Origin of the sequence: Hydrocarboniphaga sp. (assembly GCF_028291725.1) — a bacterium.
Classification (GTDB): Bacteria; Pseudomonadota; Gammaproteobacteria; order Nevskiales; family Nevskiaceae; genus Hydrocarboniphaga.
In genome coordinates this window covers 1-115343 of record NZ_JAQGNT010000042.1, presented here as the reverse complement: position 1 = coordinate 115343, position 115343 = coordinate 1, and the positions used below count along the sequence as shown (strand labels likewise).

95 protein-coding genes, 1 tRNA gene and 1 pseudogene (1 of these 97 running past the window's edge) are annotated in these 115343 nt (G+C 65.0%); 42 read left to right on the top strand and 55 right to left on the bottom strand.

All coding sequences use genetic code 11. The features are described from left to right. The 3 genes from JWQ90_RS11730 to JWQ90_RS11720 all read left to right on the top strand — a co-directional run. Nucleotides 1-586, top strand: partial view of a beta-ketoacyl synthase chain length factor gene (locus JWQ90_RS11730; protein ID WP_299693876.1) — the 3' portion only. The gene continues 215 nt to the left of window position 1, outside the view; only the last 586 of its 801 coding nucleotides appear in the window; its start codon lies beyond the left edge, outside the window; the stop codon is at nt 584-586. Beyond that, complete coding sequence (locus tag JWQ90_RS11725) at nt 583-999, top strand: hypothetical protein (protein ID WP_299693873.1); 417 nt, start codon at nt 583-585, stop codon at nt 997-999. The genes JWQ90_RS11730 and JWQ90_RS11725 overlap by 4 nt, the downstream gene beginning before the upstream one ends. A 149-nt stretch (nt 1000-1148) precedes the next feature. Continuing rightward, on the top strand, nt 1149-1871 hold the full coding sequence (locus JWQ90_RS11720; protein WP_299693870.1) for a class I SAM-dependent methyltransferase: 723 nt from the start codon (nt 1149-1151) through the stop codon (nt 1869-1871). A gap of 496 nt (nt 1872-2367) precedes the next feature. On the opposite strand, the gene JWQ90_RS11715 is transcribed toward JWQ90_RS11720, so the two are convergent. Then, nucleotides 2368-6624, bottom strand: coding sequence for an RHS repeat-associated core domain-containing protein (locus tag JWQ90_RS11715; protein ID WP_299693867.1), 4257 nt, complete (start codon nt 6622-6624; stop codon nt 2368-2370). Between the two features lie 174 nt (nt 6625-6798). Further along, on the bottom strand, nt 6799-7527 hold the full coding sequence (locus JWQ90_RS11710) for a DUF2470 domain-containing protein (RefSeq protein ID WP_299693864.1): 729 nt from the start codon (nt 7525-7527) through the stop codon (nt 6799-6801). A 196-nt stretch (nt 7528-7723) separates the two neighbouring features. On the opposite strand from JWQ90_RS11710, the gene fliE reads away from it, so the two are divergent. The 7 genes from fliE (at nt 7724) to JWQ90_RS11675 (ending at nt 14486) form a co-directional block, all read left to right on the top strand. Next, nucleotides 7724-8071 carry a flagellar hook-basal body complex protein FliE gene (gene fliE / locus JWQ90_RS29185; RefSeq protein ID WP_366919503.1) on the top strand — a complete coding sequence of 116 codons (348 nt, stop codon included), beginning with the start codon at nt 7724-7726 and terminating at the stop codon, nt 8069-8071. A 73-nt stretch (nt 8072-8144) separates the two neighbouring features. Continuing rightward, nucleotides 8145-9863 carry a flagellar basal-body MS-ring/collar protein FliF gene (gene fliF, locus JWQ90_RS11700; protein WP_299693858.1) on the top strand — a complete coding sequence of 573 codons (1719 nt, stop codon included), beginning with the start codon at nt 8145-8147 and terminating at the stop codon, nt 9861-9863. Continuing rightward, the gene (gene fliG / locus JWQ90_RS11695) at nt 9856-10872 is read left to right on the top strand and encodes a flagellar motor switch protein FliG (RefSeq protein WP_299693855.1); all 1017 of its coding nucleotides are present in this window, start codon (nt 9856-9858) and stop codon (nt 10870-10872) included. Before fliF ends, fliG begins: the two co-directional genes overlap by 8 nt. Before the next feature lie 4 nt (nt 10873-10876). Next, entirely contained in the window at nt 10877-11506 is a 630-nt protein-coding gene (locus JWQ90_RS11690) for a FliH/SctL family protein (protein WP_299693852.1), read from the top strand. Nucleotides 11507-11636: 130 nt separating this feature from the next. After that, nucleotides 11637-12986, top strand: a complete 1350-nt coding sequence (fliI, locus tag JWQ90_RS11685; RefSeq protein ID WP_299693849.1) for a flagellar protein export ATPase FliI — start codon at nt 11637-11639, stop codon at nt 12984-12986. A gap of 28 nt (nt 12987-13014) precedes the next feature. Next, nucleotides 13015-13437 (top strand): flagellar export protein FliJ, encoded by a 423-nt coding sequence (gene fliJ / locus JWQ90_RS11680; RefSeq protein WP_299693846.1) that lies wholly within the window; start codon nt 13015-13017, stop codon nt 13435-13437. After that, nucleotides 13434-14486, top strand: coding sequence for a flagellar hook-length control protein FliK (locus JWQ90_RS11675; protein ID WP_299693843.1), 1053 nt, complete (start codon nt 13434-13436; stop codon nt 14484-14486). The genes fliJ and JWQ90_RS11675 overlap by 4 nt, the downstream gene beginning before the upstream one ends. A gap of 93 nt (nt 14487-14579) precedes the next feature. Here JWQ90_RS11675 and JWQ90_RS11670 read toward each other — a convergent pair whose 3' ends face one another. Then, nucleotides 14580-14978 (bottom strand): hypothetical protein, encoded by a 399-nt coding sequence (locus JWQ90_RS11670; RefSeq protein WP_299693840.1) that lies wholly within the window; start codon nt 14976-14978, stop codon nt 14580-14582. Between the two features lie 299 nt (nt 14979-15277). Here JWQ90_RS11670 and JWQ90_RS11665 point away from each other — a divergent pair, with 299 nt between their 5' ends. The 8 genes from JWQ90_RS11665 to flhB all read left to right on the top strand — a co-directional run bounded on the left by JWQ90_RS11665 (nt 15278) and on the right by flhB (nt 20556). Beyond that, the gene (locus tag JWQ90_RS11665) at nt 15278-15844 is read left to right on the top strand and encodes a flagellar basal body-associated FliL family protein (protein WP_299693837.1); all 567 of its coding nucleotides are present in this window, start codon (nt 15278-15280) and stop codon (nt 15842-15844) included. Continuing rightward, nucleotides 15841-16848, top strand: a complete 1008-nt coding sequence (gene fliM, locus JWQ90_RS11660; protein ID WP_299693835.1) for a flagellar motor switch protein FliM — start codon at nt 15841-15843, stop codon at nt 16846-16848. The genes JWQ90_RS11665 and fliM overlap by 4 nt, the downstream gene beginning before the upstream one ends. Nucleotides 16849-16913: 65 nt before the next feature. Beyond that, complete coding sequence (fliN, locus tag JWQ90_RS11655) at nt 16914-17207, top strand: flagellar motor switch protein FliN (protein WP_366919502.1); 294 nt, start codon at nt 16914-16916, stop codon at nt 17205-17207. Nucleotides 17208-17221: 14 nt separating this feature from the next. Continuing rightward, nucleotides 17222-17563, top strand: coding sequence for a flagellar biosynthetic protein FliO (gene fliO, locus JWQ90_RS11650; RefSeq protein ID WP_299693829.1), 342 nt, complete (start codon nt 17222-17224; stop codon nt 17561-17563). 95 nt (nt 17564-17658) lie between these two features. Beyond that, a complete protein-coding gene (gene fliP / locus JWQ90_RS11645; protein ID WP_299693826.1) occupies nt 17659-18372 on the top strand; it encodes a flagellar type III secretion system pore protein FliP in 714 nt (237 codons plus the stop codon). After that, on the top strand, nt 18369-18638 hold the full coding sequence (gene fliQ / locus JWQ90_RS11640) for a flagellar biosynthesis protein FliQ (protein WP_299693823.1): 270 nt from the start codon (nt 18369-18371) through the stop codon (nt 18636-18638). The genes fliP and fliQ overlap by 4 nt, the downstream gene beginning before the upstream one ends. 11 nt (nt 18639-18649) lie before the next feature. Continuing rightward, a complete protein-coding gene (gene fliR / locus JWQ90_RS11635; RefSeq protein ID WP_299693820.1) occupies nt 18650-19435 on the top strand; it encodes a flagellar biosynthetic protein FliR in 786 nt (261 codons plus the stop codon). Next, a complete protein-coding gene (flhB, locus tag JWQ90_RS11630; RefSeq protein ID WP_299693818.1) occupies nt 19432-20556 on the top strand; it encodes a flagellar biosynthesis protein FlhB in 1125 nt (374 codons plus the stop codon). Before fliR ends, flhB begins: the two co-directional genes overlap by 4 nt. 5 nt (nt 20557-20561) lie before the next feature. Here flhB and JWQ90_RS11625 read toward each other — a convergent pair whose 3' ends face one another. From JWQ90_RS11625 to ychF, 3 genes are all read right to left on the bottom strand, one after another. Next, nucleotides 20562-20933, bottom strand: coding sequence for a class I SAM-dependent methyltransferase (locus tag JWQ90_RS11625; protein WP_299693815.1), 372 nt, complete (start codon nt 20931-20933; stop codon nt 20562-20564). Between the two features lie 143 nt (nt 20934-21076). Further along, entirely contained in the window at nt 21077-22306 is a 1230-nt protein-coding gene (locus JWQ90_RS11620; protein WP_299693813.1) for a hypothetical protein, read from the bottom strand. 49 nt (nt 22307-22355) lie between these two features. Next, nucleotides 22356-23450, bottom strand: a complete 1095-nt coding sequence (gene ychF / locus JWQ90_RS11615; protein ID WP_299693811.1) for a redox-regulated ATPase YchF — start codon at nt 23448-23450, stop codon at nt 22356-22358. A 134-nt stretch (nt 23451-23584) separates the two neighbouring features. Between ychF and JWQ90_RS11610 the strand changes: the two genes are divergently transcribed. Continuing rightward, nucleotides 23585-24148, top strand: a complete 564-nt coding sequence (locus JWQ90_RS11610; protein ID WP_299693809.1) for a hypothetical protein — start codon at nt 23585-23587, stop codon at nt 24146-24148. Between the two features lie 181 nt (nt 24149-24329). Here JWQ90_RS11610 and pth read toward each other — a convergent pair whose 3' ends face one another. Beyond that, entirely contained in the window at nt 24330-24914 is a 585-nt protein-coding gene (pth, locus tag JWQ90_RS11605; RefSeq protein ID WP_299693807.1) for an aminoacyl-tRNA hydrolase, read from the bottom strand. 67 nt (nt 24915-24981) lie between these two features. Next, nucleotides 24982-25692: a 50S ribosomal protein L25/general stress protein Ctc gene (locus tag JWQ90_RS11600; RefSeq protein ID WP_299693805.1), complete on the bottom strand. Its 711-nt coding sequence runs from the start codon at nt 25690-25692 to the stop codon at nt 24982-24984. Nucleotides 25693-25896: 204 nt separating this feature from the next. Here JWQ90_RS11600 and JWQ90_RS11595 point away from each other — a divergent pair, with 204 nt between their 5' ends. The 3 genes from JWQ90_RS11595 (at nt 25897) to JWQ90_RS11585 (ending at nt 29563) form a co-directional block, all read left to right on the top strand. After that, nucleotides 25897-26553, top strand: coding sequence for a response regulator transcription factor (locus JWQ90_RS11595; RefSeq protein ID WP_299693803.1), 657 nt, complete (start codon nt 25897-25899; stop codon nt 26551-26553). After that, entirely contained in the window at nt 26550-27860 is a 1311-nt protein-coding gene (locus JWQ90_RS11590) for an ATP-binding protein (protein ID WP_299693800.1), read from the top strand. Before JWQ90_RS11595 ends, JWQ90_RS11590 begins: the two co-directional genes overlap by 4 nt. A 221-nt stretch (nt 27861-28081) precedes the next feature. After that, nucleotides 28082-29563 carry a DegQ family serine endoprotease gene (locus JWQ90_RS11585; protein WP_299693798.1) on the top strand — a complete coding sequence of 494 codons (1482 nt, stop codon included), beginning with the start codon at nt 28082-28084 and terminating at the stop codon, nt 29561-29563. Between the two features lie 253 nt (nt 29564-29816). On the opposite strand, the gene JWQ90_RS11580 is transcribed toward JWQ90_RS11585, so the two are convergent. From JWQ90_RS11580 to JWQ90_RS11555, 6 genes are all read right to left on the bottom strand, one after another. Continuing rightward, nucleotides 29817-30383 carry a GNAT family N-acetyltransferase gene (locus tag JWQ90_RS11580; RefSeq protein WP_299693797.1) on the bottom strand — a complete coding sequence of 189 codons (567 nt, stop codon included), beginning with the start codon at nt 30381-30383 and terminating at the stop codon, nt 29817-29819. Between the two features lie 109 nt (nt 30384-30492). Then, nucleotides 30493-31446, bottom strand: coding sequence for a ribose-phosphate diphosphokinase (locus JWQ90_RS11575; RefSeq protein WP_299693794.1), 954 nt, complete (start codon nt 31444-31446; stop codon nt 30493-30495). 121 nt (nt 31447-31567) lie between these two features. Then, nucleotides 31568-31642 (bottom strand) — tRNA-Gln (locus tag JWQ90_RS11570). A gap of 27 nt (nt 31643-31669) precedes the next feature. Beyond that, nucleotides 31670-32509, bottom strand: coding sequence for a 4-(cytidine 5'-diphospho)-2-C-methyl-D-erythritol kinase (ispE, locus tag JWQ90_RS11565; protein ID WP_299693792.1), 840 nt, complete (start codon nt 32507-32509; stop codon nt 31670-31672). A 14-nt stretch (nt 32510-32523) separates the two neighbouring features. Then, nucleotides 32524-33153 (bottom strand): lipoprotein insertase outer membrane protein LolB, encoded by a 630-nt coding sequence (lolB, locus tag JWQ90_RS11560; RefSeq protein ID WP_299693791.1) that lies wholly within the window; start codon nt 33151-33153, stop codon nt 32524-32526. Next, nucleotides 33150-34874 (bottom strand): tetratricopeptide repeat protein, encoded by a 1725-nt coding sequence (locus JWQ90_RS11555; protein ID WP_299693790.1) that lies wholly within the window; start codon nt 34872-34874, stop codon nt 33150-33152. The genes lolB and JWQ90_RS11555 overlap by 4 nt, the downstream gene beginning before the upstream one ends. 211 nt (nt 34875-35085) lie before the next feature. Between JWQ90_RS11555 and hemA the strand changes: the two genes are divergently transcribed. Both hemA and JWQ90_RS11545 read left to right on the top strand, forming a co-directional pair. Then, nucleotides 35086-36348: a glutamyl-tRNA reductase gene (hemA, locus tag JWQ90_RS11550; RefSeq protein WP_299693788.1), complete on the top strand. Its 1263-nt coding sequence runs from the start codon at nt 35086-35088 to the stop codon at nt 36346-36348. Nucleotides 36349-36841: 493 nt separating this feature from the next. Continuing rightward, nucleotides 36842-37108, top strand: coding sequence for a type II toxin-antitoxin system PemK/MazF family toxin (locus tag JWQ90_RS11545; RefSeq protein ID WP_299693787.1), 267 nt, complete (start codon nt 36842-36844; stop codon nt 37106-37108). Nucleotides 37109-37275: 167 nt separating this feature from the next. On the opposite strand, the gene JWQ90_RS11540 is transcribed toward JWQ90_RS11545, so the two are convergent. From JWQ90_RS11540 to JWQ90_RS11530, 3 genes are all read right to left on the bottom strand, one after another. Then, nucleotides 37276-37644 (bottom strand): PIN domain-containing protein, encoded by a 369-nt coding sequence (locus JWQ90_RS11540; RefSeq protein ID WP_299693785.1) that lies wholly within the window; start codon nt 37642-37644, stop codon nt 37276-37278. A gap of 4 nt (nt 37645-37648) precedes the next feature. Further along, nucleotides 37649-37852 carry a type II toxin-antitoxin system VapB family antitoxin gene (locus tag JWQ90_RS11535; RefSeq protein WP_299693783.1) on the bottom strand — a complete coding sequence of 68 codons (204 nt, stop codon included), beginning with the start codon at nt 37850-37852 and terminating at the stop codon, nt 37649-37651. A gap of 91 nt (nt 37853-37943) precedes the next feature. Further along, nucleotides 37944-39284 carry a hypothetical protein gene (locus JWQ90_RS11530; protein WP_299693782.1) on the bottom strand — a complete coding sequence of 447 codons (1341 nt, stop codon included), beginning with the start codon at nt 39282-39284 and terminating at the stop codon, nt 37944-37946. 273 nt (nt 39285-39557) lie between these two features. Here JWQ90_RS11530 and JWQ90_RS11525 point away from each other — a divergent pair, with 273 nt between their 5' ends. The 6 genes from JWQ90_RS11525 (at nt 39558) to JWQ90_RS11500 (ending at nt 46862) form a co-directional block, all read left to right on the top strand. After that, the gene (locus tag JWQ90_RS11525) at nt 39558-42518 is read left to right on the top strand and encodes an ankyrin repeat domain-containing protein (RefSeq protein ID WP_299693780.1); all 2961 of its coding nucleotides are present in this window, start codon (nt 39558-39560) and stop codon (nt 42516-42518) included. 57 nt (nt 42519-42575) lie between these two features. After that, nucleotides 42576-43658, top strand: coding sequence for a peptide chain release factor 1 (gene prfA, locus JWQ90_RS11520; RefSeq protein WP_299693778.1), 1083 nt, complete (start codon nt 42576-42578; stop codon nt 43656-43658). Then, entirely contained in the window at nt 43655-44479 is an 825-nt protein-coding gene (gene prmC / locus JWQ90_RS11515; protein WP_299693776.1) for a peptide chain release factor N(5)-glutamine methyltransferase, read from the top strand. The genes prfA and prmC overlap by 4 nt, the downstream gene beginning before the upstream one ends. Beyond that, nucleotides 44476-45225, top strand: coding sequence for a HesA/MoeB/ThiF family protein (locus JWQ90_RS11510; protein WP_299693774.1), 750 nt, complete (start codon nt 44476-44478; stop codon nt 45223-45225). The genes prmC and JWQ90_RS11510 overlap by 4 nt, the downstream gene beginning before the upstream one ends. A 102-nt stretch (nt 45226-45327) precedes the next feature. Beyond that, nucleotides 45328-45672, top strand: coding sequence for a hypothetical protein (locus tag JWQ90_RS11505; protein WP_299693773.1), 345 nt, complete (start codon nt 45328-45330; stop codon nt 45670-45672). A 104-nt stretch (nt 45673-45776) separates the two neighbouring features. Continuing rightward, nucleotides 45777-46862, top strand: a complete 1086-nt coding sequence (locus JWQ90_RS11500; protein WP_299693772.1) for a hybrid sensor histidine kinase/response regulator — start codon at nt 45777-45779, stop codon at nt 46860-46862. A gap of 65 nt (nt 46863-46927) precedes the next feature. Here JWQ90_RS11500 and JWQ90_RS11495 read toward each other — a convergent pair whose 3' ends face one another. The 13 genes from JWQ90_RS11495 to JWQ90_RS11435 form a co-directional block, all read right to left on the bottom strand. After that, nucleotides 46928-47980 carry a hybrid sensor histidine kinase/response regulator gene (locus tag JWQ90_RS11495; RefSeq protein WP_299693771.1) on the bottom strand — a complete coding sequence of 351 codons (1053 nt, stop codon included), beginning with the start codon at nt 47978-47980 and terminating at the stop codon, nt 46928-46930. Between the two features lie 10 nt (nt 47981-47990). Next, the gene (purH, locus tag JWQ90_RS11490; protein WP_366919501.1) at nt 47991-49547 is read right to left on the bottom strand and encodes a bifunctional phosphoribosylaminoimidazolecarboxamide formyltransferase/IMP cyclohydrolase; all 1557 of its coding nucleotides are present in this window, start codon (nt 49545-49547) and stop codon (nt 47991-47993) included. Nucleotides 49548-49570: 23 nt separating this feature from the next. Beyond that, nucleotides 49571-49804 (bottom strand): helix-turn-helix domain-containing protein, encoded by a 234-nt coding sequence (locus JWQ90_RS11485; RefSeq protein ID WP_299693769.1) that lies wholly within the window; start codon nt 49802-49804, stop codon nt 49571-49573. Nucleotides 49805-50087: 283 nt separating this feature from the next. Next, nucleotides 50088-50963: a 50S ribosomal protein L11 methyltransferase gene (gene prmA / locus JWQ90_RS11480; protein ID WP_299693768.1), complete on the bottom strand. Its 876-nt coding sequence runs from the start codon at nt 50961-50963 to the stop codon at nt 50088-50090. A 147-nt stretch (nt 50964-51110) separates the two neighbouring features. Beyond that, nucleotides 51111-52469 (bottom strand): acetyl-CoA carboxylase biotin carboxylase subunit, encoded by a 1359-nt coding sequence (gene accC / locus JWQ90_RS11475; protein WP_299693767.1) that lies wholly within the window; start codon nt 52467-52469, stop codon nt 51111-51113. Between the two features lie 54 nt (nt 52470-52523). Then, complete coding sequence (gene accB / locus JWQ90_RS11470; RefSeq protein ID WP_299693766.1) at nt 52524-52982, bottom strand: acetyl-CoA carboxylase biotin carboxyl carrier protein; 459 nt, start codon at nt 52980-52982, stop codon at nt 52524-52526. 52 nt (nt 52983-53034) lie between these two features. Further along, nucleotides 53035-53478 (bottom strand): type II 3-dehydroquinate dehydratase, encoded by a 444-nt coding sequence (aroQ, locus tag JWQ90_RS11465; RefSeq protein ID WP_299693765.1) that lies wholly within the window; start codon nt 53476-53478, stop codon nt 53035-53037. A 151-nt stretch (nt 53479-53629) separates the two neighbouring features. Next, nucleotides 53630-54169: a TlpA disulfide reductase family protein gene (locus JWQ90_RS11460; RefSeq protein ID WP_299693764.1), complete on the bottom strand. Its 540-nt coding sequence runs from the start codon at nt 54167-54169 to the stop codon at nt 53630-53632. Then, nucleotides 54169-54630: a protein-disulfide reductase DsbD N-terminal domain-containing protein gene (locus JWQ90_RS11455; RefSeq protein WP_299693762.1), complete on the bottom strand. Its 462-nt coding sequence runs from the start codon at nt 54628-54630 to the stop codon at nt 54169-54171. Before JWQ90_RS11455 ends, JWQ90_RS11460 begins: the two co-directional genes overlap by 1 nt. Then, nucleotides 54627-54953 (bottom strand): divalent-cation tolerance protein CutA, encoded by a 327-nt coding sequence (gene cutA / locus JWQ90_RS11450; RefSeq protein WP_299693761.1) that lies wholly within the window; start codon nt 54951-54953, stop codon nt 54627-54629. The genes JWQ90_RS11455 and cutA overlap by 4 nt, the downstream gene beginning before the upstream one ends. Before the next feature lie 123 nt (nt 54954-55076). Next, the gene (locus tag JWQ90_RS11445; protein WP_299693760.1) at nt 55077-56402 is read right to left on the bottom strand and encodes a UDP-glucose/GDP-mannose dehydrogenase family protein; all 1326 of its coding nucleotides are present in this window, start codon (nt 56400-56402) and stop codon (nt 55077-55079) included. An 85-nt stretch (nt 56403-56487) separates the two neighbouring features. Next, on the bottom strand, nt 56488-57840 hold the full coding sequence (locus JWQ90_RS11440) for a hypothetical protein (RefSeq protein WP_299693758.1): 1353 nt from the start codon (nt 57838-57840) through the stop codon (nt 56488-56490). A gap of 112 nt (nt 57841-57952) precedes the next feature. Continuing rightward, complete coding sequence (locus tag JWQ90_RS11435; protein WP_299693755.1) at nt 57953-59197, bottom strand: sulfotransferase; 1245 nt, start codon at nt 59195-59197, stop codon at nt 57953-57955. Nucleotides 59198-59293: 96 nt separating this feature from the next. Between JWQ90_RS11435 and putA the strand changes: the two genes are divergently transcribed. Continuing rightward, entirely contained in the window at nt 59294-62500 is a 3207-nt protein-coding gene (gene putA / locus JWQ90_RS11430; protein WP_299693752.1) for a bifunctional proline dehydrogenase/L-glutamate gamma-semialdehyde dehydrogenase PutA, read from the top strand. A 101-nt stretch (nt 62501-62601) separates the two neighbouring features. Here the strand turns inward: putA and JWQ90_RS11425 are convergent, their stop codons facing one another. Further along, nucleotides 62602-62904 carry a hypothetical protein gene (locus JWQ90_RS11425; protein ID WP_299693749.1) on the bottom strand — a complete coding sequence of 101 codons (303 nt, stop codon included), beginning with the start codon at nt 62902-62904 and terminating at the stop codon, nt 62602-62604. A 202-nt stretch (nt 62905-63106) separates the two neighbouring features. On the opposite strand from JWQ90_RS11425, the gene JWQ90_RS11420 reads away from it, so the two are divergent. From JWQ90_RS11420 to JWQ90_RS11375, 10 genes are all read left to right on the top strand, one after another. Further along, on the top strand, nt 63107-64522 hold the full coding sequence (locus JWQ90_RS11420) for an MATE family efflux transporter (protein WP_299693746.1): 1416 nt from the start codon (nt 63107-63109) through the stop codon (nt 64520-64522). Between the two features lie 62 nt (nt 64523-64584). Next, nucleotides 64585-65220, top strand: coding sequence for a peroxiredoxin (locus JWQ90_RS11415; RefSeq protein ID WP_299693743.1), 636 nt, complete (start codon nt 64585-64587; stop codon nt 65218-65220). Between the two features lie 477 nt (nt 65221-65697). Further along, nucleotides 65698-66516, top strand: coding sequence for a sulfatase-like hydrolase/transferase (locus JWQ90_RS11410; protein WP_299693740.1), 819 nt, complete (start codon nt 65698-65700; stop codon nt 66514-66516). A 62-nt stretch (nt 66517-66578) separates the two neighbouring features. Then, nucleotides 66579-75542, top strand: coding sequence for a type I polyketide synthase (locus JWQ90_RS11405; RefSeq protein WP_299693737.1), 8964 nt, complete (start codon nt 66579-66581; stop codon nt 75540-75542). Nucleotides 75543-75663: 121 nt separating this feature from the next. Then, the gene (locus tag JWQ90_RS11400; protein ID WP_299693734.1) at nt 75664-80604 is read left to right on the top strand and encodes a type I polyketide synthase; all 4941 of its coding nucleotides are present in this window, start codon (nt 75664-75666) and stop codon (nt 80602-80604) included. 222 nt (nt 80605-80826) lie between these two features. Next, nucleotides 80827-82440, top strand: coding sequence for an alkaline phosphatase family protein (locus JWQ90_RS11395; RefSeq protein ID WP_299693732.1), 1614 nt, complete (start codon nt 80827-80829; stop codon nt 82438-82440). A 152-nt stretch (nt 82441-82592) separates the two neighbouring features. Then, entirely contained in the window at nt 82593-83375 is a 783-nt protein-coding gene (locus JWQ90_RS11390) for a CatB-related O-acetyltransferase (RefSeq protein WP_299693727.1), read from the top strand. A 20-nt stretch (nt 83376-83395) separates the two neighbouring features. Continuing rightward, complete coding sequence (locus tag JWQ90_RS11385) at nt 83396-83677, top strand: acyl carrier protein (protein WP_299693724.1); 282 nt, start codon at nt 83396-83398, stop codon at nt 83675-83677. A 12-nt stretch (nt 83678-83689) separates the two neighbouring features. Next, the gene (locus JWQ90_RS11380; RefSeq protein WP_299693721.1) at nt 83690-84541 is read left to right on the top strand and encodes an alpha/beta hydrolase; all 852 of its coding nucleotides are present in this window, start codon (nt 83690-83692) and stop codon (nt 84539-84541) included. 95 nt (nt 84542-84636) lie between these two features. After that, nucleotides 84637-85335: a Sir2 family NAD-dependent protein deacetylase gene (locus JWQ90_RS11375; RefSeq protein ID WP_299693718.1), complete on the top strand. Its 699-nt coding sequence runs from the start codon at nt 84637-84639 to the stop codon at nt 85333-85335. Between the two features lie 81 nt (nt 85336-85416). On the opposite strand, the gene JWQ90_RS11370 is transcribed toward JWQ90_RS11375, so the two are convergent. Continuing rightward, nucleotides 85417-87675 (bottom strand): glycoside hydrolase family 3 N-terminal domain-containing protein, encoded by a 2259-nt coding sequence (locus JWQ90_RS11370; protein ID WP_299693715.1) that lies wholly within the window; start codon nt 87673-87675, stop codon nt 85417-85419. Nucleotides 87676-87687: 12 nt separating this feature from the next. Here JWQ90_RS11370 and JWQ90_RS11365 point away from each other — a divergent pair, with 12 nt between their 5' ends. Continuing rightward, on the top strand, nt 87688-88455 hold the full coding sequence (locus JWQ90_RS11365) for an outer membrane beta-barrel protein (RefSeq protein ID WP_299693713.1): 768 nt from the start codon (nt 87688-87690) through the stop codon (nt 88453-88455). 39 nt (nt 88456-88494) lie between these two features. Here JWQ90_RS11365 and JWQ90_RS11360 read toward each other — a convergent pair whose 3' ends face one another. From JWQ90_RS11360 to JWQ90_RS11250, 23 genes and pseudogenes are all read right to left on the bottom strand, one after another. After that, nucleotides 88495-89265 carry a hypothetical protein gene (locus tag JWQ90_RS11360; protein WP_299693710.1) on the bottom strand — a complete coding sequence of 257 codons (771 nt, stop codon included), beginning with the start codon at nt 89263-89265 and terminating at the stop codon, nt 88495-88497. Beyond that, nucleotides 89262-90758, bottom strand: coding sequence for a hypothetical protein (locus JWQ90_RS11355; RefSeq protein ID WP_299693707.1), 1497 nt, complete (start codon nt 90756-90758; stop codon nt 89262-89264). Before JWQ90_RS11355 ends, JWQ90_RS11360 begins: the two co-directional genes overlap by 4 nt. A 20-nt stretch (nt 90759-90778) precedes the next feature. Beyond that, the gene (locus tag JWQ90_RS11350; protein ID WP_299693704.1) at nt 90779-93112 is read right to left on the bottom strand and encodes an efflux RND transporter periplasmic adaptor subunit; all 2334 of its coding nucleotides are present in this window, start codon (nt 93110-93112) and stop codon (nt 90779-90781) included. Between the two features lie 41 nt (nt 93113-93153). Next, nucleotides 93154-94602: a TolC family protein gene (locus tag JWQ90_RS11345; RefSeq protein WP_299693702.1), complete on the bottom strand. Its 1449-nt coding sequence runs from the start codon at nt 94600-94602 to the stop codon at nt 93154-93156. A 214-nt stretch (nt 94603-94816) separates the two neighbouring features. After that, complete coding sequence (gene glp / locus JWQ90_RS11340) at nt 94817-96016, bottom strand: gephyrin-like molybdotransferase Glp (protein WP_299693699.1); 1200 nt, start codon at nt 96014-96016, stop codon at nt 94817-94819. 104 nt (nt 96017-96120) lie between these two features. Beyond that, on the bottom strand, nt 96121-97050 hold the full coding sequence (gene moaCB, locus JWQ90_RS11335) for a bifunctional molybdenum cofactor biosynthesis protein MoaC/MoaB (RefSeq protein ID WP_299693696.1): 930 nt from the start codon (nt 97048-97050) through the stop codon (nt 96121-96123). After that, entirely contained in the window at nt 97050-97544 is a 495-nt protein-coding gene (locus JWQ90_RS11330) for a molybdenum cofactor biosynthesis protein MoaE (protein ID WP_299693689.1), read from the bottom strand. Before JWQ90_RS11330 ends, moaCB begins: the two co-directional genes overlap by 1 nt. A gap of 10 nt (nt 97545-97554) precedes the next feature. Then, complete coding sequence (locus JWQ90_RS11325; RefSeq protein ID WP_299693686.1) at nt 97555-97797, bottom strand: MoaD/ThiS family protein; 243 nt, start codon at nt 97795-97797, stop codon at nt 97555-97557. A gap of 162 nt (nt 97798-97959) precedes the next feature. Then, on the bottom strand, nt 97960-98964 hold the full coding sequence (gene moaA, locus JWQ90_RS11320) for a GTP 3',8-cyclase MoaA (RefSeq protein WP_299693684.1): 1005 nt from the start codon (nt 98962-98964) through the stop codon (nt 97960-97962). Beyond that, nucleotides 98957-99553 carry a molybdenum cofactor guanylyltransferase MobA gene (gene mobA / locus JWQ90_RS11315; RefSeq protein ID WP_299693680.1) on the bottom strand — a complete coding sequence of 199 codons (597 nt, stop codon included), beginning with the start codon at nt 99551-99553 and terminating at the stop codon, nt 98957-98959. Before mobA ends, moaA begins: the two co-directional genes overlap by 8 nt. Before the next feature lie 97 nt (nt 99554-99650). Next, nucleotides 99651-102347, bottom strand: a complete 2697-nt coding sequence (locus tag JWQ90_RS11310; RefSeq protein ID WP_299693677.1) for a nitrate reductase — start codon at nt 102345-102347, stop codon at nt 99651-99653. Nucleotides 102348-102513: 166 nt separating this feature from the next. Then, the gene (locus JWQ90_RS11305; protein WP_299693674.1) at nt 102514-103764 is read right to left on the bottom strand and encodes an FAD-dependent oxidoreductase; all 1251 of its coding nucleotides are present in this window, start codon (nt 103762-103764) and stop codon (nt 102514-102516) included. Nucleotides 103765-103769: 5 nt separating this feature from the next. Beyond that, nucleotides 103770-104132, bottom strand: a complete 363-nt coding sequence (gene nirD, locus JWQ90_RS11300) for a nitrite reductase small subunit NirD (RefSeq protein ID WP_366919500.1) — start codon at nt 104130-104132, stop codon at nt 103770-103772. Nucleotides 104133-104177: 45 nt separating this feature from the next. Beyond that, the gene (gene nirB, locus JWQ90_RS11295; protein ID WP_299693670.1) at nt 104178-106730 is read right to left on the bottom strand and encodes a nitrite reductase large subunit NirB; all 2553 of its coding nucleotides are present in this window, start codon (nt 106728-106730) and stop codon (nt 104178-104180) included. A gap of 104 nt (nt 106731-106834) precedes the next feature. After that, entirely contained in the window at nt 106835-108205 is a 1371-nt protein-coding gene (locus JWQ90_RS11290) for an MFS transporter (protein ID WP_299693667.1), read from the bottom strand. Between the two features lie 676 nt (nt 108206-108881). Beyond that, entirely contained in the window at nt 108882-109919 is a 1038-nt protein-coding gene (locus tag JWQ90_RS11285) for an FAD:protein FMN transferase (protein ID WP_299693664.1), read from the bottom strand. Beyond that, complete coding sequence (locus tag JWQ90_RS11280) at nt 109919-110821, bottom strand: PepSY domain-containing protein (protein WP_299693661.1); 903 nt, start codon at nt 110819-110821, stop codon at nt 109919-109921. Before JWQ90_RS11280 ends, JWQ90_RS11285 begins: the two co-directional genes overlap by 1 nt. An 8-nt stretch (nt 110822-110829) precedes the next feature. Further along, a complete protein-coding gene (locus JWQ90_RS11275; RefSeq protein ID WP_299693658.1) occupies nt 110830-111372 on the bottom strand; it encodes an FMN-binding protein in 543 nt (180 codons plus the stop codon). Between the two features lie 289 nt (nt 111373-111661). After that, a complete protein-coding gene (locus JWQ90_RS11270; RefSeq protein WP_299693655.1) occupies nt 111662-112132 on the bottom strand; it encodes a group 1 truncated hemoglobin in 471 nt (156 codons plus the stop codon). A gap of 67 nt (nt 112133-112199) precedes the next feature. Next, the gene (locus JWQ90_RS11265) at nt 112200-113285 is read right to left on the bottom strand and encodes a DUF3034 family protein (RefSeq protein WP_299693653.1); all 1086 of its coding nucleotides are present in this window, start codon (nt 113283-113285) and stop codon (nt 112200-112202) included. 439 nt (nt 113286-113724) lie between these two features. Continuing rightward, nucleotides 113725-113895 (bottom strand): hypothetical protein, encoded by a 171-nt coding sequence (locus tag JWQ90_RS11260; RefSeq protein ID WP_299693651.1) that lies wholly within the window; start codon nt 113893-113895, stop codon nt 113725-113727. Between the two features lie 62 nt (nt 113896-113957). Next, a complete protein-coding gene (locus JWQ90_RS11255) occupies nt 113958-114956 on the bottom strand; it encodes an AgmX/PglI C-terminal domain-containing protein (RefSeq protein ID WP_299693648.1) in 999 nt (332 codons plus the stop codon). A 139-nt stretch (nt 114957-115095) separates the two neighbouring features. Next, nucleotides 115096-115343: pseudogene (locus tag JWQ90_RS11250) on the bottom strand (biopolymer transporter ExbD); the annotation flags it as partial.

Genomic DNA, 115343 nt, shown 5'->3' with positions numbered 1-115343 from the left:
GCAGAACGGCGTTTTCGCGCCGAAGGATCTGGCGACAGTGTTCGCCTCGTCCGACGCCGATACGCCGGTGATTCACCGCATCTGTTCGGCACTGGCCGAGCCCGCGCGCATGGTCTCGCCTACCGACTTCCACAACTCGGTGCACAACGCCGCCGCCGGTTACTGGAGCATCGCCACTGCCTGCGCCAAGCCATCGACCAGCCTGTCGGCCTGGGACTGGAGTTTCGCGGCCGGCTTGCTTGAGGCCTTCACTTGGGCCGCCGACGGAGCCGAGGTGCTGCTGGTGGCCTACGACATTGCGCTGCCCGCACCGTTGTTGGAGCGCCGACCGATTGCCGGGCCGTTCGCGACCGCACTGGTGCTGAGCGCGCGTGCGACGCCCGGCTGCATTGCACGCATCGCGATGTCGATCGGCGACGGAAGCGCCGATACCATCGCGGAGGCCGGACTGGAGGCGCTGCGCGTCGGCAATCCGGCGGCTCGCGCCCTGCCGCTGTTGCAGGCGCTGGCGCGTGGCATTGCCGGCGAAGTCCTGCTGCCGACGGTCGGCGATCGCGTGCTCCGCGTCAGGCTAGCCACGCCGTGATCGACCGCGAAACCATACTCGGACTGATTCCGCACGCGGGTCGCATGTGCCTGCTGGACCGCGTCGTCGGATGGGATGCCGATCGCGTGCTGTGCAGCAGCGACTCGCATCGCGCGGACGATCATCCGCTGCGCGCGGACGGCCAGTTGTCGGCTATCCACCTGATCGAATACGCGGCGCAGGCGGCGGCCGTGCATGGTGGCCTGCTGGTGCGAGCGCCCAGCCCCGGTGTACTTGCCTCGGTGCGCGACCTGCAGCTGCAGGTCGGCCGCATCGACGACATCGACGCCCCACTCGAAATCACCGCGCACCGGCGCATCGCCAGTGCCGCTGGCTCGATCTACGACTTCGAAGTCAGCGCCGCCGGCCGCCAGCTTGCTAGTGGTCGCCTCAGCGTGATGCCCGCTGCGTAGGTTGGGGTGAGCTTGCGAACCCCAACATTGGCGCGGGACGACTGTTGGGGTTCGCAAGCTCACCCCAACCTACGTTCGCCCCGTCGTCCACACGCCGCCAACCAGCGCGTAGACTTTCCCCCATCGGTATTTTCTCTTCCGGACTTCGCATGGACGTAAACACTCTCAACGCCGGCCCGGTGTCCGCACTGCATGTGCCCGAATCGCGTTTCGGTGTCTGGTTCCTGAGCACCGACGTCTGGTCCACGCACGTACTGCGGCGTGCGATCGCCGATCTGCTGCCGCTGATTCCACAGTGCCGGGTGTCCTATGAGGTCGTCGCCGACATCGGCTGCGGCTGGGGGCGTTCGTTCGCGCTGCTGAAGGAGAACTTCGCGCCGCAACGCATGATCGGCATCGATCTGGACCCGGAGATGCTGGCCAAGTCGGCCGAGACCGTGCAGCAGCAGGGTCTGAACGTCGAACTGCATCAGGGCAGCTGCTCGCAACTGCCGCTGGCCGACGCTTCGGTCGACCTGCTGCTGTGCCATCAGACCTTCCACCACCTGGTCGAACAGGACGCCGCGCTGCGCGAATTCATCCGCGTATTGAAGCCGGGCGGGGTGCTGCTGTTCGCCGAATCGACGCGCAAATACATCCACTCCTGGATCATCCGCCTGCTGTTCCGCCACCCGATGGACGTGCAGCGCACCGCCGACGAATACCTGGCAATGCTACGCGCCGCCGGCTTCACGATCGACCCGAAGTCAGTTTCCTATCCCTACCTATGGTGGAGTCGCAGCGACCTCGGCGTAATGGAGCGCTGGTTCGGCCTGCGCCCCCGCGCGACGCGCGAGGAGACGTTGATTAATCTGGCTGCGGTGAAGCTCTAACTAGGAAGCGTCGCACAACCCTATAGTTTGCCGTGTTGAGGTCTTGCCTCATTATTTCCTGTCCAGACTCGTGACAAAAATAGAGCGGCTGAAATGTAATTCCCCGAAAGGGCTCCAACTCCGATACTACATAAATACAATCCGGAGCTTCCGTTCAATCCGGAAAAGCGATGACGAAGAAAGATCAAGACCCCGACACCGACAAGAGAAAACCCTGCGATGTGCAGTAGTTGCAAAGGGTCGATTGGCCACAGTGGATTAACACACCAATCCGGATATCTCCACCTTATCTTCAGAAAACGCGCCCCGACGGCAGACATCGCGGAAAAAAATACGACTGCCAGTAGGGAAAAGGTAGCCAAGAAAACCATCGTGCCTACGGCAGAGCCGTCAAGGTTCTTCTCCGTGGCAGGGAGTCCGCCAGAGAAGGAAAACCAGAATGAGGCCGCTAGTACAAACAGAATCCGAAGGCTCAGCCAAGGTTTTTTCATCATGCTTATTCGCCCAGTGGCAGGTAAAAGTCGATGCCTCCATTCGCCGAGATTCCTCCCTGTAGGCTGGCATTGGGGGAGAAGGTCGGGTCGGTTGGTCCATGGAAAGGAGTAATCATATTGCTAAGGTTCTGCAGCGTTTCCGGTAAATCTCTGCCTTGAATCGGATTGATGTCGATGCCAAGGGCATAGCTGTCCCCTATTTTCGCTGGCCCATATGCGGCCGTAGCTTGGCAGAAGAGACTGGCCCTCAGATTGGATCGTGGTCTCGCGCCATCTGGATCGAACTTGTATCCGGCCGCGAATCCGCCTGCAAGTCTCACATCGATCGCGGTAAGGCTATTCAAGTTCAGGCTCGGGATGGAGCCCAAGCCGTAGATTGTTACTTGCCCACCATAGGGGCCGAAGACGAGGGTTCCTGTAAGTGAATACAGACCGAGCGAATCGGTGAGCGAAACCGGATTCCCCCCGACATAGCTGTAAGTATTCAGCCCTCCCGCCAGTCCAATCGGATCGGATTGCAGATACCGTCCCAACGCTGGATCGTAATCCCGCTGATAGTTATAGAACAGCCCTGACTCTGCATCGAAGTATTGGCCGGGATAGCGCAGGTTGTAGACGAAGCTGACCGACACGCCGGAAGGGCTTTCATCAGGGAGATTGTCACCGAACGGTGTCGGATCCCAGGCCCAGAGGGCATTCTGGTTCTGGTCGTCTATCTGTCTTGGCATGTTGCGGTAGTCGGCATGGATGTAGTGCACGGCGCCACGGGCGAGCAGCGCGACGGGCATGTCACCGAGATAGACGGTTTCCTGGATTGGTGCCGCGTTTGCATCGTATTCGCCGAGCAGGTGTCCCGCTTCGTCATAGACGAATAGCGTGGAGATACCGTCGACTGCCTTGCGCGCTCGCTGACCCAGGCCGTCGTTGAGATACTGGGCGGAATGTGTGGCCGATTGATAGCCCGAGAGCCGGCGGGCGGTGTCGTAGCTCAGGGTGGCCGTGCCGGTGCTGGTCCGGCTTCCGTTGTCGTCGTGGCCGTAGTCGGTGACTTGGTCCTTGCCCAGCCCACGCTTGCTTTGCGTGATGCGATTGCTGCTGGGATCGATGATGTAAGTCGTCCGCGTCAGCCCGGCGACCTGCTGCTCGCGGTTGCCATTGGCGTCGTACTGGTAGCGGAAGGAGTTGCCAAGGCCACCGCTGTAACTGGTCAAGCGGCCCATCCGGTCATAGCCGTAGCGGCGGGTGCCGCTCATCACGCTCCGGTTTCCCGGCCTCCACACCGTGATGCGCGAAGCGTTGTCGTATTCGATCTTGGCGCTGACCGGGTCCGAGACGATGCGGCCGTCAAGATCGTAGCTACGGCCGACGGCTTCGCCGTTGGCCAGGGTCCAACTGCTGGGCCCGGAGAAAGGCTGATAGGTGATGGATGAAACCAGCGCATTATCGTTGAGCGTCAGGGCTATGATCTGGCCGTTGCTCCAGGAATAACCCACTCGTTTGCCGGAGGGCAGGGTCATGCTGCTGATCTGCCCGCTGACAGCGTCGTACTGATAACTGGTGGACAAGCTCTTGCCGTTGATGCTGAGGCTCTTGCCGACGACATGGCCGTTGGCGTCGTAGCTCCAGTGTGTAGAGCCGGAAGGATCGGTCATGGTGGTCAGGCGTCCGATACCGTTGGCTCCTTCGTCGTACTGGAAGTTGATGACCGAGCCATCGGCGTGAGTGATTTTTCGGAGCCGATTGATCGCGTCATACTCGTACGAAGTAAGTTGTTGCTTGGCATCGATCTGCTGGATGAGATTGCCTGCCTGGTCAAGCTGCGGGTGCTGAATGATGCCGGCATCCGGGCTTTCAATCATTCCGATATTGTCCAGAGCGTCGATGGTGTATGCGGTCGTCAAACCACGCGGATCCGTGATGGCGGTAATCTGGTCGAGTACGTTGAGCACGTAGTGGATGTCGTTCTGGTCCGCGTCGGTGCTCTGGTAGCGCCGGTTGAGGGCGTCGTAGGCGTGAGCAGTCTGATGATTCAGCGGGTCGATGATCGTGCTCAGATTCCCGTTGGCGTCATATGCATACTTCACGGTTTCGGCGGTCTTTGCGCCAACATCCTTCGATAAGCGGTCGAGCGCGTCATATATCCGCTTGTGGGTCTGAACCAGCGTATTTTCGGGGTCGAATGTGTCTGTCTGCGTTACGTTGCCCATCGCATCCAAGGTGTAATGAATGCGATCACCCAGTTGGTCGTAGATATCGGTCAGACGCTGGGCATCGTCATAGTGGTAGCTCAGACTCATCCCTGCCGGAAAACTCACCTGCTTGATCTGGCCGGTCGGCCAGTAGTCGAAGCTGGTGATCTCTGACGCGATCTGTACAGTCTTGAGCCAGCCGCGCGGGAAATAGCTGATCTTGGTGGCCGTACCGTTGGGATCGGTGATCTGGGTGGGGCGCCCGTTGGCGTCATAGCTGTTCAAGGTGGTTATGTGGTTCAGAGCGTTCTTGATCTGGTATAGCTGCCCCGAAGTGGCGTTGCCTGGAACGATCGGGTAGTAGCTGACGGTCGTGATGTCGGCAACGTCGCTCCGCGGGCCATCGATGGTCTGCGGTTGTCCGTAGCTGGTGTAGTTGGAGTAGGACCAGGTGCGCGCAAGGCCTGTTAAAGGGTCCTTGGTGGTGCGAGTTAGCAGGTTTCCCGTTCCGTCGTAAGTGAACGTCGTCGAACGTTCCGGCAGGCCTGATGCAGTTTCACCCGCGTATTCGTCGATCTGCTTCGGAAGGTCATAGTTGCTTAGCCAGATGGTGGCAACGGTGCGCGCTTGTAGAGTGCCGGAGGCTTCGGTCCGGAGCGTCTGCAAACCCCTGATGCCGTCATAGCTGAAGTTCGTGAGGTTGCCGTTATAGTCGGCCCTGCTCGACGGATAGCCAGCGTCATCGAATGCCCAGCTTCGGGCATCTGTCCCCCGGCCGCTACTCTTGGGCTGTGCCTGTGCAGTCTGCTTGACGACGCCCAGCACACTTTGGAATCCCGAGGTTCGTATGGTGGAATGCGGATCGGTGACGGTGCTGCTCGCTGCGAGGCTGTCATACGCGATCGTGTATTTGGCGACACCGCCCGCATGCTCGCTGGAGACGGCTCGTCCGAAGCTGTCGTATTGGTAGGTGGCGAAACGCGCGCCGCTTTCATCGGCAATACCGGTCAAGGCATTCGGCAGGTTGGCGCCGGCGGTATAAGCAGCCTCGTTGTAGAAATAGGTGCGCTCGAGGCCGTCCGGATAGATCACCGAAGTCAGGTTTTTGCAGGCGCTGCAGTTGCTGCTGGATCCATCGTACTGATACTGGTAGCTGCCGTTTCCGGGTACAGCAATCTGCACTACGCGGCTGGATGTATCGTATTTGAGCTTGACACTGCGTCCGGCAGTATCGCTCACCGTGATCAGCAAGCCGGGCACGGGTGCGATGTTCGCAGGCGTAGTTGCCGATGAATAGGCAAACGTCAAAAGCCAGCCATCGCGATACCGTATCGATGTCAGCAGTCCGGTTGCGTTATAGGTTTCGACCGAATCGTCGCTGGCAACGGTGTATCGCCAGCCCGTCAAAATGCCGGATGAGTTATTCACTTGAGTCAGCCGATCGGCAACGTCGTCCGGAGAAGTCCATTGCCCGCCGCTCAGCTTGAAAGCATAGGCCTTGCCATCGGGGCGAGAGACCAGCATGCGGCTATCGGTCAGACGTTGGGCCTTCTGTGAAAAGCTGCTCGACCAGTTTTGCCCGAATACACCTCTTTGAAGTACGCCATTGTCGCCGTTGTAAGTGCGCGTAAATGTCCACGGATGAACACCAGCCACGGAAAAATCGCGCTCTATCTGATATTTGTTGCCAGTGCCCGGATTGATCGGGTTACTAACGCCTGGCCCTCCATTTTCGCAGTTGTCGCCTGCATTTTTATCGATGGAAGAGCCGCAGTATCGCTCGATGATGCTCGTTCCGGCGGTGCAGTAATAGCTGGATAGATCGATGCTGGCCAAACTGGCTGTCAGCTTGCAATCGAGACCTTCGCCGGGAATTGCACCGGTGTCCCGATAGAGAGCGAAACAGATGTCGTCGCCCTGCTCGGCGAGAATGGCTGGCGTATAGAGGCTTAAGCCGGCTGCCGAAATGATGACTAGCGCTTGCAGGAAGAATCTTACAAGGCGATTCACGCTGCTCTTAAGTTCACGCAGAAGTACCGAATATTTCACAGCCGACGACATCCCTTTCATGACTCTCTCCCTGACTGCCCCTGGCTCGTCTGCGGATCGGCAGACGAGGTTTGTCCCTGGGCTTACAGTACAACGGAGCTTGAAAGGGGTGATGTGAACGAGTTCACCAACTCACCAGAAGTAAAGCGACAAAACAAGAGCGAGTCCCCACCTTCGGGGGCTGCTGCTGGTTAGCTACACCAAGCCACCAACTCGCGCGCGCTGCACCAGCGCGACCATCGCCTTGCGCACCTCGACCGGCGTCTGCGCCGGCGCGTCGAATGCGATACGCGCCAGACGGTGGCCGAGCATCAGGTCGAAGCCTTCGCTGTCGATTGCCGACATCCGCGGTGGCTCCTTGCCGATTTCGATTCCGAATAGTTTGCAGTAGGCGAGCATTGCGTCGGCATGATCGCGGTTCATGTGGTCGATCATGCCGGCTTCGTCTGTTTCGCTGAACGGATTGCTCAGGCTCAGCGCTTCGGTCTCGATCCAGTGGATGCTGCCGAAGCCGCCGATGTAGCGGCCGCGCAGCGGCTCGATCCGGTAGAACGAGAAGTCGTGTGCGCGGTGGTAGCCGGCGGCGTGGGGGAAGCGGCGGTAGTAGCGGGCCGCGGCGTCCTCGCTCTCGGCCTCGGGCACGGCGTTCGCAATGCCGACGATGGTCAGCCGCGCTTCGGCCTGGCTGTCGTCGCCGCCTTCGGTCAGGGTCAGTGACACGCGCTGGTCGGCCTTGATGTTGCGCGTGTGTTCGGCGATCGTGCTGATCAGGATCAGCGGGCGGTTGTCGCGGTCCGCTGCGAACGTGACCACAGAGCCGAACGGATAACCAGTCATGGTCTGTGACATCGTCGACAGGATGCCCTGATGGCGGCGTGCCAGAAGTCCGCGGGCCTGCTGGGCGGTGGTGTCGGAGTTGGCCATGGCGCTGCCGTTGCGGGTGGATGCCGAGAATAGCGCGGCCCGCGGCACCGGTGACGGGGTTCCGTCACCGGTGCCGCGCAGAACCGGTTCGGCCCGCGACGGAAACACGGCGGCTGTCGGCGCCGGGCTCTGCCGCGGGCACGGGCACAGCGCTTGCCTTAAGGGCTCGTCCACATCGTATCCGGGCCTCACGCAGATGAGCAGCATCGACGTCAACAGCGTGCTTTCGCAGATCCGCTCGCTCAGCCAGCAGGCGGGTCTGCGGCCGGCCGGCATCCCGCCGCTGGCGACCGACCTTGCGGCTACCCAGGCGACGCCGTCGCAGGGCTTCGGCGCGATGGTCAGGCAGGGCATCGACGGCGTCGCCGATAGCCAGAACGCGGCCGGCAAGCTGCAGCAGGCCTTCGAACTCGGCGACCTGAACACCGACCTGGCGACGGTGATGGTCGCATCGGCTAAGGCGCAGGTCTCGTTCCGCGCGATGGTCGAGGTGCGCAACCGCGTCGTCAGCGCCTACCAGGACGTCATGAACATGCCGCTGTAGCGGCCTGCCCACGACTGCCGAACACGAACACATCCGATCAATCGAATGAACGCACACAAGCGAGCACGCAAGCATGGCTGAGCTAACCGGGTCCGGAGCGATGGCGAGCTTGCGGCAGATGCAGGGGCTCAAGGACATTCCGCTGCTGCGCCAGCTGGCGCTGTTCGGCGGCGTCGCGATCGCGGTCGCGCTCGGCCTGACGATGTTCAACTGGTCGCAGAAGCCCGAGTACGTGGCGCTCTACGCCGGCCTGTCGGACAAGGATTCCTCGGAGCTCGCCGACGCGCTGCGCGCGGCCAACATCGAATACCGGCTCGATCCCGGCTCCGGCAACGTCACGGTGCCGCCCGATCAGGTGCACGCGGCGCGGCTGCGCGCGGCATCCCAGGGGCTGCCGAAAGGCGGCGCCCAGGGTTTCGAGATGATCCAGGGCGAGCAGGGCTTCGGTGTGTCGCAGTTCATCGAGAACGCGCGCTATCAGCTGGCTCTGGAAACCGAGCTGGCACGTACCGTTTCCAGCCTGCAGCCGGTCAGCAGCGCGCGAGTGCATCTGGCGGTGCCCAAGCCCAGCGCCTTCACTGGCGGCAATCGCGGCGCGGCCTCGGCCTCGGTGGTCATCGAGCTCAAGGCCGGGCGCACGCTGGAAGCCAACCAGGTCGAATCGATCCAGCACATCGTCGCGTCCAGCGTGCCGAACATGGCGCCGACCGCGGTCACCGTGATCGACCAGTTCGGCCGCCTGCTCGGCAGCGACAAGCGCAACGACGAATTCGCCGAAAGCACCGAGCAATACCAGTTCACGCGCCGTGCCGAGGCCGACTACGTGCGCCGCATCGAGTCGCTGCTCGCGCCGATGGTCGGCGCCAACCGGCTCAGTGCCCAGGTTGCCGCGGATTTCGATTTCTCGGTCACCGAAGAAGCCCGCGAAACCTACAACCCGCAGAACTCGGTGGTGCGCAGCGAGCAGACCAACGAGAGCCAGCGCCGCGACGGCAGCAGCAGCGAGGCCGCCGGCATTCCGGGCTCGACCAGCAACCAGCCACCGGCTGCCGTGTCGCAGACGCCGCCGGCCGATCCGAAAACCGTCGCGGCTGCCGCGACCACGGCGACGACCGCGACCGCGACACCGCCGCCGAGCCAGAGCACGCGCTCTGAGACGCGCAACTACGAACTCGACCGCACGCTCAGCCATACCCGGCAGTCGCAGGGCCGGCTCAAGCGTCTGTCGATCGCGGTGCTGGTGGACAACCTCACGCGCATCGGCACCGACGGCAAGCCGGCGAGCATCGCGCTGACCGCGGAAGAGCTTGCCAAGGTCGAGGCGCTCGCGAAGCAGGCGGTGGGCTTCGATTCCGCACGCGGCGATACCGTCACCGTGCAGAACGCGCCCTTCGTTGCCGAGGCGATCGAGCCGCAGCCGGAGCTGCCGATCTGGCAGCGCGGCGACGTGCGCGACTATGCGCGCCAGGGCGCCGGCGCAATCGCGGTACTGGCGCTGATCCTGTTTGTGGTCCGTCCGCTGTTGCGTACTCTGATCAGCGGCCGTCCGAGCGAGGATCAGCCACGCGGAACTTCTGCTGAATACCAAGGCCAGGCGGCCCTCAGCGGTGAGCATCTCGCCGCCGATCAGCTGTCGATATCGAGCCAGAACGATGCCTTGCAGGCGCAGCAACACGCTGCGCTGCCGCCGTCGGCTTACGAGTCGCACATCACATCGGCGCGCGCCGCCGTCACTCAGGACCCGAAGCGTGTCGCACAAGTCATGAAAACCTGGTTGAACGAAGATGGTTGAAGCCAAAGTGGAAGGCGGCAAGGTACCCGGCCCGGAACGGGCTGCGATCCTGCTGATGTCGCTCGGTGAGAACGAAGCCTCGCAGGTGCTCAAGCACATGGGTGCCAAGGACGTGCAGCGCATCGGCCAGGCGATGGCCTCGCTGTCGAACGTGTCGCGCGACCGCGCCGAGACCGTGGTCACGCGCTTCGTCACCGAACTCGAAACCCAAACCTCGATCGGTGTCGGCGCCGACGACTATGTGCGTCGCGTGCTGGTCGGTGCGCTGGGTGAAGACAAGGCCAGCAGTCTGATCGACCGCATTCTGCTTGGCCGCAATAGCAAGGGCCTCGAGGCGCTGAAGTGGATGGAGACACGCGCGGTTGCCGATATGGTGCGCAGCGAGCATCCGCAGATCGTCGCGATCGTGCTGGCCTATCTGGATTCCGACCAGGCCGCCGAAGTGCTGAGCCTGCTGCCCGAGCGCATGAAGAGCGACGTGCTGATGCGTATCGCGCGCCTCGACGGCATCCAGCCGGCCGCGTTGCGCGAGCTCGATGAAATCATGGAGAAGCAGTTCTCCGGCGGCACCAACCTGAAATCCTCCAGCGTCGGCGGCGTCAAGGTCGCGGCCAATATCCTCAATCTGATGGACTCGAGCATGGAGTCCTTGATCATCGACAAGATCAACGAGATGGATTCGGATCTGTCGCAGCGCATCCAGGATCTGATGTTCGTATTCGACGATCTGGGCGAAGTTGAAGACCGCGGCATCCAGGCGCTGCTGCGCGAGGTCAACGGCGATCTGCTGACCGTCGCATTGAAAGGCGCCGACAGCCGCGTCAAGGACAAGGTGCTGAAGAATATGTCCAAGCGTGCCGCCGACATGCTGGTCGAGGACATGGCCGCGAAAGGCCCGGTGCGCCTCGCCGACGTCGAGGCCGCGCAGAAGGAAATCCTGTTAGTGGCGCGTCGTCTGTCCGAGGCCGGCGAGCTGCAGCTGGGCGGCAAGGGCGACGACTTTGTCTGAGGCGATGAACGCTCCGGATGCGATCCTGATGGGCGACAGCGCCGCATCGGCGCGGCGCTGGGAAATGCCGGTGCTGAACTTCGTCAACCATAATGAGCCGCCGACACCGCCTCTGACCGCCGAGGCGCTGGAAGAAATCGAAGCGGCCGCGCACGCCGAAGGCTATCAGCGCGGGCTTGTCGAAGGTCTCGCCGAAGGGCGCCGCCTCGGTGGGCAGGCAGTGCGCGAAGAGGCGCAGCGCCTGGCCGAGCTGGTCAAGCATCTGTCGCAGCCGCTGGCCGAACTCGACAGTGAAGTCGAGCGCACGCTGATCGCGCTGACGATCGAAGTCGCGCGTCGCCTGGTCGACGAGCAGCTGCAGCTCGACCCCGGCATTACCGCGGCGGCGGTTCGCGACGCGGTGGCGTCGCTGTCGCCGCCGCCGCGCGATGTGCGCGTGCACCTGCACCCCGATGACGCGAGCCTGTTGAAGGATCTGCCGACGCCGCCCGACGTCGTCAGCTGGCGTGTGGTGCCCGACAAGTCGCTGCGCCGTGGCGACGTGCGACTGGTGACCGAGAACGCGATGGTCGATGCGCTGCTGGATACGAGGCAGGCGGGTGTCGCGCGGGCGCTGCTCGGAGACCAGGAGTGATCAGTAAGTGTTGGTCTCCCTCCCCCGCGAGCGGGGGAGGGTTGGGGTGGGGGCGAGACGTCGCGGAGCAGTTCTCGCCGCTTCGCCCCCATCCCGGCCTTCCCCCGCTTGCGGGGGAAGGAGACAGGCAATGAAGGCATCCCCACGCGCCAATCGCGACCTCAAGCTCGTCTCCGCGCTGCGCAATGCGCGCAGCCGTGTCGCCGATGCCCATACCGTCGTCGTCGAAGGCCTGCTGAAGCGCGTCACCGGCCTGACGCTGGAAGCGGTCGGTTGCCAGGTTCGGCTCGGCAGCCGCGTCAGCGTATTGAACGCCGACGGCGGCGCGGTCGAGGCCGAGGTGGTGGGTTTCAACGGCGATCGCACCTACCTGATGCCGATCGGCGATCTGCGCGGCGTGCAGGCGAATGCGCGCGTCGTGCCGCTGGCCAAGACCGTGACGGTGCCAGTCGGTGACGGCCTGCTCGGCCGCGTGCTCGATGGCGAAGGCCGGCCGCTGGACGACATCGGCCGCCTGGTCTGTGACCGCGCGAGCGTAGGCAATACGCCGATCAATCCGCTGCGGCGCGAACCGATCACGGATGTGCTCGACACCGGCGTGCGCGCGATCAATGCGCTGCTGACGGTCGGACGCGGCCAGCGTCTCGGCCTGTTTGCCGGCACCGGCGTCGGCAAGTCGACGCTGCTCGGCATGATGACGCGCTATACCAATGCCGACGTGATCGTCGTCGGCCTGGTCGGCGAGCGTGGCCGTGAAGTGCGTGACTTTCTCGACCATAGCCTGGGTGTCGAGGGCCGCCGTCGCGCGGTCGTCGTCGCAACGCCGGCGGATCGCTCGCCGATGCAGCGTCTGCGCGGCGCCTGGCTGGCCACCTCGATCGCCGAGAGCTTTCGCGACCGCGGCAAGAATGTGCTTTTGCTGATGGATTCCCTGACGCGCGTGGCCCAGGCGCAGCGCGAGATCGGCCTGGCGATCGGCGAGCCGCCGACCACGCGTGGCTATCCGCCGAGCGTGTTTGCGCTGATTCCGAAAATGGTCGAGCGCGCCGGCAACGGCACCGGCGGCGGCGGCTCGATCACCGCGTTCTACACGGTGCTGACCGAAGGAGACGATCCCAACGATCCGATCGCCGACACCGCGCGCGGCGTGCTCGACGGCCACATTCTGCTGTCGCGCTCGATCGCCGAATCCGGTGTGTTTCCGGCGATCGACGTCGAGGCCTCGATCTCGCGTGTGATGCAGAGCATCGTCGCACCCGAGCACCAGCAGCTGGCGCGCCGCTTCCGCGCGCTGGTATCCACGTACCAGCGCAATCGCGACCTGATCGCGATCGGCGCCTATCAGCGCGGAGCCGACCCGCGAGTCGACGAAGCGCTCGCGCTGTGGCCGCGCATCGAGGCTTTTCTGCGCCAGGACGTCAATGAGGGCGCCGACACGCAGGCCAGCCGCAAGGCGCTCGCTGGCATCTTCAATTCCTAAATGACACCGACACAACCCAGGACCCACCATGCTTGAAGAACAGCGTCTGGTACCGATTCAGGAACTCGCCGAAAAGCGCGAGGACGATGCCGCGCGCGATCTCAACGAGGCGCGCAAAGCCCTGACGCTGCGCGAGACCCAACTGCGCGAACTGGAGAACTATCGGGAGCCGCCGGCAACCGCCGTCAGCGCCGAAATGCTGCGCAATCGCGAGGCCTTTCGGCTGCGCCTGAGCGAGGCGATCTGCCAGCAGCGGCGCGCGGTGGAACTGGCGCGGCGCAATGTCGAGACCCAGCGCCAGCGCTGGATCGGCTCGCACCACCAGACCCAGCTGTACGACAAGCTGATCGACCGCGCACGCACCCACGAGCAGACGCAGCAGGATCGGCGCGATCAGCGCGATCTGGATGAAATCGCGCTGCGCATGACCCAGGCGCGGAGTCACTCGTGACCCCAGGCTCCGAGGGCTCCGGTCTCGGTGGCGGCGCTGCGCAGCGAATCGCATCGCCGGCATCGCAGAAGCCGGGCAACTCGCGCGAAACCGGCAGACATGAGCCGTCGAGCGATACGCCCGCGTTCAGCGATTGTCTGAAGGCCCGTACCGCCGAGCGTATGGAGGCGGCTGATGCCGGATCGAAGCCCGAAGCCGTCAGGGAAGAAAAAACGGCCGACGATCAATCGGCCGACGACAAGGCCGATGAAGTCGACAGCGCCGGCGAACCGCAGGGCTTCGGCCTGGTCGCGATGCTGCTGCAGACGATCCTGGCGATGCCGCCGCGCAGTGATCGCGGCGCAGCCGATGCGCCGCCCGATGTCGTCGAGGCGGGCTCGGTTTCCGCCGCGGCCGCGGCATCTTCGGATGCCGCGTTGGCAGCATTGAAAACCGATCTCGGCAAAACCCTTGATACCTCGACAGCCCAGCTCGTCGTTGCGGACGGCGCCACCGCGCATGACACCGTTCCCGATGCCTTGCTGGCGCTGCTGAACGTGCCGGCCTCGGCTGTGACCGGCACCGATCGTGCGGCTGCGGTCGCCGCGCCGGCTACGTCGGCGCAGCCGCCCACGCACGGCGAACTCGCCGAGCCCCTGGCCGAGCGCATCATCTGGATGACCGATACCGCGCGCGCCCAGGGCGGCCAGGCCACGCAGGAAGCGCGGATCAGCCTGCATCCGGCCGAACTCGGCAGCCTGCAGATCCGCATCGAACTCGCTGCCGACGGCAGCACCAAGATTTCATTCGATGTGCAGACGCCGCAGGCCAGACAGGCGATCGAGGCTTCGCTGCCGCTGTTGCGCGACTTGCTGTCGCCGAATGGGGCCAATGCATCGACGACGACGAGTTTCGAGCTCAGCGGCGGCCTTTCGCAGCAACAGCCCCGGCACACACCGAGCTCGTGGGCAACCGCGGGCAACCAGGGATCAGCGGAAGCTTCGGACACTCAGGCCGACGCGCGTCCGGCGCTGCGCACCCGGATCGGCCTGCTGGATCATTTCGCGTAGCGGCGAGACATTTTTTGTAGGTCGGCAATCCCTTGCCGACGTGTCCGCCCCGATCGCTTGAGCACGTCGGCAAGGGATTGCCGACCTACAGGCTCAGCGCTGGATGATCTGCGGATCGCTGTCGATCAGCAGATCGTGCCAGCGGCCCAGCTGCAGGCGCAGGTCCTGCGGCGGCCCGACCAGCATGCCGGCCGCTTCGACCAGGCCGGTGAGGCTCAGGCTGTAGGCGCGTGGCGTGAACAGACGCTGCTGGCAGCTATCTTCGCAGGGATACCCGTTGCTGGCCTCGTAGTGCGTCATGCCCAGGTTCAGGGAAGACTCCGCCCGGTCCAGCCAGTGTTCGCCGGCACGATCGCCGCCGAAGGGCAGGCTCAGGCTCAGGCCGATGCTGTCGATGCCGTCGCTGTCGTAGTTGTTGCCGCTGCCGGCATAGACGGACGGACTGGGCGCGAGGCAGGCGAGGAACAGCGTCATGCCCAGTCTGATCCGCATTGCTTGTCCTCCCGTGCGCCTGGTGCACCGGGCTAGCCGGCCTGCGTGAAGTCTTGCAAAAGAAGCGCCAGGACAGTTCAGCCGGGAGGACCGGCGGCGATCCTGACTGGATCGGCGGGGACCGGCTCTAGACGTCGATTCGACAGCGGCGGCGACGCATTTCCGGCAGGCAGTCGGGATCATCGTGGCCGAACGCGCCGTCAATTTCCCGGCAGCGGGCAGCGGCGATGAGCGCATCGGCCGCCGGAATTGCTGGCACAGCGCTTGTACCAGGGGGGCATCACTACCGGAGTTCCCGCATGGCCCGCGCCGCCACACCCGACGAAGCACCCGCCGCCGCCGCACCCAAGAAAAAGAGCGGCCTGATTCCGCTGCTGCTGTGCACCGTGGTGGGTGCCGCGGCCGCCGGCGGTGGTGTTTTCTTCATGACCAAGCCGGCCTCGCATGGCGGCGGTGAACACAGCGCGGCGGCAGAAGGCGGGCATGAAGCCCCGGCCTCGGCGCACGGCGATGAGCATGGCGGCGAGCACGAGGGCGGTAAACCCGGCGCTGCCCAATACCTGCCGATCGCGCCGGCGATCGTGGTCAACCTCAACGACAACGTGACGATGCGCTATCTGTCGGTCGACATGGAGCTGATGTCGCGCGAGGGCGCCGGCATCGAGGCCGCCAAGCTGCATATGCCGCGCATCCGCAATACGCTGATGATGCTGTTTACCCAGCAGAAGTACGACGATATTGTCGATCGCGAAGGCAAGGAGTCGCTGCAGAAGCAGTCGCTCGCCGCGGTGCAGGCAGTGCTGAAGGAAGAGACCGGCGAGCCGCAGGTACAGGGTCTGTTCTTCACCAATTTCGTGATGCAATGAGCTCTCGCGAGTTGCTATCGCAGGACGAGATCGACGCGCTGCTGCACGGCGTCGATTCCGGTGTGGTCGACACCACGCCGGCACCGGCTGCACCGAACGAGGCGCGCAACTACGACTTCGCAACCCAAGACCGCATCGTCCGCGGTCGCCTGCCGACCTTGGAGATGATCAACGAGCGCTTCGCGCGCCTGTTCCGCATCTCGCTGTTCAACATGCTGCGGCGCACGCCCGAGCTGACCGTGATCGGCATCGAGATGCAGAAGTTCGCCGAGTACACGCACAGCCTGTATGTGCCCACCAGCCTCAACGTGTGCAAGATCAAGCCGCTGCGTGGCAGCGCGCTGTTCATCTTCGAGCCCAAGCTGGTGTTCACCGTCGTCGACAATTTTTTTGGCGGCGATGGCCGCAACGCGATCAAGATCGAAGGCCGTGAATTCACGCCGACCGAGAATCGCGTGATCCAGCTGCTGCTGCGCCAGGTATTCGCCGATCTGCGCGAAGCCTGGTCGCCAGTGATGGATCTGGAATTCGAGTACCAGCAGTCCGAAGTCAATCCGCACTTCGCCAACATCGTCAGCCCGTCCGAGATCGTGGTGGTGTCGCGCTTCAAGATCGATCTTGAAGGCGGCTCCGGCCATCTGCACGTGACGATTCCGTACTCGATGATCGAGCCGATCCGCGACCAGCTCGACGCCGGCCTGCAGTCGGATCGCGCCGAGCGCGACGAGCGCTGGACGCAGGCGCTGGAAATGCAGATCAAGGACACCGAAGTCGCGGTCGAGAGCCAGCTCGCGACCGCGACCATCAGCCTGCGCCAGCTGATGAATCTTAAAGCCGGCGATGTCGTGCCGATCAACATGCCCAAGACCGTCGATCTCTACGTGGAAGACATGCCGGTCTTCCGCGGCACTTTCGGCGTAGCCAACGGCCGCAACGCGGTGCGCGTCACCGACGTCATCCGCAGAACCGCTCCCCTCAAACTCGCTATCGGACCTCGCCAGTGAACAATCCTCTGACCAATCCACTGACCGCCTCTGCGCAGGAATTGCCGCGCGCCAGCTTTCAGAACCTGCAAAACGATCCCGGCGCAATCAACGACGGCGAACAAAGCCTCGACGTGATTCTCGACGTGTCGGTGACGCTGTCGATGGAAGTCGGCCGCGCGCGCATCCCGATCCGCAACCTGCTGCAGCTGAACCCGGGCTCGGTGGTCGAGCTCGAACGCGCCGCCGGTGAGCCGCTCGACGTCTACGTCAACGGCACGCTGATCGCGCATGGTGAAGTGGTGGTGATCAACGATCGCTTCGGCGTGCGCCTGACCGACGTGGTCAGCCCGACCGATCGCATCCGCAAGCTGCGTTAGACGAGCACCGCCGCGTGGAAACATCGAGTCTGATGCAGTCGCTGTTGAGCCTGATGCTGGTGATCGGCGCGATCTTTCTGCTCGCGTGGATCCTGCGCCGGGTGCAGAACCTGCGGCCCAAGGGGACCGGGGCGCTGCGTGTGCACAGCGGCCTGTCGGTCGGCAATCGCGAGCGCGTTTTGTGGATCGAGGCCGGGGGCCAGCATCTGCTGATCGGGGTTGCGCCGGGCCGAATCAATACGCTGCATGTGTTCGATTCGGCGCCAGAGTCGGCGGATATCGCGCCGGCATCGGGTCCGGCTGCGCCGAACTTCGGCGAGCTGCTGAAGAAGGCGCTGGGCAGGGAAGCGCAATGAATGTCCTCGTCTCCGGTAGGGCGGGTCTGGACCCGCCGCTCTCCTCGATGGGCGTACAAAGCGGCGGGTCACGACCCGCCCTACGCTGGGCTGCGATGCTGCTGATCTTGTTCGCGCCGTTCGCCGATGCGGCCGGCTTGCCGGCAGTCAACGTCGTCCCCGCCGCCGGCGGCGGCCAGACGTACTCGCTGAGCATCCAGACACTGATTCTGATGACCAGCATCACGCTGCTGCCGGCAGCCTTGCTGATGATGAGTTCGTTTACGCGCATCATCGTCGTGCTCGGCCTGCTGCGCCAGGCGCTGGGTACCGGCAATACGCCGTCCAACCAGATCCTGGTCGGGCTGGCGCTGTTTCTGACGCTGTTCATCATGAGCCCGACCTTGGACGCGATCTACACCAGCGCAGCCAAGCCCTACCTCGACGGCCAGATGGAGTTCGAGCCCGCACTGCAGACCGGCGTGAAGCCGCTGCGCGAGTTCATGCTGACGCAGACCCGCGACAACGACCTGATGACCTTCACGCGCATCGCCGGCCTGCCGGGCTTCGAGACGCCGGAGGATGTGCCGTTCCGCGTGCTTGCGCCGGCCTTCATGACCAGCGAGCTGACCACGGCGTTCGAGATCGGATTTCTGCTGTTCATCCCGTTCATCATCATCGACCTGATCGTCTCGAGCGTGCTGATGAGCATGGGCATGATGATGCTGTCGCCGATGCTGATCAGTCTGCCGTTCAAGCTGATGCTGTTCGTACTCGTCGACGGCTGGAGCCTGGTGATGGGCTCGCTGGCCGGGAGCTTCATCAAATGACGCCGGAAGAAGTCATGACCCAGGGCCAGCAGGCGCTGCAGCTGGCGCTGATGATCGGTGCGCCGATGCTGCTGGTGGCGCTGGCGATAGGCCTGCTGGTCGGCATGTTCCAGGCCGCGACCCAGATCAACGAGGCGACGCTGTCGTTCATCCCGAAAGTCATCGCGATGTCGGCGGTGCTGGTGTTCATGGGCCCGTGGATGTTGCGGCTGCTGACCGAGTTCACGCGGCGGCTGATCGAAAGCATCCCGGCGCTGGTTCACTAAAAAAGCGCAGCGTGGACATCACCGACGCGCAACTGCAGGGCTGGATTCAGGCCGCGCTGTTTCCGCTGGCGCGCATCGGCGGCCTGCTGATCAGCGCGCCGGTGCTCGGCGACAAGTCTTCTCCCGGCCGCGTTCGCCTGATGCTGGCCCTGGCGCTGACGCTGATCCTCGCGCCGCTGCTGCCGCATACGCCGCCACTGGCCGCGTTCACCGCGGTCTGGTGGCTGCGCATGGCGCAGGAAACCCTGCTCGGCATCATGCTCGGCTTCGTGCTGAAACTGGTCTTCGAGGCCGTGGTGCTCGGCGGCGAACTGATCGGCAACAGCATGGGCCTCGGCTTTGCGCGCATGGCCGACCCGATCCGCGGCACCGACGCTCCGGTGATCGGCCAGTTCCTGCATCTGATTGCGATGCTGTTGTTCCTGACGCTCGACGGCCATCTGCGCCTGATCGAGTTGCTGGCAACCAGCTTCAATGTCGCACCCGATGCCAGCGCAGTGCTCGGCGCCCGCAGTTTCGAAGCGCTGGCCAACAGCGGCGTGAGTATGTTCGCGGGCGCCGTCTCGCTGGCGCTGCCGACGATGTCGGCACTGCTGCTGGTCAATCTCGCGTTCGGCGTGATGAGCCGATCCGCGCCGACTTTAAACGGCCTTTCGGTAGGCTTTCCCTTGTCGCTGATCGCCGGCATGGTGCTGCTGCGGGTCGATCTGCCGAGCCTGCGCCACGTGTTCACCAACCAGCTCGATCAGGCCTGGACTTTCCTGTCCGCGATGATCGGCGTCGGCGTGGCGCCATGAGCGCCAGCACCCAGGACAAGACCGAAAAAGCCACACCCAAGCGCGAACGCGAGGCGCGCAAAAAAGGCCAGGTGGCGCGATCGCGCGAGTTGTCGACCGCGCTGGTGGTGGGCGTGTCGATGATCGGGCTGCTGGCGCTCGGGCACAAGCTGGCGGGGCAGGGCCTGAGCCTGATGCGCGAGAGCCTAAGCTTCGATCCGCGGTTGCTGGAAGATCCGACACGCGTGATCGGTATGCTGTTCCTGCGCCTGTCCGATGCGCTGATCGCGATCGCGCCGCTGCTCGGCGCGAGCCTGCTGGCGGCGCTGATCTCGCCCGCGCTGATCGGCGGCTGGAACTTCAGCGCCCAGGCTTTTCAGCCGAAGTTTTCGCGGATCAATCCGCTGTCCGGTCTGGCCAGAATGGTGTCGGCGAATGCGCTGGTCGAACTCAGCAAGAGCCTGCTGAAATTCGGCGTGCTCGGTGCGGTCGGCTGGCTGTATATCTGGGGCCATCGCGAACAGCTGATGAAGCTGGCGATGCTCGATCTGGGCGCCGCGATCGCGCAATCCTTGTCTTTGGCACTGTGGTGCGTGGTGTGGATGACGGGGGCGCTGATGGTGGTCGCGATGGTCGACGCGCCCTACCAGTGGTGGAAGCACAACAAAGAGATGCGCATGACCAAAAAGGAAGTGCGCGACGAGATGAAAGAGTCCGACGGCCGGCCCGAAGTCAAGGCCAAGATCCGCCAGCTGCAGCAGCAGATGTCGCGCGCGCGGATGATGGAGAAGGTACCGAGCGCCGACGTCGTCATCACCAACCCGACGCACTACGCGGTCGCCATCCGCTACAGCGCCGGCAAGATGCGCGCGCCGATCGTCGTCGCCAAGGGCGCCGGCGTGATCGCCGCCGCGATCCGCGAACTGGCGGCGCAGAACAAGGTTCCGCTGGTATCGGCACCACCGCTGGCGCGCGCGCTGTATCGCAGCGTCGAGCTGGACAAGGAGATCCCGAGTCAGCTGTATCAGTCGGTCGCTGCGGTGCTGACGTATCTGTATCAGCTGCGCGCAGGCACGCTGCGCAGCTCGCCGGATTTCACCGCGCCGGTACCCGGCGGCGAGCCCGATATGGACGCCCGATAAACTTTTTAATCCAGCATTCTCCAACGATCAATGCCTGCTACAGCTGCCAAGTCGAACGCGTCGCTGTGCTCGTAGCGAATGCGCTCGTCGGCGGTGTCAGCGCGCGCAATCGCCAGCAGGTCGTCGCTGAGGTCGACGCCGGTGGCCGACGTGAACGCCGCCTCTTTGATGACATGACGGAGCACTTCGCTGCGACCGCAGCCGGACTCGACCAGCCGGGTGATGCTGCGCTCACGGGCCGTCGCGGTAAGCCGGCTGACGACATCGGCGTGGTATGGCAGGAACTGCTTGTGGAAGCGCTCGCCGAGGTTCAGATAGAGCAGGGCGCCTTCGCGGCCCTGCCAGAACTTCTTGTGAATTGGCTGCAGTACGCTCAAGTCGCCGCGGCTCGAAGCGGTTCAGCTGATTGAAGGCGAAAGTAGATCGACGCAAGCCTGCACGGCGTCAAGCTTGCGTCAGCGAATCCACCGACGCCAGCCAGTCCTGGCACACTTATTACAGCCGTTGCGACCAAAAGCTTTCAATTCGCCGCGGACGGTTTCGCTGGCTCAGCCGGCGCATCGTTGCCTGGCTGCTTTGAAAGTAAAAACTCGGCCTTCTTCGCATCAAGGTCGATCAAATACAGCTCGCCGGGTTTGTCCTTGCCGCTAACTTCCACGATCAGTTTGTGACTATCCGGTGTAGAACTCATCACGCGCAAATTCTGATTGCCGAAGCTCTTTTGCAGCGAGCGGTAGGCTTTGGCTTCGAAGCTGTCGGGTTCAAGGAACACCGGCGGATGATTGCCTTTGTATCCGACTACGATCGGCGCCCCCCCAGCGCGCGCGAATACAATGTTGCCCCGCGTGAGCGGCTCGTCGCAAGCGACTACGCGCACAGTCGCGTTGGTCAAGTCGCGTGCGATCAGGCAGCCATCAGGGCTACGGATCAGGTACGCGGTCGCGCCATTGGCGCTGACTCCAAGCAGCTCGGTATGCTCGTCCGTGCCGGAATTTTCGACCGGTTCCCAACGGTCTCCGTTAGGGATTAATTCGACAAACTCGTCACTGGGTTTCAACACGATGGGTCTGACCGCAATCGCGTAGCGCGGGCGGCCAGCATCGTCAGTCGCGATTTGCCCCGCGGGGGTCCTTAAACCACCGGTAGTCCTGTGAGTTCGGAACCAGCTGTAATTCGCAGAACCTACCGTACGGCGCGTGGCGGTCGCCAGATCGATTTCGGCGAGTTGAAAAGCGGGTTCGCTTCGAAGGATGACGACCAATATATGGTTTGGGTCCAGCGGCAGTGGATCGACCATTAAAGCTATGCCACCCTCTTGCTTGGCGCCGCCCAGATGAGTGCCTGTGTGGGCGTCGCCGTTGCGACCATAGAGGTAGGTGGTTCCCGAGCCTTCCGCGTCAAAGGCGTAAAGCTCGCCGCTCTGCGAGTCGTCGAAATCGCCGGTTTTGCTGACAACCAGCTTGTCGTCTGATGCCCACCAGACTCCTTCGATCGAATGGTCCGAGGTGAATTTGAGTGATCGCGTGGGCTTCATAGTCTTCAGGTTGACTACGCTGAGAATCTTGGCCCCGTTGTCGTGAGAGACAATGCCCAAGTAAGTGCCCTTAGCCGAAAGCAGAGCCTGGTCGTACTGGCTTGCCGTCGAGGAGTCGGATGCCGCTCCGGACGTCGCGTCACCAGCTGTGGCAGGAAGTATGGAGCCGACACACAGACCGGCACAGAGCAAAGCGGTGCCCGTGATTTTGATCATCGTTTTATCTCCAGGAGCAGGTCAGCGGACATTGACGATCGCTGATATTTCAGACGTTGAACCGGAAGTGCAGCACGTCGCCTTCCTTGACGATGTAGTCCTTGCCCTCTAACCGCCAGCGGCCCGCTTCCTTGGCGCCGGCTTCGCCCTTGTACTGGATGAAGTCGGCGTAGCTGATGGTCTCGGCGCGGATGAAGCCCTTCTCGAAATCGGTGTGGATCACGCCGGCTGCCTGTGGTGCCGTGGCACCGACCCTGACCGTCCAGGCGCGCACTTCCTGCACGCCGGCGGTGAAATAGGTCTGCAGGCCGAGCAGCTTGTAGGCGGCGCGGATCACGCGGTTCAGGCCGGGTTCTTCCAGGCCCAGATCCCTCAGGAACTCGGCCTTGTCGGCCTCGTCGAGCTGGCCGATTTCGGCTTCGATCGCGGCGCAGACCGGCACCACGTCGGCGTGCTCCTCGGTGGCCAGCGCGCGCACCGCTTTCAAGTATTCGTTCTCGACCGTCAGCCCGGCTTCGTCGACGTTGGCGATGTACAGCAGCGGCTTGGCGGTGATCAGGTTGAGGTCGCGGATCGCGGCCTTCTGGTCGGTGTCCAGCGCCAGCGCGCGCACCGGCAGCGCCTGGTCGAGCTGCGCGATGCATAGCTTCAGCACCTCGACGCGCGCAATTGCGGCCTTGTCGCCGGTCTTGGCGACCTTGGCCGCGCGGTCGTGGGCGCGGGTCACCGCGTCGAGATCGGCCAGCGCGAGTTCGGTGTTGATGATGCCGATGTCGCGCAGCGGATCGACGCTGCCTGAGACGTGGATGATGTCGTCGTTGGCGAAGCAGCGCGTCACGTGGGTGATCGCGTCGGTGTCGCGGATGTGCTGCAGGAACTGGTTGCCCAGGCCTTCGCCCTTGCTGGCGCCGGCGACCAGGCCGGCGATGTCGACGAACTCGACCGCGGCAGGAAGAACCCGCTGCGGCTTGACGATCGCCGACAGCGCCGCGAGACGCAGGTCGGGTACGCCGACGATGCCGACGTTCGGCTCGATGGTACAGAACGGATAATTCTCCGCCGGGATCTGCGCCTTGGTCAGCGCATTGAAGAGGGTGGACTTGCCGACGTTAGGCAGGCCGACGATGCCGCATTTGATGCCCAAGGGAGATTCCTGTCCGTAGCATTGAGGCGAAACGCGCCCATTGAAGGCGCCCATTGACCCGGGCGCTTGTAACCGCCGCGCGGCGGGTGCTAAACAGGCGTCCGCGATATTCGTTGGAATAGTTGGAGAACGCCATGAGACAAACCAGCGCGACAGCGGCCCCTATTATCCCCGTTTTTGTGCGTCGTTTCGGCATCGCGCTGCTTTTGTCGATGCTGGCGTCCGGCGCGGTTCGCGCACAGAGCGCCTACAGCCTGCGGATGACGCTCGATTACCAGGGCAAGACCTACGAGGTCGCGCCCACCAGCCTGCCCTCGGACCAGCGAACCGAGCTGAGCGTGAGCCCGGTCGGCGCGCTGCGTGTCTATGTCCGCGCGATCGGCCTGCCGGGTGTAGCCGGCCAGGCGCTGATGGATATGCAGATCTATCAGCCGCGCAATGGCAGCCAGGCGCAGCTCAGCTCGTTCACGATGCCGGTCTATCTGGGCACCAGCAATTCCAGCCAGATGAAGACCGTCTACGGCGATCTGAACGTGAATGCCTATGTCGATCTGGCCAGCGCTGGCGCCGGCGGCTCCACCGTGCCCGCTGCCGCGCCACCGCGTGCGACGCAGACGCCCTTGAACATGGGAGAGCCGGTGCGTCCGCAGGCGCTGCCGGCGCCGCTGCCATCGCCGTTGCCGGCCCCCGGCGGCTAGCGTGCCGTCCCGCAAATTCGCACCATAATTCGGCGCGTCTTTCGGCGCCCAGCGGCGTTGCTCCTCCTCACCATAGCGACGACTTAGGTTGGTAGTTGGTAGGTTGGGGTGAGCCTTGCGAACCCCAACATTCGTTCGCGCCGATGTTGGGGCTCGCAAGGCTCACCCCAACCTACAGTGGCTACGTCGGGGTATGCAGCTGCTGCAGCCCCTTGTCCCAGGTCGTCGCCAGCCAGGTTTCGACGGCGTCGGCGGCGCGAGCCAGGCCGTCGAAAATGGCTTCCTCGTCCGCTTTGGACGGGCGCCCCAGCACGTAGTCCAGCACCAGGTTCTTGTCGCCAGGGTGGCCGATGCCGATGCGCAGCCGGCGGTAAGCCTCGCCCTGCGATTTGTGGATGTCGCGCAGGCCGTTGTGGCCGCCGTGGCCGCCGCCGAGCTTGAGCCTCATCGCGCCGGCGGGCAGGTCGAGTTCGTCGTGCGCGACCAGTAGCTGGTCCGGCGTCAGCTTGTAGAAGTTGGCCAGCGCGGCGGCCGCCTGGCCGCTGCGATTCATGAAGGTCATCGGTTTGAGCAGCAGCACGTCGGTGCCGGCGATCTTCACCCGCGCGGTCGCGCCGAAGAACTTCGATTCGCTGCGAAAGTCCGCACGGAACCGGTCCGCGATCAGATCCGCGAACCAGAAACCGGCGTTGTGACGCGTGCGCTGATATTCCGCGCCCGGATTACCCAGGCCGACGATGGCGATGATTTTTTTATCTTCAGGCATGGCGCAACGCTAACAAAAAAGCCCCGCCGATGAGGGCGGGGCTTTAAGCCGAACCAATTCGGGCGGCTTACTTCTTCTTGGCGGGACCCGCCGGCTTGGCTGCGGCGGCGGCGGCCGGCTTGGCGCCGCCCTTGGCATCCGGAGCTTTCTGGGCGATCGCCGGAACTTCGGCGGCGCCTTCGACAACCGGCTCTTCCTCGGCCGTACGCAGCACGTGAATCGCGACGATCGCGAGGTCGTTGTCGTGCTTGAGATCAACCAGCTCGACGCCTTCCGGCAGCTTGATCTGCGACAGATGGATCGACTCGTTGATGTTCAGCGCGGACACGTCGATCTCAAACGGTTCCGGGATGTTCGCCGGCAGGCACTCGACTTCGACGTCATTCAGCAGATGCTCGACGATACCGCCGCCGACCTTGACGCCCGGGGCCACATCGGCACCCTTGAAATGCAGTGGCACGCGCACGCGCAGCAGCACGTCGGCCAGCACGCGCTGCAGGTCCATGTGCATCACGGTCTCGCGAACCGGGTGGCGATGCAGATCCTTGAGCACGACCTGTTCGCTCTCTTCGCCGATCTTCAGCGTGACGATCGCGGAGTAGAAGGTCTCGTGCTTGAGGTTCTTCCACAGCTCGTTGTGGTTGACGCTGATCATCTTCGGCTCGGACTTGCCGCCGTAGACGATGGCTGGGACCTGACCCGCGCGGCGCAGACGGCGGCTCGCACCCGTTCCCTGCAGCGAGCGCGGCTCGGCTTCAATCGTGAATTTCTGTCTCATTGGGTTTTCTCTAAGTGATGGCTGCAAAAGCAGCGATTGACGACACTCGCCGGCCGCGACCAGCCAGCGAGGGGCGCGCATTGTACCGGCGGCCCGGTCAAATTGCGACCAGATCCGGGGTGGCGGCCCGTCCGGTTCGGCTTTGCTTGACCTTTGGCGCCAAGCCGGCAGGCTATGCGCCTTTCCGAAGCCCGGCTCCCGAACTTGCGAATCCTGCTGATAGAAGACGACGCGATGATCGGCGAGGGTCTGCGCCTGGACCTGCGCCGGCGCGGGCACGTGTGCGACTGGGTGCGCACCGCGCCCGACGCGCTCACCGCCGCGACCAGCCAGGACTACGAGCTGCTGCTGCTCGATCTTGGCCTGCCGGGCGGCGATGGCCTGGACGTGCTGCGCAGCCTGCGCGAGCGCGGCATGAAGTCCCCGGTGCTGATCCTGACCGCCCGCGACGCGGTGATGACCAAGGTCGCCTGCCTGGACGCCGGCGCCGACGATTACCTGGTCAAGCCGTTTGACCCGGACGAGCTGGCCGCGCGCATTCGCGTTCTGCAGCGCCGCCGTTCCGGTAGCGCCGGGCCGCTGATCGAGCATCGCGACCTGGTGCTCGATCCGGCGTCGCGCCGCGTGGCCCGCGACGGCGTCGAGCTGAGCCTGTCGCCGCGCGAGTTCGCGATTCTGCAGGCTCTGCTGGAACGTCCCGGCCAGGTGCTGTCGCGCGGCCAGCTCGAACACCGGCTTTACGGCTGGGGAGAGGAAGTGGAGAGCAATGCGGTCGAGGTACATTTGAGCGGGCTGCGCAAGAAGCTAGCGGCCGGCACGATCCAGAACGTGCGCGGCATCGGCTGGAGGCTGGCGCCATGATGGGGTCCTGGTCGCTGCGCGCCCGGCTGCTGCTGTGGCTGATGGCCGCGCTGCTGCTGGTCGGCGTGATCGGCGGCATCGGCCTGTACCAGCGCGCGCTGGCCGAGGCCGACCGGGTATTCGACGAGCAGCTGCAGGAGACCGCGCTGGCGCTGCGCGACCGCAGTTTTCTGCCGACCTCGCCGGCCTACGGCGAGCGCGAGGCCGCGGCCGATCTGGTGGTGCAGGTCTGGAGCCTGACCGGCGTGCGCGTGTACTCCTCGCAGCGCCACGCGACGATGCCGGGCCTGACCACGCTGGGTTTCTCCACCGTGGATACACCCGATGCGCGCTGGCGTGTTTACGGCTTGCAGACGCTGTTCAACGTGATCCAGGTGGCGCAGCCGATGCGGATGCGCGAATCGCGTGCGGCGCGGCTGGCGGCGAGCCTGCTGGCACCGCTGGCGCTGATGCTGCCGGTGCTCGGACTGATCATCTGGATCACGGTCGGCCGCGCGCTGCGCCCGCTGCGCAGCCTCGCCAGCGAAGTCGGCGCGCGGCCGGCGGGCGAGGGCGCCCCCTTGCCGGCGAGGAAACTGCCGGCCGAAGTGCGGCCACTGGTCGCGGCGCTGAATGATCTGCTGGCGCGTCTGTCCGCATTGCGTGACCGTGAGCGTCGCTTCATCGCCGACGCCGCGCATGAACTGCGCACGCCGCTGACCGCGCTGCGTCTGCAATTGCGCGGCCTGGCCGGCGCGACCGACAGCGAGCGCCACGACTCGGTGATCGCGCTGAACGCCGGCATCGATCGCGCGGCGCGGCTGGTCGAGCAGATGCTGGCGCTGGCGCGGCAGGACGCGCCCGAGGCGCAGACTCCGGCGATGGCCCCGGTGGTGCTGGCCGACCTGGCGCGCGAGGTCGTCACCGATCTGCTGCCGGCGGCCGATGCGCGCGGCATCGATCTGGGCCTGGCGGCGGATGAAACTGGCGCGGTTCGCGGTGACGAGGAAGGTTTGCGCGCGCTGCTGCGCAACCTGGTCGACAACGCGCTGCGTTATGCGCCGGAACATAGCCGCGTCGACGTGATCGTCGAGCGCCGGGCCGGTGCTCTGCAGTTACGTGTCACCGACGAAGGCCCGGGCATCGCGCTGGAGGAGCGCGGCCGGGTGTTCGACCGCTTCTACCGGGTTGCCGGCAGCAGCGCCGGCGGCAGCGGCCTGGGGCTGGCGATCGTCCGCAGCATTGCGGAAGCGCATGGCGCCAGCGTCAGCCTCGACGACGGTCCCGACGGACACGGGCTCAGCGTGACCGTCAGATTCGCAGTGTAGGTTGGGGTGAGCGCAGCGAACCCCAACATCGGCGCGGCGCTGGCCCTGATCTGGCGGTGATCGTTGGGGTTCGCTGCGCTCACCCCAACCTACCCCCAACCTACGGCGTTACGTTTCGTTTCATTGCGGCAGCCGCGTCTTAACTCTTCCTTAAGTCGCGCACTCCAATCTCCTGTTCATACAGAGGCGGTTTCGCCCTGCAACACGACTGGAGATGATCAATGTCGCTGAAATTCGTCCGCAATCCGTTCGCCGCCGCGCTGTTGGGCGCGGCCGTCATCGGGGTTCCCGCCACGATCTTTGCGATGGGTCACGAGGCGGCACCGGTGGTTCCGGTCGCGGCGCCGATCCCGCAATCCACCAGCGTGATCGGCCGCGCCGCGCTGCCGGATTTCAGCGCGATGGTTCGCGCCTACGGCCCCGCGGTGGTCAATATCACCACCAAGGGCCTGGTCAAGACCTCGGCCCGCAGCGGCCAGCTGCGCGGCATGCCGGGTTTCGGCGACGACGATGACGACAGCCCCTTCGGCCAGTTTTTCCGCCAGTTCCCGCAGCAGCAGATTCCGGATTCGGCCGTGCGCGGTGAAGGTTCGGGCTTCATCCTCGGTGCCGACGGCATCATCCTGACCAATGCACATGTGGTCGCCGATGCCAAGGAAGTCACCGTCAAGCTGACCGACAAGCGCGAGTTCACCGCCAAGGTGATCGGTCAGGACACCAAGAGCGACATCGCGGTGCTGAAGATCGACGCGCACGATCTGCCGACGGTCAAGGTCGGCGATCCGAGCCAGCTCGAAGTCGGCGAATGGGTGGTTGCGATCGGTAGCCCGTTCGGTTTCGAGAACAGCGTCACCCAGGGCATCGTCAGCGCCAAGGGCCGCACTCTGCCGGACGGCTCGTACGTGCCGTTCCTGCAGACCGATGTGGCGATCAACCCGGGTAACTCCGGTGGCCCGTTGTTCAATCTCGACGGCGAAGTGGTCGGCATCAACTCGCAGATCTATACGCGCAGCGGCGGCTTCCAGGGCGTCAGCTTCTCGATCCCGATCGACGTCGCGATGAACGTCACCAAGCAGCTGCAGGCCACCGGGCACGTATCGCGCGGCAAGCTCGGCGTGACCATCCAGGCGGTGACCCAGGATCTGGCGAAGAGCTTCGGCCTGGACAAGCCGCAGGGCGCGCTGGTGTCGAACGTCGAGAAGGACAGCCCGGCCGAGCGCGCCGGCATCGAGCCCGGCGACGTGATCGTGAAGCTCGACGGCAAGACCATCGACGAGACCGCCGAACTGCCGGCCGCAGTCGCTGCAATGCAGCCGGGCAGCAAGATCAAGCTGACGGTATGGCGTGAGGGCCGCGAGAAAGAGCTGAGCGCGAAGCTCGACGAGATGACGGACAAACAGGTCGCCAGCGCCGACGAAGGCGACAGCGCCGCCGCCTCCGGCAAGCTCGGCATGGCGGTGCGTCCGCTGACGCCCGACGAGCAGAAGCAGGTCGAGGTCAAAGGCGGCCTGCTGGTGCAGGACGTCGCCGCCGCGGCAGCCGAAGCCGGCATCCGCCCGGGCGATATCGTGCTGTCGGCCAACGGCAAGCCCATCGACAGCGTCAAGCAGCTGCGCGACATTACCGCCAAGGCGGATCGCCACATCGCGCTGCTGATCCAGCGCGGCGAAGCGCGGATCTTCGTACCGGTGGATCTGAGCTGAAGGGCGGGGCGCACTACCTTGACGTGAACCGCGCGTAGGTCGGCAATCCTTTGCCGACGTGTACGGTCGATGCGCAATCGAGGCCTCACGTCGGCAAGGGATTGCCGACCTACGATTCGGGCGCCCCGTTGGTTTCATCATCGGGGATGGCAAAAGCGCCATGTCCGTTAAGGTAGAGGCATTGGGGCCACGAGCTGCCCCACGAACAAGGGCGATGCCCGTGGAGGCCGGCACTCTTCCACGGGCTACCGCTTCATTTCAGCCGCAAACGCACGATGGGCCGCGAAGGCAGACGCCGGGCCACCTCGACGAAACCGGTCTGTTCAAATGCTGACAGCGTGCCGACGTACAGCTCCGCCGAGTTGTGTTTGCGCAGCGCATCGACCGGATAGGCTTCGACACATTCGGCGCCATGGTCGCCGGCGAATTTCACCGCGGCGGCGATCATCTTTTTGAGCAGGCCCTGACGCCGGAAGTCCTTCTTCACGATGAAACAATTCAGGGCCCACACTGGCGTGGAGTCGACGGGCGCAAAGGAGCGCGAGCGGTTCAGTCGATCGAAATGGTGGCGGGGTGCAAGGCCGCACCAGCCGGCAGGCGCGGTGCCACGATAGGCAAGGAGGCCTGGCGTGGCGCCGCTGTGCAGCAGTTTGCGAAAGAATTGGTGATTGCCTTCGCCCCAGCCGGCCTTGTAGTCGTGCTGGCTGCGATACCAGTAAGAGCACCAGCAGTGGCGGCCATCGCCGCAATCCCCGAACACCGACTCGGCGTCGCCGAGTTGCGCGAGTTTCAGAGGCTTGAATTCAAAGTCTGCATCCATGCGGCCTGGCCCTCGCAGCAGGTCGGCAATCCTTTGCCGACATGTCACTCGATGTGTAATCGGGGCCTGATGCCGGCAAGGGGTTGCCACCTACGGTTGTGCGAGCGCTTTAGTCGAGATACAGCGAGCTGACGGATTCCTCCGCGCTGACGCGGCGTATGGTTTCGGCGAGCAGGCCGCCGATCGACAGCTGGCGGATTTTCGGACAGGCGGCGGCTTCGGCGCTGAGCGGGATCGTGTCGGTGACCACCAGCTTGTCGAGTCGCGAGTTGTTGATGTTGGTGATCGCCGCGCCGGACAGCACCGGATGCGTCACGTAGGCGACGACGGCAACGGCGCCGGCGTCTTTCAGCGCGCCGGCGGCCTGGCCGAGCGTGCCGGCGGTGTCGACGAGATCATCGACCAGCACGCAGGTCTTGCCGCGTACGTCACCAATGATGTTCATCACCTTGGCCTCGTTCGGGCGCGGACGGCGTTTGTCGATGATCGCGAGGTCGGCGTCGTCGAGCCGCTTGGCGACCGCGCGGGCGCGGACCACGCCGCCGACATCGGGGCTGACGACGATCAGGTTCTCGTACTTCTGCCGCCAGATGTCGCCAAGCAGCACCGGCGAGGCGTAGACGTTGTCGACCGGGATGTCGAAGAAACCCTGGATCTGGTCGGCATGCAGGTCGACCGTCAGCACGCGGTTGGCGCCGCATTCGCCGATCATGTCGGCGCAGACCTTGGCGCTGATCGGCACGCGCGCGCTGCGCGGGCGGCGATCCTGGCGGGCGTAGCCAAAATAGGGCATGACCGCGGTGATGCGCTGCGCCGAGGCGCGCTTGAGCGCGTCGAGCATCATCACCAGCTCCATGAAATTGTCGTTGGTCGGTGCGCAGGTCGGCTGGATCACGAACACGTCCTTGCCGCGCACGTTCTCCAGGATCTCGATCTGCACTTCGCCATCGGAGAATCGGCCCAGCGCGGCCTTGCCGAGCGGAATGCGCATGTAGTTGGCAATTTCGCGGGCGAGCTGCGGATTCGCATTGCCCGTGAAAAGCATCAACTGGCTGTCGGACATGGAATCATCTCGTGGCTACGGCGCTGCGGAAGAAACAAACTGAAAACTGGCTGGGGCGGATGGATTCGAACCCATTGGAATGGTCCGGGATCAAAACCCGCTTCTGCCACACTTCAAAAACTGGCTGGGGCGGATGGATTCGAACCACCGAATGACGGGATCAAAACCCGCTGCCTTACCACTTGGCGACGCCCCAAAAAAGATGAATCGGTCCGAGCCGGGCTCAGAGGCCGCGCATTATATCCGCGAGCGGCGAGCGATTCAGCCCGCGCGCGACAAAAGCCCGCCATTGGGCCGGCACTTCGTGGCGCAGGCTCTCGGCCTGCTTGAGCGTGTCGAACGCCAGGAAGCAGGACGCGCCGGTGCCGGACATGCGCGCAATGCCGCGCTGGCCGAGCCAGTCGAGCACCGCGCCGACCTCGGGATGCAGCGCGCGCGTGACTGGCTCGCAATCGTTGCCGACGGCGCCGCTGCGAAAGCGCTGCAGATCCACCAGCGGCGTGTCGCGGCGCAGCTCCTTTGATCCGAACACTGCGGCGGTCGAGACCGACACTTGCGGGGTCACCACCAGATACCAGGGCTCGGCGAGCTCGATCGGCCACAGCCGGTCGCCGATGCCCTCGGCCCAGGCCGCATGGGCGCGCACGAACACCGGCACGTCGGCGCCCAGACGCAGACCGAGATCGGCGATCTCGTCGAACGGCAGACCCAGATTCCAGATCCGGTTCAAGGCGACCAGCGTCGTCGCCGCGTTGCTGGAGCCGCCGCCGAGGCCGCCGCCGATCGGGATGCGCTTGATCACGCGGATGTCGGCGCCCAGGCCGGCGCCGCTGACTTCGCTGAGCAGGCGGGCGGCGCGAACCACCAGGTCGCGGTCCGCCGGGATTTCCGCAGGGCCTTCGACGCGCAGGCAGACGCCGTCGCCGCGCGGTGTGAAATACAGCGAGTCGCCGTAGTCCAGAAACTGGAACACGGTCTGCAACTCGTGATAGCCGTCACTGCGGCGGCCGGTCACATGCAGAAACAGGTTCAGCTTGGCTGGAGCGGGCCAGGCGTGGTTCACCGCAAACGGGTGGCTCAGGGTGTCTGAAGTGGAGCGGGCAGCTCGTCCCATTGATCGATCAGTAATTTAAGCTTCACTCGGCCATTGTCGGCTTCGAAGCGGCGTGGCAGATCGTACCCGTTCTGCACGCGGTACTCGGTATAGCGGAGCATCCAGCCGTTTTGCGTCAGGCTCGCCAGGCGGCCGGCATCGTCGACAACCCGCTGCGACGGCGAGTCCGGGATCGGCAGGCCCAGCGCCCAGTGGCGCAGGCCGCTGATCGGCAGCGTCCAGCCGTAGCGCTTGAGTATCCAGCCCTCGGGATCGCTGGTGTATTGCACGCCGTCGGAGTTGCGCACTTCCACGCCCTGCGCGTCGCCGCGCAGCTCGACCGCACCGGCGCCGAAGGGGCCGGCGAGGCGCAGTTCGTAGTGGCCGTCGGCATTTTCTTTCCAGCGCAGGTCGGCGCGCAGCGCGAGTTCGGCGCTGGTGACGCGGCCGGACATCAGGAAGCGATCGACCGCGGCCAGCGACGCCTGGTGCAGACGCCAGAGGGCTTCGCGAGCGGCGGGCGTATCCGCGCGCTGCGCCTGAGGCGGCGCGGTCACGCAGCCGGCCAGAACCAGTAGCGCCGCGGCGACCGGCGCCGCGAGTGCTGCCCTCATGGAGTCAGGCGCTGCATGGTCTCGACGACGGCCTTGTGGCCCGGGCTCTCGCTCAGCGCGCGCGTCCACACCGCGCGCGCTTCGTCGCGCTGGCCGAGCACCCACAGCACCTCGCCCAGATGCGCGGCGATTTCGGGATCGGGCGTCTTGTCGTAGGCCTTCTGCAGATAACCGCGCGCGTCCTCGTTCTGGCCGAGTTTGTACTTGACCCAGCCCATGCTGTCGATGATCGCGGAGTCGTCCGGGTCCAGCTTCAGTGCCTTGCCGATCAGGTCCTGCGCTTCCGGCAGGCGCTCGGCCTTGCCGTTGATGGTCAGCAGATAGCCGAGCGCGTTGAGCGCGCGCGCGTCGTCGGGCTTGGTGGCGATGATCGCGCGCAAGTCGGCTTCGGACGCGGCCTGGTCGCCGGTCTTGTCGTAGACCAGAGAGCGGCCGTAGAGCAGGTCGGCGTCGTTGGGTGCCTCGCGCAGCGCGTCGTTGTAGGCGGCCAGTGCTTCTTCGGGCTTGCCGGCTTCCAGCAGGATTTCGCCTTCGGCCATGCGCAGGCGCTGGGCCAGCGGCGGGAACTGCGCGCGCATTTCGGCGAGCATTTCGCGCGCTTCGCCGCTGCGGCCGAGCTGTGCCAGTACCGCGGCGCGGCGCACCGCGGCGTCGAGCGCCTGCGCGCCCGCATTGACCTGCTTGTATTCGTTCAGCGCGTCTTCGTAATTCTTCTGGCGCTCGGCGATGCGGCCGAGCTGGAAGTGCGCGTCGCTGCTGCGCTCGATGTTCTTGGTCAGCGACTGGAACTGCTTCTTGGCCAGGTCGAGCTTGCCGTCGTTGACGTTGAATACGCCGAGCGCATACAGCGCGTCCTCGTTCTTCGGGTTCTCTTTCAGGATTTTTTCGAGCTGGGCGCGGGCGCGCTCGCGCTGGTTGGATTCGAGCAGCAGCTTGGCGTAGGCCAGGCGCAGATCGCCGCTCTCCTTCTTGTTGCGCTTGGTCAGCGCGTCGAGGGTCTTGTCGGCCTCGTCGATCTTCTGCTGCTTGACCAGCACGCCGATCAGCAGCAGCGTGTTTTCCCTGGAGTCCGGCTCGAGCCGCACGGACTCGCGTGCGGCGACTTCAGCGGCGGCGGCCTGGTCGTAGCGCAGCGTCACCAGCGCGGTGGCGTAGTAGGCGCCGGGCTCTTTCGGATACTGGTCGACCAGGCGCTTGAGCACCGCGAGCGAGGTGTCAGGCTTGCCTGGCTGCTGCGCCATCAGCAAGGCGACATGGCGGAAGCCGTCGTCGCGGCCGCCGGCATGGCCGTTGATGATCGCGTCGGCCTGCGTATAGATTTCCTCGGCATCGCCGCGCTGTAGTCCGAGCTGCAGGATCACTTCGCGCGGGTCCATGTTGTTGGGCTCGATCTCGAGCCAGCGGCGCGCGGTCAGCTCGAGCAGGGCGCCGTTGCCGGCGTTGATCGCCAGGCCCGTGGCGCGCGCGGCCAGGGCCGGGTCCGGCACGGTTTTCAGCGCGGCCAGGAACTCGGTGGCGGCGAGGCCGGGCTGGCCGCGGTTGGCGGCCATCTCGCCGGTCATGATGTGGAACTGGGCTTCGGGGTCGCTGACGCCGACCGAATCTGACTCGTCCGGAGCTTCCGGTGCGGGTGCCGGCGCGTCTTCGGCCAGGGCGGCTGCGCAGGACAACAGGCTCAGCATCAGGGTCGGGAAGACAAGCTTGCGGAATTTCAAGGTCACTTTTATTGGCCGGAGACGAGGGCAGGACGAACGCAGCGCGGATCGGAGTAGCCGTCGCACCGCCGGAAAACCGGCAGGACGGCGTCACTGTGGGACTGCGTAATGGTAGCGCGGTTCCTTGTCAGCGCCGGGTCTCGCCGCTGGCATCGCCCTTGCTCTTGTCCGGTCGGGGCCGGTACTGGACAATGACCGGGCAAATATTAGGTAGCTCATGGCCTTGATAACACTCGGGCTTAGCCACCACAGCGCGCCGGTCGAGGCGCGCGAGCGGCTTGCCTTTACCGAAGCGGACCTGCCTGCGGCTCTGGCGCGGTTGCGGGCGCTGCCGGGTGTGGAAGAGGCGGCGATCCTGTCCACCTGCAACCGCACCGAGATCCTGGCAATCACCGCGGCCGACGACGAAGGCCGGCTGATGGAATGGTGGCGCCGCGAGCTGAACGCGCCGCAGGACTACATCCACCAGTTCGTCTATACCCATCGCGACCAGGCCGCGGTGCTGCACAGCCTGCGCGTCGCCTCGGGCCTGGACTCGATGATCGTCGGCGAGCCGCAGATACTCGGCCAGATGAAACAGAGCTATGCCACCGCGCAAAGCCAGCGCGTGCTCGGGCCGGTGCTGTCGCGGCTGTTCCAGCACGCGTTCCAGGTTGCCAAGCTGGCGCGCAGCAGCACCCAGATCGGTGCGCATCCGGTGTCGGTGGCCTACGCCGCGGTGCAGATGGCGAAGCGCATCTTCAGCGACTTTCGCGAAACCACGGCGCTGCTGATCGGTGCCGGCGAAACCGTGCAGCTGCTGGCGCGCCATCTGCGCGGGCAGGGCGTGCAGAAACTGATCGTCGCCAACCGCAGCCTCGAGAAAGCCGAGAAGCTCGCGCGCGAAGTGCAGGGCTACGCGATCCCGCTGACCGATCTGGGCTCGTATCTGCCCGATATCGACCTGCTGGTGTCATCGACTGCCGCGCGCGGTCACATCCTGGACCGCTCGGCGATGGAAGCGGCGATGAAGAAGCGCCGGCGCAAGCCGGTCTTCATGATCGACCTGGCGATGCCGCGCGATATCGATCCGCGTATCGGCCAACTCGAGGACGTGTACCTGTACACGCTCGACGACCTGCGCGACGTCGTGCAGGACAACATGAAGGCGCGCACCGAGGCGGCCAAGCAGGCCGAGGTGCTGATCGCCGAATACGCGCTCGAATTCACCCACTGGCTCGAAGGCCGCGACGCCGGCGCGACGATCGCGCAGATCCGCAGCGCGGCGCGCACCCATCGCGACGACGTACTGGCCAAGGCGCGCCGCCGCCTGGCCAACGGCGCGTCGGCCGAAGACGTGATCGCCTTCGTCGCCGACACGCTCAGCAACAAGCTGCTGCATGCGCCGAGCAGCCAGCTGCGCGCGGCCAGCAGCGTCGAGCAGGCGATGCTGGTGACGTCGGCACGCAAGCTGTTCGATCTGCCCGACGAGGACGCTTAACATCAGGCTGAGAAATGTAAAGAGTTTGTCGGTTTTTTGAACGAGCTGGCGTTGAGCATCTGATCGTCGGCGGCAAGGATCTGTCGATCTCGGTGAGCTGGAGCGCTGAGGCGATCCGCCATTGAGCAGTGAGGCCGCGGAACGATTGAACGACTTGGGAACCCGTGGTTATACCCCAGGTATGAAAACCGCCGTATCGATTCCGGACGTTAATTTTCGACGAGGCCGAGCGGCTGGCGAAGCGCGCCAAGCGATCACGCAGCGAGATCTACAGCCGCGCCCTTCAGGAGTATTTGGCACGCCACCAACCCGATGACATCACTGCCGCGATGGATCAGGTCGTCGCGGATGTTGGAGACGTGCCGCCTGACGGTTTTTCGTCGGAGTCGGCTCGTCAGGTATTAAAGCGCACCGATTGGTGACCGGCCAAGGTGAAATCTGGTGGGCTGATCTGCCGGAGCCGTAAAGGTCCGGTCCCCGACTGCGCAGACCGGTGCTGGTCGTTCAAGGCAACGCGCTCAATTGCAGTCGGATCGCGACCGTGGTTTGTGTGCCACTGACCAGCAATCTGAAATGGGCCGCCGCACCGGGCAATGCATTGCTCGCTTCCCGCGATACCGGTTTGCCGCGGGACTCCGTTGCGAACGTGTCGCTGATGGTCGCGCTTGATCCGACGCTGCTGACCGAGCGAACCGGCAAGCTTGCTCAACGCAAGCTGCAGCTGGTCGTAAGTGGCATCGATGCGGTGCTCGGTCGATAGCTGAGCTTGCGGCAGCTCCGACTTCAAGAGGCTCTCGCTCACCGACCAATGGCGAGCCAGGGCACGACTATGCCAGCAGAGGTCGACTGGGTTGAGGAACGAAACCCAGCGCCTTCGCTCGATCCCGGCGCTGGGTTTCCGCTGCGCAGCAACCCAGCCTGCTCGCTTCATGCTCCGCCGATCAGGTCGAAGTCCGAATCGGCATGCTCCAGCGCTGCGCCGTGGTACCGCGCACAGGCGGCGATGAGCAGATCGCTGGCGGGAACGGTGACGCCGGCAGCACGCGCCTTGCGGGCCAGTTCGCAGGCGGCAGACCAGACCTCCGCAGTGACGGCGAGTTCGGGTAACTGTCGTTCCAGTTCGCGCAGTACCTTTTTCTCCTGATCGCCGCCAGCGCCATTCCAAAGCTCCAGGCGGACCATCGAAGACCAGCAAGCGGTTCCGGCCTGCAGGCAGGCATTCACTCGCGAGCGTACTGCGGCATCGCCGTTGCTCCGCAGCCAATGAATCCACGACGAGCTGTCGATGAGCACCATGCCGCTAGCCGTTTCGGCGCTGCGCCTGCAACTCCGCTGCCGTCGTCATGTCGTTGCCGGTTCCGGCGAACCGGCTCAGCTCTGCCATGCGCTTGCGCCGGTTAAAGTCTTCAACGGCGATGACGATGGCCTCCCGCTTGGTGCGGGCCTTGGTGAAGCGGATCGCATCCTTCAGTGCCTGATCTGGAATATCGACAGTGGTTTTCATGATGCCGATTACCTCTAAAAAATATGCCGGAGATGGTCATATCGTAATCCATATTCAGGCCGTGAGCCATCGGCAGCCGGAAATCGAGGGATCAGTTCAGCCAATCGCCCAGCACGGTTCCCAGCATGCTCCACAACGGCACAAAGGCCGCTTTACAGGCCGCCATCAGCGCCGCGCCGCCCTGGGCTGCGGTGGCGGCGAACGTGACGCTGTCGCAGTAGCTGATCTCGGGCGCCCACTCGCCCAGAGTCTCGGCGATGGGTTTTTCGGGCTCGGCCACGGCCCGGCCGTAGCTGCCCGCAAAGTCCGGGCGTACCAGCAACTGACGCAGGCCGACCATGGCCGTGCTCGAGTCACCCCAGGGCAGCCAGTCGTAGCCCTGAGCTGAACTTGCCAGATCCGGCTTTTTTCCTTCCGTCGATATGACGATGTTGGCGTAGCCGTCGGCATCCAGCGCCGCGTTGCGGTCGGCGATGCAGTCGACCACGGACGAGTGGATGTTGGTGTACTGGCAGATCGACCAGAAACGCACTTCCGGGTCATCGACGACCTCGGGCGGCACCGCCGGTACCTGCGGCGATTTCAGGCGCACCACCACCATATCGGAGTAGTTGCGGCCGGGTCGGGCACGCAGATAGTAGGCGTCGCCATTGGGATAGAAGCCGGCCGTGTCGCCCTGGGTGACGGGGTCGAAGCTCAGGCTGGAGTCGCTGCCGCCCAGCGCCGGGAACACGCTGACTGAGCGCTGCAAACGGTCGTTGAGCTTGCAGGCCGCCTGATCGGGCGTGTTTTCGAAATCGATTTCGCCGTCGGGCCCGACCTGGACCATGTGTGGCAGTTCTTCCGGCCCGGGCCTGGCGACACCGGGGTTGGGCAGGTAGGCGCGAAACACGATGTTCTTGACGAAGGCGCCGTGAGTGCTGCCGTGTCCCACATAAAGCGTGTTGGGTTCGCGGTCCGCCGTAGTGGCCGGCTTGTCTTCGTACTTGATCTTGGCGTTGTAGCGATACTGGTAGTCGCCGGAATCGGGCAGGACCGCAGCATTGGCCTGCGGCGCGTTGCCCTGGTCCGACTGGATCAGGGCGTCCGGCAGGCTGTCGATGAGATTGCCGGGTCGGAAGCCATCGTAGGACTGCAGCGAAAAATACCGCACCTTCGGATAGCCGCCGCGGATCTCGATCTCGGTGCCGGGCTTGGGATTGAGGGGAATGGTCGTGGTGTAGTACGTCGCCGCCTTGTCCGGGAAGCCGGTGTTCCGGTTATCGGCGTCGATGCCTTGGACCCAGGGGCATCCCACGGTGATCGAGAACAGATTGGGATTGACAGCAGCTGCCGACAGGTCGATAGCGGGTGCCGGGCTGATCACGTCGGCGTAGGCGGTGGCGCTCGCCAATACGGCCGCCACCGCGATCCACATGCTGCGCTGATTCATCGCCGTCCCCGGTCGCACAAAGCCAACAAGTGGGAGCCGAGATCGGCGCCCCGGGACTTTCTTCAGGCCCTGTTCGATAAGAGCATATGGATAGAACCGACGATGTCAGGCAAAGACCCTGCAAGGGGTCAGACAAAGACCCGCGATGCATCAGCGTCCGCAGGTTCCCCTCGAAGAATTGCGGCAAAATACGATCTCACGACTACAGCGACAGCATCTTTCGGCCAGCCCGCGCTCGATAGAGCGTGAGCGCGGCCCGGAACACCTACCCTCATGCGCATGCTGATTTATCGGGATCTTGATCTGCGCCGCGTGCGCCCGGCCTTCGACAAAGTACGCAAGGCGATCGAGGCCGGTGATTTTCGCAGCGCCGACGTCAAGAAGCTCTCGCCCACCGATTACTGGCGCGCCCGGCTCGACTACAGCAATCGCCTGCTGCTGCGCTTCGCGCGCAGCGGCGGCGAAACCGTGTGTCTGGCGCTGGAGGTGATCGAGAATCATGCCTACGACAAGTCGCGCTTCCTGCGCGGCGCGGCGATCGACGAAGCCCGGATCGAGCGCGAGCCGTCGCCGGACCCGGCAGCCAACGCAGCCGCGTTGAATCCGCAGCCGCTGCGCTGGCTGGACCCGGTCCGCGCGGAATTCGAGCTGCTGGACAAGCCCATCGTGTTCGACGACGCGCAGGAGACGGTGCGCCGGCTGCCGGCGCCGGTGATCGTGGTCGGCTCCGCCGGCTCGGGCAAGACCGCGGTCACGCTGGCCAAGCTGCGCGAAGCACAAGGGCGAGTGTTGTACGTGACCCATTCGGCCTATCTGGCGCAGTCGGCGCGCGCGCTCTACGGCGCGCACGGTTACGACAACCCGTCGCAGGAGGCCGAATTCCTCAGCTATGGCGAGCTGGTCGAGACGTTGCGCGTGCCGGTTGGTCGCGAGCTTAGCTTCGCCGATTTTCGTGCCTGGTTCGCACGCAACCGGCCGCCTCGCGGTGCGCTCGACGGCATCGACGCGCATGCGCTGTTCGAAGAATTCCGCGGCGTCCTCGGCGCCTCCGAGCAGGGCGCGCTCGATCTGCCGGCCTACCTGGCGCTGGGCCAGCGCCAGTCGCTGCTGGACGGTGCGATGCGCGAGGCCGCGTTCGATCTGTTCCAGCGCTACCGGCGCTGGCTGGCCGAGGCCGGGCTGTTCGATCTGAATCTGGTCGCTCACGAATGGCGTGCGCTGGCCGAGCCGGTGTACGACTTCGTCGTCGTCGACGAGGTGCAGGATCTGACCAACGTGCAGCTGGCGCTGGTGCTGGCCTGCCTGAAGCAGCCGGGGCAGTTCCTGCTGTGCGGCGACAGCAACCAGATCGTGCATCCCAACTTTTTCTCGTGGGCCGCGGTGCGCTCGCTGTTCTGGCGCGGCCTGGGCACTTCGGCGGCGCCGCAGACGCTGTCGGTGCTGCAGTCGAATTTTCGCAACACGCGCTCGGTGACGGCGCTCGCCAACACACTGCTGAAGATCAAGCAGGCGCGCTTCGGATCGGTCGACCGCGAGAGCAACTTCCTGGTGCGCGCGGCCTCAGCAGACGAGGGCGCGGTGCGCTTGCTGAGCCTGCGCGACGCCGCTGTGCGCCAGCTCGATGCCGCCAGCCGCGGCTCGGTGCAGCATGCCGTGGTGGTACTGCGCGACGAAGACAAGGCCGCCGCTCGCGAGCACTTCCGCACGCCGCTGGTGTTCTCGGTGCACGAGTCCAAGGGCTTGGAATACCCGAACGTGATTCTCTATGCACTGATCTCGGGTCAGCGCAGCGCCTACGCAGAGGTCTGCGAGGGCGTGACGCAAGCGGATCTGCAGGGCGAGGAGCTGGAATACCGGCGCGCCCGCGACAAGAGCGACAAGTCGCTCGAGATCTACAAGTTCTACGTCAACGCGCTGTACGTGGCGATGACTCGCGCGGTCGAAAGCCTAGTGCTGGTGGAATCCGACACCGAACATCCGCTGCTGCGGCTGCTGGGCCTGAAAACCGGCGATGCGCCGGCGATGGCGGCGGCAAAAGCCTCGTCGCGCGAGGAATGGGCGCAGGAGGCGCGCAAGCTCGAACTGCAGGGCAAGGCCGAGCAGGCGCAGGCGATCCGCCAGGCTTTCCTGCAATCCGCGCCGGTGCCCTGGTCGCCGTGGTCGCAAACCAGCATCGGCGACCAGCTGGAGCGCGCGCTCGATCGTACACAGCCGTCGAACAAGCCGCGGCAGGCGCTGATGGACTACGCGCTCTGGCATGGTCAGCAGGCCTGGATCGAGCGGCTGGCGACGTCTGCGCAATTCCAGGCCGCCCGCAGTCTGGCGCCGGCCGGCAGACTCGGCATACCGGCCAATTGGAACCACGCGCCGGAGAGCCTGCGCAGCCAGCAGATGCAGGCCTGGCGTGCGGTGGCCTCGCTGCGCCAGCGACATCTCGCGCCGTATGCCGCCCGCAACTTCAAGGATGTGCTGCGCCAATGCGAGCAGTACGGCATCGACCATCACACGCCGGTCGGCGCAACGCCGCTGATGCTGGCCGCGCATGCCGGCAACGTCGCGCTGGTCGAGGCCCTGCTGGAGCGCGGCGCCGACCCCCAGGCCACCGACGAATACGGCCATACGCCCTGGTGGTTCGCGCTGAACCGCGCGATCGACGACGCCGACTTCTTAGGCCAGGCCATCGCGCCGCTGTTCGAGCGCATCGCGCCGCAGGCGCTCGACGTGCAGAGCAGCGGCCGCCTGGTGCGTCTGGAGCGCCACCAGGGCGAGTACTGGGTGCTGAGCCTGATGCTCGCCGGCCTGAAGACCTTGTGTACGCGCTGCGTCGAGCGCCCGCACCGCATCTACAAATATGAGCAGGGTTTTTTCGCCGACTTCATGCACGGTGTGCTGGAACAGCTGCCGCAGCACCTGTGGAAGCCCGAGCGCCGCAAGCGCGTCTATCTCAACCAGGTGCTTGCCCGTGCCGAAGTGCAGAGTCCCTACCAGCCCGCGCGCCGCCTGTGGCTACGTACCGTGAACGGCCACTACCTGCCGAATCCCGATCTGCAGTTGCGCGGCTCCGGCGGTGCCGATGCGCCGGCCTGGCGCCCGGTGTATGAGGTGCTGAACCTGCGGTGGGTCGATGCCGGCACGCATCGCGCAGAGGCCGGTTTCGGCAGCGCCGATCTTGCCACGCTGATCGAGAGCGCGGGCCGGCGCCTGGCCCCCGGGTCTGGAGATGTTTTGTTCTGACGGTGCCCACGACACGGTGCCCTGCGTGCCTGCCCGGCGGCAGGCGATAATGCGCGCATGAAAGACTCGCTTCTCAACAAGCTGCAGCAGATGGTCGACCGCCGCGAGGAAATCGCCGGCGAACTGTCGTCGCCCCAGGTGCTCGGCGATCCGGACAAGTTCCGCCGGCTGTCGCAGGAATATTCGCAGCTCGGTCCGCTGGTGGATTCGTACAACACCTACATGGCGACCACCGCCGAGATCGATGGTCTGAAGCTGATGCGTAACGACAGCGATACCGACATGCGCCAGATGGCCGAGGCGGAGTTGCCGGTCGCGGAAGCCAGGCTCGCCGAGGTCGAGACTTTTTTGCAAGGCTACCTGGTGCCGAAAGACCCGCTGGACGCCAACAACGTGTTCCTCGAAATCCGCGCCGGCACCGGCGGCGACGAGGCCGCGATCTTCGCCGGCGACCTGCACCGGATGTACAGCAAGTACGCCGAGAACCGCGGCTGGCAGATCGAAGTGCTGTCGGCTAGCGAGGGCGAGCACGGCGGCTACAAGGAAATCATCAGCCGCATCGCCGGTTTCGGTGCTTATTCGCAGCTCAAGTTCGAGTCCGGCGCGCATCGGGTGCAGCGCGTGCCGGAGACCGAGGCCCAGGGCCGCATCCACACCTCGGCGGCGACGGTCGCGGTGCTGGCGGAGATTGAAGAGGCGCAGGCGATCGAGATCAATCCGGCGGATCTGAAGATCGACACGTATCGATCCAGCGGCGCCGGCGGCCAGCACGTCAACAAGACCGAGTCGGCGATCCGCATCACGCATCTACCGAGTGGCCTGGTCGTCGAATGCCAGGAAGAACGCAGCCAGCACAAGAACCGCGCCAAGGCGATGGCGCTACTGGCTTCGCGGCTGCTCGACGCCGAGCGCAGCAAGCAGCAGGGCGATGTCGCCGCCACGCGCAAGAAACTGGTCGGCTCCGGCGATCGTTCCGAGCGCATCCGCACCTACAATTTCCCTCAGGGACGCATCACCGATCACCGCATCAATCTGACGCTTTACCAGCTCGAACGCGTGATCCAGGGCGATCTCGACGGCGTGATCGTGCCACTGCTCAATGAGCACACGGCCGAGCTGCTCGCGGAGCTGGGCGAGTGACCGTCGCCGAGGCGCTGATCACGGCCAGTGCACGGCTCGCGCCGAGCAGTGCATCGCCGCGCCTGGATGCCGAGCTGCTGCTGGCATCGATACTCGAGGTCTCGCGCGGCGCTTTGTTTGCGCGTGGCGACGAGGCCTTGAGCGAAGACCGTCGGCGCGTATTTGAAAGCCAGCTGGATCGCCGCGCCGACCAGGTTCCGGTGGCCTATCTGCTCGGCACACAGGGCTTCTGGACGCTGGATCTGCTGGTGAATCCGGACGTGCTGGTGCCGCGTCCCGAAACCGAGCTGCTGGTCGAATGGGCGCTGGAGGTTTTTCCGCCCGGAGCCGGGCGCATCGCCGATCTCGGAACCGGCAGCGGCGCGCTGGCCTTGGCGCTCGCAAGCGAGCGGCCGCAGTCGCAAGTGCTGGCGACCGATATTTCCACCGCCGCGCTGGGCGTCGCCCAAAGCAACGCGATGCGCTGCGGCATAGCCAACCTGAGCTTCGCCGCCGGCAGCTGGTTCGAGGCATTGCACGGCCGCTTCGATCTGATCGTGGCGAATCCGCCGTACATTGCCGCCGGCGATCCGCATCTGCCGGCGCTCAGACACGAGCCGCTGTTGGCGCTGAGCGATCAGGCCGACGGCCTGGCCTGCCTGCGTGAAATCATCGCCGATGCCGGCGAATACCTGTTGCCGCGAAGCTGGCTGCTGGTCGAGCACGGCTACGATCAGGGAGCGGCGGTGCGGGCGCAGTTCGAACGGGCCGGCTTCGTCGAGATTGCGACGCGCCGCGATCTCGACGGCAATGAGCGCGCCAGCGGCGGGCGCCGCGGATGAGTGCGCTCGCACGCTACCGCCGGCAGATCGTGCTGCGCGAAGTCGGTGTCAACGGCCAGCAATTGCTGCGCGACTCCAGCGTGCTGATCGTCGGCGTCGGGGGCCTGGGTTCGGCTGCTGCGCCTTACCTGGCCGGCGCCGGCCTCGGCCGCCTGGTGCTGACCGACATCGACCGCGTCGATCTGAGCAACCTGCAACGCCAGCTGCTGTATCGGCAGGCGGACGTCGGCCGCGACAAGCTCGCCGCCGCCAGCGATTCGCTGCGCGCGCTGAACCCGGACTGCGAGATCGAGCTGTTGCCGGGCCCGCTCGACGACGCCGGCCTGCTGGCAGCCGCGCGGGGCGCCGACCTGGTGCTGGATTGCAGCGACAACTTCCCGACGCGCTTTGCCGTCAACCGCGCCTGCGTCGCCGCGCGCAAGCCGCTGGTGTCGGGCGCCGCGATCCGCTTCGAAGGCCAGCTCGGCGTGTTCGACTTGCGCCGTGGCGGCCCTTGCTACGCCTGCCTGTATCCGGACCTCGATTCGGCCGAGGCTGCTGAAACCTGCGAAGAAGCCGGCATTCTCGGCCCGGTCGTCGGCACCATCGGTAGCCTGCAGGCCTTGTCCGCGATCAAGCTGCTGCTCGGCCTGGCCTCGGAAGCCGGTACGCTACGGCTGTGGAATGCGCTCGACGGCCAATGGCGGTCGCTAAAATTGCGCCGCGATCCGCAATGCCCGGTCTGCGGTTTGGCGCAGCACCCGTAGGTCGGCAATCCTTTGCCGACGTGCGGCCTCGGTTGCGCATCGGCTTCGCACGTCGGCAAAGGATTGCCGACCTACTTCAAACCGACACCCACGAAAAAGCCCATGAACGATCTCCTGCTGGTCCCGCGCCGTCTTGCCATCCAGATCCTGCATGAGGCGCAGATCGCCCAGCCTGCCTCGATGCACGGCTGGGTTTACGAACGCGGTGGCAAGCCCGCAGTGTTCCGGCTCGCCGCTGCCGACATGGGGACGCATCGCGCCGACGAGAATTTGTGGGCGCGGCTGTGGAGCAAGCCGACGTCGCCGGCGGTGCCCACGCCGGCCGAACTGCGCGAAGGCCTGATCAACCTGGTGGTGTCGCTGAATACCAAGGGTGTGCTCGAGATGCGTGCCTGGGAGCTGCTCGGCAATCAAGCCGTCGAGCGTGAGTTGCGCGTAGAAGATTAAAAAAACTTTACCCCGGCCCCGGGGTCTGCGATCACCACCGGCTGGGTTATCCTCGACGTCCTACCGTCCAGGCCGACGGTTGTACCGGGGGTTTTCAGGAATTCATGGATAAGGATCTGATCTTCGTCGTGGACGACCAGGCGTCCAACATCGAGGTCGTGACGGCGCTGCTGGAGCGCGCCCACTATGAAGTCGTGCCCTCGCTGTCCGGTGAAGAGGTGCTGGAGCACTGCCTGCAGCGCACACCGAGCCTGGTGCTGCTCGACATGCGCATGCCGGTTATGGACGGTTTCGCGGTCTGCGAACATCTGCGTGCGAACTCGCGTACCGCCGATGTGCCGATTATTTTTTTGACCGCAGCGCGTGAACGCGACGGTGTGATCCAGGCTTTCCAGCGCGGCGCGGTGGATTACGTCACCAAACCCTTCGTCGCCGAAGAACTGCTGGCTCGGGTCAAAACCCATATCGAACTCAAGCGCGCCCGCGATCACCTGGCGCTGATCGCGCAGGAGCGCGCCGACCTGACGCAGATCGTCGCGCATGATCTGAAGAATCCGCTGGCCAGCATCCTGTTTGCGCTGGACCTGATGGACCGCGGCCAGGACACGCCGGAGCGCATGGTCGGCGAGATCCGCGAGAGCGCGCAGCACTGCCTCAAGTTCATCGACAGCTATCTGGGCCGCTGGGCCAAGTCCACCGATCTGCGCACGGTCGAAATGACTGCACTGAACCTCGCGCCGGTGATCAGGGCCACCATCGACAGTTTCAATCTGCTGGCACATGAACGCGGCATGACGATCTCGGCGGATATTGTCGATGATCCCGAAGTGATGGCGAACGCGACCGCCGTGCGCCACGTGATCGAGAACCTGATCTCGAATTCGCTGCGTTACGCGCCGGCCGGCGGCACCATCAGCGTGCGCTGCGAAACCGGCCGCTCCGGCATGGCGCGCGTATCGGTCGCGGATCGCGGGCCTGGCGTGCCGCGCGACCGGCAGCAGCAGTTGTTCAAGCGCTATGTGCGGCTGCAGGCAAACGCCGACGTGCAGCATGCCAGCGGCCTGGGCCTTGCGATCTCCAAGGAAGAAATCACCCGCATGTCCGGCCATCTCTGGTACGAGGATCGCGAGGGTGGTGGATCGGTGTTTTCGTTCGTACTGCCGCGAGTCGGCTTTGAACCCCCCACGTAGGTCGGCAATCCTTTGCCGACGTGTGCTCTCTGATCACTTGAGCACGTCGGCAAAGGATTGCCGACCTACGGCGCCAGCGGCAGCAGCAGGCTGAACACGGCGCCTTTGCCCACGCCCTCGCTGTAAGCGCTCAGGCTACCGCCGTGCAGCGTCGCCAGATGCGCAGCGATGGTCAGCCCCAGACCCAGCCCGCCGCCGCGCGATTTGCCGCGGCCGCCAAGGCGGAAGCGGTTCAGTAGATCGGGCAGCAACTCGGGCGCGATACCGCGCCCGTTGTCGCTGACGGTAATGCGCGCCTGCGTGCCGTCGCGATGCAGGGCGAGCGTGACGCTTCCGTTCTTCATCGAAAACTTGACAGCATTCGACAGCAGATTGCTCAGGATCTGCTGCAGACGTTCGGAGTCGGCGAGCACCAGCGGCATGCCGGCTTCGATGCTGCGGCTGATCGTGATCTGTCGGGCCTGGGCGGCGTCGGCGACGCTCTTGATCGCGCCGTCGATGACGAAGCCCGGCTCGATCGCGGCCACATCGATTTCGAGCTTGCCGGAGGCCATGTGCGACACGTCGAGCAGGTCGGAGATCATCTGTGCCTGCAGCCGCGCGTTGCGGTCGATGGCATGCAGGCCCTGACTGAAATCCGTGTCGCGCGGCCGGCGCATCAGGATATCGGACCAGCCGATGATCGAGTTCAGCGGTGTACGCAGCTCGTGGGAAACGGTCGACAGGAATTCGTCCTTCTGTCGTTCGGCGTTGCGCGCGTTCAGCAGTGCAGCGACCATCGACAGCAGAACCGGGGGTTCCGCAGCGGAGTTCAGATAAGAAGCGGAAGGTTCGCCATTGGTGACTTTGCCGGCGAACGTCGCGGCGATATGCAGTACGGGAACGACGCGGTGCGCGCCCGGATCGCGCAGGTGGTTCGCAAGATCGTAGCCGTCGGCGTCGGCGTCGGCGTGCTCGTGATCGATCAGGATCAGGTCGAGGCCGTTTGCGATCAGGGGCAGCGCTGCTTCGGCATTGACGGCGGTATCGATTGAATAGCCCGCCGAACTCAGGATCTGTACCAGGTCGGACTGCGCTGCCGGTGTCTTGCTCACGACCAGCAGCTGTCCGTCGCTCATCGTCGCGGTGTCAGTGGCGGAAGTGGCGCATGCCGGTGAAGACCATCGCCATGCCGGCCTCGTCCGCCGCCTTGATCACTTCGGAATCGCGCATCGAGCCGCCCGGCTGGATCACCGCCGAAATGCCGGCCGTGGCGGCGGCGTCGATACCGTCGCGGAACGGAAAGAACGCATCGGAAGCCATCACCGATCCGCGCACCTCGAGCTTCTCGTCTGCGGCCTTGATCCCGGCGATGCGCGCGCTGTAGACGCGGCTCATCTGGCCGGCGCCGATGCCGATGGCCTGACGGCCGCGGGCATAGACGATCGCATTGCTCTTGACGAACTTGGCAACTTTCCACGCGAAGATCAGGTCGTGGATCTCGGCCTCGGTGGGTGCGCGCTGCGTGACGACTTTCAGGCCGTCGGCGGTGATCATGCCGCGATCCTGATCCTGCACCAGCAGGCCGCCGCCGATGCGCTTGTAGTCGAGGCTGGGGCCGGCGATTGCAGGCCAGTTGCCCGATTCCATCACCCGCAGGTTCGGCTTGGTGGCAAGCACGCTGCGCGCTGCGGCGCTGATCGAGGGCGCGATGATCACCTCGACGAACTGGCGCCCGACGATGGCCGCGGCCGTGACGTCGTCGAGCTCGCGGTTGAAGGCGATGATGCCGCCGAAAGCGGAGGTCGGATCGGTCTGGTAAGCCAGCTCATACGCGCGCTCGATGCCGTCGAGGCTGACCGCGACGCCGCAGGGATTGGCATGCTTGACGATCACGCAGGCCGGCTTGACGAAGGACTTCACGCATTCCAGCGCCGCGTCGGCATCGGCGATGTTGTTGTACGACAGCTCCTTGCCTTGCAGCTGGCGCGCCGCGCCGAGCGTCCCCGGCGCGGCATCGCGCTCGGCGTAGAACGCCGCCTGCTGATGCGGGTTTTCGCCATAGCGCAGATCCTGCTGCTTGTGGAACTGCAGGCCGAGCGTGCCGGGAAAGCGTGCGGCTTCTGCGCCTGCGACGCGGCTGCTGAAGTAGGCGGCGACCGCAGCGTCGTAGCGTGCCGTCAGCGAATAGGCCTTGGTCGCGAACTGTTCGCGCTGCTCCAAAGTGGTGCCGCCGCTTTTGAGCGCAGCCAGCACCGGTGCGTAGTCGACCGGGTCGACGACGACCGCGACATCGGCGTGATTTTTCGCCGCTGCGCGCAGCATCGCCGGGCCGCCGATGTCGATGTTCTCGACTGCCTCGATATGCGTGAAACCGGGGCGGGCGATGGTCTGTTCGAACGGATACAGGTTGAGCACGACCAGGTCGATCGGTGCGATGGCGTGTTCCGCCATCACCGCGTCGTCGACACCGCGGCGGCCGAGAATGCCGCCGTGAATTTTCGGGTGCAGGGTCTTGACGCGGCCGTCCATGATTTCGGGAAAGCCGGTGTGGCGGCTGACTTCCGTCGCGGTCAAGCCGGCGCCGAGCAATTGCCTATACGTGCCGCCGGTCGACAGCAGTTCAACACCCAGGGCCTGCAGCGCGCTTGCGAACTCGACGATACCGGTTTTATCCGAAACCGAAAGCAAGGCGCGACGCACCACGCGGGTGCTGCCGACGGGGCTGCTCACGGCGCGGGTTTCGCTGCGATGCGGTGATGGCGCAGCTTCTTGCGCAGCGTTGCGCGATTGAGCCCGAGCATCTCGGCGGCGCGTGACTGGTTGTTGTCGCAATAGCGCAGCGTCGCGCGCAACAAGGGTGGCTCCACCTGGTCGAGAATCATGTCGTAGAGCTCGGCCGGAGAATGGCCATTGAGACTGCGAAAGTAGTCGTCCAGGCATTCCGAAACTGAATGGCTCAAGGGCTTAGCGTCGGTAGCCGTTCGATGTGCAGACATACAAGCCCTCAATTGCTTCGGTGCGTCACGACCTCGCCCTGGCGGCATGCATCGCCCGAGGTCTTGTTCTCTTAGGGGGCGCGAATCATAGCGCCAACGCCGGCCCGAAAAAAGCGCGCGATGGACCAGGACCGGTGATCGGGGCGGCAGTGGCCTCTGTCAGTTACAAAATTTTTTTTAGCGCGCGCGCTCGCAGTGCGGATGCAGGCACTATTGATTTCGTCAGGCAAGGCTTCAGCGCAAGGCCCTAGCGACGGCGTGCGGCCAGCCGCGTCCAGCCTTCGCGCTTGCCCTCGGGCGCGAAATCGAACCAGGGCGCGTACGCGCCGCGTACATCGTCGGCCTGGCGATCGAGCAGGCCGGCGAGCACGATCCAGCCGCCGGGTCTGATCGTTGACGCCAGCAGCGGCGCCAGATCGATCAGCGGCCGGGCGAGGATGTTGGCCAGCACCAGGTCGGCTGGGAACGGTGTCACCGCAAGTTCCGGTGCGACTGTGGTCAGTCGATCGGCGACGCCGTTGGCTGCGGCATTGGCGAGCGTCGCCTGGATTGCCTGCGGATCGATGTCGTAAGCCACCGCGCTGGCGGCGCCGAGCTTCAGCGCCGCGATCGCCAGGATGCCGGAGCCGCAGCCGTAGTCAAGCACGCTCCAGCCGTCGACCTCGTGAGTCGCCAGCCACTCCAGGCACAGGGCGGTGCTCGGGTGCGTTCCGGTGCCGAAGGCGAGGCCCGGATCGAGCAGTAGGGTGACCGTGCCGGGCTCGTCGACGCGCTTCTCGTGCGGGCAGACCCACAGCCGCGTGCCGAATTTCAACGGCGGGCAGTCCTTCAGCCAGACGCGAACCCAGTCCTGGTCCTCGACCAGTTCGGTTTCGATCTTGATGTCGTCGCCGTCGGGCAGTTGCTCGCGCAGCGCTGACAGGGTCGGCGCGAAGTCATGCATTTCGGGGAACAGGCCGAGCGTGACGGTGTGGGTCCACAGCGGGGTCTCGCCCGGTAGCGGTTCCAGCACCGGATCGTCTTCGGCGTCGATGAAGCTGACCGCGCTGGCACCGGCGGCCTGCAGGATTTCGTCGACGAATTCGGGATAGCGCGAGTGGACGCGCAGTTGCAGCCAGGCCATATGGGAATGCCGGAACTAAAACGGGGAGCGATTATCGCTCCCCGTGAGTGCTTGTGTGCGAACCGTAGGTCGTATACGGACTCGTCCCACCCATGCCGACGTGGAACTCCGATATGCGGAGCGTCGCGTCGGCAAAGGATTGCCGACCTACTCGGTCTGCCATTCGGCCAGCATGTCCGCGAGGTAGTGGATGTTGTGCTCGCCGCGCTGGAAGGTCTTGTCCGACATGATCCGCTTCTGCAGATTGATGTTGGTGTCGATGCCCTCGATGATCATTTCCGACAGCGCGTGCTGCATGCGCTCGATCGCCGACTTGCGCGTGTTGCCCCAGCAGATCAGCTTGCCGATCATCGAGTCGTAGTGCGGAGGCACGCGGTAGCCGGTGTAGATATGCGTGTCCATGCGCACGCCCGGGCCACCCGGAGCGTGATACTTGGTGATCGTGCCGGGCGAGGGGATGAAGGTGCGCGGATGCTCGGCATTGATACGGCATTCGATCGCGTGGCCACGCATGCGGATATTGCCCTGCTTCTTGGTCAGCGCCTTGCCGCTGGCGATGCGGATCATCTCGCGGATCAGGTCGACGCCGGTGACCATTTCGGTGACCGGGTGCTCGACCTGGATGCGCGTGTTCATCTCGATGAAGAAGAAGCGGCCCTGCTCGTACAGGAATTCGAAGGTGCCGGCGCCGCGATAGTTGATGCGCTTGCAGGCCGCGACGCACAGCGCGCCGATCTCGTCGCGCTGCTCGTCGGTGACGCCCGGTGCGGTGCATTCCTCGACGACTTTCTGGTTGCGCCGCTGCATCGAGCAATCGCGCTCGCCGAGGTGGATCGCATTGCCCTGGCCGTCGGCCAGCACCTGCACTTCGACGTGGCGCGGCGTCTCCAGATACTTCTCCAGAAACACGGTCGCGTCCTTGAACGCGTTCAGCGCCTCGGTGCGCGCGATCTGGATCTTCTCCAGCAGCTCGGGCTCGGCGCGCACGACTTGCATGCCGCGCCCGCCGCCGCCGGAAGCGGCCTTGATCAGCACCGGATAGCCAACCGCTGCGGCAATCTCCAGGCACTTGGCCTCGTCTTCGGGCAACGCACCGTCCGAGCCGGGCACGCAGGGTACGCCGGCCGCGATCATCTCGGCCTTGGCGTTGGTCTTGCTGCCCATCAGCCGGATCGTCTCGGGACGCGGGCCGATGAAGATGAAACCGGAGCGCTCGACACTTTCGGCGAAGTCCGCGTTCTCCGACAAAAAGCCGTAGCCGGGATGGATCGCGTCGGCCTGGGTGATCTCGGCGGCGCTGATGATCGCCGCCATGTTCAGATAGCTTTTCTGCGCCGACGCCGGGCCGATGCAGACTGCCTCATCCGCCAGCAGCACATGCTTCAGGTCGCGATCCGCCTGCGAATAGACGGCAACGGTCTTCAGACCCATCTCGCGGCAGGCGCGCAGGATGCGCAGTGCGATCTCGCCGCGGTTGGCGATCAGAACTTTCTTGATTTCCGCCATGTTCGGGCAGCCCTATCCGAGCACGAGAACGTTATTTGATTTCGTCATTTCGTTTCACTCGATGACGAACAGGGGCTGATCGAATTCCACAGGGCGTTCGTTTTCGACCAGAATGTCGACGACCACGCCGGCGCGGTCGGACTCGATCTGGTTGAGCATCTTCATCGCCTCGATGATGCACAGCGTCTGCCCGACCTTGACCGTCTGGCCGACTTCGACGAAGGCCTTGGCGCCGGGTGAAGGCGTGCGATAGAACGTGCCGACCATCGGCGCGCGCACCACGTAACCACTGGGCTTGGGCGGCGCGGCGGGAGCAACCGGCGCCGCGACGGCGGCGGGAGCGGCCGGAGCCGGAGCGGCCACCGGTGCTGGCAGCGCTGGCGGCAGCGCGTAATGCAGCGGCTGCGTCTGGCGGCTGATGCGGACTGATTCTTCGCCTTCCTTGACCTCCAGTTCGGAGATGCCGGACTGTTCGACGAGTTCGATCAGCGTCTTGATTTTGCGCAAGTCCATTGTGATTTGAGTTCCCCTGTCAGTGCCGGTGTCCGGCTGATGTATGGCTGATTCATGCTGGATTGAGCCGCGCGTGCGCGGCCTGCAGCGCCAGGCCATAACCCTGAGCGCCCAAGCCCAGGATCACGCCCACCGCAATGTCGGAAAAATACGAGTGATGCCGGAAGCTCTCGCGTGCATGCACGTTGGAGAGGTGGATCTCGATAAACGGGATCGCGACGCCGAGCAGGGCATCGCGCAGGGCCACGCTGGTATGCGTGAAAGCGCCTGGATTGATCAGCACGAAGCCGACGCCCTCGGTGCGCGCCTGATGCAGGCGGTCGACCAGAACGCCCTCGTGATTGCTCTGCAGGCAGCTCAGCTGGTGCCCCAGGTCCGCCGCCTGCTGGACCAGGCCGGCCTCGATTTCAGCCAGGGTCGTGGCCCCGTAAACGCCCGGTTCACGGGCGCCGAGCAGATTCAGGTTGGGGCCATTCAGCAGCAGCAGATGGCTCACGAGGAGTTTCCGATGACGGGAGTCCGGATTCTGCCCGAGCTTGCTGCGAAGAACAACTTTGTAGGATTTTGCCGTCAGGTTAACCGCTGATGCTGGCGGGTTATCCTATTTTGGTCTGGGTGGTTACCCGTATCGACGAATGCCCGCTGTTTCAGCCCGCGGGCAGGTGCTGCTCGATGAGCTTCTGCAGGGCGTCGCGATCGAACTCGCCGTGCTTGCGATAAACGATGGTGCCATTCGCATCGATCAGCACGGAGTATGGCAGGGCACCGAGCGTGTCGCCAAGTGCCTGCATCGCGGTGACGATTTCGGTGTCGCCGACCAGTACCGGATAGTTGATGCCGAGTTCCGGTGCGCTGGTCTTCACGGCCTCCATATCGTCCATCGCCGGACCGACGATCTGCAGGCCGCGAGCGCCGTATTGCTGCTGGATTTCCAGCAGCATCGGGATCTCGTGCAGGCAGGGCGCACACCAGGTCGCCCAGAAATTTACCAGCACCAGTTTGCCGCGCCACTCGCTCAGCTTGCGCGGCTGCGCGTTCAGATCGTTGAGCGTGATTTCCGGTGCCAGGCATGCGGTCTGATCGATCACGCTCGGCTGCGCGAGGTAGCGATAGACCGCGAAGCCGCCGATCGCGGCGACCACGCACAGCCCGATGATCGTCAAGCCTTGAATCGCGCTGTTGCGCATCAGCGTACCGTCTCCACGGTTAGCACTCGTTCCTGCGGGGGATAACACACTAGATTTTCGGCGCAGCCCTGGTAACGGATGCGGACTTTTTGCGGCGGCGTGGCCGACGGGGTTTTATACCGGGCCAGCAGACGGTCGCGGAACACCCGAACCTCGCCGAAATGTTCGTCGTGATGTGTTTCGCCCGCCCGCAGATCCGATTTGCCGAGTACCAGGTTCGCCGGTGCCAGCACGACGACGCCGAACTTGTCGCGGTACAGATAGCAGCCCGGCGCGGCATCGATGCCGATGATCAGCTGGCCGTTCTGCCACAGCGCCGGCTGCACACGGAAGGCTTCATCGACGGGGAGAATTCGGTCGGATTGCTCACGCGGTTGCAGCAGACTGCCGTCAGCGATCGCCGGCTGCGCGCTCAGTGCCAGTGCGGCGACGATCAGGAGGCTTCCGATGCGCGGGTTCATGCCAGAGGCCGGGTGGTGTCGACGACCCATTGCCGATAGGGCTCGTGTGATGCGTCCCATCGGACCGCGATGATTTCCGGAAGTTCGTCAGGGTGTTGCGCCAGCACGGCCTCGCGCAGCGCCTCGAAGCGCGATTGAACCGTCTTGATCATCAGCAGCGATTCCTCGTCGTGCTGCACGCCGCCTTTCCAGCGATACACCGAACGCACGCTCGGCAGGATATTCACGCAGGCCGCGACATGCGCTTCGACCAGTGCGACCGCGATAGCTTCCGCGCTGGCAGGCGGGCAGGTGACGTAGACCAGTAGTGCGGTTTCGCTCACGAGAGGCGTCCTGTGGCATGGAACGGTAGGAGCGGGTCATACCCGCGACTGCGACCTTGAAGAGCACAGTCGCGGGTATGACCCGCTCCTACCGTTGCGGATTGAAGTTTTGCGGTGATCGTTTCAGATCTCGCCGCGGCCGATCGCGTAGTAGTGGAATCCGGCCTGTTTCAGAACCTCGGGTTCGTACAGATTGCGTCCATCGACGATCACCGGGTTCTTCAGCAGCGTCTTCAGCCGCGCGAAGTTTGGCGAATGGAACACGCGCCACTCGGTGACGATCGCCAGCGCATCGGCGCCGTCGCAGGCGGCTTCGGGGGTATTCACCAGGATCAGGTCCGGCCGCTCGCCGTAGAGGCGCAGGCACTCGTGGCTGGCGACCGGGTCGTAAGCCCGGATCGTGCCGCCGGCCGCCCAGACTGCCTCCATCAGGTCGCGGCTCGGGGCCTCGCGCATATCGTCGGTCAGCGGCTTGAACGCCAGGCCCCACAGCGCAATGGTCATGCCGCGCAGCGAGCCGAGACTCTTTTCGAGCTTGGCGTAGACCCGTGTTTTCTGCCGGTTGTTCACCGACTCCACCGCCTGCAGCAACTGCGCATCGAAGTTCGCGCCGCCAGCGGTATGCACCAGCGCCTTGACGTCCTTGGGGAAGCAGCTGCCGCCGTAGCCGCAGCCCGGGTAGATGAAGTGGTAGCCGATGCGCGGATCGGCGCCGATGCCGACGCGCACCTTCTCGACGTCCGCGCCGAGGGCTTCGGCGAGATTGGCGATCTCGTTCATGAAGCTGATCTTGGTGGCGAGCATCGCGTTGGCGGCGTACTTGGTCAGCTCGGAGCTGCGCACGTCCATCACGATCAGCTTGTCGTGGTTGCGGTTGAAGGGCGCGTAGAGCGTGTGCATCGCGTCCGCGGCGCGCTCGCTGGAGGCGCCGACGATGATGCGGTCGGGCTTGTTGAAATCGGCCACCGCGGCGCCTTCCTTGAGGAATTCGGGGTTGCTGACCACGTCGAAGGGGACGCTGACGCCGCGCGCTGCCAGCGCCGCGGCGAGGGTCTGCTGGACCCGGTCAGCGGTGCCCACCGGCACGGTCGACTTGCTGATGACGACGCGGTACTGGTCCATGTGCTGGCCGATCGAGTTCGCCACCGCGAGCACGTACTGCATGTCGGCCGAGCCGTCCTCGTTGGGCGGGGTGCCGACGGCGATGAACTGGTAAGTGCCGTGGGCGACGCCTTCGCCGGCGTCGATGGTGAAGCGCATGCGGCCGTCGCGGACATTGCGCTGGAGCATGTCCTCCAGGCCCGGTTCATAGATCGGGCACTCGCCGCGGCGCAGCCGCTCGACCTTGGCCGGGTCCACGTCCACGCACAGCACGTCGTTACCCGCATCGGCAAAACACGCCGCGGTGACCAGGCCGACGTAGCCGGAGCCGAAAATAGTGATGTTCACGCAGGTCCTTGGATGCCAACGGGGATGCAGGTTGCAGATTGTACGAGGCCGACTCGGACAGCGTCACCCGGTCACTGACGAGCCTTTACTCGCGCGGGTCGCCAAAAGGCAGCTCCAGCGACACGCCGATGCTCGCCGAGCCGTCGCGCGGCAGGTTCGGATCGGTACGCGGAAAACTGTATCCGGCCGCCCATTCGGCGAACAGGCGATCGCTGAGAAAAGGGTGCCGGTACAGCACGCGCCCGCCGTACTCGTAGAGCGGCTCGGGTTCATCGGTCTCGCCGCGGATGAAGAGTTCGTAAGCCAGGCCGCGCTTGTTTTTCAGGTTGTGGTAGAGGATTGCGGAGTTGCGCCAGTTCAGCCCGCCGGTTTGTTGCGAGACCGTGCCGACCGTGTACCAGCGTGCCAGGTAATGCTGGGATAGCACGTGGCTGTAGTCGAAGCTCTGAGTTACGCCAAAGCCATCGTCGGTATTCCAGAACGGCGTGGTCTTGATGTAGGCGACGTCGTCGTCGTCCGAGTAGAGCGTGTAGCGCAGCTGTCCCTGTACAAAGCCCATCGGCGGGCCGAGGCCGCGCACGCCGACACGAAAGCTGGTCTGCAGGTTGTGCCGGTCCGGCAGGCTGTAGCCGAGGCCGGCCAGCCATTCGTTCTGTTCGCTCAGGGTCGGGAAGGTGGAGCGCAGTTCCGAGGTATCGGTACGTCCGCGCACGAAGTCCTCGTCGTTCTCGCGGCCGACGAAGGCCGAGAGCTGGTTCTTGGCCGTGGGCAGATCGAATTCGACATGCAGCCGCGCCCGCGAGTCGAAGCCCTCGAACTGGGAATAAACGTTGGACACCTCAAGGAAGCCGCGGGTGCGGCGTGCCGACGCGGCATCGCCGGACTTGCCGAACAGACCGTCGAGCCACAGCGCGGCGTTGCAGGTCTGCTCCTCGAGCAATTCGCGGGTGTCGTCGATCAGCATGATTTCGTCGGCACGTTCGGGACGGTCGCAGGGATCATTGGCCGACGTCGCCGTCGTCGGCGGCTCTGCCGGGCCTGCGGTCTGGTCGGGCTCGGGCTGTACCGGCGCCTCCGGCGTTGCCTGGGACACGTTCGCCTTGTCGGTGACGATCACCGAGTGATCGGTGTTTTGACTGCCGCGATGCTTGTTCGTGTCCGTGGTTTCGGCCTCGCCGGCCGGATGCTCGATGGCGGCCAGCGTTCCGGCAGAGTCGGCCGCTTCGGTCGGCGTGGTTTCGTCGGTCGCGGTTTCGACTGCGTCCGTCGCAGGCTTTTGCTGCGCCGAGGGTTCGGCGCTCGTCTCCGGCACGGAGGCGGACGGCGCGTTTTGTTGCGATGCGCATGAGCACAACAGCAACAGGGACGGCGCCATCAGCAGAGCGGCGGACGGCGCGCGCGCGCCGAGTGCAGACAGCCTGATCACCGATACCAACATCCCCAGCGTTCTCCTGGTCGTCGGCCGGTGCCGCGACGTGTCCCTTGGTGCGGCGAGTCTCAGCAGCGCCGGCTTGCCGCCGGCTTAAGCCTGGCGGCGGTGCATCAAGGGCTTAGAGATGCTGATGGAAGCGTTCGCGGTAGCGGGCGAACTGCCGATCGACGGCAGCTTCGGTCAGGCCGAATTGCTCGAGCGTGTACTGGTGGCGGCCGCGCTTGTGCTGCGGATTGGCGTCCTTCCAGGACAACATCGCCTGTTGCGCCTGCGGCGTGAAGCCGTAGCCGAAGCGCTCGTAGATTTCGCCAATCGCTTTGAGTGGATCGGCCACCATCGCGCGGTAACCGACATCGGCGAAGCGCGCGTCGCCGATGCGTTCGCGCAGTTCGATCGTGCGGTCGTTGACGCCGCTGATACGTGACAGAATGTTCGGCCCCAGTTCCTGCAGCGGCGCGTTATCGCTGGTCAGCGTATGCATCACGCTGAACAGGCTGCACAACGACGGCATCACCTGCGCGGGATCGCGATGCGTCTGCACGATCACTGCGTCCGGGAAAGTATCGAGCAACGCCTCGAGGCCATAGATATGGAACGGTGATTTCAGCACCCAGTGATCCTTGGGATGCCGCCATTGCAGATGCTGCAGCTGCACGCGGTAGTCGGCGTAGGCAGCGCGCAGATCCTGCTGGTCGAACCATCGTTCATACGAAGGAATCCGCGCCATCAGCTCGTAGGCTGCGGTTTTCATCGTCGCCTGTAGCAGGCCTACGCACTCCTCGGGTTCGCCGGCCACCAACTCGTGCGCGGTCGCGAAGTCCGGCGCCATCCAGTCCAGTGATTTCAAGCGCCGCGCGGTCTGCTTGATGCGGGGGTCGCTCAGGTAGGTCGCGGCTTCGGGTGGGGGCGAGGGATGAAACATTTCCCAGGTCTGCAGCGAGCGCACCGCGGGATCGCGGGCCAGCAGGCGCTGCAACATCGTCGAGCCGGTACGCGGCAGGCCGACGATGAACAGCGGACGCCGCACTTCGACATCCAGAATTTCTGGGTGGGCGAGCAGATCGCGGCGCAGCAGAAGGCGGTTGCTGAGCGTGCGGTGCAGGTATTCGCGCAGCAGCACGCGGCCGATGGTATTGAGCTGCGAATCCTGTGCCAGCGAGCGAGTCAGAACTTGCAGGCCCTCGCGGAAATCGTAGTCGCCCCAGTCGCTCAGGCCGGTGGCGCGCTCGGCGCGGGCAATCAGTGCGGCCGGATCGAGGCTGGGTGCGCTGGGCGCACTGCGGCCGATCCGGTTGAGCAGGCGTATCGCCAGCGGGCGCGGCGAGCGCTCCTCACCCCCGACAGCTGCGGGCGCGGCGTTCATGAGCAATGACCAGGGCTGGGACTGGGTTCTTTCCCCGGGGGCGATACCCGGCACCTGGCTTCTACAATGACCAACATTCTGTCTGGACTCCCCGACATGACCGTTTCCTCGAAGTTCGTATTCGCCGATGCACCGCCGTCGCGCGACGCGCGCTTCCTGGCGATCACCGGGCACTGGCTTGCCGACGAGACCAGCCTGATCAACCGCCTCTGCGCTCTGGCCGAGCTGCCTCCCGAGCAGGCCGCCAGCGTACAACGCAGCGCGGCGGAGTGGGTGCGGCGCGTGCGCGGACTCAAGAGCGGCCAGAGCCCGCTGGATGCCTTCATGCGCCAGTACGACCTGTCGTCGGAAGAGGGCGTGCTGCTGATGTGCCTCGCCGAAGCGCTGCTGCGCATCCCGGACGACGAAACCGCCGAAGCCTTGATCGCCGACAAGCTGTCCGGCGCTGACTGGGAGAAACACCTGGGCCGCAGTGATTCCCTGTTCGTCAATGCCTCGACCTGGGGGCTGATGCTGACCGGCCGCATCGTGCGCCTGTCGCCGCAAACCGCTAACAACTTCCGTGCCGCGATCAACCGCATGGTGGGGCGTTCCAGCGAGCCGGTGATCCGCCTCGCGGTGCGTCAGGCGATGAAGCTGATGGGCCACCAGTTCGTGATGGGCCGCGACATTGCCGAGGCACTCAAGAACAGTCGCGACCGCGACCAGCGCAGCTACCTGCACAGCTTCGACATGCTCGGCGAGGCGGCGCTGACCCAGGCCGATGCGGACCGCTATTTCAAGGCGTATCGCGATGCGATCGACGCGATCGGCAGCTATCCCGATCCGAACCACGACGGCGACGTGGCCCAGCGCCCCGGCATCTCGATCAAGCTGTCGGCGCTGCATCCGCGCTACGAGTTCGCGCATCGCTCGCGCGTATGCATCGAGCTGAGGCCGCGCCTGCTGGCGCTGGCGCAGATGGCGCGCGCGCAGAACATCGGCCTGACCGTCGACGCCGAAGAGGCCGATCGCCTGGAGCTGTCGCTGGACATCGTCGCGCCGGTGTTCGCGGACCCCTCGCTGTCCGGCTGGGGCGGCTTCGGTATCGCGGTGCAGGCGTTCCAGAAGCGGGCGCCGGCGCTGATCGACTGGCTCGAGGAACTGGCGCTCACCACCAGGCGCCGGCTCGCGGTGCGCCTGGTCAAGGGCGCGTACTGGGACACCGAGGTCAAGCGCAGCCAGGAGCAGGGGCTCGCCGGTTATCCGGTATTCACGCGCAAACCGAATACCGACGTCGCCTACCTGGCCTGTGCGCGCAAGCTGCTGAGCCGGCGCGAGACGTTCTATCCGATGTTCGCGACACACAACGCGCACACCATCGCCGCGATCCGCGCTTATGCCGGCGATGATCATTCGCTGAAGGCCGGCGCCGGTTATCCGGCTGCGACAGCGGCCACAGGCTACGAATTCCAGCGTCTGCATGGCATGGGTGAGGCGCTCTACGACGTGGTCAAGGAAGAATGGCCGGCGCCCTGCCGGGTGTACGCCCCGGTCGGCTCGCATGAAGACCTGCTGCCCTACCTGGTGCGCCGTCTGCTGGAGAACGGCGCCAATACCTCGTTCGTCAATCGCATCTTCGACGAGCAGGCCGAGCCCGAACAGCTGGTCGCCGATCCGGTTGCGGCGGTGCAGGCCTTGCCGGTCAAGATCAACCCCTCGTTGCCCTTGCCGCAGGATCTGTACGGCTCGGCGCGACGCAATTCGGCCGGGCTCAATCTGGCCGACGAAGCGGCGATGCTGGAGCTGTCGGCGGCGCTGGCCTCAGTGGCGGTGACCACGCGTGCCGAATCACTGCTTGCCTCCGGCGCCGCGCCTGCGGGCAAGGCCCGGCCGGTGACCGATCCGGCAGATCGCCGCCGCGTGCTCGGCGAGTGGATCGCCTTCGATCCTGCGCGCGTGCCGGCCGTGATCGACGCGGCGGTGAAAGCGCAGCCGCGATGGAACGCGACGCCGGTAGCGGTGCGCGCCGAAATGCTCGAGCGCGCCGCCGATCGCCTGGAGTCGCGCCGCGCCGAATTCATGCATCTGCTGATCCGCGAAGCCGGCAAGACCATCGGCGACGCGATCACGGAGGTCCGCGAGGCGGCCGATTTCCTGCGCTACTACGCGGTGCACGCACGCCGGCTGCAGGCGGCGCCGGAAGTGATGAACGGCCCGACCGGCGAGCACAACGAACTGCAGCTGCACGGCAAGGGCGTGTTCGTCTGCATCTCGCCGTGGAACTTTCCGCTGGCGATTTTCACGGGCCAGATCGCGGCCGCGCTGGTCACCGGCAACACTGTGGTCGCCAAGCCCGCCGAGCAGACCAACCTGGTCGCCGTGACGATGGTGCAGCTGCTGCGCGATGCCGGCATTCCGGCGGATGTGCTGCAGTGCGTGCTCGGTGAAGGCGAGGTCGGCGCGGCGCTGTGCGGCAGCGCCGAAATCGCCGGCGTCGCGTTCACCGGCTCGGTGGACGTCGCGCATGCGATCAATCGGCAGCTGGCGGCTCGCCGCGGTCCGATCGCCACCCTGATCGCGGAAACCGGCGGCCAGAACGCGATGATCGTCGACTCGTCGGCGCTGCCCGAGCAGGTGGTCAAGGACAGCATCGTGTCGGCCTTCCATTCCGCCGGCCAGCGCTGCTCCGCGCTGCGCGTGCTGCATCTGCAGAACGAGATCGCCGACAAGGTTCTGCACATGCTCGGCGGCGCGATGCAGGAGCTGGTGATCGGCGATCCGGCGCTGCTCGGCACCGACATCGGCCCAGTCATCGACGAGGCCGCGCGCGGGCGGCTCGCCGGCCACGCGGCGCGGCTGCATGCCAAAGGCAGTGTGCTCGAACAGCTGGCGCTGCCGGATTCCTGCAAGCACGGCACTTACTTCCCGCCGACGGTCGCGGCGATCGAAGATATCGGGCAGCTCGACGGCGAATATTTCGGCCCGATCCTGCATGTCGTGCGCTACCGCGCGCGCGATCTCGACGAGGTGATCGCCGGCATCAATCGCAGCGCTTATGGCCTGACCCTGGGCGTGCATTCACGCGTGGAGAGCACCTGGCGGCGAGTCCAGACGCAGGCGCGGGTTGGCAACTGCTACATCAATCGCGGAATGACCGGCGCGGTGGTCGGCTGTCAGCCTTTCGGTGGAGAAGGCCTGTCCGGTACCGGCCCGAAAGCCGGTGGACCGCACTACCTGTTGCGGTTTCTGGCGGAACGCACGCTGACGGTCAATACCTCGGCAGTGGGTGGCAATGCGAGATTGCTGGCAGCCAGCGGCTGAGATCTCTCGCGCACGTCGGCAATCCTTTGCCGACGTGCGCGGCGCTATGCGCAATCGAGACCTCGTGTCGGCAAGGGATTGCCAACCTACCGATGTGGCGATCAGCGGGCCGTCGGCGGGCTCAGCCTGCAATCCAGACGCAGGCCGGTCGCGGACAGCTGGGGGCATTCCAAAACCGGTGTCGGCGAGGCCGGGGCCAGCAGTCTTCCGTCGGCGACGGCACGGTTCAAGGGCGTTGGCGCGATCGAGTCGGCATCCCTCGCCTGGCTCATCAGGGTGCCGCCGAGCCAGCCCAGGGCCAGCAAGGCCAGCATGTGGCTGCGCCGCAGCCAGTGGCGGCGGCTCAGCTCGGTAACGCTGAATATCTGGAACTGATTCACGGAGCGCTCGCAGACCGGGATCATCAAATGATCCTCATCAGCACGACTTACAGACCTTGCTGCCGACGGACGGCTGCTATCGACCGATCGGCGCGCTCAAGTAGCGAGATGCGAACTTGGCTTTGGCGGTGACCGGCACTAGCATGGCGCCCCTTTTGCTGGCCCCCGCCGGCGATGTTTTGTCCGGTGGCCGAACGCGCCGGGTACACCTTCCGATATCGTCATCATGTTCATCGACCGCCCACCGGTCGCCCCCGAATCTCGCGGCAGGCTGCTGCGGGCCGAGGCGCGCCATAACCTGGTTCTCGCCGCGCCGCTGATTGCGGCGCAGCTTTCGTTCGTCGGTATGCACACCGTCGACACCGTGATGGCCGGGCGTCTGGGCCCGGTTGCGCTGGCCGCGGTCGCGGTGGGTGCCAACGTCTGGTTCCTGACTTTCATCATTTTCATGGGCCTGTTCATGTCGGTGTCGCCGATCGTCGCGCAGCGCGTCGGCGCCGGGCGTCCGGCTGCTGAGACCGGCAGCTTGCTGCGCAATACGCTGCTGCTCGCGGTGACGCTGGGTGGCGTGTGGACGCTGCTGATCAACCTGGTCGCCGATCCGGTGCTCGATCTGCTCAGGCTCGAGGCGATCACGCGCGGCCTGTCCGAAGGCTATCTGCGTGCGATTTCCTGGGCCGCGATTCCGTTCTGCCTGTGCTTCGTGATGCGCAACGGCTGCGAAGGCAATGGCGCCACACGTGCGCCGGTCGTTGCCGGCATTGTCGCGTTGCTGGTCAATGCGCTGGCGAATCTGCCGCTGATGTATGGCTATCTCGGCTTCCCGGCGCTGGGCGCCGTCGGCACCGCCTGGGGCACGGTCATCGCGGTCTGGTGCATGACGCTGGTTTATGCCTTGTTATACCGGGTAGACCCGAGGCTGCGCGCGATGCGGCTGTTTGCCGGACGGCCGAGCTTGACTCCCGAGCTGCGCGAAATTTTCACGCTCGGCGTTCCGATCTGCGCCAGCGTCGTCGCCGAAGCCTGGCTGTTCAATCTGGGCGCCCTGCTGATGGCGCATTTCGGCGGCAGCGTCGTGGCGGCGCATCAGATCGCGATCAATTTTGCGTCGCTGGTTTTCATGGTGCCGCTGTCGATCGGCCTTGCGACCGCGGTGCGGGTAGGGCAGGCGGTCGGGGCAGGCGACGCGGTGACCGCAGTGCTGCGCGGACGCACCGGTATTCTGCTGGGCGCCGCATTCGCCGTGGTGTCGGCCATATGTATGGCGCTGTTCTCGCGCTCGGTGGTTGCGCTGTATACCGGCGTGCCCGAAATCGCGAATCTCGCGGTCCGTTTCCTGATGCTGGCTGCAATTTTTCAGTTGTTCGACTGCCTTCAGGCGACGACCAATGGCGCGCTACGCGGCTTCAAGGACACGCGGGTGCCGATGGCGGTGACGGTTTCGGCCTACTGGCTCGCGGGCCTGCCGATCGCGGCCTGGCTGTCGCTGGGAACGTCGATCGGGCCGGCAGGTGTATGGTGCGGTTTCATCGTCGGCCTGGCGATCGCTGCGATCGGTTTGGGCCTGCGATTCCAGCGGCGTTCGCGCAAAGCGGTTTTTGCGCTGAATCGCTCGGCGATTCCATCTGTGCTTATGCCTTGAATTTACTTGTAGGCGCGGCATCCTAGTTCCAAGCTGAGCAATGCTTATCGACGGAGAAAACCATGGCACTGCAACTGGGCGATATCGCCCCTGATTTCGAGGCCGATACCACGGCCGGACCCCTCCATTTCCACGACTGGCTCGGCAGTTCCTGGGGTGTTTTGTTCTCGCATCCGAAGAACTACACGCCGGTATGCACGACCGAGCTCGGTTACACCGCCAAGCTGAAGCCGGAGTTCGACAAGCGCAACGTCAAGGCGATCGGCCTGTCGGTCGACAAGCTGGCCGATCACGAAGGCTGGAGCCATGACATCGAGGAAACCCAGGGCACGGCGCTGAATTTTCCGCTGATCGCCGACCCGGATTTCAAGGTCGCCAACCTGTATGGAATGATCCATCCCAATGCCAGCGACCGCTTCACCGTGCGCTCGGTCTTCGTCATCGATCCGAACAAGAAAATTCGCCTTACGCTAACTTACCCGGCCAGCACCGGGCGCAACTTCGACGAGATCCTGCGGGTGATCGATTCGCTGCAGCTGACCGACCAATACAAGGTCGCGACGCCGGTGAACTGGAAGCAGGGCGAAGACGTGATCATCGTGCCGGCCGTGACCGGTGAAGATGCCAAGAAGCTGTTCCCCCAGGGCTGGAAGGAAATCAAGCCTTATCTCCGGGTCGTGGCGCAGCCCAAGGGCTGAAGAATCGCGAAGCGGCAGCTGTGCGGGCAAAAAAGCCGATACGTTCCGTACGTATCGGCTTTTTTCATGGTGCGGCGCTATCGAGCGAGCATTGCAAATTGGCCGGCATAGCCTGGACTCCCTAGATCCCGCGGGAACCCGGATTCCCGAGCGCACGTTCATGGGTTTCGATAGACCGCTCGTCGGCCCATCTGACTAAATCGTCAGATGATCAACCGCGATCAGCGGGCGGTTTATACCGCGTAGCGGAGCCGTCCGCGGAGCCCGCGTAACAAGCCTGATATTTCAATACGCTGGCCGCGTTTCGTGAACCGTCGGTTTAGCGGTGTTACGTGTAGGAATATTGATATATCGACTGGTTCAGACGCGTGCTAGCCTCGGAGCTGTCTAGGGAGTTCACTTGCCGTTCAGCGACTCAGTCGCAACGGTTATCGGCCGGAACAGGCCGCACAGTGTCACAGAGAGCGACGCATCTTTATGGCTGCAAACAATCTCGTCTTCATCGTCATGGACAGTTGCCGCTTCGACAGCTATCAGCGTGCAAAACGCCCGCATATGGACCGCATTGCCGAAGGCAGCCGGCGCTATTCCTATGCCTCGTGGACCTCGCCGTCGCATTACACCTACCTGATGGGCATGGTGCCGCACGAGAGCCCGCGCGGCGTGTTTGCGTCCGAGGTCTACAAGAACGAGTTCTCTCAGTGGGTCGATCGGCTCGGCATCAAGGACCTGTCGTTCAAGAGCTTCGTACCTCAGTTGTCGCTGCCCAAGGTATTGAAAGACAACGGTTATCGGACGGTGGCCCGGGTTTCGATGCCGGTGCTGAACCCGATGTCGCACCTGAACAGGCATTTCGACGACTACAAGCTGATGGCGAATCACAACGACTTCGCCGGCATCGTCGACGAGATCGAGTTCTTTGACGACGAGCCGAGCTTCCACTTCCTGAACCTCGGCGAGACCCATTACCCGTACATGCTCGACCCCAAGGGTCTGCCGCATATCTCCGGCGTGCATGGCGTGTTCAAGCGCATGGACGACGAGCTGGGCGAACAGGCGCCTGACCGCTTCTTCGACGATGACCAGATGAGGCAGCTGCACAGCCAGCAGGTCAAGACCGTCGAGTACGTGGATCAGGTGCTCGACGCGCTGATTTCCAAGGCGCCGACCAATACCCATTTCATCGTCACCGCCGACCACGGCGAGTGTTTCGGCGAGGGCGGCTATTTCGGCCATGGTCCGATCCTGCACGAAAAAGTGCTCGAGATACCATTTTTGGAAGGACGTAAACCCTAAGCAGACGAGGTCCGCGGCCCCGACAACCGTTAGGGTCTGTCCACACTGCACGGTAGGTCGTTATGAACAGCATCATCAGCAGCCAAGCTTTCGAAATCATTGCGCTGGCCCCGGCTGGCTGGGCGCACCCCGGGGTCGCGGTTGCCGCCGCGCGCGCCGGCGGTGTGGGGCTGCTGGATTTGGAGTTCTGCACCGACGAAGCCCGCGCGCTGGCGAATTTCCGCCGGCTGCTGGCAACAACTGACGGGCGCGTCGGGGTTCAGGCTACGGCTGTGCATCTGCCGTTGCTCGAACAGCTGATCGGGATCGCGGGCGAGCGGCCGCTGACTCTGGTGCTGGCGCAGCGCGGCGGTTCGCTGAGCGGCGCCGAGTCGCTGTGTCGCGGCGGGCAGAACCGGCTGTTGATCGAGGTCACCGCCACTGATGATCTCGACAACCTGAGCCTGACGCCAGACGGCATCATCGCCAAGGGCCACGAATCGCCAGGCTGGGTCGGCGAGGATTCCAGCTACATCCTGGTGCAGAAGCTGCTGCGCAAGACGAGATTGCCGATCTACGTGCGCGGCGGCGTCGGCATCAACACCGCCGCTGGTTGCCGAGCGGCTGGTGTTGCAGGTGTGGTGCTCGACGACCAGCTGTTGCTGATGGACGGCTCCGCGCTGAGCGACACCACCAAGACCGAACTCGCGCGCCTGGTCGGCGCCGAGACGCGGCTGTTCGGCGAACTGCTGGGCTCATGCTGCCGCGTCTATGCCAAGCCGGCCGCGGTCGCGCTGAAGCAGGCCGACGCCGATAATCGCGCCGCCGAAGCCGGCACGATGTCGCTCGAAGTCTGGCGCAGCGCGATGAATGCATGCGTCGGCTGGGAGGACAATTCGCTGATGCCGGTCGGCCAGGGTATCGGTGCCGGCGCGATTTATCGCGAGCGCTACCGGCGGGTCGGCAAGCTGGTGCAGGCGCTGCGCAAGATCAGTTTCGAGCAGATGCGCCAGGCCGCCGAGCTGGGCCATCTCGCCGAAGGCTCGCCGCTGGCCGCTTCGCAGAACACGCGCTATCCGCTGGCTCAGGGGCCGATGACGCGCGTCTCCGACAGCCCCGCGTTTGCCGCCAGCGTGACCGAGAACGGCGCGCTGCCGTTTCTGGCGCTGGCGCTGATGCGCGGCGACCAGGTGCTGGAGATGCTGCAGGAAACCGCGCGCCTGGCCGGCGACAAGGTCTGGGGCGTCGGCATGCTCGGCTTCATCCCGCAGGCTTTGCGCGACGAGCAGTGCGAAGCGATCTGGAAGTGCAAGCCGCCATATGCGCTGATTGCCGGCGGGCGGCCCGACCAGGCCGCCGCTTTCGAGCAGCGCGGCATCAAGACCTATATCCACGCGCCGGCGCCGGCGCTGCTGAAGATGTATCTCGAACAGGGCGCGCGCCGCTTCGTGTTTGAAGGCCGCGAATGCGGCGGCCATATCGGCCCGATCACCAGCTTCCCGCTGTGGGAGCAGATGATCGAAGTGCTGCTGGCCGTTGTTACGCCGGGCACCGAGTCCGACGTGCATCTGCTGTTCGCCGGCGGCATCAGCGATGCGCGCTCCGGCGCGATGCTCGCGGCGCTGACCGCGCCGCTGGCCGCGCGCGGCATGAAAGTCGGCGCGCTGATGGGCACGGCTTATCTGTTCACGCACGAGATTGTGTCCAGCGGCGCTATCGTGCAGGGCTTTCAGGACCAGGCCGTGCTGTGCGCGCGCACGGTCAACCTGGAAACCGGTCCCGGTCACGCGACGCGCTGCGCGGACACGAAATTCGCCCACGACTTCTTCGACGCTCGCCGCTCACTGATGCGCGAAAACCGCAGCGCCGACGAAATCCGCGACACGCTGGAAGACCTGAACCTGGGCCGTCTGCGCATCGCCTCCAAGGGCAAGAACCGCGACGAGTCCGGCAAGATCGTCGACATCGCCGCCGAGCAGCAGCTCAGCGACGGCATGTACATGATCGGCCAGGTTGCGACGCTGACCGACGCTACGATGTCGGTCGCCGACCTGCACAGCCGCGTCTGCAGCGATTCGCAGGAACTGCTGGCGAACTTCGACAACGTGGTGCAGGCCAAGGTCGAGAAGGCCGCGCCTTCGGACATCGCCATCGTCGGCATCGGCGTGCTGCTGCCGAAGGCGCCGGACCTCGAGAGCTACTGGGACAACGTATTGGGCAAGGTCAGCGCGATCACCGAGGTGCCGCGCGAGCGCTGGGACTGGCGCTTGTACTACGACGCGGACCGCACGGCGCGCGACAAGATCTACAGCAAGTGGGGCGGCTTCCTCGACGAGGTGATGTTCGACCCGACGCGCTTTGGTATCCCGCCGAACTCGATGAAGGCTATCGATCCGATGCAGCTGCTGACGCTGGAGACGGTGAATCGTGCCGTCGAAGACGCCGGCCTGACCGACTTCGATCGCGAGCACACCAGCATCATTCTCGGTGCCTCGGGCGGTGCCGGCGATCTCGGACTGCAGTACGGCGTGCGCTCGGAGCTGCCGCGTTTCGTCAGCGACATGAACGACGGCGCCTTCGAGCGCTTGCCGGAATGGACCAACGAGTCCTTCGCCGGCGTGCTGCTGAACGTCACCGCCGGGCGCGTCGCCAACCGCCTGGATTTCGGTGGCTTGAACTTCACCGTCGACGCGGCCTGCGCCTCATCGCTGGCGGCGCTGTCGATGGCGGTCAACGAACTCGAAACCGGCCGCAGCAATGTCGCTATCGCCGGCGGAGTCGATACCGTGCAGAGCCCCTACGGTTTCATGTGCTTCAGCAAGACCGGCGCGCTGTCGCCGAACGGCGTGTCGAAAGCCTTCGATAAAAAAGCGGACGGCATCGTGATTTCTGAAGGCGTCAGCATGGTCGTGCTGAAGCGCCTCGCCGACGCCGAAGCGGCCGGCGATCGTATCTATGCGGTGATCAAGGCCGTCGCCGGTTCCAGCGACGGCAAGGCGCTGGGCATGACCGCACCGCGTCCGGACGGCCAGATCCGCGCGCTGAATCGCGCCTACGGCAAGGCCGGCTTCACGCCGGCGACGCTGGGCATGATCGAAGCGCACGGTACCGGCACCGCGGTCGGCGACAAGGCCGAGGCCGAAACCATCACGCGCGCGCTGAAGAGCTACGGCGCAGAACCGAACAGCGTCGCGCTGGGTTCGGTCAAGACCATTCTTGGCCACACCAAGGCCAGCGCCGGCATGGCCGGCCTGATCAAGCTGGCGATGTCGCTGTATCACCGCGTGCAGCCCGCGCATGCGAATGTCGATGATCCGCTGGACGCCATTACCGATCCGACTTCGGCAGCTTTCATCCTGAAACAGCCACGGCCCTGGCTGGCGAGCCCGGACGGCACGCCGCGTCGTGGCGGCGTGTCCGCGTTCGGTTTCGGCGGCACCAACTTCCATGCGGTCGTCGAGGAATATCGCGACGGCATGTCCAATCCCGAGATCAACGGCTCGCGCAACTGGACGCAGGAACTGTGTGTGTTCCGCGCGGCCGATGCCGCTGCTTTGCGCACGGATGTCGAGCGCGTGCTGGCGATGATGCAGCAAAAAGGTCGGCTGAAGCTCGCCGTGCTGGCGCGTGGCCTGGCTCGCGAAGCCGACCGCCGCCGCGGCGCCAAGGTTTGCCTTGCGCTGGCCGCGCGCAGCATGGCTGCGCTGACCACCGATCTGGAAGCGGTGCTGGCGCATCTTGCTACGCCAAGCAAGCCGCTGGCGCCGAACATCAAGCTCGCGCTGGATCGCCCCAACACGGCGCCGCAGATCGCCTTCGTGTTCCCGGGGCAGGGCTCGCAGTATGTCGACATGGGCAGCGAAGCGGCGATGTTCGTCGACGAAATGCGCTCGGCGATCGAACGCGCCGACGCGACGCTGAGCAGCGAACTGCCGGAACGCCTGTCGCGCCGCATCTGGCCGGAATCGGCGTTCAATGCTGAGACCGAAGCCGCGCAGCAGATGCGCCTCACCGACACACGCTACGCGCAGCCGGCGATCGGCGCGCTCGAAGTCGGTTACCTGAATCTGGCGCGTCGCCTTGGCCTGAAAGCCGTCGCCGCCGCCGGCCACAGTTATGGCGAATTCGCCGCACTGCATGCGGCCGGCGTGATCGACGAAGCCAGCTTCCTGAAGCTGTCGGCGGTGCGCGGCCGCGTGATGGCGGAGGCCGCCAGCAGCGGCACGCCCGGCGGAATGGCCGCGGTGCAGGCCGCGCGCGACCTGGTGCTGAGCAAGATCTCGCCGTTCGCCGGCGTTGTCGTCGCCAACCACAATGCGCCCGAGCAGACCGTGATTTCCGGTCCGGCTGCGCAAATTGAAAAAGCAGTCGAAGCGATCAGCAGCGCCGGTCTGCGTGTCACCCGGCTGCCGGTTTCCGGCGCCTTCCACACCGAGCTGATGGCGGCTGCCAAGGGTCCGCTGTCGGCTGCGATCGCGAGCACCGTGTTCGCCGAGCCGACGCTCGCGGTTTACTCCAATGGCAGCGGCGCGAAGTATCCGGCCGGCCTTGATGCGATGCGCGCGCAGCTCGATGCGCATCTGCTGTCCAGCGTCGAATTCGTCACCGAGGTGCAGAACCTCTATGCCGACGGCGTGCGCCTGTTCTTGGAACTCGGCCCGAAGAGCATCTGCAGCAACATGATCGCGGCGACGCTTGCCGGCCGCGACGCGCGCAGCGTGTCGCTCGATGGTCAGGGTGGCGGTTTGCGCGGCCTGCTGTCCGGCCTCGCCGATCTGCTGGCGCTGGGCGTGGACTTCGAAGTCTCGCGTCTGTTCGATGGCCGCACGGTCGAGGCGCTGTCGCTCGCGCAGCTTGCCGAGCGTGCACAGCCGGCCAAAATTCCGGCGACGGCCTGGTATATCTCCGGCGGTTACGTGCGTCCGCATGCGGACCCGATTCTGCGCACCGGCCAGATGCCGCCGATGACGCTGGAGAAGACGATCGAGGTGAAACAGGCGGTCGTTCAGAAGATTCTCGATGCCGCGCCGAAGCCGGCGCCGAACATTGTCCATGTGCCGGCGCCGGTTGCGGCGCAGCCTGCTGCTTATGTATCGCAGCCGATGGCGATGCCGGCCGCGCACAGCGGCGAAGCGCTGATGGCTTATCACGAGACCATGCGTCAGTTCCTGAGCCTGCAGGAGCGCGTGATTTCGCAGTTCCTCGGCGCGCCAGGGCAAGCCGTTCCGCAGGCTGTTCCGGCGCCGGCATATCTACCGCAGATGCCGACACCGGTAGTCGCGGTTGCGCCGGTGGCTGCCGCGCCGGCTGTTGTGGCTGCGCCGCCCGTAGCGGCGCCTGCCGCAAGCGGACTCAATGCGGCGGCGTTGTCGGCGATGCTGCTGCGCATTGTCGCCGATCGCACCGGTTACCCTGAAGACATGCTGGCGCTGGATGCGGATCTCGAAGCCGAACTCGGCATCGACTCGATCAAGCGCGTCGAGATCGCCGGCAGTCTGCAGAAATCGCTGCCTGTCGAACTCGGCGCGGCGATGCAGGCGCAAATGGAGCGCTATACACGAGCCAAGACGCTGAACGCGATTCTGCAGCCGCTGATTGAACTCGCGGCGAGCGCTGCGCCGGTCATCGTTGCCGCGCCAGCCACGGTCGTCGCCACCGTTACGGCCGCTGTGCCGGCGATTGAAATTCAGCCGCTGCTGCTGAAGCTGGTCGCCGATCGCACCGGCTATCCGGAAGACATGCTGTCGCTGGATGCCGATCTGGAAGCGGATTTGGGAATCGATTCGATCAAGCGCGTCGAAATCGTCGGCGCGTTCCAGAAGGCGCTGCCGGCTTCGATCTCCGAAGCGCTGCAGGCGCAGATGGAAAAGCTGACGCGCGCGAAGACGCTGCGGACGATCGTCGATCTGGTGCAGCCGCTGGTGGTTGTCAGCGCCGCGCCGGTCGCTGTTGCGGCCAGTGTTGCCGCGAGCACCGCGCCGCCCGCGGTCGACTACAAGACGGTGCTGCTGGAGATCGTCGCCGATCGCACTGGTTATCCGGCCGAGATGCTGGCGCTGGATGCGGATCTGGAAGCCGATCTCGGCATTGACTCGATCAAGCGTGTCGAGATCGTCGGCGCGCTACAGAAGAAGTTGCCGACCGAGACGGCCGCTGCGATGCAGGCGGCGATGGAAAGCTACACACGCGCGAAGACACTCGCATCGATACTCGACAGCCTGTCCAAGCTCGGCGGCGGCGTCAGCGCGCCGGCTGCCGGTCCGGTCATCGTTGCCGCTGCGCCGGTCACGGTCGCTGCGATCGACTACCGCAGCCTGCTGCTCGACATCGTCGCCGATCGCACTGGTTATCCGGCCGAGATGCTGGCGCTGGATGCGGATCTCGAAGCCGATCTCGGCATCGATTCGATCAAGCGCGTCGAGATTGTCGGTGCGCTGCAGAAGAAGTTGCCTGAAGCCACTGCGGCTGCGATGCAGACGGCTATGGAAAGCTATACGCGTGCCAAGACGCTCGCTGCGATTCTGCAGCAGCTCGGCTCCGCTGCAGCGCCGGTGGCTGCTGCTCCTGCTGTAACGACGAGCGTCGCTGCCGCGCCCACGGTCATTGCAGCTCCGGTCGTCGTCAGCGACGTGCCGCGCTACGTGATCCGCCCGCGGCCGGCGCCGCTGACCAGCAAGCGCGTGACACTGTCGGGCGCGGTGATCGTCGCCGGTGGTTGTGACGCGATTGTGCTGCAGCTGCTGGCGAATCTGCAGAAGGCGAATTTAAAGCCGCTGCGCATCGACGCGATCGACGCCGCCGGCATCGAAGCCGGCATCAAAGCGGCGCAGGCCGCGCATGGCAGCATCAAAGGCGTGATCCATCTGCACGGCCTCGCTGAAGACGAGCCCGAAACACTGGCCGCCTGGCAACAACTCGGCGAACGCAGCGTGCTGTCGCTGTTCCGCCTGCTGAAGCCTTTCGGCGCATCGCTCGCCGACATGCGCGTGATCGCGGCCAGCCGACTCGGCGGCACTTTCGGCCGCGACGCGGTTGGCCCGGGCACGCCGCTCGCCGGCGGCATCAACGGCCTGCTGAACTGCGTGCGCGACGAGTATCCGAGCGCGACGCTGCGCGCGGTCGACTTCAACGGCCAGACCGACGACACCATCGCCTCGCATCTGCTCGACGAGTTGCTCGCCGATGACCGCGCGCCCGAAGCCGGCCATACCGGCGACGCGCGCTACAGCGTGAGCACGGTCGAGGAGGCGCTGGCCGATACCGCGTTTGCGCCGCATCTGCAGCCGGCGGCGGACTGGGTGGTCGTCGCCACCGGCGGCGCGCGCGGCATCACCGCCGAGCTGCTGGAAGAAATGGCCGTGCCGGGCATCAGCTTCGTGCTGCTTGGCCGCACGCCGGAACCGGCGCCGGAAGCAGCTGAGACCGCGATCGCGGCCGATACGGCCGGCTTGAAGAAAGTGCTGCTGGCCCAGGCCCGCGCCCGCGGCGAGACGCCGAAGCCGGTCGACATCGAACGCGCGCTCTCGAGGCTGCTGACCGAGCGCGAAATCCGCGGCAATCTCGATCGCTTGCGCGCTCGCGGTGCCAACGTTGGCTACTTCTCTTGCGACGTGCGCGACGAGGCTGCGTTTGGCGGTGTCATCGACGGCATCTACCAGCACTACGGTCGCATCGATGCGGTGCTGCACGGAGCCGGCGTGATCGAAGACCGCCGCATCGCCGACAAGACCGACGAATCCTTCGCCCGCGTGTTCAACACCAAGCTCGATTCCAGCTACATCCTGAGCAAGAAGCTGCGGCCGGAATCGTTGAAGCTGCTGGTGTTCTTCACCTCGGTCGCCGGCCGCTACGGCAACAAGGGCCAGATCGACTACGCCTCCGCGAACGAGGCCTGCAATCGCCTTGCGTGGACCTTGTCGCGGCGCTGGCCGGAGACGCGCGTCATCGCGGCCAACTGGGGGCCCTGGGACGCCGGCATGGCCAGCGAAGCCGTCAAGCGCCAGTTCCGCGAACGCGGCATCGACCCGATCCCGGTCGCCGGCGGCCGGCGCTATTTCCTGCGCGAACTCGCCTGCGGGCCCAAGCATGAAGTCGAGATCGTGATCGGCCGTGGCCCCTGGCAATCGATGGAAGCCAGCGACGCACCCGAAGCGGTCGCCGCGGGCAGCTCGCTGTATCCGCTGGTGCGCGGTCCGCTGCGCATGGGCGCCGGCGGTGCGCTGGTGCTGACGCATCGCTTCGGCCTCGACAGCGATCCCTACCTCGGCGACCACGTCATCGACGGCCGTCCGGTGCTGCCGGCGGCGGCGGCGACCGAATGGGTCGCGCAGATGGTCGGGCAGGGCTGGCCCGGCTGGCAGGTTGCGGAAGTGCAGGATCTGCGCACGCTCGCCGGTGTGGTGCTGGAGCCGGGCGCGACTCGCGAAATCGAAATCCGCGCCAAGGCCACCAGCCATTCCGGCCCCGGCGAACAGACCGTGACGGTCGACATCGCCGATCCCAGCCGCAAGGCGCCGCTGTATCGCGCCTCGGTACGCCTGGTCGAGCGACTGGAAGCGCCGGTGATCGAAGTGCCGCCGGCCATCAGCGGCCAGCGCATGGACCCGACGCAGACCTACGAGCGCATGCTGTTCCACACCGGCCGCTTCCGGCTGCTGACCGACATCACCGCGGTCGCACCGGAAGGCGTCGACGCGATGGTGTCGGTCAGCAATCTGCGGGACTGGATCGGCGTCGACGGCGACTGGCTGTTCGACCCGGGCCTGATTGATGTCGCCGCACAGCTGGCCTGGATCTGGGGCCGCGTGCATCGCCAACAGAGCGCCTTGCCGAGCCGCTTCGGCCGCGTGCTGCGCGTGCCCGCTCTGCCGGCACCGAGCGGTCCGCTGACGCTGCGCTTCCGCATCAAGGCTGCGGCGCACGAACAGGCGGTGGCGTACGACGCGGTGTTCACCGACGCCGAAGGCCGCGTGCGCCTGGCGATGCTGGACGCGGAAAGCACCTTGTCCGCGGCGCTGAACCGCATCGGCACCGAGAATGCGCAGTGATGCGAAACCTGCAAGACGCCGTAGGGCGGGTCATGACCCGCCGTTGTACCCGTTTGGGCGCCCAAAAGCGGCGGGTCATGCAAAAGCGGCGGGTCATGACCCGCCCTACGCAGGGCGGTCAATGAGCGACCCGCTGCAAGTCGCCGTCGTCGGTGTCTCCGGCTGCTACGCCGGCGCGCGCGACGTGCGCGCCTACTGGCAGAACATTCTCGACAAGGTCGACGCTATCGGCCCGGCCGACGAGGAATGGACCAGCCATTTCCTCGACAAGGAGCACTGGGCGCAGCGCAACGATCGCATCTACACCAATCGCGGCGGATTCCTGCGCGATCTGGCGGTGATCGATCCGACCGAATACGGCGTGATGCCGAGCCAGGCCGACGGCGGCGATCCCGACCATCTGCTGGCCTTGAAGCAGGCCGGTGACGCGCTGGCCGATGCCGGCTATAAAAAGCGCGACTTCGACCGCAGCCGCGCCGGCGTGATACTCGGCCGCGGTACGTATACCAATCGCGGCCAGGCCAACGTGATGTTTCACGCGCTGTTCGTCGATGAAATGATGAAGGCGGTTACGGGTCTGCGCCCGGATTTCAGCGCGACCGAACTCGCCGATCTGCGCGATCGTTTCAAGCAGCAGCTGCCGCCGTACAGCGGCGAGCTGGTCAGCCAGCTGACGCCGAACGTGATCACCGGCCTGATCTGCAACCGGCTCAACTTCATGGGCCCGAACTACATCGTCGACGCGGCTTGTGCCTCGACGATGATGGCGCTCGACCAGGCGGTGCGCGAACTGGTCACCGGGCGCAGCGATCTGATGATCACCGGCGGCAGCCAGGCGCAGATTCCGCCGCAGCTGTACGTGCAGTTCACGCAGATCAAGGCGCTGTCGAACGGCCAGCTGCGGCCGTTCCAGAAAGGCCATAGCGGCACGCTGCTGGGCGAGGGTGTCGGCATGCTGGTGCTGAAGCGCCTGGCCGATGCTGAGGCCGCCGGCGACCGCATTTACGCGGTGATTCAGGGCATCGGCGTCGCCTCCGACGGCCGCGCCAAGGGCCTGCTGACGCCGCGGCTGGAAGGCCAGGTGCTGGCGCTGCGCCGCGCCTACGAGAGCAGCGGAATCGACCCGGCGACGGTCGATCTGATCGAAGCGCACGGCACCGGTACTGACATCGGCGATCGCACCGAGATCGAAACACTGCAGGCGATCTTCGGCGATCGCGGCCCTGGGCCGCAGATCGCGGTCGGCACCGTCAAGTCGATGATCGGCCACTGCCTGCCGGCCTCGGGCTCGGCATCGCTGATCAAGACCGCGCTGGCGCTGCATCACCGGATTCTGCCGCCGACGCTGTGCGACGAACCCGAGCCCGAGCTGCATCTGGAAAAAACGCCGCTGTACATCAACACCGAGACGCGGCCGTGGATACATGGCAAGAATCACGCGCGTCGCGCCGGCGTCAATGCCTTCGGTTTCGGCGGCATCAACGCGCACGTGATCATGGAGGAATATCGCGGCCCGTCCAGGTTCCAGGTGCAGGTGCTGCACCGGCCGTCGCCGACCGAGCTGATCACATTGGCGGCGGATTCGATCTCCGAACTGGTGCTGCTGGCGCAGGCGGCGTTGGCGCATCTGAATGCCAAGCCGGCGACCGAGCTGGCGGCCATCGCGCGCGCCAGCAGTGCGCATGCGCGCGGCGAACATCGGCTGGCGCTCGTCGCCGACAACGCCACCGATCTGCATAAAAAATTGCAGCAGGCGATCGACAAGCTGCAGCGCGCCGAGGCCAAGCCGTTCAAGACGCGTAGCGGCCTGCATTACGGCCGCGGCGCGGCGCCGGGCAAGCTGTGCTTCCTGTATCCGGGCGAGGGCGCGCAGTACAGCAACATGCTCGCCGGCTTGTGCACGCAGTTCCCGCAGGTGCGCGACTGGTTCGATTTCATCGAGAGCACCGCGCTGCGCAACGGCGCGGCGGCGCGCGCGCCTGCCGTGTTCCCGGCGCCGACCGGCCATGACGAAACGCAGCTCAAGGCGCTGGAAGCGCGTCTGTACGAGATGGACGTCGCCGCCGAAACCGTGTTTGCCGCCAGCATGGCGATCCAGGCGCTGCTCGACGACCTCGGCCTTGAGCCCGATGCGATGCTCGGCCATAGCACCGGCGAGAATACCGCGATCACCGCTTGCGGCGTGCGCCGCTTCAAGACGCGCGACGAGATCGCCGAATCGATCCGCGATCTGAACAGGATCTTCCGCAGGCTCGAAGCCGAGGGCCGCATCACCGAGGGCACGCTACTGACGCTCGGCGCGCTGCGACCGGAGTTGCGTGCGGAACTGCTCGCCGGCAGCGGCAGCATGCAAGTTGCGATGGACAATTGCCCGAACCAGCTGGTGATGTTCGGGCCGCCGGCCGAGGCCCAGGTTTTAGCCAAGCGCCTCGCCGACGAAGGCGCGATCTGCCAGGAGTTGCCGTTCGGCCGCGCCTATCACACGCCATTGTTCAAGCCGCTGGCCGATGCCTACCGCGAATATTTCGCCGGCGCGGATTTCGGCCCCGGCCGCAGCACGCTGTACTCGGCGCGTTCGATCGCGCCGTTCCCGGATGAGCCCGATGCGATCCGCGAACTCGCGGCGCAGCAGTGGGAAAATCCGGTGCGCTTCACCGAGACGCTGCAGCAACTCTATGAAGACGGTTATCGCGTGTTCGTCGAAGTCGGCCCCAGCGGCAACCTGACGTCCTTCGTCGGCGACGCGCTGCGTGATCGCGACGACGTCGTCGCGGTGTCCAGCAACAGCCGCCGCAAGCCCGATGTGGCGCAGCTGCACGCGATGCTGGCGCAGCTGTTCGCAGCCGGCGTAGCGTTCGAGCCGGCGGCGTTGTACGCGCATCGCGACGTCGCCGTGATCGAGCTGGCCGCGGCGCCGAAGCACGTCGCGCGCCGCAGCTTGAGGATCAAGCTGCAGATGCCGACGATGCGTCTGCCCGAGGACTGGGCGCCGGCCAAGCGTGCGCCGGCGCCTCAGGTCGTGGTCAAGGAAGTGATACGCGAAGTCGAGCGCATGGTTCCGGCAGCCGGCATGCCGCCGGCCGCGGCCAGGCCGACTGCAGTTGATCCACGGATGGCGGCGCTGAAATCGCATTTCTCGCTGATGCAGAACTTCCTGGATTCGCAGGCCCGCGTGCTCGGCGGCCTGCCGGCGTCCGGCGCGGCGATACCGCCGCCGATGCCGGCTGTTTTGGCGACGGCTGCGAATCCGATCCAGATGTCGATGCCAGCGGCCTCAGCGCTCGGTGATCCGGCGCTGGACCCAAACTATCCGCTGCTCGGCCGCATCCTCGAACTCGATACCCAGCAGCTGGTCAGCGAGCGGCTCTACACCGCGTACACCGACCTGTTCCTGCTCGATCACGCGATCGGCCTGCCGCCTTCGGCGCGCGCGCCGGAGCTGCTGCCGCTGATCGTCGTGCCGTTCACGTTCAGCATGGAAATCATCGCCGAGGCGGCCTGCAAGCTTGCCGGCGATGCACTGAAAGTCACCGCCATAGACGCCTGTCGCGGCCATCGCTGGCTGAGCCTGGACAACGACAAGCGCCTGAGCCTGCGCATCGTCGCCGAGCGTCTGCGCTCGCCGATCGAGGCGCCGCGCGTCGCGGTGAAAATCTTCCAGCTCGATCCGTATCAGCAGGGCGTGCCGACACTGGTGTTCGAAGGCCAGGTGACGCTCGCCGAACGCTATCCGGCGCCGCCGCCACCACGTGCTCTCAGTGCCGGCGCGCTGCTGCCGGCACGCACCAATCCGCCGGGCGAGCTGTATCGCCACGGCATGTTCCATGGCCCGCGGCTGCAGGGCGTCAAGGCGCTGCACGGCTGGAACGAAGAAGGCATCGATGCCGATCTGGCGACGATCGCGACGCATGATTATTTCTCGTTCACGGCGACGCCGAAATTCCGCATCGACGCGGCGCTGCTCGATGCCGCCGGGCAGCTCGCGGGTTACTGGCTGACCGAGAAACTGAGCTGGGGCTACAAGTGCTTCCCGTTCAATCTCGGCCACTACACGCAGTACGCCGATCCGCTGCCGCCCGACCGCAAGCTGCTGGGCCGCGCCGCGATTCACATCGCGCCGCACAAGATCGACTGCCAGTTCGACCTGATCGATTCCGAAGGCCAGCTGATCGCGCGTGCCGCGAACTGGGAAGACGTCAAGTATTCCGCTCCGCAGAATCTGTATCGCTACCGCCTGGCGCCGATCGAGCGTTCGCTGTCGCTGCCCTGCCTCGAAAAGGAACTCGCCGGCAGCGGTCTGGCCGCTCGCCATCTGCTGGCCTTCGAGGCCGGTTATCTCGATCTGGGCAGCGCGGTGTGGAAGCGCATGCTCGCCGCGCTGGTGCTCAACGACGAGGAGCGCCGCGTCTTCAGCGGTGCACTGCCTATAACCGGTCCGCGGCGCGAGGAATGGCTGGTCGGCCGCGTCTGCGCCAAGGATGCGGTGCGCGCCTGGGCGAGCGAACATCTGAAGATCGATTTCGCCGCGGCCGACATCCAGATCGGCAATCGTGCCAGCGGCGAGCCTTATCTCGTCGGCGTGCTCGGCTGGCCGGCCGGCGTGCTGTTCCCGTCGGTGTCGATCAGCCATAGCCGGCGTGCGGCGGTCGCGGTCTGCGGCCCGGCGGAATCCTCGCCCGGCATCGACTTCCAGCATCTGGATCGAGTCGATGCCGAAGACCTGATCGCCGGTGCTTTCAGTCCCGACGAATCGCAGCGCTTTTTGCATAGTCAGCCGAAGGAACAGCTGCGTCGTGCCGCGGTTGCACTGTGGTGCGCCAAGGAGGCCGCGGCGAAATCTTCCGGCACCGGCCTGGAAGGCCGGCCGCTGGACTGGCAGATCATGAAAGCCGAGCTGGACAGTGCCCAGGGCTGCTGGGCGCGCGTCAGGCACGGCGCGCAGGAGTTCGAGGTGGAGTTGCACTACAACATCGACGCTACGGCCACGGATACCGTGATCGCGCTCTGCCGTGGAACGGCGATCCGCGGCGCCGCCATCGTCACGCTGGGCAGGACGGCCTGATGCTATGACCTCGACAACACAATATTGTCCGTTCCTCCCGAGTTGCCATCCGTTCGCCCCGAGTAGCGCCGCAGGCGCGTATCGAGGGGAAGCGACGCGAGGGACGCATCCGAGGTCCGTGCGATCCCTCGATACGCTTCGCTGCGCGGAGCTACTCGGGAGGAACGGGGGCCGCGCACTCGTTTCACCATTCAGCAACCCATGCACTCACTGAGCACACTCATGGACTCGCAAAACACGAAGACCAAGACGCTATTCATCGGACTCGATGGCTGCACTTTCACGGTGCTCGACGAGATGCTGCGCGAGCTGCCGGATGTCGGCGTCACCATGCCGTACCTGTCCAAGCTGCTGAAAGGCGGCGTGCGCGCCAAGCTGCGTTCGACGCCGAACCCGCTGACACCGCCTGCATGGACTTCGATCATGACCGGCAAGAATCCGGGCGCGCATGGCGTGTTCGATTTCATCCGTGCCGAAGACAAAGGCGGTGAGGTCTACTGGACGCTCTACGACAGCCGCGATGTCGACTCCGAGATGATCTGGCAGATCGCCAACCGCAACGGCAAGAAGATCGCCGCACTGAATTTCCCGCTGACCGCGCCGCCGGCAGCGGAAACCAACGGCACCGTGGTGCCAGGCTTCATTCCGGCCAAGCATCTGCGCCGCAACAGCCACCCGGCCGGTCTTTTCGAAAAGCTGAAGGCCGAGATTCCAGGTTTCGATCCGAAGGAACTCGCCTGGGATTTCGACAACGAGAAGCAGGCCACCGAAGTGCTGTCGCCGGAAGACACCTTCAAATGGGTCAGCTACCACCTGCCGCGCGAACACCAGTGGTTCAAGGTCGCCGAGTACGTGCTCAAGAACGAGCAGCCCGACCTGATGGCGGTGATGTTCGACGGCACCGACAAGATCCAGCACCAGGCCTGGCCTTACCTCGATCCGAAGCTGTTGAAGTCGGAGCCGACGCCTTACGACTTGCGCATGCGCGAAGTCTGTCTCGAATATTTCCGCAACGTCGACGACTACATCGAGCAGCTCGTCAAGCTCTGTGGCCCCGACGTGCAGGTGTTCTTCGCCTCCGACCACGGTTTCACGGCTTCGGTCGAAGTGCTGCGCATCAACGTGTTCCTGGAAGAGAAGGGTTATCTGCAGTGGGCCACACACGACGGCAGCGAGCAGGCGCTGCGTCGCGAGGCTTCGGATTTCGCCAACCTCGACTGGTCCAAGACCACAGCGTACTGCCGCACGCCCTCGTCCAACGGCATCCATATCCGCGTATCGACCAAGCCGGGCGAGCCGGGCATCCAGCCTAGCGAGTACGAGGCCTTCCGCGAAAAACTGATCGCCGACCTGCTGTCGCTGCGCAACCCGAATGGCGAGCCGGTGGTCGTCGACGTGCTCAAGCGCGAGGAATGGTTCCCAGGCGCCCACATGGAGAAGGCCTGTGACCTGACCCTGGTGCTGCGCGACAACGGTTTCGTGTCGATCCGCAACATCCAGCCGGCGGTAGTCATGCGGCCTACGCCGGCCGGCACGCATCATCCGGACGGCATCTTCATGGCCGCCGGCAGCGGGATCACGGCCGCGGACATGGCCGAGCGCTGCGACATCCGCGACGTCTGCCCGACCCTGCTGTACAGCCTGGGCCTCGCCGTACCCAAGGACATGGAGGGCAAGGTGGCCGCGCACTTCTTCACGCCAGAATATTTCGCTGCGAATCCGATCAAGAAAGGTGCGCCGACCAGGAAAGTGCAGCGCGAGGCGGGCGAAGAAATGGACGCCGCCGAAAAGCAGCAGATCATTGAACAGCTGCAGATGCTCGGCTACATGGAATAGATACGAAAGGAAAGGCGGATTGTCGGCTGGATGATACCGTTGCACGGGCGGCGGACCATTTGAACGGTCAAAAGCGCCGTTCGGCCGACAGGTTTGCCGAATGCGGCACAGGTAATGCAACTTCCCAGGTATAAAGAACCCAGGGAATGAGCATGGACATGCCGAACGAGTTTGGCGGTAGAGCGCTGTTTGAACGTGGGCTGGTCGCCGAGGAGGGCCAGGGTATTGCTGGGAGACTGCTTTTCGAGCGGCCCGCCTGGCCTCAGGGGCACCGCTTGAAGGATTGCAGTCTCGGTGCGTTCACGTTTTTCAACGCAGCGGGAATTACCAGCGCCTATCGCACCCACTTTGGGCGCTACTCGCAGATCGGCGAGTCGTCGATCATCGGTCCGCCCGAGCACCCGCAGAATTATTTCAGCTCACACCCGTTTGCTTTCACCCGCCCGCAATACATGCCGACGATGTATCAGTTCGAGGACTTCGCGAGACTCGCGCCGGAAAAACAGCCGGGGCTGTCGTATGTCGACACGGTGCCCAGCGATACCGTGATCGGGCACGAGGCCTATATCGGTGCAGGCTCGTTCGTGAAGCGCGGAGTCACCATCGGTGATGGCGCGACCGTCGGCGCGTGTTCGGTGGTGACGCGCGATATTCCGCCTTATGCGATCGCGGTCGGTTCACCGGCCCGGGTGGTTCGGCTGCGCTTCGATGATAGGCTGGTAGAGCGCTTTCTGAAGCTGCAGTGGTGGCGTTACGATCTCGCGCCGTACAAGAAACAGGTGGATTTCACGAAGGTGGAAGCGACACTCGAGTTCTTCGAACAGCACGTTGCCGAGGGCAATCTACCGTTACTGCATCCGGACACCTACAGTGTTACCCGTCAGCCCTCCGGCCTCATGGTCGAGAAGCTGTCGGAGCCGCTTTTCTCAACTTGAATTCATAAAACCGGAGTCCCATGCCTGCATCCAGCGACCAGCTCGTCGGCCAACTTTCCGAGCTGCTGAAAGATTTCACCCAGGACTGGGACAACGAATTCGAAGGCGAGATGACGCGCGAAACCAAGCTGCTCGGCGACCTCGGCTTCGAGTCGATCGATATCATCCAGCTGGTCGTCGCCATTGAGCAGATGGTGCACAAGAGCAAACTGCCGTTCAACGAACTGCTGATGAAAGAAGGCCGCTACGTCGACGACCTGTCGATCGGCCAGATCGCCGACTTCGTCGCGACCAAGATCTAGGCTGGCGGTCGTATGGGCGAAACCGTCGTCGGCGGCGTCAAGCTCGCCTGGCAGCAGATGGGCGAGGGGCCGGATCTGGTCTTCGTCCACGGCCTCGCCGCGAGCCGCGCGTTCTGGTTCGCGCAATACGCGCTGCCGCTGCAGGATCGATATCGCTGCACGATGTACGACCTGCGCGGGCACGGCTACAGCGAGCGCGCGGCGACTGGATATTCGTCGACGGCACTGGCCGCGGATCTTTCCGGCCTGCTCGACGGCATCGGCATCGAACGATGCCATCTGGTCGGTCACAGCTATGGCGGCGGTGTCGCGCTGGAATACGCAGCCGCTCAGCCCCAGCGGGTGCAGTCGCTGTGCGTGATGGACACCAAGGTCAATGCGCTGCAGCCGCGGCAGATGCTGTCGGACATGCCGTATCTGTCAGCGTTCGAGATCGATGTGGCGGAGAAGTCCGGCATTGACTGGGCCATGGAAGAACAGATCGGGCTGCGCTTCCTGGAAGTGGTCGCGCGTTTGAAAGCGGGCAACGCGGAACTGCCGAGCCGTGATGCGGTGACCCCGTTCGGCGAGGGCCGCGGCGCGGCGCGCACTGCGCGTGCCTGGGTTGATCTGATCGACACGCCCGGCGTTCGCGAGCAGCTTTTACAGCCCGGCTTCAGTGCGGACGTGCTCGCCGACAAGCTGCGCGATACGCCGCTGCTGCTGATCTACGGCGAGCTGTCGCGCTGCATGCCGTCCTGCCGCAGCCTGAGTGCGCTGCTGCCGCAGGCCGAAGTCGAAGTCGTGCCCGGCGGCGGGCACTTCTTTCCGCTGTCGCACGCGGCGAGTGTGCGGCCGCGGCTGAAGCATTTCCTGCGCGCCTGATCGGAATCTGTAGGAGCGGCTTTTAGCCGCGATTGAGGCTTCACTGACACAATCGCGGCTAAGAGCCGCTCCTACAGTTGAGGATTGAAGCTCGTATGCAAATTTCAATCAGTGAACACTCCTCGGTCGTTTTCTTCACCGGCGCCGGCCTGTCCGCCGAATCCGGAGTGCCGACGTATCGCGGCGCCGGCGGCATCTGGGCGCAGTATCGCTACGAGGATTACGCCTGCCAGCGCGCTTTCGATCGTGATCCGCAGCGAGTGCTGCACTTTCACGAGCTGAGACGCGCAAGCGTGCTGGCATGCGCACCACACGCGGGGCATGCCGCGCTCGCCGCGATGCAGGCTGCGCATCCGAGAGTGCAGGTCGTGACGCAGAACATCGACGGCATGCTGCAACGCGCCGGCGTGCGGGTCGACGCGGAGTTGCATGGTTCGATGTGGCGCATGCGCTGCACCCAGCACGGTATTCGCGACGATTTTTCGGGCGGCGCCTACGCCAGCCGAAAGTGCGAGCATTGCGCTGCCTGGCTGCGGCCCGACATCACTTGGTTCGAGGACTCGATCGACGAAGCGGTGTTCGCGCGCGCAGGGAAATTGATCTCGGAGTGCTCACTGTTCGTCGCGGTCGGCACCTCGGCCGTGGTTTATCCGGCGGCGGCTTTCGTGCCCCTGGCGAAACGTTCGGGTGCGCAACTCGTCGAGATCAATCCAGAGACCACCGAGGCTTCATCCTTGTTCGATCGCCATATCGCCTTGCCGGCGAGCCAGGCGCTGACGACGCTGTTCGTCTGAGCCTTGCTGATTCTCAACTGTAGGAGCGGCTCTTAGCCGCGATCGTGCCGTTGAGGCCTCAATCGCGGCTAAGAGCCGCTCCTACAGTGGCGGCATCAAGGTGAATTGCGTGGCCGAACCATCGACCGCCGAGGGCGCGATCCATAGATCGAATTCACCGGGCTCGGCGACCGGCTTCAGCTCGGTGCCGATGAATTCCAGATCCGCACGCGACAGTTCGAAGCTGACTTCGCGGCTTTCGCCCGGCGCCAGATGCACGCGCAGGAAATTCTTCAGTTCGCGGACCGGCCTGGTGACGCTGGCAACCCGGTCGTGCACATACAGCTGCGCCGTTTCATCCACGGCGCGTGGGCCGGTGTTGCGGATGGTCGCGCTCGCCTTCAGGCGTCCATTCCAGGGCATCGTGCGCGCGCTCAGTGCCGGCGCAGAATATTCGATCGTCGAATAACTCAGCCCGTGACCGAACGCATACAGCGGCGCCGCGGTCAGCTCGCGGTAGCGCGCGGTGTATTCCTTCAGCGGGCCGGGCGGCGGCGGCCGCCCGGTGGATTTGTGCGCGTAGTAGTAGGGCACCTGGCCCGATGCCTGTGGAAAGCTGACCGGCAGGCGCCCGCTCGGACTCACGGTGCCGAACAAAACGTCGGCGATCGCATGGCCGGTTTCCGCGCCGAGGAACCAGGTCACCAGCGTTGCGTCTGCGTCGCGCACCGCGCCGGTCAGCGCGAGCGCGCGACCGGTGCGCAGCAGTACCACGAGCGGTTTTCCAGTGGCGGCAACCGCTTCTGCAAGCGCCTGCTGGGCCGCTGGAATCACGATCTCGGTGCGCGACTGCGCTTCACCGGACATCGCCTCGCCTTCGCCGATTGCGAGCACTACCACGTCGGCCGCCGCTGCGGCGGCGACTGCGGCGGCAATACCACCTTCGAGCGGCGCATCGATGTCGCTGCCGCGAGTCACGCTGAGCAGCGTGGGGTCCGCGATCGCGGCACGCAGGCCGGCCTCGACACTGACCGCGTCATGCCGGTCATCGAACACCGTCCAGGGACCATTCAGATCGGCCGGTCCGCCGGCCAGCGGGCCGATCAGTGCAAGTCGTTTGCCGGTACGCGGCAGCGGCAGCAGATCATGATCGTTCTTCAGCATCACGATGGCGCGCGTGGCCGATTCGCGGGCCAGCGCCCGCATGTCGGCCGTATGTGAAAAGCGCTTTTCCCGGGCTGTGTCCATGCGGCCATAAGGCCGGTCGAACAGCCCCAGATTGCGCTTGGCGCGCAATACACGACGCACCGCTTGGTCGAGCCGCGTCATCGGTACGTCGCCACTGGCGACCAGTTCCGGCAGATATTGCTGGTAAAGCCGGCTGGTCATGCTCATATCGACGCCGGCCATGAAGGCGAGCTTCACCGCCGCGCGATCGTCGGCGGCGACACCATGCTCTACCAGCTCGTGATCGGCGGCATAGTCGGAGATCACCAGGCCCGGATATTGCCACTCGCGGCGCAGCACGCCGTCGAGCAGCGCCGAGTTCGCCATCGCCGGAATGCCGCCGATCTCGTGGAAGCCGGCCATTACTGCACCGGCGCCGGCGTCGAACGCGGCCTTGAACGGCGGCAGGTAGACCTCGCGCAGCGTGCGTTCGGAGATGTCGACGACGTTGTAGTCGAGCCCGCCTTCAGCGCCGCCGTAGCCGGCGAAATGCTTGGGCGTCGCCATCATGGCATCGTCGTCGGCCAGCCTTCCGCCTTTCTGATAGCCGCGCACGCGCGCCGCAGCGAAGCGCGAGGCCAGCAGCACGTCTTCACCGGCGCCTTCGACGCCGCGGCCCCAGCGCGCATCGCGCGCGATATCGACGTTCGGCGCCAGGTTCCAGGCGACGCCGGCGGCGGTGGCCTCGACTGCGGTGGCGCGCGCCACCCGCTCGGCCAGTGCCGGGTCCCAGCTCGCCGCTTCCGCCAGCGGCACCGGGTAGATCGTGTGAAAGCCGTGGATTGCATCGACCGAAATCAGCACCGGAATCTTCAGCCGCGACTGCTCGACCGCGGCGCGCTGCAGCTGCCGCGCCCAGTTGGCGCCGATACCGTTGAACACCGCGCTGATCCTGCCTTCGCGGATCTCGTTGAGCTGCCGCTGCATCGCGGTGGGTTCGCCAGGCTGGCGTTCGTTGTCCGAAGGTTCATGCTCGTAGACCGCGGCCACCAGCGTCAGCTGGCCGGCTTTTTCTTCCGGCGTCATCTTCGTGATCAGGGCTTCGATCTGGGTGTCGTCAAAAGCCGATGCCAGCGGCGCCGCGCACAGCAGCAGTGCGGCTACAAGGCCGCGATTCTTCCGTGGTTTCGCCATGGCGGGATTTTAGTGGCTGGCGACGGACTGCGCTTCTTTCCCGCGGCAATGGGTTTCTATCTGCCGGAAACTCGGGCAGGATCGCGCGCCGGCGCGACAGACGTCGGAGCAATCAACGGGGTTGAACGGGGACTTATGCGGGAACTTATGCGGGGACTTATGAAATATCGGGTTTTACTGCTTTGCTTCGGGGTTTTGGGGATCAGCGCGCAGGCGCAGGCGCTTGGCAACCTACGCGCCGCGATCGGCAGTGGCGGCTTCGAGCTGGATGATGGGGATCTGGATGTCGATGCCGACCTGAGCAGTGCGGATTTCCGCGCCGCGCTCCAGGTCAACGAGCATGTCTTTCTGCGGGGCCAGTACACGCGCTATTCGGCGAACAAAATCGAGATCGACGGCGACAAGTACGATGCCGACATGGATCTGGACACCGTCCGTCTCGGTGCCGGTTACGGTGGTGACGTCGGCAGCATCCGGCTCTACGGTGCGGCGGAGTACGTCAGCCTGGACTTCGAGATCGAAGGGGAAAGCGACGACGGCAATGGCTGGGGCGTGACGCTGGGCATCGGCGACCAGAACAAGTCTAAGCTGATGTGGAATGCCGAGCTGACTTTCCTTGATGTGGACGGGACTGGCGGCGCGAGCCTGGATGCCAGCATCGGCTACCGCATTACGCCGGTTTTCGCGGGACTGATCGGTGTTCAGAGCTATGCGCTCGAAGACGACGACAGCGAGCTGAGCTTCGGCAGCGCCTACCTGGGTCTGCAGCTGTCGTTTTAGCGTTCCGCCGGATCGCCGCGGCTTGCCCGGCGATCCGGCTCAGCTGCCGCGGTAACCGATCGATGCTTCAAGCTGCGGCAGTGTCGGCGCCATCGCCCGCAGTTCTTGGCGCGCATACGGCCAGTTGAAGCGCTCTGATGTCGTCGTTGCGCGGGCCAGCAGTGCATCGGCATCGAGTCCTGCCAGTTCGGCGATATCGACGCGAATGCGGCTCAGATCACGCGCGTCCGAGAAAGCGCGTGCCAAGGCTGCGTGGATCTGATACCAGGCAAGCTCCGGCTTCAGCACCGGCGCCGCGTTGAACACGTTGTGATCGCGATAGTCCGGCGGCGTGAACAGCCTGCCCTTGTAGTGCGCGGTGGCTGCTTCTACGAACGGCGCGAGCGGCGTCGTCACGTGCACATATACGGCTCGCGGCAAGCGCGCGAACCAGCGCTCGATTTGATGGATGCGGAAGCCGGCCGACAGATCGGTCATCGTCACCAGCGGCGTATCGATCGCGCCGAGCAGCGCCTCGAGCAATTCGGCGATGCTCCAGTTCGCATGCAGCGCGAGAAACGCGGCGGGGTTTTCCGCAGCGGCCGGCAGATAGCGGCTCAGTGCCGCGAACAGAGGCTCGTGCTGCGGCGTCTGCGCCAGCGCATAAAGCTCGGGCAGCTGTTTGACCCTGTCAACCAGCGACAATTGCAGATCGCCCAGGTACACACCGCGGTCCACGCCGTTGCCGGATTGCGCCAGCCGCTGTGCCTGCGCCTCGATGCCGCTGTGCGGCGTCCCCAGCAGGACGACGACGCTCGTCGACTTCGTCATTCGTTCGGCCCGCGACGATGGCCCAGAAAAACCTCGCAGCCGCCGCGCGGATTCTTCACGTACTGCCACTTGCCGTGACGCTGGATCGCGACTTCCGGCCCATAGGGATTGGCGGTGCCGACGAACAGGCCATGCGGAGTCGAGGCGAAGTTGCGCACGCCCCAGTTGTACTGGTTTTCGAAGCCCGAGCGGGTGACGTTTTCCCAGCGCACGCCGTCGGGCGTGCGCCACAGGTCGAAGCCGCCCATGTCGCGATTCAGTCGGTCCAGGCCCCAGCGCCGCACCAGCACCAGCACGTCTTCGGGCCAGACGTTCAAAGGCACGTAGGGCAGCACGTTGGCCCAGGAGAACGTGCCGACATACAGCCAGCCCTGGTGCTCCGCCATGCGCCAGATGTAGCCGTTGAACAAGTTGTCGAAACCTGCGCCGTAACCGGACAGCGGTGACTTCAGGCCGTCCGGTGTTTCACGCGGCAGACCCACCAGCAATTCCCAGGAGTCGTCGGGCCAGACCCGTATCACTTCCGATGCGGCGGGGCCGATGCGGAACTGGCGGTGGAAGCCGCCGTTGGCGATGCCGGTGCCGACATACAGTGCACCCTTGAACACGCACAGGCTGGCGGCGGCCTCGTTGTGCTTGCCTCGGAAGGCGCCCTTGTCCAGCACTTTCTTCCAGGTGTACGGCGGCTTGTCGGCTTGCTCGGTACGCCATAGCTGCAGGCCGCGCGGATTGACCGTGCCGGCGTACAGACGCCCGTGATACTCGACCATCTCGAACACGGTGATGTTGGCGCGCTCGCCGAAACCTTCGGTATTGGCGCTGGTCCACTTCGCGCCGGCGATGTCGTCGGTGCAGTAGATCGTCGATTCGCTGCCGACGGAATCCAGCGCCCGGCGCACGCCGCCGATCACCGCGCTGGAGCTGGTCGGCGTGGTGTGAATGCGGCCCTGGAACGGCTGCAGCGTGCGGAACGAACGCACGTTCGCGCCAAACGGCGGGCGCGGCACCGATTGAAAGCTGAGGCCGTCTTCGCAGCGCAGAATGTCCGGCGGTTCCGGCGCACGCGCCGGCGCCCAGGTTGACACGTACAGGCAGGGCTCGGCATCGCTGCCGCCCTGGAATACCGCCATGCCGCGGAAGCCGATGTAGCGCGGCACCTGCTGGCCGTTGGCACCGGTGACCCAGACCGCCTGATAGAGCCGCGTCCACTGTTTGGCGAGCGGGTCGTAGCACCAGATCTCGGCGCGCCGGTCGTAGTCGTAGACGTCCTTCTTCCAGTCCGTCGGCCAGGGCAGCATGTTCGGCGTCGGCAGATTGCATTTGTTCATCTGCAGCACGCCGCGCGTGGTGCCGACGAACAGGCGGCCCTTGAACCAAGCCATGCTGTGCGCGTAAGAGTTCAGCCCGTCGCCGAAGCCGCTGCGATTGATCAGCCGGAAATCATCCGTGCCCAGGCCGAGCTCGTCGCCACCGGCCACAGGCTGATCCGACATCGGTGGCGCGAGCGTGGAACTCAAGGCAGCCAGGACCAGACTTCGACCATCGCGAAGCGCACCAGCGCGCGCGTGAATGCCAGGCCCGCCAAGGTCCAGTGACTGCGCACCTTGCCCTGGCCGGTCATCTCCGGCTTGAGCTGGCTGTTGCTGTCGTCGAGCAGCACGCGCACGCGCACGATCTTGCCGTAGTCGCCTTTCTCGGCGTCCGGCGCGATATGCGTGACCTTGCCTTGGAAGCTTGCGCCCGGGAACGCCCAGACGCGCACCCAGGCTCTGGAATCCAGGTGAACCTTGGCCATCGTCGATTCGGGGAGTTCGATTTCGGCCTGCAGCTGCGCGGTGTCCTCGACGAACGCGATCGGCGCGCCGACCGGCAGGTAAGTGCCCTTGGCGAACAGCAGGCGGTCGGAGACGACACGGCCGGCAATCGGCGCGCGCACATGGGTATTGGCGAGCTGCTCCTTGTGATACGTCAGCTCGGTTTCGGCCTTCAGCACCTCGGCCTGCAGCGCGGCGACGCGCTCGTCACGCGCCGGATTGACGATCACCTTGACCTGCTGCTGCGCCTCGATCACTTCCTGGCTGCGTACCGCGGCGGTGCCGCGCGCGGTGTCGTATTCCTGCGGCGAAACCGCCTTGCGGCTGTAGGCCTTGGCCAGGCGATCGGCCTCGGCCTGGGCGAACTGCTGGCGCTTGCGCGCGGTCTCGAGCTTCTCTCGCGCCAGCTGCACTTCGCCGGACGCGCCGCCGGTCTTGACGATGGACAACTCGGCCTGCGCGCGCCGCAGCGTCGCCTCGGCGGCGGCGACTTCGGCCTGGGTCTGCACGTCGGAGATCTGCAGCAGCTCCTGGCCGGCCTGCACCACATCGCCTTCCTGGACCAGCACCTGCTTGACGTCGCCGGATACCAGCGCGCGCACCTCGGCGCGATCGCGCGGCAGTACCACGGCCGCTCCGCTGGGTTCGTACGGGTAGGGCACGAAGAACAGCAGCGCGACGATGCCGATGATGATCCAGGTCGTTTTCGACCAGGTGCCCGGATACTTCAATACGCTGAGAAGTTTCACGCTGAAAGGCTCCATTGAGTCGCGCAGATAAAGCCCGCGCCGGCTTTGGCGATACATCGAGAAACCGAACACCGCCACAAAAATGAAAACGCCCGCGCCGCCGAAGATGCGTTCGAGCAGACGGGCCGGGAACATCAGGTAAAGAATGATCACGGCCGCAAAGTAGACCAGCATCGCACCCGCATAAATCACCCGGATGCGCTTGGACGGCAGTGGCCTTTCGTTCCAGGGCCGGTCCCATCCGAACAGTGACATCCAGGCCTGTTCGCGCAGGTCCGGCACGCCCAGACGGTTGCTCAGCCAGTGATAACCGTCGCGCCGCGCCAGCGGGTTGACGGTGAACAGGAACAGCAGCAGCGCAAACGCGGCCTGGCCGAGAAAATAATGCGGCAGCACGCCCGGCCCGAGCCGGGTCAGGAACCAGCCGAACTGCGCCAGCAGGCACAGCAGCAGCAGCCCGAGTAGCGGCGACAGCAGGATCAGCGAGCGGCCGCGCTCGTCGGCGCGTTCGGCCGCGCCGGCGGTGTTGGTGAAGAAGCGCGGGATGAAGCCGAAGCCGAACACCAGGCCGAACTCCGGCCATTCACCGGTAGCGCGGCGGATCGCGCCGAGCCGTGCGAGCTGCGCGGCCAGGTTGTTGAGCAGCGCCGACACCGCCAGCACGATCGCGAAGTGATACCAGATGCGCAGCTGCATACCGACCATCGCGACGTCCAGGCGCACGTTCCACATCGCGACGATGCCGCCGATCACCAGCACCAAGGTCAGCCAGCCGAGCCAGGTGTGCGCCGCCGGTGCCGAGAACAGCCGCGCCAGACCGGCGAAGAAACCCGGCGACAGCGGCAGCTGCACTTCGTCGGCGGTGCCGCGATGGCGGCCGCCGAAGCTGCCGGCGATCGCGCCGGGCAGTCCGGGCTGCGCCAGCGTGCCGGGCAGCAGCGTCGGCAGCGGCATGATGTCGTGCCGCTCCGGATGGGCGGCCTGGCCCCAGGGATCGCGTTCCAGCTGCGCCGGCGCCGGCAGCGGCTCGCGCACGCCGGGTTCGAGGATGCCGGCCAGCGCCAGGTCGATCGCGGCCTCCTGCAATTCCCAGGCGACGATGTCGCCGAATTGCTCGCGCGCCGCCTGCAGCCGCGCCTCAAAGCTGCGTCGGCCGTCGAACAGCGGCGCGTAGCGGCGCGTCGCCGTGGCGATGCCCGAGGTGACAGGCAAGGCCGCGGCATCGACCAGGCAATACGGCTGCGCGCCAGGTGCGGCCGCGCGGTCGGTGGTGTCAGCGCTCATGCGGATTCATCGCGGGGATCAGGCGAAGTGATCGCGCGCAATCAGTTGGATTCGAGATGGGTGGACGCGGGCAGCGTCTCGCTGCTGACGTCTGGCGGCGGTGTCGGCCAGCCCGGCTCGGGGAACTTCAGCAGCAGCTCGATGCGCGCCATGTCTTCGCGGTTGAGCACGCCGGCCGCGGCCTTGAGTTCGATCAGCGAACCCAGGTAGGCGAGGCGTTCGCGGGCAAAGTCGCGCTCGGCCTCGTAGCGGCGGCGTACCGCCGCCAGCCACTCCGCGGTGGTTTCGGTGCCGACTTCCAGGCCGACCTGGGTGCTGTTTGCGGAATCGGTTGCGGCTTCGACCGCGTGGCGGCGCGCTTCGATCTGCCGGTACGACGAGGCGGCGCTCATCCAGGCGCTCTGCACCGCGATCTTCACCTGTAGTTCGGCGCTGCTGAGCTTGGCTTCGGATTGCGCCAGCTGCGCATTGGCGCGATCGATGTCGGCCGAGATCGCGCCGCTGGTGAACAAGGGCAGCGTCACTTCCACGCCGATGCGCTGATCCAGATCGCGCCGCGCGCCGGAGATACCGCCGTCGGAATCGAAATAGGCGTGGCTGCCGATGATGTCGACTTTCGGCAGGCGCCGGCTCTTGGACAGCTCGATGCCGACACGCGAGGCCTGCACCGCGGTGCGCGCCGCGGCCAGTGCCGGCTGCTTGTCGAGCGCGGTCCTGATCCAGCTTTGCAGGTCGCCCGGATCCAGCCGCGGCAGCGGCGTCTGCGGCTGCAGCACCGCGATCCGCTTGAACTCGCCGCCGACTGTCAGCGCGAGTTTCAGACGCGCCGACTGCACCATGTCTTCGGCGTCGATCTTGTTGGCCTCGGCGCTGGCGCGGGCGGCGCGCACCAGCGCGACGTCGGATTCCTTGACCAGGCCCGAGCTCTGGCGATTCTCGATCTGGCGCTGCTGCTCGATCGTCGACGACAGTTCGGCATACCGGCCGCGCAGCACTTCGAGCGCGTCAACGACCATGAAATAGTCTTTAGCCAGGCTGACCGCAACCTTGGTTTCGGTCATGTCCAGCGACAGTTCGGCGGCACTGACGTTGAGCTTCGCCAGATCCACTGTCTTGAACAGATCGGGGCGGTACAGCGCCTGGCTCAGGCCCAGACCGTAGGCGTATTTGTTGAAAGTGTCGGACCGGTCGATGTCGGCGACGCCGTAGTAGTCGCCCTTGACGGACTGATGGGTCCAGTCGTAGTCGCCCTTCAGGCCAACTTGCGGAAACTCTGCGGCCCGCGCGGTTTTCTCGGCGCTATGAGCGACGGCCAGAGCCGAATTCGCGACGTTCAGATCCGGCGACAGACCCATGGCGCGCACATAGGCGGCACCGAACCGCAGATCTCCCAGGTCCGTGTCCTGGGCCTGCGACGGCCCGGCGACGGCCCCGAGACAGCCGAGCAGCATCAGACCCTTGACGCTCCACGCAAGCGTGCGCTGACCCACGGTGTGCTCTCCCTTACGACGCTCAGGACGTACCCGACTGATGCATCACATGATGACGCGGCCGAATAGCCGAAGACCCGTGCCCCACGTCGCCTTCGGTTTGGTTATATGCCTATAAGCCGCTGACTTTACTGAAACAAACCAGCGCCGTCCACGTCCGTTACGAACGGCTTCAGCATTGAAGGCAACATGGAAATCGGGTGTAGGCCAGAGCTTACAACGGGCTCCATTCGACGATCGCTCCAGCCGAGCAACGGCCATCCGCAGCCGCCGGAATGCGCACCAGCACCGAAGCTTCGGCGAGATTGCTGAGCATGTGTGAAGCCTGCTTGCCCAGAGGCCTCAGCATCGACTGGCCGCCGTCGTCGGTGGCCTCGCGCATGCGCAGCCACAGGGTTTTCGCAGTCTCGGCGCGAACATCGGTGGCGAGCCGTCCGCGGCGCCAGGCCGGCAAGGTCTGCACGCCCTCGAAGCGCGCCAGCGCCGGCCGCACGTACACCAGCAGGTTGACCAGCACCGAGGCCGGATTGCCAGGCAGGCCGAACAGCTGGCTGCGGCCGGTACTGGCGACGTACAGCGGCATGCCGGGCTTTTGCGCGACTTTCCAGAACAGCGTGGTCGCGCCGCAGGCCTGGGCCGCAGCCGGCACATGGTCGTGATCACCGACCGAGACGCCGCCGGTGGTCAGCACGATGTCGGCCTCCGCAAAGGCTTTTGCCAGCGCTACGCAGACGCTGTCGTAGCGGTCGTCGACGTAGCGCAGCCTCACCTGGGTATAGCCCCAGTGCTGCAGATGCGCCTGCAGCAGCGGGCCATTGGCGTCAGCGATCTGGCCGGGCTTGAGCACGGCGCCGGGCGGCGCGACTTCGTCGCCGGTGACCAGCACCGCGATGCGCGGCTGTCGATAGACCTGCACGGCGCAGACACCGCCCATCGCGATGGCGCCGAGCAGGCCGGGCGTGATGCGCGCGCCCGCGCTGCCGATGGTGTCGCCGCGCCGCAGTTCTTCGCCCTGCCTGCGGATATCGGTGCCGGCCGCGAGCGCCTGCAGGATGCGCACGCGATCACCGTCGCGCTGCGTCAGCTCCTGGCGCACCGACACGTCGGCGCTCGTAGGCAGCCAGCCGCCGGTGAAGATGCGCGCTGCGGTGCCGGCCTGCAGCACCGGCGTGCCGGCGCGCGCGGCGGCGGCGATGGTCTGCGAGACCGGCAGATCCAGCGGCGCCTGCGCGATGTCGGCATGGCGCACCGCGTAGCCGTCGACCGCGGACTGGTCGAAAGGCGGCAGGTCGAGTGTGGAAATCGCCGATGCGGCGAGCACGCGGCCGAGCGCGTCGGCGAGTGCCCGCTCTTCGGCCTGTGGCGCGGGGACTGCAGCCAGCGCGATGCTGAGGGCTTCGTCGACGGGGATCATTTTTTGAGCGGCCTCGGTGGATTCGTAGGTTGGGGTGAGCTTGCGAACCCCAACATCGGCGCGGATCGAACGTTGGGGTTCGCAAGCTCACCCCAACCTACGGGTTAGCGATAGCCGCCCTCATGCACCGCATGTTGCGCACGATGCACTTCGATCAGATGCACCAGCGCCGGCAACACCGCGGCCAGCGTTTCTTCCGCTCCCTTGCGCGAGCCCGGGAACGTCGCGATGAAACTGTTCCTTGCCATGCCGGCGATGCCGCGCGACAGCATCGCGTAAGGCGTGCGCGCCTGGCCGAAGGCGCGCGCGGTTTCCATGAAGCCGGGCAGGTCGGTGTCGATCAGGCCCTGCAGCGCCTCGATGGTCTTGTCGCGCGGCGACAGGCCGGTGCCGCCGACGGTGATGATGCAACTGAGGTTCGCTGCGACGTGGCGCTCGACGCAGGCGCGCAGTTGCTCGGGCTCGTCCGGCAGCACTTCATAGGCGGCGATGTCGAAGCCGGCGCGCTCCAGGCCTTCGCGTACCGAGACGCCGGCGGTGTCGGGCTTGCGGCCTGCGGAGACCGTGTCGGACAACACGATGATCGCAGCGTTGCCAGTCTTGGCGCTGCGCTGATATTGCGTCTTGCCGCCTTTCTTCTCGGCCAGACGGATGTCGCCGATGCGCATCGCGATCGCCGGCGCATGCGGCTTGAGCATGTCGTAGGCGCACAGCAGCGCGATCGATACCGCAGTCAGCGCCTCCATCTCGACGCCGGTCGACGCGATCGTGCGCACCTGCGCGCTGACGTGCAGGCCGTCGTCCTGCGTGGTGACATCGATGCTGGCATCCAGTACCGACAGCGGATGGCAATGCGGCAGCAGCTCCGAAGTTTTCTTCAGACCCATCAGCGCGGCGATGCGTGAGGCCTCAGCGACATCGCCTTTCTTGACCTCGCGGTTGCGCACCATCGCCACCGTTTCCGGCGGCAGATAGAGCTTGCCTTCGGCAACCGCGCTGCGCAGCGTGGTCGGTTTCAGCGTGATGTCCAGCATCAGGTGTTCGCCTTCAGCGGCAGCTGTTTCAGATGTTCGGGCGGCTCGAAGCCGTCGGCGATGCAGCAGCCGGTGACGAACGAGGAACTGCCGTCGGGATAGAACTCTTCTTTCCAGATCGGCGCGCGATGCTTGGTCGAGTCCACCGCGTAGCGCAGCGCGGCGAAGGCCTCGGCGCGATGCGGCGCGCGCACCACCGCGTAGATCGCGATGTCGCCGATGCCAAGCTGGCCGACGCGATGCACGATGCGGCATTCCGGCACCTGGAACTGCTCACGCGTTTCCTGCTCGACTGCGGCAATGATCTTGTCGCAAAGCGCCGCATGCGCGGTGTAGATCAGATGGCTGACCGCGGCGCCTTCGTGGTGATTGCGCACGGCGCCGGCGAAGATCGCCAGCGCGCCGCAGTCGGGTCGCTCGGTCGCCAGCAGCAGAGGCTCCAGCGCGAGCGGCTCGGGCTGGATGCGGGAATAATCGATGGGTTCGGCACGCACTGGATCTCTCTCAGCCGCCGGAGACCGGCGGCAGTACGGAAAGCTCGTCGCCTTCGGATAGTGAATGATTCGGCGCAACCAGGTCGGCGCCGACCGCGTAGGCGCAGCGCGGCAGCTCCGTGGCGAGCGCCGCGTCGCTGCGCAGCAGCTCGATGGCGTCGGCGACGGTGGCGGATTCCGTCAGCGATAATCGGCGCCGTTCACTGCCGGCCAAGCGCGCAGTGACGCCCCAAAATTGGATTTCGATGTTCACGGTTTTATCCCCTCCTCGTGCGGGGAGGTGGATGTAGGCGAGTAGGTTGGGGTGAGCGCAGCGAACCCCAACATCGGCGCGGGCACACGTTGGGGTTCGCTGCGCACACCCCAACCTACGCGGCCGGATATCGATGTTCATGAGGAACAGGGGGCGCCCATCTCAGCCCCCCAACCGATGCATCGTGATCGGCCGCTCGACGTAGCCGCGCGGCGCGGCGAAGCCGGCCTCCTTGCTCCAGACGCCGCCGCGGATCATCGCCAGCAGCGCTGCATCGGGTTCGCCGGCGCGCAGCGCGTCGCGCAGCTGGGTGCCCTTGGCCGAGAACAGGCAGGCGAACAGCTCGCCGACCGCGGTCATGCGCACGCGGTCGCAGGAGCCGCAGAACGGATCGGAGACGGTGGTGATGATGCCCAGCCGGTGATGGCCGCCGAGAATGTATTCGGTGGCCGGGCTGGCGGTGCGCGGGAGTTTTTCGACCGCGCCAAAGCGTGTGCCCAGCCGCTGCAGGATTTCGCTTTCGGTGACGACGCGCTCGCGGCTCCACTGCTGCGCGTTGTCCAGCGGCATGAACTCGATGAAGCGCAGCTCGACGTCCTGCTCGAAAGCCCAGCCGGCGAGCGCTTCGATCTCACTGTCGTTGTAGTCGCGGATCACCACCGCATTGAGCTTGAACGGCAGGCCGGCCGTCTGCGCCGCCGCGATGCCTTCGAGCACCGGTTCGATCGGACCGCGCGTCAGCTTCTGGAACAGCGCCGGATCGCGCGCGTCGATGCTGATGTTCAGATCGTCGAGGCCGGCCGCTTTCAGCGCCGGCGCCAGCTCGGCCAGCCGGGTGCCGTTGCTGGTCATCGATATGCGCTGCAGGCCCTGCGGCCGCAGCAGCTGCAGGCCTTCGATCAGCTCGGGCAGGCCGCGGCGCAGCGTCGGTTCGCCGCCGGTCAGCCGCACATTCGTGATGCCCAGGTGCATCACGAACAGCGCCGTCAGCCGCAGCAGTTCTTCGATGGTCAGCAGATCGCCGCGCGGCAGCCAGGTCGGGTGCTCGGGCATGCAGTAGGCGCAGCGCAGATTGCAGCGGTCGGTCACCGACAGCCGCAGCTTGCGCTTGCGCCGGCCGTGCTGGTCCATCAGTTCCGGCAGCGCCGGTGCAATACCGTCAGCCATGGACCGGCTCCCGCTGCAACTCGTCGAGTGCCGTCGCGTCGTTGACGTTGCACAGCACACCGCCGCGCCGCGCCTGGACCACGCGATGCCGCGACTGCCAGCGCTGCAGCGACAGGCCGCCGTCCCGCATGAAAGCTTCGATGTCCGGCGCCAGCGAGGCCCGCGTCAGGCTGACCGTCGGATGCACGCCGTCGTCATCAGTGAGCACGACGACGTCGGCGTCCTGGCTGCGCTGAATCTCGATGAATTGCCGCGCCAGATCGGTGGGCAGATCGAGCGCGTCGCAGGGTGCCGTCAGCAGCCAGGACCGTGATGCGGATTCGAGCAAGCGCAGCAGGCCGGCCAGCGGGCCGGCGCCGAGACGATCACTCAGCACCGGATGGCCCAGTGCCTGATAACGATCGAGGTTGCGATTCGCCGAGATCAGCAGCTCATCGACCTGGGGCTGCAGCCGCGACAGCACCTGCTCGACGAAGCTGTGGCCGCGATACGCGATCCAGCCCTTGTCGAGACCGCCGAAACGGCGGCCTTCGCCGCCGGCGAGAATGCCGCCGGCAATCGGCTGCTGGGAGTGGGAGAGGTGTGACATGGCTCGCATTGTAGCCCCGACGCGGACCTTGCGCCGGCCCGAATATCGGTACAAATAAGCCGGTTCGGTGTCGATTCGGTGCCGATCCGGCACTGCCTCAGGCCGCGACCCGGCTCTGCGCCAGCAGCACTTTCAGCTCCGGCACGCAGGAGCCGCAATTGGTGCCGCATTGCAGCTTCTCGCCCAGCGCCGCGACCGTGGTCAGGCCGTGCTTGCGGATGCCGTCGATGATGCGGTTGCGGCCCACGCCCCAACAGGAGCACACGGTCGGGCCCTGGTCTTCAGCAGCCTCCAACGGCTCGCCGACCAGCAGGCCGATGCGGTCCGGCTCGCTCAGCACGTCCTTGGCGAACAGGCCGGACAGCCAGGCGCGCGAGGGCAGGTCGCTGCGCTGGGAGACGAAGATGCAGGCTTCGATGCGCTCGTCGACCAGCAGCGCGGCGCGGTACAGGCCGGCGCTGCGATCCTCGTATTCGAGCCAGTCGGCGTTGCTGTTGGCGCCGAGTGCGGCCCGCGCCAGGTTCGGCCAGTCGGCATCGGTGTCGCGGCCGGCCAGTTCGTAGCGGTTGAACTGGGCGCCGGTCACGCGCGTCCACCAGCTGTGCGTCTCCATCGGCAGCGCATCGCGGCTCAGCACGAAACCGTGCCAGGCGACTGTGAAAGCCTCGACCTTGGCCGGCGTGTGCTTGAACTCGGGCTCGCCGGAAACCGGATCGACGACCGGGTTGACCAGGCCGCCGACACGCGCGTCGGAGGCGTACTGCGCATTCCAGTGGATTGGCACGAACAGCGTGCCGCGCGGCATTTCGCCGCTGATCTTGACGCGCGCGACCAGGCTGCCCCAGCGCGTGCTGACGCGCGCCAGCGTGCCGTCGCTGACACCGCTGAGCAGCGCGTCCTGCGCATGCAGGTCAACATAGGGTTCGGCGATGTGCGAGGCCAGCGTCGCCGACAGGCCGGTGCGCGTCATCGTATGCCAGTGATCGCGAACCCGGCCGGTGTTCAGCACCAGCGGATATTCGTCGTCGACCGGATTCACCGGCGCGCGCGGCGGTGTCGCGATGAAGCGGGCGCGGCCGTCGGTGTGGTAGTAGCGGCCGTCGGCGAAGGCCTGCAGCGCGGCGGCCTCAACGCTCGCCGTGACCGGCCAGCGCACCGGTTGCAGCGCGTCGTAGCCGGCGGTGCCGAGGCCGGCCAGGCCGCCGATGTCGAAGTAGCGGCTGCCGTCATTACGCCAGGCCGACAGGCGCGCGTGCTCGTCGAAGATGTCGGATGCGTCCTGATACGCGAACTGCGCCGCAAAGCCCCAGCGGCGCGCGACTTCGGCCAGCATCCACCAGTCGGCGCGGGCTTCGCCCAGCGGCGCGACGAAGGCGCGCTGGCGCGAGATGCAGCGCTCGGAATTGGTTACGGTGCCGTCTTTCTCGCCCCAGCCCTGGGCCGGCAGCAGCACGTGCGCGAACGCGGTGGTGTCGGTTTTCTCGATCACGTCGGAGACGATCACCAGCTCGCACCTGGCGAGCGCACGCTTGACCTTGTCGGCGTCGGGCAGGCTGACCACTGGATTGGTCGCCATGATCCACACCGCTTTGATGCGGCCCTCGTCGATCGCGTCGAACAGATCCACAGCCTTGAGGCCGGGTTTGTCGGCGATGGCGGGGCTGCTCCAGAACGTCTGCACCGTATCGCGATCGGCCGCGCTTTCGAGATCCATGTGCGCGGCCAGCATGTTCGACAGTCCGCCGACTTCGCGACCGCCCATCGCATTGGGCTGCCCGGTCAGCGAGAACGGGCCGGCACCGGGCTTGCCGATGCGGCCGCTCAGCAGATGGCAGTTGATGATCGCGTTGACCTTGTCGGTGCCGGCCGAAGACTGGTTGACGCCCATCGAGAAGCAGGTGACGACGCGCTCGGTGACCGCGAACAGCCGGTAGAACTCGGCGAGCTGGCCGGCGTCGAGGCCGCATTGTTCGGCGACCGCGCGCACGTCGGCGCCGCCGGCTTCGGCCGCGTCCAGCGCTTCCTTGAGGCCGCTGGTCGAGCGCTCGATGAAAGCGGTGTCGACGATGCCGTGCTGGTTCAGATACGTCAGCAGGCCATTGAACAGGCGCACATCGGCGCCGGCGCGCAGCGGCAGATGCAGGTCCGCCATCTCGGTGGTCGCGGTGCGGCGCGGATCGATGACGACGATCTTCATTTCGGGCCGCCGTTCCTTCTCACGCACGATGCGCTGGAACAGAATCGGATGGCACCAGGCGGTATTGCTGCCGACCAGTACGATCAGGTCGGCGAGTTCCAGGTCGTCGTAGGACACCGGCACGATGTCTTCGCCGAACGCGCGCTTGTGGCCGGCGACCGCCGATGACATGCACAACCGCGAGTTGGTGTCGATGTTGGCGGTGCCGACGAAGCCTTTGACCAGCTTGTTGGCGACGTAGTAGTCCTCGGTCAGCAACTGGCCGGAGACATACCAGGCGATCGCGTCGCGGCCGTGCTCGTCGACGATGCCCTGCAGCCTGGCGGCGACATGATCGAGCGCCTCGTCCCAGCTGCGGCGGACCATCACGCCGTCGGCATCGCGGATCTGCGGATACAGCAGCCGCCCCTGCGCAACCACGGTGTCGCCGAGCGCGGTGCCCTTCACGCACAGCCGGCCGTAGTTGGTCGGATGTTCCTTGTCGCCTGCGACCTTGGCGTGATCGCCGTCGACGGTGACGTCGACACCACAGCCGGTCCCGCAATAGGGGCAGGTGGTCTTCACCACCGCGCGGGCAATGTCGGCGCTCTCGTCCATGAGCTAGTGCCGTGAATCGGAGATCCGCGCAATCAGGCGCGAAGGGATGGCGTCGCGAGACAAGGCGCGAGGAGGAGTCATAGCCGTAGCTATGGCGACGACGAGCGACGCAGTATCGCGGCGCCAGACCGAGTCGACTGCTTGTGTGGATCTCCGATTCACGGCACTAGGCCGCCTGACCGGAGGCTTCGCAAAATGAGCGGCCGAACAGCAGTTTATTGCGCAGCGCGGAGATGTCCGCGTTCTTCTGCATCAGCTCGAAATACCAGGGCCCGTCGGCGACGTCGCCATACAGCACCGCGCCGATGATGCGATCGCCGCCGTCGGATTTGCGGATGATCAGGCGCTTGTAGACGCCGCGCCGCGGATCGCGGAATACGAGGTCTTCGGTATCGGCGCCGCCGATGAAATCGCCCGCCGAATACAGGTCGATGCCGGTGACCTTGAGCTTGGTCGAGGTCACCGAGCCGGGATAGCGCTTGTAGCCGACCGCGGCCAGATGCCCGGCGCAGACACGCGCCTGCTCCCACAGCGGCGCGACCAGGCCGTAAACGGCGCCGCGATGCTGCACGCATTCGCCGACCGCGTAGATGCGCGGATCGGTATGCGTCTGCAGCGTGTCGTCGACGACGATCGCGCGGTCGCAGTACAGGCCGGCGGATTTGGCGAGATCGAAGTTCGGGCGGATGCCGACGGCCATCACCACCAGGTCGGTTTCGATTTCGCTGCCGTCCTTGAATTTGATGCCGGTAACGCGATCAGTACCAATGATTTCGGCGGTCTGCGCCGACAGCAGAAAGCGCAGGCCGCGCTTCTCCAGCGCGCTGCGCAGCAGCGAGGCCGCCGGCTTGTCGAGCTGGCGTTCCATCAGGCTGTCCATCACGTGGATCACGGTGACGTCCATGCCCTGGCGCATCAGGCCGTTGGCGGCTTCCAGGCCGAGCAGGCCGCCGCCGATCACCGCTGCGCGTTTATGGCTGCGGCTCGCGCTGAGCATCGCCTCGACATCGGCAATATCGCGGAACGCGATCACGCCGGGCAGCTTGTGGCCCGGCACCGGAATCACGAAAGGCTTGGAGCCGGTCGCCAGCAGCAGGCGGTCGTAGGGCGCCTGGAAACCGGACTGCGACACGACCACGCGGCGATTGCGGTCGATGCGCACCACCGGATCACCGGCATGCAGCGTGATGTCGTTGGCCGCGTACCACTCGCGCGTGTGCAGCATGATGTCGGCGAACTGCTTGTCGCCGGCGAGCACCGGCGACAGCAGGATGCGGTTGTAGTTGCCGTGCGCTTCGCTGCCGAACACGCTGATGTCGTAATGCTCGGGAGCGAACTTCAGCAACTCCTCGACGGTGCGCATGCCCGCCATGCCATTACCGACCACCACCAGGCGCGGTCTGCGGCGGAGACTCACGACGGTCAAACCGCGACCCAGATCTTGCCGCCATCCACGCGAACCGCGTAGGCGCGCACCGGCTGGCTGGCGTCTTCCAGACATTCGCCGGTAACCAGGTCGTAGTGCTGCTTGTAGATCGGCGACGCGACTACCTTGCGCCCGCCGAGCGAGCCGGTGAGCCCGCGCGACAGCACGTTCGCGTCGGACTGCGGGTCGTAGTTGTCGATCGCGTAATAGTGATCGACGCCGTCGCCATCCTGCAGGCGGAACACCGCGATCTGGTTATTCCTGACCAGCGCGCAGACGCCGATGTTCGGCCAGATATCGTCGGCGGCGCAGACGCAGACCCATTCCGCGGCTGCGATGCCCAGGCTTCCACCGTCCATCGTCGCGTCCTCCGTATTCGTAGTGCCCATGGCTTCCAAGATTTCTCAGGCTTCGGCTTCGACGACCGGAATACCTTTGAAGCGGCTTTTTTTCTCATCCGCGGTGGCCGGCCGGATCTGGCCGCGTTCCTGCACGAACACCACGTTGTTGTCGCCTGCATCGCTGTTGACGAAGCTGCGGAAGCGCTTCAGCGTTTCCGGATCGTCGATCGCCTTCTTCCATTCGTCTTCGTAGCTGTCGACGATCGACGCCATTTCGGATTCCAGCTCGGCGCCGATGCCGAGGCTGTCGTTGACGATCACGTCTTTCAGATAATCGAGACCGCCTTCCATGTTGTCGCGCCAGACGCTGGTGCGCTGCAGGCGATCCGCGGTGCGGATGTAGAACATCAGGAAACGGTCGAGATAGCGGATCAGGGTTTCGTCGTCGAGATCGCCGGCCAGCAGCTCGGCGTGGCGCGGCTTCATGCCGCCGTTGCCGCAGACGTACAGGTTCCAGCCTTTCTCGGTGGCGATTACGCCGAAGTCTTTGGACTGCGCCTCGGCGCATTCGCGGGTGCAGCCCGAGACCGCGGACTTGAGCTTGTGCGGCGAGCGCAGGCCCTTGTAGCGGTGCTCGATCTTAAGCGCCATGCTGACCGAGTCGAGCATACCGTAGCGGCACCAGGTCGAACCCACGCAGCTCTTCACGGTGCGCAGCGCCTTGCCGTAGGCGTGGCCGGATTCGAAGCCGGCATCGGTCAGCTCGCGCCAGATCGCCGGCAGCTGATGAACCTGCGCGCCGAACATGTCGATGCGCTGGCCGCCAGTGATCTTGGTGTAAAGACCATACTTCTGCGCGACCTGGCCGATCACGATCAGCCCCTGCGGCGTGATCTCGCCGCCGGCGATGCGCGGGATGATCGAGTAGGTGCCGTCTTTCTGGATGTTGCCGAGGAAATAATCGTTGGAGTCCTGCAGCGCCGCATTCGGTTTGCTCAGCACAAACTCGTTCCAGCACGAAGCCAGAATCGAAGCCACAGCCGGCTTGCAGATGTCGCAGCCGAGCCCGCTGCCGTGCTGATGCACCAGATCGCGGAAGCTCCTGATCTTGTGCACCCGCACCAGGTGGTACAGCTCCTGGCGCGAATACGCGAAGTGTTCGCACAGATGGTTGTTGACCGCGACGCCCTGACGCTTCAGCTCGGACTTCATGATCTGCGTGACCAGTGCCACGCAGCCGCCGCAGGAGGTGCCGGCCTTGGTGCAGCTCTTCAATTCGCCGACCGTGCGTGCGCCGCCTTCGACCGCCGCGCACAGCGCGCCCTTGGACACGTCGTTGCACGAACAGATCTGCGCGCTGTCCGGCAGCGCGTCGACGCCGAGGCCGGGCTTGGCCAGGCCGTCGGAGGAGGGCAGAATCAGAAACTCCGGCGACTCCGGCAGCGGCATGCGGTTCAGCATCATCTGCAGCAGCGTGCCGTATTCGCTGGCTTCGCCGACCAGCACTGCGCCGATCAACTCCTTGCCGTCGGCCGAGGTGACCATCTTCTTGTAGATCTGCTTGCGCTCGTCGGTGAACACATAGCAGCGCGAACCGGGCGTGGCGGCGTGCGCGTCGCCGATGCTGGCGACGTCGACACCCATCAGCTTGAGCTTGGTGCTCATGTCGGCGCCGTTGAATTCGGCGCCGCTGCCGCTGATGTGCTGCGCGACCACGCGAGCCATTTCGTAGCCGGGTGCGACCAGGCCGTAGATCTTGCCGCCTGACAGTGCGCATTCGCCGATCGCGTAGATGTTCGCATCGGAGGTCAGGCAGTTCTTGTCGACCTTGATGCCGCCGCGTTCGCCCATCTCGAGCCCCGACACGCGCGCCAGCTCGTCGCGCGGACGGATGCCGGCGGAGAACACGATCATGTCGGTCTCGAGCTGGCTGCCGTCGGCGAACTTCATCGCGTGGCGGCCGCCGATGCCCATGCCCGAGCCGTCGACGATCTCCAGCGTGTTGCGCTGCGTGTGCACGGTGACGCCGAGCGCTTCGATCTTGTTGCGCAGCACGCGGCCGCCACCATCGTCGATCTGCACCGCCATCAGGCGCGGCGCGAACTCGACCACGTGCGTAACCAGGCCCATGTCAGTCAGCGCCTTTGCACATTCCAGGCCGAGCAGGCCGCCGCCGATGACGACGCCGACCTTGGACTTCTTGCCCCAGTCGGTCATCGCCTCCAGATCTTCGATCGTGCGATACACCAGGCAGCCCGGGCGATCACGGCCCGGCACCGGCGGTACGAACGGGTAGGAGCCGGTGGCGAGCACCAGCTTGTCGTAAGTGACGCGCTCGCCATTGGACGTGACGACGACGCGCGCGGCGCGGTCGATGGCGACGCCCTTGGTGTTGAGTTTCAGCAGCAGATTGTCCTGCTCGAAGAAATTCGGCGTGACCAGCGACAGCTCTTCGGCCGAAGTGCCGCTGAAGTAAGACGAAAGATGGACACGATCATAGGCCGGCCGCGATTCCTCGCAGAGGACCGTGATTTCAAGATCCGGAACGGCTTGCGCGGTCAGCTGCTCAAGCAGCTTGTGACCGACCATGCCGTTACCGATGACGACGAGCTTCATTGCGTACCTGATCTTCCCGTATCAAAAGACGAGTGCTGAATCGACGGGTAAAAATAACGAGGGCTTTTTTGAGGCCCTTCTCGTAAGAACGTTCCCTTGGCCGCTTAGCTGGCCAGCGCCTCCGTGCCGCCCTGCGCTGCCGGTGCGGCCTTGCGCATCGCGACGGCTTCATCGTAGAGCTTGGCTTCGCGGGCCTTATGCTCGGCGCTGAAGCGCACCATGACCGCACAGGCGGCACCAAACAGAACGGCGACGCCGAGATAGAAGAAGGTCAGCTGCACATCACCGAGGCCTTTGAGCAGGAAACCCGCCGCGACCGCGCCGACATTGCCGCCGGCGCCGATGATGCCGGCGACACCGCCGAGGGATTTGCGATCAATGAAAGGCACCAGCGCGTAGGTCGCGCCGCAGGCCATGTGCGTGAAAACGCCGAATACGATCATCGCGACGACGGCGACGCTGGCGATCTGTACCGACGAAAACCAGATCAGGCCGATGCCTTCGCCCAGCATCAGTGCGAACAACAGCATGGTGCGACCGTCGAGGCCCTTGAGGCGCGCAAGGCGATCCGAGGCGATGCCGCCGAGCGCGCGAGCGAACAGCGCCAGCAGGCCGAAGCTGCCGGCGGCGAGGCCGGCGTGCTGCAGATCCATCTGAAACTTGTCGACGTAGTAGCTGGCGGCGACGTTGTGTACGAACAGCTCGATGCCGAAGCACAGGCCGTAGGTGACGAACAGCATCCACACGCGATAGTTTGCCATCGCGGTCTTGAACGAGACCCAGCCACCGCCCTTGCCGCCGCTTTCAAGTTGCACGCCAGCGGCGCGCAGCTCCTTGTAATTGCCTTGCGGGCAGTCCTGCGTGTACTTCCAGTAAAGCAGGCCGACGATCACCATCATGATGCCGGGAACCAGCATTGACACGCGCCAGCCCAAGGCCTTGTCGACGCCGAAGCTGATCACCGCCAGCAGCACCAGCGGCATCAGGCTCTGGGTGACGCCGCCGCCGGCATTGCCCCAACCTGCCGCCGCCGCGTTCGCGGTGCCGACCACGTTCGGCGCGAACATCACCGAGGTGTGGTATTGCGTGATCACGAAGCTGGCGCCGATGGCGCCGATCGCCAGGCGGAACACCAGGAAGGCTTCATAGCTCTTGGCAAAGGCGATGCCGAAGACCGGGATCGCGCCGAGCAGCAGCAGGCCGGTGTAGGTCTTGCGCGGCCCGTACTTGTCCGACATCGGGCCGATCAGCAGACGCACCAGTATCGTGATGCCGACGGCAGCGATATTGATGTTGGCGATCTGGTCCTTGGTCAGTCCGAATTCGCCCTTGATGATCGGCATCAGCGGCGCGACCGCGAACCAGGCGAAGAAGCACACGAAAAACGCCATCCAGGTCAAATGGAACGCGCGCATCTGCGGCGTCGCCAAGCTGAACAGCTTGATTGACGTCGCCTTCGAGTTCTGCAGGTTCATCGGTGAATCTCCAACGACATGATGCGGCGAGTGTGTGCGCCGGCGCGGGCCGGCGTTACGTCGGTAAAAGTCCAGCGAGACCTAGGAGAGGAGGGGAAGATCGCGCCGGAAAGAGTTTGGCGTCCGCGCCTTGTCGCGCAGCCGCCGAATGCGTCCAGCAAAGCCGAAGACACAAGCACGCGGCCCTGCATGGGTACCAATGTTCTGATCATCGTATGCTCGGTATTCAGCAATTCCTGCGGCCAAAAAAAAGGCGCCCCCATGAGTGAACATGGATGGACGCCTTTGCCCGAATGACGATAGTTGCGTACGTCGAGGTGCCGTCTTTGGCCCCGCCGGCTCAATGCCGTAACCGTACTGCTTGCGAATGTAAACGCAATGGACATGCCACTTCACGGTGCGTGGCCGCTGCTACAGCCTTGAGAGTTGAGCTTGCTCGTAAATGTGTCGAAGGCGCTCTCCGGGGAGGTGCATCGTGATCGTATGGCAGCTGAACCCAGGCTGGGTGATGTGCGGCCGCGGTGCGGACGCACCAGATCGGCGCGGGTACGGGCTAGCCCCAATACCGTTCAGTTAACGCGGAGTTGTAGGGCGGGAGCATCCCGCCTTTCGCGACGGGGCGGCGGGATACGTTGCGCTCCTCCCGCCCTACGCGACAAAGTGAACCGTGTTGGGGCTAGCCGATAAGGCTTTCGATTTCGCCCAAAAGCCCGACGGTCTGAATGACTACACCGGGTTCCGCGCGCAGCCTCCTGGCCAATGCCGGTGTCGCCATCACGCGCCCGTCGGTATGCACGGCGAGCACCTGATCGATGCCGAGCTTTGCGGCGAGAGCCGGCCACGCGCCCGGCCCGGCCACGAACAAGGCGGCGCCACCGGCTTCGGCGAGCATGCCGTCGTGGTGTACCACGGTCAGCGAGCGCAGGCCTTCGACCGGATCGCCGCTGCGCGGGTCGAGCAGATGCGCATAGCGGCGGCCTTCATGGATGAAGAATCGTTGATCGTCGCCGTGGGTATTGACGGCCTCGTTGTCGGCCGCCAGCACCGCGAGCAAGCTGGGAGTGTCGGGGTCGTCGCCGAGATCCAGCGGTTTGCGGATGCCGATCAGCCACGACCGATCGTGTTTACGGCCGCGGGCGGACACATTGCCGCCAGCGTCGACGGTTGCGTCGCCGAACCCGGCTTCGCGCAGCAGGTCGAGCGCGCGGTCGACGATATAGCCTTTGGCAATGCCGCCGAAATCCCAGCCGGTTTGCGGTGCAGGCCCGTAATGCGCGCTGCCGGCTTCGTAAGCCGGAGCGCGGTGCATTGCGGCGATCCTGTCGTCGATTTCGGCGCGGTTGGGCGGCTGTTGCCGCAAACGGGCCAGATCGTCGAAACCCCAGAGATGCACCAAGCCGGCGATACGCGGCTCGTAATGTCCATCGCTGGCCTGCCGTATCGCCCAGGCGCGATCGAAAATCGGCTTCAGCGCCGGCGGAATCGCCACGCGCTCGCCAGCGGCGAGCCGGCGATTGAAGGTGCCCAGTTCGCCGTCGCCCCAGGCCCAGCCGTCGCGGCCGAACTCGCGGATCATGATCTGCACGTCGACGATCGCTTCGCGTGCTTTTTTGATCAGGTGGCGGCGGCGCGGAGCCAGCGTCACCATCACGTCCGTGCCCATCGCCAGGAACGAATGGCGTACCAAGGTCCTGGGCGTGAACAGCGATCGCATCACCGGCGCGCCTGGCGCCTTTGCTTGCTGGTGCGCACCACGATCCAGACACCGCTGATCGACAGCAGAATCGCGGCGATGCCGACGAAGTTGATTACCCATGCGCCGAACGCACCGAACAGACGGCCGCTATGCGCGTCGACCAGCACGTGTTCCAGCGATACCGAGGGCCGCGAATAGGGCAGGGCCGAGGCTTTCTGCGCGTCGGTCAGCGGCGTCTGCTCGGACCATTTGACGTCGGAGTTGACCGGCAGTTTGTCCCACTGCAAGCCATCGGTGGTCGCGTAGGCATCCAGATCCTGAATCACGACTTTGTTCGGCTTGCCGTCGACGACGCCGATGCGGCGGATCGCCGGCACCGGCAGCGTGTAGCCGCTCATTTCGTCGACCAGCGAGCCGTCCGGGCCCAGCACGACGACCTTGTCGGGCTCGGCGACGAACAGCAGCGGCTTGTCGGCGCTTCCGCCGATTGCCATGCCGAGTTGCTTCGGGATGCGCTGGCTCAGCGGTTTGCCATCGAGCAGGGTGACGTCGATGGTTTCGGCGAGCCAGTGTCCACCCGCAACCAAGCCGGTGCCCGGCGGCTCCGGATGCAGGCCGTACAGCGACATTACCCACGACACGCGCACGCGGGCGACGTCATAGCCCCAGCTGGCGCTCTGGTTGATCAGAAAGCCGCTGAAGCCGAGCCAGCCCATGAACACGAACGCAAACAGGCCCGCGCGCTTGTGCCAGGTGCGCAGAAACATGCTGAAGTTCGGTTTCGGCTTAGGCGGCTTGGGCACATGCTGATGCCCCGGCAGATTGCGCACGCGCCAGTTGCGGAAGGCCCCGGCGAATTTCCGCAGTACAGGCGGCGGCGGATATTTGGGCGGCGGCTTGATCGAAGGTTGTACCGACATGGCGATGATCAGGCCGGGACAGTCTTGTCCAGCTGCAGAGCGGCATTGGCCATGCGCTTCATCATGTCGACCGAGTAGGTCGCGCCGGAGATGTTGTCGACTTTCCGGTCGATGCCGGCGCCGGCGGATTTGGCACCGATCAGCTGATTCAGGAACGACGGTGTGCCGACCTGGTCGGCGCGCGATTCGCGATAGATCAGCACCTTGGCGGATTCGATCGCGCCCGCCTTGACGACGAAGCCGCAAGTGGTCGGCGCATAACCGACCTTGCCGATGTCGTCGAAGACCCAGGCGGTGCGGCCATTGGCGCGCCAGTAACGCACGCGTCCCGGCAATGGCTGCATCAGACCGAAGCTGCCACCGGGAGCGACCTGCGGAGGCGGCACCTGCCCGCCGAATACTTCGGCGAGCCAGGTTTCGGGTGGGATGTTGTATTTGTAGAACTGCTCGAGACCGCCGGCAGCCTGCGCGCGGCTGATACCGAGACCGGCCAGCGACAGGCCAAGGCCGGCACGCAGGAATGAGCGCTTGGAATTGGACAGGGGGTTCACTGACGTTCCGTCCATGGAATCGGTCGAAGAAGAGGGGGTGAGGTACTGCTTGAGGTTTTTGAACGGGTTCATGGTTTATTGGTAGTGCGAACGGTTCGGGCCTGTGGGTATGAAACCAGAATACAAAAAACAAAGAAGCGCGATCCGCGCGAAAACCACTGGGCGGTGTGGTTGGCGTAGCCGCCATTGGCCGCCCGGTGTTCTCGCGCGAATCGCGCCGTACTACTTGCAACTCGGCAATCTGCAGGCTTGGATCATAGAAGCTTTGAACTCTAAGCCTGCATTGGGTTCAACGGGTGACGATGTCCCTCGTGAACGGCGCCAGCGCATTGATCAGCTGATTGCAGGTGTGATACGGGATCACATTGCGTTCGCAGGCGTTGTAAGCCGCTTCCACCACCGCGTTGAACTGCGGCATGGTGATTCCGAGATCGGCGTGAGCCGCGCTCATGCTGGCACCCTGGTACTCGTTCGGGCCGCCCAGAACCATGATCTCGAGCTGCGTGTTCAAGAAGGTCTGGCGCTCCACGTTGCCGAATTCGCGGAAGATCGGCGCGATGCGGTTGTCGAGCATGATGTAGTAGAACAGGCTCTCGACCCAGGCGCGGACGCCGTCCGGGCCGCCGAATTCTTCGAGCGAGGAGGAGGTGATGCCGAGGATCGGCGAGGTTTTGCTCTCACCGGCAAAGGACGGCGCCGAAGCCAGAGCTGCCATCGACAGCGCCGCTCCGACCATCAGGTTACGCGTGAATGATTTCATGTGAATCTCCATCAGATATGTGTGCAGATAGAACGACGACAGAGTGGTTCAAACAGGATGCAGGCGCTTAGAACGTGGCGTGCAGGGCGAAGTACAGACCGTTCTGCTCGTGAGCCACCGCGATGTCGCCCAGGAACAGGTAGGCGAACACGAGCGAGTAGTTCTTGTTCGGTGCATAAGCAAAGAACACGTCGTACCAGTCGCTTTCGTTCTGTGTCAGCGACTGCGACAGGGCGGTAGCGCCAATCACGCCGCCGACGACGTTGCCGACAACGCCGTGGACGAGGTCGGTGGCGCCATTGGCGCTGGTGGTGGACAGAAGATCACCGGTATCGACCGGACGATGCTTCTGCTGGTTGCCGTGTTGCTGCCACTCGCCACCGATCGCAAAGTTCTTCTGCAACAGATAGGCCGTCGAGAACTCCATGCGGAATTCCTTATCGTTGTTGCAGTTGGTGTGGTTGGCTTCGCAGGAACCAAAGCCGGTCAGACCGATCTGGTTGGCAGAGGTGTAGCGAACAGTCAGGTTGACCAGCGTGCTATAGCGGAAGAACACCTTGGTGAAGGCCGCGTAGATTTCGTAGTCTTTGGCCTTGTCAGCGCTCAAAGTCGTGACGAATTCCTTGGTGCTGTTGACCTTGTAGTACGCGCCGATAGCCGTCTGCGGCAGGAAGCTGTCGGAGGTGTAGACCGCATCGCCGAACAGGCGAATCTTGGCTCCGTAGGTTTCCATGTGCAGATTGCTGCCGTTCGGATCAAGACCCAGGTTCTTGTCGAGGTTCAGCAGTGATGCAGCCAGCGCAACCGTATCGACGTTGCCCAGGTTGGTCGATAGCTTGGTGTTCATGTACGACAGCTCGAAGCGATCGAAGAAGCCGACCGAGGCGCCGAGGAAATTCAGCGTGTAGTTCGGCAAGCTGACATACGTGAAGCCCGCACCACCGTTGATGCCGTCACGGGTTTCATAACCGGTGATGGTCGCCCACGGCACCGCACCGCCGCCACCACCACCGTCGACAGTGAACACGCCGCCCGTCAAGAACACTTTGCCGTCGTCATAAATGCCTGCCCACGAATGGCTGGACACCATGCTCAGCGCTGCAAAAACGGCGCCCTTGACCCAGCGCGCTCCACTCCCTTTAGACCCTTTCATGCCTCAACTCCTTGGTTTGTAGATGGGTACCGCTATTTCGTATTAAAAAAATAAAAAGCGCCCCGCCTCCGGAGCCTGCTTCGCTTTTAACGACCCTGCTGCTTGAAACGCACATCCAAAACAACGCAATCCGCTACCGCTTCCTGGAACTCCGGCTCTGCCTTCGGTGCATCCCTCGGGCAAAAAAAATCCACGTGCCGGCACTGGGCCAGGACGTGGACGTCGATATCCGTAGGAGCGAGCGTCTTTGCTCGAATCCTCAAGCGACTTTGTGTCGCATCACTTATAAAGCAACCGCTGTGCCAACCCTCGTTACGAAAAAAAATCGCTACATATCAAATATTTATGCGTGGTGTGTGGCCGATCAAGGAATTCCTTTCTGACAGGTGAACCAGCTTTGGGCGCCGCTGTCGCTAATACCGAAGCGAAAACGTCATATTTAGTGCATGACCTCTTTTGACGACGAACTCGTACTCGCGGTACTCGCCGCACCGGTGTGGGCCGCGGCCAGCGGCACGATCTTGATGAAACCGTAGAGGCAGAGCATCGCCGCCAAGGCCAGCGTCGCCGCTGCGAGGAACAGGCCGCGCCCTGGATGATTGGGATTCATCGTGGATTCCCCGGGGGCCTGAGGCGTAGTCGCCGAAGCGTTTTCCAGGTGCGCCATCGTGTTCATGAGGCGATGAAGTTCATCGGATAGTTGGGATATGTGTATGCGGGTACGTTCTTCGCGCCGAAGTTCATCAGTCGAACGCGCTGCACTATTTTTTCCTCGAGAGCTGCATCATTGAAGCTGCTCGACACGACTTCGCAGCGCGTGACCGATCCGTCCGGCGCGATCGTCAGACTCAACACGATCTTTCCAGCCTCCATGCCCGGTGTTTCACGCGCAGCGCGATTGAAGATCGCCGAGAACGACGACTTGTTACGGTCGAAAGTGAGCTGCAGGTCCTGCAATGAACGTGAGGCAGCGGGCCCTGTGCCGGTGCCGCCCGATCCCTGAGGTGCGCCGGTACCGTAGCCAATACCGCTTTGCACGCTCGCGGTGCGGCGATTTCCCAGGCTGGTGCCGTTCTGGGCGCCGACGACACTTTTACCGCTGGTGCTGCCGATGCCGCCGCTGCCGCTGGCCGATGCGAGGCGTTCGCCGCGCGCAACGCTGTTGCTCATTGATGTGATGGCCGACTCGACCTGTAGCGGCTGATCGGTGCTGGCACTGAGCGCGTTCTGGCTGCGCACCGCGGCGAGCTGATCGCGGAACTGCATCAGGCCGGACTGCTGGGCAATCTCGCGCGCACTGGGCGCGGGCGCCGCAGACGCGGCGGCGGGCGAGGGCTGCTCTTTTTTAGGTACGACAGGCTTCGGCGCTTCCTGCTTCGGTATCGGCTTGACTGCGGCTTTTTCAACCGGCGGTTCTTCCGGCTTGATTTCGGGTTTGGGAATCGGCTTGGGCTTCGGCGGATCGGGCAACAGCTCGATCACCAGCGCCGGGGGCGGTTTTTCTTCGTCCTTGTCAATCTGCAGCCGCACCCACGGCACGATGATCGCCAGCGCCATCACCGGTGCCAGCACGCGCACCAGAATGCGTTGGAACCGGCGATCGGTTTCATCGGCGAGGCCCCAGGCATCGACGCCGATCACGGCGTTGTGGTGCAGAGCGGTGGCGTTCATGCGCCTCCTCCTTGAGCGCGATAGGCCGTATCGAAGCTGCGTAGGGCGGGTCGCGACCCGCCGTTTTTCTGCGCGGGTGGGCCAAAAAAGCGGCGGGTCATGACCCGCCCTACGTTCGATCGATGGGCGCGGCTGCTCATCAGACGCCCTTCTTCTCGACGACGGCCAGCGAGATGCGTGCGAAGCGGGTATCGGTACAGGTCGCCATGACCTTTTTGAGCAGGTGATAGGGGATGGACTTGTCGGCGACGATATTGACTTCGCCGCGGGTGAGGCGGTTCTGGGTATCGCCGTCGACCTGCATCAGCGGGGCGAGCAGCAGGGCGGATTTCAGCGGCGCCAGCAGTTTCACATCGGCTGGAAGTGCCTGCTCGGTGCGCATCACCG

Bases quoted from the DNA above. Each gene is read 5' to 3' on its own strand.
- fliI (WP_299693849.1), top strand. From the start codon at position 11,637: ATGAAGGCATCCCCACGCGCCAATCGCGACCTCAAGCTCGTCTCCGCG.
- JWQ90_RS11505 (WP_299693773.1), top strand. From the start codon at position 45,328: ATGAACGATCTCCTGCTGGTCCCGCGCCGTCTTGCCATCCAGATCCTG.
- moaCB (WP_299693696.1), bottom strand. From the start codon at position 97,050: ATGCTGGACATCACGCTGAAACCGACCACGCTGCGCAGCGCGGTTGCC.
- fliJ (WP_299693846.1), top strand. From the start codon at position 13,015: ATGCTTGAAGAACAGCGTCTGGTACCGATTCAGGAACTCGCCGAAAAG.
- JWQ90_RS11395 (WP_299693732.1), top strand. From the start codon at position 80,827: ATGGACTCGCAAAACACGAAGACCAAGACGCTATTCATCGGACTCGAT.
- JWQ90_RS11435 (WP_299693755.1), bottom strand. From the start codon at position 59,197: ATGAACGCCGCGCCCGCAGCTGTCGGGGGTGAGGAGCGCTCGCCGCGC.
- JWQ90_RS11690 (WP_299693852.1), top strand. From the start codon at position 10,877: ATGAACGCTCCGGATGCGATCCTGATGGGCGACAGCGCCGCATCGGCG.
- fliG (WP_299693855.1), top strand. From the start codon at position 9,856: ATGGTTGAAGCCAAAGTGGAAGGCGGCAAGGTACCCGGCCCGGAACGG.
- JWQ90_RS11510 (WP_299693774.1), top strand. From the start codon at position 44,476: ATGAGTGCGCTCGCACGCTACCGCCGGCAGATCGTGCTGCGCGAAGTC.
- fliQ (WP_299693823.1), top strand. From the start codon at position 18,369: ATGACGCCGGAAGAAGTCATGACCCAGGGCCAGCAGGCGCTGCAGCTG.
- JWQ90_RS11350 (WP_299693704.1), bottom strand. From the start codon at position 93,112: ATGAGCGCTGACACCACCGACCGCGCGGCCGCACCTGGCGCGCAGCCG.
- JWQ90_RS11280 (WP_299693661.1), bottom strand. From the start codon at position 110,821: ATGTCGGTACAACCTTCGATCAAGCCGCCGCCCAAATATCCGCCGCCG.
- JWQ90_RS11310 (WP_299693677.1), bottom strand. From the start codon at position 102,347: ATGGACGAGAGCGCCGACATTGCCCGCGCGGTGGTGAAGACCACCTGC.
- JWQ90_RS11420 (WP_299693746.1), top strand. From the start codon at position 63,107: ATGTTCATCGACCGCCCACCGGTCGCCCCCGAATCTCGCGGCAGGCTG.
- JWQ90_RS11460 (WP_299693764.1), bottom strand. From the start codon at position 54,169: ATGCGCAACAGCGCGATTCAAGGCTTGACGATCATCGGGCTGTGCGTG.
- fliP (WP_299693826.1), top strand. From the start codon at position 17,659: ATGCTGCTGATCTTGTTCGCGCCGTTCGCCGATGCGGCCGGCTTGCCG.
- JWQ90_RS11580 (WP_299693797.1), bottom strand. From the start codon at position 30,383: ATGGATGCAGACTTTGAATTCAAGCCTCTGAAACTCGCGCAACTCGGC.
- JWQ90_RS11355 (WP_299693707.1), bottom strand. From the start codon at position 90,758: ATGTCGGATCAGCCTGTGGCCGGTGGCGACGAGCTCGGCCTGGGCACG.
- JWQ90_RS11440 (WP_299693758.1), bottom strand. From the start codon at position 57,840: ATGTTGGTATCGGTGATCAGGCTGTCTGCACTCGGCGCGCGCGCGCCG.
- JWQ90_RS11670 (WP_299693840.1), bottom strand. From the start codon at position 14,978: ATGCGGATCAGACTGGGCATGACGCTGTTCCTCGCCTGCCTCGCGCCC.
- putA (WP_299693752.1), top strand. From the start codon at position 59,294: ATGACCGTTTCCTCGAAGTTCGTATTCGCCGATGCACCGCCGTCGCGC.
- moaA (WP_299693684.1), bottom strand. From the start codon at position 98,964: ATGGCTGACGGTATTGCACCGGCGCTGCCGGAACTGATGGACCAGCAC.
- JWQ90_RS11415 (WP_299693743.1), top strand. From the start codon at position 64,585: ATGGCACTGCAACTGGGCGATATCGCCCCTGATTTCGAGGCCGATACC.
- JWQ90_RS11455 (WP_299693762.1), bottom strand. From the start codon at position 54,630: ATGAACCCGCGCATCGGAAGCCTCCTGATCGTCGCCGCACTGGCACTG.
- JWQ90_RS11270 (WP_299693655.1), bottom strand. From the start codon at position 112,132: ATGAAATCATTCACGCGTAACCTGATGGTCGGAGCGGCGCTGTCGATG.
- nirD (WP_366919500.1), bottom strand. From the start codon at position 104,132: ATGGACGGTGGAAGCCTGGGCATCGCAGCCGCGGAATGGGTCTGCGTC.
- JWQ90_RS11715 (WP_299693867.1), bottom strand. From the start codon at position 6,624: ATGAAAGGGATGTCGTCGGCTGTGAAATATTCGGTACTTCTGCGTGAA.
- JWQ90_RS11710 (WP_299693864.1), bottom strand. From the start codon at position 7,527: ATGGCCAACTCCGACACCACCGCCCAGCAGGCCCGCGGACTTCTGGCA.
- fliM (WP_299693835.1), top strand. From the start codon at position 15,841: ATGAGCTCTCGCGAGTTGCTATCGCAGGACGAGATCGACGCGCTGCTG.
- JWQ90_RS11540 (WP_299693785.1), bottom strand. From the start codon at position 37,644: ATGGTGCTCATCGACAGCTCGTCGTGGATTCATTGGCTGCGGAGCAAC.
- JWQ90_RS11265 (WP_299693653.1), bottom strand. From the start codon at position 113,285: ATGAAAGGGTCTAAAGGGAGTGGAGCGCGCTGGGTCAAGGGCGCCGTT.
- JWQ90_RS11405 (WP_299693737.1), top strand. From the start codon at position 66,579: ATGAACAGCATCATCAGCAGCCAAGCTTTCGAAATCATTGCGCTGGCC.
- JWQ90_RS11600 (WP_299693805.1), bottom strand. From the start codon at position 25,692: ATGAGACAGAAATTCACGATTGAAGCCGAGCCGCGCTCGCTGCAGGGA.
- accC (WP_299693767.1), bottom strand. From the start codon at position 52,469: ATGGCGGAAATCAAGAAAGTTCTGATCGCCAACCGCGGCGAGATCGCA.
- JWQ90_RS11575 (WP_299693794.1), bottom strand. From the start codon at position 31,446: ATGTCCGACAGCCAGTTGATGCTTTTCACGGGCAATGCGAATCCGCAG.
- JWQ90_RS11290 (WP_299693667.1), bottom strand. From the start codon at position 108,205: ATGAACCTGCAGAACTCGAAGGCGACGTCAATCAAGCTGTTCAGCTTG.
- JWQ90_RS11260 (WP_299693651.1), bottom strand. From the start codon at position 113,895: ATGAATCCCAATCATCCAGGGCGCGGCCTGTTCCTCGCAGCGGCGACG.
- JWQ90_RS11410 (WP_299693740.1), top strand. From the start codon at position 65,698: ATGGCTGCAAACAATCTCGTCTTCATCGTCATGGACAGTTGCCGCTTC.
- fliE (WP_366919503.1), top strand. From the start codon at position 7,724: ATGAGCAGCATCGACGTCAACAGCGTGCTTTCGCAGATCCGCTCGCTC.
- JWQ90_RS11425 (WP_299693749.1), bottom strand. From the start codon at position 62,904: ATGATCCCGGTCTGCGAGCGCTCCGTGAATCAGTTCCAGATATTCAGC.
- prfA (WP_299693778.1), top strand. From the start codon at position 42,576: ATGAAAGACTCGCTTCTCAACAAGCTGCAGCAGATGGTCGACCGCCGC.
- JWQ90_RS11585 (WP_299693798.1), top strand. From the start codon at position 28,082: ATGTCGCTGAAATTCGTCCGCAATCCGTTCGCCGCCGCGCTGTTGGGC.
- nirB (WP_299693670.1), bottom strand. From the start codon at position 106,730: ATGAAGCTCGTCGTCATCGGTAACGGCATGGTCGGTCACAAGCTGCTT.
- JWQ90_RS11370 (WP_299693715.1), bottom strand. From the start codon at position 87,675: ATGGCGAAACCACGGAAGAATCGCGGCCTTGTAGCCGCACTGCTGCTG.
- JWQ90_RS11535 (WP_299693783.1), bottom strand. From the start codon at position 37,852: ATGAAAACCACTGTCGATATTCCAGATCAGGCACTGAAGGATGCGATC.
- JWQ90_RS11390 (WP_299693727.1), top strand. From the start codon at position 82,593: ATGGACATGCCGAACGAGTTTGGCGGTAGAGCGCTGTTTGAACGTGGG.
- flhB (WP_299693818.1), top strand. From the start codon at position 19,432: ATGAGCGCCAGCACCCAGGACAAGACCGAAAAAGCCACACCCAAGCGC.
- JWQ90_RS11720 (WP_299693870.1), top strand. From the start codon at position 1,149: ATGGACGTAAACACTCTCAACGCCGGCCCGGTGTCCGCACTGCATGTG.
- JWQ90_RS11385 (WP_299693724.1), top strand. From the start codon at position 83,396: ATGCCTGCATCCAGCGACCAGCTCGTCGGCCAACTTTCCGAGCTGCTG.
- JWQ90_RS11495 (WP_299693771.1), bottom strand. From the start codon at position 47,980: ATGAGCGACGGACAGCTGCTGGTCGTGAGCAAGACACCGGCAGCGCAG.
- prmA (WP_299693768.1), bottom strand. From the start codon at position 50,963: ATGGCCTGGCTGCAACTGCGCGTCCACTCGCGCTATCCCGAATTCGTC.
- fliF (WP_299693858.1), top strand. From the start codon at position 8,145: ATGGCTGAGCTAACCGGGTCCGGAGCGATGGCGAGCTTGCGGCAGATG.
- JWQ90_RS11360 (WP_299693710.1), bottom strand. From the start codon at position 89,265: ATGACGAAGTCGACGAGCGTCGTCGTCCTGCTGGGGACGCCGCACAGC.
- JWQ90_RS11255 (WP_299693648.1), bottom strand. From the start codon at position 114,956: ATGAACGCCACCGCTCTGCACCACAACGCCGTGATCGGCGTCGATGCC.
- JWQ90_RS11610 (WP_299693809.1), top strand. From the start codon at position 23,585: ATGAGACAAACCAGCGCGACAGCGGCCCCTATTATCCCCGTTTTTGTG.
- glp (WP_299693699.1), bottom strand. From the start codon at position 96,016: ATGATCCCCGTCGACGAAGCCCTCAGCATCGCGCTGGCTGCAGTCCCC.
- lolB (WP_299693791.1), bottom strand. From the start codon at position 33,153: ATGAGGGCAGCACTCGCGGCGCCGGTCGCCGCGGCGCTACTGGTTCTG.
- JWQ90_RS11375 (WP_299693718.1), top strand. From the start codon at position 84,637: ATGCAAATTTCAATCAGTGAACACTCCTCGGTCGTTTTCTTCACCGGC.
- JWQ90_RS11525 (WP_299693780.1), top strand. From the start codon at position 39,558: ATGCGCATGCTGATTTATCGGGATCTTGATCTGCGCCGCGTGCGCCCG.
- JWQ90_RS11285 (WP_299693664.1), bottom strand. From the start codon at position 109,919: ATGCGATCGCTGTTCACGCCCAGGACCTTGGTACGCCATTCGTTCCTG.
- JWQ90_RS11665 (WP_299693837.1), top strand. From the start codon at position 15,278: ATGGCCCGCGCCGCCACACCCGACGAAGCACCCGCCGCCGCCGCACCC.
- JWQ90_RS11380 (WP_299693721.1), top strand. From the start codon at position 83,690: ATGGGCGAAACCGTCGTCGGCGGCGTCAAGCTCGCCTGGCAGCAGATG.
- pth (WP_299693807.1), bottom strand. From the start codon at position 24,914: ATGCCTGAAGATAAAAAAATCATCGCCATCGTCGGCCTGGGTAATCCG.
- JWQ90_RS11400 (WP_299693734.1), top strand. From the start codon at position 75,664: ATGAGCGACCCGCTGCAAGTCGCCGTCGTCGGTGTCTCCGGCTGCTAC.
- JWQ90_RS11590 (WP_299693800.1), top strand. From the start codon at position 26,550: ATGATGGGGTCCTGGTCGCTGCGCGCCCGGCTGCTGCTGTGGCTGATG.
- JWQ90_RS11620 (WP_299693813.1), bottom strand. From the start codon at position 22,306: ATGATCAAAATCACGGGCACCGCTTTGCTCTGTGCCGGTCTGTGTGTC.
- accB (WP_299693766.1), bottom strand. From the start codon at position 52,982: ATGGACTTGCGCAAAATCAAGACGCTGATCGAACTCGTCGAACAGTCC.
- JWQ90_RS11500 (WP_299693772.1), top strand. From the start codon at position 45,777: ATGGATAAGGATCTGATCTTCGTCGTGGACGACCAGGCGTCCAACATC.
- hemA (WP_299693788.1), top strand. From the start codon at position 35,086: ATGGCCTTGATAACACTCGGGCTTAGCCACCACAGCGCGCCGGTCGAG.
- JWQ90_RS11530 (WP_299693782.1), bottom strand. From the start codon at position 39,284: ATGAATCAGCGCAGCATGTGGATCGCGGTGGCGGCCGTATTGGCGAGC.
- mobA (WP_299693680.1), bottom strand. From the start codon at position 99,553: ATGTCACACCTCTCCCACTCCCAGCAGCCGATTGCCGGCGGCATTCTC.